The 111,771-nt window shown below is 65.1% G+C and carries 107 protein-coding genes, 1 tRNA gene and 1 riboswitch (2 of these 109 only partly in view); of the genes, 59 read left to right on the top strand and 49 right to left on the bottom strand.

Going from position 1 to position 111,771, the window contains the following annotated elements; genetic code table 11:
- Positions 1-371 carry the 3' portion of an SRPBCC family protein gene (locus tag N2603_RS01310; RefSeq protein ID WP_018645094.1) on the top strand. Its footprint begins 85 nt before the window's first position, so 371 of the gene's 456 nt are visible here — the last part of the coding sequence; the start codon falls outside the window, past its left edge; it ends in the stop codon at positions 369-371.
- Between the two features lie 111 nt (positions 372-482).
- Here N2603_RS01310 and N2603_RS01305 read toward each other — a convergent pair whose 3' ends face one another.
- Positions 483-1,652, bottom strand: coding sequence for a DNA topoisomerase IB (locus N2603_RS01305; protein WP_018645093.1), 1,170 nt, complete (start codon positions 1,650-1,652; stop codon positions 483-485).
- A gap of 390 nt (positions 1,653-2,042) precedes the next feature.
- Between N2603_RS01305 and acs the strand changes: the two genes are divergently transcribed.
- Both acs and N2603_RS01295 read left to right on the top strand, forming a co-directional pair.
- The gene (gene acs, locus N2603_RS01300) at positions 2,043-3,989 is read left to right on the top strand and encodes an acetate--CoA ligase (protein WP_026312319.1); all 1,947 of its coding nucleotides are present in this window, start codon (positions 2,043-2,045) and stop codon (positions 3,987-3,989) included.
- A gap of 429 nt (positions 3,990-4,418) precedes the next feature.
- Entirely contained in the window at positions 4,419-4,934 is a 516-nt protein-coding gene (locus tag N2603_RS01295) for a L,D-transpeptidase (protein WP_260387397.1), read from the top strand.
- 55 nt (positions 4,935-4,989) lie between these two features.
- On the opposite strand, the gene N2603_RS01290 is transcribed toward N2603_RS01295, so the two are convergent.
- On the bottom strand, positions 4,990-5,580 hold the full coding sequence (locus N2603_RS01290) for a thermonuclease family protein (RefSeq protein WP_260387396.1): 591 nt from the start codon (positions 5,578-5,580) through the stop codon (positions 4,990-4,992).
- 84 nt (positions 5,581-5,664) lie between these two features.
- Entirely contained in the window at positions 5,665-5,865 is a 201-nt protein-coding gene (locus tag N2603_RS01285; protein WP_018645089.1) for a DUF1674 domain-containing protein, read from the bottom strand.
- A gap of 187 nt (positions 5,866-6,052) precedes the next feature.
- On the opposite strand from N2603_RS01285, the gene N2603_RS01280 reads away from it, so the two are divergent.
- The 3 genes from N2603_RS01280 (at position 6,053) to purH (ending at position 11,034) form a co-directional block, all read left to right on the top strand.
- Positions 6,053-7,399, top strand: a complete 1,347-nt coding sequence (locus N2603_RS01280; RefSeq protein ID WP_260387395.1) for an RsmB/NOP family class I SAM-dependent RNA methyltransferase — start codon at positions 6,053-6,055, stop codon at positions 7,397-7,399.
- A gap of 158 nt (positions 7,400-7,557) precedes the next feature.
- Positions 7,558-9,276, top strand: a complete 1,719-nt coding sequence (locus N2603_RS01275) for a heparinase II/III family protein (RefSeq protein ID WP_260387394.1) — start codon at positions 7,558-7,560, stop codon at positions 9,274-9,276.
- A 59-nt stretch (positions 9,277-9,335) separates the two neighbouring features.
- Positions 9,336-9,417: riboswitch (ZMP/ZTP riboswitch) on the top strand.
- Positions 9,418-9,441: 24 nt separating this feature from the next.
- Positions 9,442-11,034, top strand: a complete 1,593-nt coding sequence (gene purH / locus N2603_RS01270) for a bifunctional phosphoribosylaminoimidazolecarboxamide formyltransferase/IMP cyclohydrolase (protein ID WP_260387393.1) — start codon at positions 9,442-9,444, stop codon at positions 11,032-11,034.
- A gap of 156 nt (positions 11,035-11,190) precedes the next feature.
- Here purH and N2603_RS01265 read toward each other — a convergent pair whose 3' ends face one another.
- Positions 11,191-12,576: an MFS transporter gene (locus tag N2603_RS01265; RefSeq protein WP_260387392.1), complete on the bottom strand. Its 1,386-nt coding sequence runs from the start codon at positions 12,574-12,576 to the stop codon at positions 11,191-11,193.
- Between the two features lie 103 nt (positions 12,577-12,679).
- Between N2603_RS01265 and ggt the strand changes: the two genes are divergently transcribed.
- Entirely contained in the window at positions 12,680-14,428 is a 1,749-nt protein-coding gene (gene ggt / locus N2603_RS01260) for a gamma-glutamyltransferase (RefSeq protein WP_260387391.1), read from the top strand.
- Positions 14,429-14,525: 97 nt separating this feature from the next.
- Positions 14,526-15,821 (top strand): MFS transporter, encoded by a 1,296-nt coding sequence (locus N2603_RS01255; RefSeq protein ID WP_260387390.1) that lies wholly within the window; start codon positions 14,526-14,528, stop codon positions 15,819-15,821.
- A gap of 134 nt (positions 15,822-15,955) precedes the next feature.
- Here the strand turns inward: N2603_RS01255 and N2603_RS01250 are convergent, their stop codons facing one another.
- Positions 15,956-16,621 (bottom strand): glutathione S-transferase family protein, encoded by a 666-nt coding sequence (locus N2603_RS01250; RefSeq protein WP_260387389.1) that lies wholly within the window; start codon positions 16,619-16,621, stop codon positions 15,956-15,958.
- Positions 16,622-16,763: 142 nt separating this feature from the next.
- On the opposite strand from N2603_RS01250, the gene N2603_RS01245 reads away from it, so the two are divergent.
- The 4 genes from N2603_RS01245 (at position 16,764) to panE (ending at position 20,532) form a co-directional block, all read left to right on the top strand.
- Positions 16,764-17,360: a DUF2239 family protein gene (locus N2603_RS01245; RefSeq protein WP_260387388.1), complete on the top strand. Its 597-nt coding sequence runs from the start codon at positions 16,764-16,766 to the stop codon at positions 17,358-17,360.
- Between the two features lie 87 nt (positions 17,361-17,447).
- The gene (locus tag N2603_RS01240) at positions 17,448-18,797 is read left to right on the top strand and encodes an MATE family efflux transporter (protein ID WP_260387387.1); all 1,350 of its coding nucleotides are present in this window, start codon (positions 17,448-17,450) and stop codon (positions 18,795-18,797) included.
- Between the two features lie 89 nt (positions 18,798-18,886).
- The gene (locus N2603_RS01235) at positions 18,887-19,495 is read left to right on the top strand and encodes a 2-hydroxychromene-2-carboxylate isomerase (protein ID WP_260387386.1); all 609 of its coding nucleotides are present in this window, start codon (positions 18,887-18,889) and stop codon (positions 19,493-19,495) included.
- Positions 19,496-19,608: 113 nt separating this feature from the next.
- Positions 19,609-20,532: a 2-dehydropantoate 2-reductase gene (gene panE, locus N2603_RS01230; protein WP_260387385.1), complete on the top strand. Its 924-nt coding sequence runs from the start codon at positions 19,609-19,611 to the stop codon at positions 20,530-20,532.
- Positions 20,533-20,618: 86 nt separating this feature from the next.
- On the opposite strand, the gene N2603_RS01225 is transcribed toward panE, so the two are convergent.
- The 4 genes from N2603_RS01225 to N2603_RS01210 form a co-directional block, all read right to left on the bottom strand.
- On the bottom strand, positions 20,619-21,212 hold the full coding sequence (locus N2603_RS01225) for a c-type cytochrome (protein WP_260387384.1): 594 nt from the start codon (positions 21,210-21,212) through the stop codon (positions 20,619-20,621).
- Positions 21,213-21,398: 186 nt separating this feature from the next.
- Entirely contained in the window at positions 21,399-22,673 is a 1,275-nt protein-coding gene (locus N2603_RS01220) for a PQQ-dependent sugar dehydrogenase (protein ID WP_260387383.1), read from the bottom strand.
- Positions 22,674-23,052: 379 nt separating this feature from the next.
- The gene (locus N2603_RS01215; RefSeq protein WP_260387382.1) at positions 23,053-24,045 is read right to left on the bottom strand and encodes an NAD-dependent epimerase/dehydratase family protein; all 993 of its coding nucleotides are present in this window, start codon (positions 24,043-24,045) and stop codon (positions 23,053-23,055) included.
- Between the two features lie 76 nt (positions 24,046-24,121).
- Positions 24,122-24,196: transfer RNA gene (locus N2603_RS01210), tRNA-Gly, on the bottom strand.
- Between the two features lie 274 nt (positions 24,197-24,470).
- On the opposite strand from N2603_RS01210, the gene trxA reads away from it, so the two are divergent.
- Together trxA and N2603_RS01200 are read left to right on the top strand one after the other, a co-directional pair.
- Positions 24,471-25,394, top strand: a complete 924-nt coding sequence (gene trxA, locus N2603_RS01205; protein WP_260387381.1) for a thioredoxin — start codon at positions 24,471-24,473, stop codon at positions 25,392-25,394.
- 30 nt (positions 25,395-25,424) lie between these two features.
- The gene (locus tag N2603_RS01200; RefSeq protein ID WP_018648272.1) at positions 25,425-26,102 is read left to right on the top strand and encodes an LON peptidase substrate-binding domain-containing protein; all 678 of its coding nucleotides are present in this window, start codon (positions 25,425-25,427) and stop codon (positions 26,100-26,102) included.
- 12 nt (positions 26,103-26,114) lie between these two features.
- On the opposite strand, the gene N2603_RS01195 is transcribed toward N2603_RS01200, so the two are convergent.
- The 4 genes from N2603_RS01195 to N2603_RS01180 form a co-directional block, all read right to left on the bottom strand.
- Positions 26,115-28,616 carry an EAL domain-containing protein gene (locus tag N2603_RS01195; RefSeq protein ID WP_018648271.1) on the bottom strand — a complete coding sequence of 834 codons (2,502 nt, stop codon included), beginning with the start codon at positions 28,614-28,616 and terminating at the stop codon, positions 26,115-26,117.
- Between the two features lie 217 nt (positions 28,617-28,833).
- Entirely contained in the window at positions 28,834-29,427 is a 594-nt protein-coding gene (locus N2603_RS01190) for a cytochrome b/b6 domain-containing protein (protein WP_018648270.1), read from the bottom strand.
- A gap of 98 nt (positions 29,428-29,525) precedes the next feature.
- On the bottom strand, positions 29,526-29,804 hold the full coding sequence (locus N2603_RS01185; RefSeq protein WP_018648269.1) for a PepSY domain-containing protein: 279 nt from the start codon (positions 29,802-29,804) through the stop codon (positions 29,526-29,528).
- Positions 29,805-29,986: 182 nt separating this feature from the next.
- Positions 29,987-30,337 (bottom strand): hypothetical protein, encoded by a 351-nt coding sequence (locus N2603_RS01180; protein WP_026312864.1) that lies wholly within the window; start codon positions 30,335-30,337, stop codon positions 29,987-29,989.
- Between the two features lie 105 nt (positions 30,338-30,442).
- Here N2603_RS01180 and N2603_RS01175 point away from each other — a divergent pair, with 105 nt between their 5' ends.
- Complete coding sequence (locus N2603_RS01175) at positions 30,443-30,973, top strand: TetR/AcrR family transcriptional regulator (protein ID WP_018648267.1); 531 nt, start codon at positions 30,443-30,445, stop codon at positions 30,971-30,973.
- 60 nt (positions 30,974-31,033) lie between these two features.
- On the top strand, positions 31,034-31,231 hold the full coding sequence (locus tag N2603_RS01170; protein WP_007598651.1) for a Trm112 family protein: 198 nt from the start codon (positions 31,034-31,036) through the stop codon (positions 31,229-31,231).
- 51 nt (positions 31,232-31,282) lie between these two features.
- Here the strand turns inward: N2603_RS01170 and N2603_RS01165 are convergent, their stop codons facing one another.
- The gene (locus tag N2603_RS01165) at positions 31,283-32,503 is read right to left on the bottom strand and encodes a ubiquinone biosynthesis hydroxylase (RefSeq protein WP_260387380.1); all 1,221 of its coding nucleotides are present in this window, start codon (positions 32,501-32,503) and stop codon (positions 31,283-31,285) included.
- Positions 32,504-32,710: 207 nt separating this feature from the next.
- Here N2603_RS01165 and tesB point away from each other — a divergent pair, with 207 nt between their 5' ends.
- Positions 32,711-33,574, top strand: a complete 864-nt coding sequence (gene tesB / locus N2603_RS01160; protein ID WP_260387379.1) for an acyl-CoA thioesterase II — start codon at positions 32,711-32,713, stop codon at positions 33,572-33,574.
- A 3-nt stretch (positions 33,575-33,577) separates the two neighbouring features.
- On the opposite strand, the gene N2603_RS01155 is transcribed toward tesB, so the two are convergent.
- Entirely contained in the window at positions 33,578-34,459 is an 882-nt protein-coding gene (locus N2603_RS01155; RefSeq protein WP_260387378.1) for a DUF4339 domain-containing protein, read from the bottom strand.
- 248 nt (positions 34,460-34,707) lie between these two features.
- Here N2603_RS01155 and N2603_RS01150 point away from each other — a divergent pair, with 248 nt between their 5' ends.
- From N2603_RS01150 to xth, 12 genes are all read left to right on the top strand, one after another.
- The gene (locus N2603_RS01150) at positions 34,708-35,046 is read left to right on the top strand and encodes a P-II family nitrogen regulator (RefSeq protein ID WP_008142802.1); all 339 of its coding nucleotides are present in this window, start codon (positions 34,708-34,710) and stop codon (positions 35,044-35,046) included.
- Between the two features lie 224 nt (positions 35,047-35,270).
- Positions 35,271-36,572, top strand: a complete 1,302-nt coding sequence (locus N2603_RS01145; RefSeq protein ID WP_260387377.1) for an ammonium transporter — start codon at positions 35,271-35,273, stop codon at positions 36,570-36,572.
- A 42-nt stretch (positions 36,573-36,614) separates the two neighbouring features.
- On the top strand, positions 36,615-36,929 hold the full coding sequence (locus tag N2603_RS01140; protein WP_018646000.1) for an ArsR/SmtB family transcription factor: 315 nt from the start codon (positions 36,615-36,617) through the stop codon (positions 36,927-36,929).
- Between the two features lie 12 nt (positions 36,930-36,941).
- Positions 36,942-37,298: an SRPBCC family protein gene (locus tag N2603_RS01135; protein ID WP_260387376.1), complete on the top strand. Its 357-nt coding sequence runs from the start codon at positions 36,942-36,944 to the stop codon at positions 37,296-37,298.
- A 41-nt stretch (positions 37,299-37,339) separates the two neighbouring features.
- Complete coding sequence (locus tag N2603_RS01130) at positions 37,340-37,942, top strand: ATP-dependent Clp protease proteolytic subunit (protein ID WP_018646002.1); 603 nt, start codon at positions 37,340-37,342, stop codon at positions 37,940-37,942.
- A 393-nt stretch (positions 37,943-38,335) separates the two neighbouring features.
- Positions 38,336-38,674 carry a P-II family nitrogen regulator gene (locus N2603_RS01125; RefSeq protein WP_008142813.1) on the top strand — a complete coding sequence of 113 codons (339 nt, stop codon included), beginning with the start codon at positions 38,336-38,338 and terminating at the stop codon, positions 38,672-38,674.
- Positions 38,675-38,711: 37 nt separating this feature from the next.
- Positions 38,712-40,160: an ammonium transporter gene (locus tag N2603_RS01120; protein WP_260387375.1), complete on the top strand. Its 1,449-nt coding sequence runs from the start codon at positions 38,712-38,714 to the stop codon at positions 40,158-40,160.
- Positions 40,161-40,379: 219 nt separating this feature from the next.
- Positions 40,380-40,784: a GFA family protein gene (locus N2603_RS01115; RefSeq protein ID WP_020608033.1), complete on the top strand. Its 405-nt coding sequence runs from the start codon at positions 40,380-40,382 to the stop codon at positions 40,782-40,784.
- Positions 40,785-41,061: 277 nt separating this feature from the next.
- Entirely contained in the window at positions 41,062-42,276 is a 1,215-nt protein-coding gene (locus N2603_RS01110; protein WP_260387374.1) for an aminotransferase class I/II-fold pyridoxal phosphate-dependent enzyme, read from the top strand.
- Between the two features lie 9 nt (positions 42,277-42,285).
- On the top strand, positions 42,286-44,766 hold the full coding sequence (locus N2603_RS01105; protein WP_260387373.1) for a DNA translocase FtsK: 2,481 nt from the start codon (positions 42,286-42,288) through the stop codon (positions 44,764-44,766).
- A 152-nt stretch (positions 44,767-44,918) separates the two neighbouring features.
- Entirely contained in the window at positions 44,919-45,674 is a 756-nt protein-coding gene (locus N2603_RS01100) for an outer membrane lipoprotein carrier protein LolA (RefSeq protein ID WP_260387372.1), read from the top strand.
- A gap of 205 nt (positions 45,675-45,879) precedes the next feature.
- Complete coding sequence (xth, locus tag N2603_RS01095) at positions 45,880-46,695, top strand: exodeoxyribonuclease III (protein ID WP_260387371.1); 816 nt, start codon at positions 45,880-45,882, stop codon at positions 46,693-46,695.
- A gap of 118 nt (positions 46,696-46,813) precedes the next feature.
- Here xth and N2603_RS01090 read toward each other — a convergent pair whose 3' ends face one another.
- Both N2603_RS01090 and N2603_RS01085 read right to left on the bottom strand, forming a co-directional pair.
- Positions 46,814-47,257 carry a cyclic nucleotide-binding domain-containing protein gene (locus N2603_RS01090; protein WP_018646009.1) on the bottom strand — a complete coding sequence of 148 codons (444 nt, stop codon included), beginning with the start codon at positions 47,255-47,257 and terminating at the stop codon, positions 46,814-46,816.
- 58 nt (positions 47,258-47,315) lie between these two features.
- Complete coding sequence (locus tag N2603_RS01085; RefSeq protein WP_008142830.1) at positions 47,316-48,002, bottom strand: response regulator transcription factor; 687 nt, start codon at positions 48,000-48,002, stop codon at positions 47,316-47,318.
- Between the two features lie 202 nt (positions 48,003-48,204).
- Here N2603_RS01085 and N2603_RS01080 point away from each other — a divergent pair, with 202 nt between their 5' ends.
- Positions 48,205-48,774, top strand: coding sequence for a L,D-transpeptidase family protein (locus N2603_RS01080; RefSeq protein ID WP_260387370.1), 570 nt, complete (start codon positions 48,205-48,207; stop codon positions 48,772-48,774).
- A gap of 6 nt (positions 48,775-48,780) precedes the next feature.
- A complete protein-coding gene (locus N2603_RS01075) occupies positions 48,781-49,566 on the top strand; it encodes a 2-keto-4-pentenoate hydratase (RefSeq protein WP_260387369.1) in 786 nt (261 codons plus the stop codon).
- 140 nt (positions 49,567-49,706) lie between these two features.
- Here N2603_RS01075 and N2603_RS01070 read toward each other — a convergent pair whose 3' ends face one another.
- Positions 49,707-50,396 (bottom strand): YggS family pyridoxal phosphate-dependent enzyme, encoded by a 690-nt coding sequence (locus N2603_RS01070; RefSeq protein WP_018646012.1) that lies wholly within the window; start codon positions 50,394-50,396, stop codon positions 49,707-49,709.
- A gap of 109 nt (positions 50,397-50,505) precedes the next feature.
- Here N2603_RS01070 and N2603_RS01065 point away from each other — a divergent pair, with 109 nt between their 5' ends.
- Entirely contained in the window at positions 50,506-52,209 is a 1,704-nt protein-coding gene (locus tag N2603_RS01065; protein ID WP_018646013.1) for a diguanylate cyclase domain-containing protein, read from the top strand.
- 57 nt (positions 52,210-52,266) lie between these two features.
- Here N2603_RS01065 and N2603_RS01060 read toward each other — a convergent pair whose 3' ends face one another.
- Positions 52,267-53,313 (bottom strand): GGDEF domain-containing protein, encoded by a 1,047-nt coding sequence (locus tag N2603_RS01060; RefSeq protein WP_260387368.1) that lies wholly within the window; start codon positions 53,311-53,313, stop codon positions 52,267-52,269.
- A gap of 194 nt (positions 53,314-53,507) precedes the next feature.
- Here N2603_RS01060 and leuS point away from each other — a divergent pair, with 194 nt between their 5' ends.
- From leuS to holA, 3 genes are all read left to right on the top strand, one after another.
- On the top strand, positions 53,508-56,132 hold the full coding sequence (gene leuS / locus N2603_RS01055) for a leucine--tRNA ligase (RefSeq protein WP_260387367.1): 2,625 nt from the start codon (positions 53,508-53,510) through the stop codon (positions 56,130-56,132).
- A complete protein-coding gene (lptE, locus tag N2603_RS01050; protein WP_260387366.1) occupies positions 56,119-56,670 on the top strand; it encodes an LPS assembly lipoprotein LptE in 552 nt (183 codons plus the stop codon). The genes leuS and lptE overlap by 14 nt, the downstream gene beginning before the upstream one ends.
- 129 nt (positions 56,671-56,799) lie before the next feature.
- On the top strand, positions 56,800-57,828 hold the full coding sequence (gene holA / locus N2603_RS01045; protein ID WP_260424428.1) for a DNA polymerase III subunit delta: 1,029 nt from the start codon (positions 56,800-56,802) through the stop codon (positions 57,826-57,828).
- 313 nt (positions 57,829-58,141) lie between these two features.
- On the opposite strand, the gene N2603_RS01040 is transcribed toward holA, so the two are convergent.
- The 7 genes from N2603_RS01040 to hemJ form a co-directional block, all read right to left on the bottom strand.
- Positions 58,142-59,029: a ParB/RepB/Spo0J family partition protein gene (locus N2603_RS01040; protein ID WP_026312464.1), complete on the bottom strand. Its 888-nt coding sequence runs from the start codon at positions 59,027-59,029 to the stop codon at positions 58,142-58,144.
- 145 nt (positions 59,030-59,174) lie between these two features.
- Positions 59,175-60,029 carry a ParA family protein gene (locus tag N2603_RS01035; RefSeq protein ID WP_018646020.1) on the bottom strand — a complete coding sequence of 285 codons (855 nt, stop codon included), beginning with the start codon at positions 60,027-60,029 and terminating at the stop codon, positions 59,175-59,177.
- 30 nt (positions 60,030-60,059) lie between these two features.
- A complete protein-coding gene (gene rsmG / locus N2603_RS01030) occupies positions 60,060-60,833 on the bottom strand; it encodes a 16S rRNA (guanine(527)-N(7))-methyltransferase RsmG (RefSeq protein ID WP_425248970.1) in 774 nt (257 codons plus the stop codon).
- A 9-nt stretch (positions 60,834-60,842) separates the two neighbouring features.
- Positions 60,843-62,723, bottom strand: coding sequence for a tRNA uridine-5-carboxymethylaminomethyl(34) synthesis enzyme MnmG (gene mnmG / locus N2603_RS01025; protein WP_260387365.1), 1,881 nt, complete (start codon positions 62,721-62,723; stop codon positions 60,843-60,845).
- A 650-nt stretch (positions 62,724-63,373) separates the two neighbouring features.
- A complete protein-coding gene (gene mnmE / locus N2603_RS01020) occupies positions 63,374-64,726 on the bottom strand; it encodes a tRNA uridine-5-carboxymethylaminomethyl(34) synthesis GTPase MnmE (protein ID WP_260387364.1) in 1,353 nt (450 codons plus the stop codon).
- 313 nt (positions 64,727-65,039) lie between these two features.
- Positions 65,040-66,305, bottom strand: a complete 1,266-nt coding sequence (gene rho, locus N2603_RS01015) for a transcription termination factor Rho (RefSeq protein ID WP_011083462.1) — start codon at positions 66,303-66,305, stop codon at positions 65,040-65,042.
- A gap of 247 nt (positions 66,306-66,552) precedes the next feature.
- On the bottom strand, positions 66,553-66,987 hold the full coding sequence (gene hemJ, locus N2603_RS01010) for a protoporphyrinogen oxidase HemJ (protein ID WP_211405135.1): 435 nt from the start codon (positions 66,985-66,987) through the stop codon (positions 66,553-66,555).
- Positions 66,988-67,444: 457 nt separating this feature from the next.
- Here hemJ and N2603_RS01005 point away from each other — a divergent pair, with 457 nt between their 5' ends.
- The 4 genes from N2603_RS01005 to dnaQ are packed head-to-tail and all read left to right on the top strand — an operon-like array spanning position 67,445 to position 70,268.
- On the top strand, positions 67,445-68,284 hold the full coding sequence (locus N2603_RS01005) for a pyruvate, water dikinase regulatory protein (protein WP_018646025.1): 840 nt from the start codon (positions 67,445-67,447) through the stop codon (positions 68,282-68,284).
- An 8-nt stretch (positions 68,285-68,292) separates the two neighbouring features.
- Positions 68,293-68,901 carry a Maf family nucleotide pyrophosphatase gene (locus tag N2603_RS01000; protein WP_260387363.1) on the top strand — a complete coding sequence of 203 codons (609 nt, stop codon included), beginning with the start codon at positions 68,293-68,295 and terminating at the stop codon, positions 68,899-68,901.
- A 23-nt stretch (positions 68,902-68,924) separates the two neighbouring features.
- Entirely contained in the window at positions 68,925-69,524 is a 600-nt protein-coding gene (gene coaE, locus N2603_RS00995; protein WP_260424426.1) for a dephospho-CoA kinase, read from the top strand.
- Positions 69,525-69,551: 27 nt separating this feature from the next.
- A complete protein-coding gene (gene dnaQ, locus N2603_RS00990; RefSeq protein WP_018646029.1) occupies positions 69,552-70,268 on the top strand; it encodes a DNA polymerase III subunit epsilon in 717 nt (238 codons plus the stop codon).
- 8 nt (positions 70,269-70,276) lie between these two features.
- Here the strand turns inward: dnaQ and secB are convergent, their stop codons facing one another.
- On the bottom strand, positions 70,277-70,765 hold the full coding sequence (gene secB, locus N2603_RS00985; RefSeq protein ID WP_018646030.1) for a protein-export chaperone SecB: 489 nt from the start codon (positions 70,763-70,765) through the stop codon (positions 70,277-70,279).
- A gap of 414 nt (positions 70,766-71,179) precedes the next feature.
- Between secB and N2603_RS00980 the strand changes: the two genes are divergently transcribed.
- Genes N2603_RS00980 through N2603_RS00970 form a run of 3 tightly spaced genes read left to right on the top strand, consistent with a single transcriptional unit; the run spans position 71,180 to position 73,987 of the window.
- Positions 71,180-71,887 carry a Tim44/TimA family putative adaptor protein gene (locus tag N2603_RS00980; protein WP_018646031.1) on the top strand — a complete coding sequence of 236 codons (708 nt, stop codon included), beginning with the start codon at positions 71,180-71,182 and terminating at the stop codon, positions 71,885-71,887.
- The gene (mltA, locus tag N2603_RS00975) at positions 71,865-73,400 is read left to right on the top strand and encodes a murein transglycosylase A (RefSeq protein WP_260387362.1); all 1,536 of its coding nucleotides are present in this window, start codon (positions 71,865-71,867) and stop codon (positions 73,398-73,400) included. The genes N2603_RS00980 and mltA overlap by 23 nt, the downstream gene beginning before the upstream one ends.
- Complete coding sequence (locus N2603_RS00970) at positions 73,397-73,987, top strand: Smr/MutS family protein (protein WP_260387361.1); 591 nt, start codon at positions 73,397-73,399, stop codon at positions 73,985-73,987. The genes mltA and N2603_RS00970 overlap by 4 nt, the downstream gene beginning before the upstream one ends.
- Positions 73,988-74,148: 161 nt before the next feature.
- Here N2603_RS00970 and N2603_RS00965 read toward each other — a convergent pair whose 3' ends face one another.
- From N2603_RS00965 to hslV, 5 genes are all read right to left on the bottom strand, one after another.
- Positions 74,149-75,273 carry a hypothetical protein gene (locus tag N2603_RS00965; protein ID WP_260387360.1) on the bottom strand — a complete coding sequence of 375 codons (1,125 nt, stop codon included), beginning with the start codon at positions 75,271-75,273 and terminating at the stop codon, positions 74,149-74,151.
- Positions 75,274-75,462: 189 nt separating this feature from the next.
- Entirely contained in the window at positions 75,463-76,767 is a 1,305-nt protein-coding gene (gene hslU / locus N2603_RS00960; RefSeq protein ID WP_260387359.1) for an ATP-dependent protease ATPase subunit HslU, read from the bottom strand.
- A gap of 53 nt (positions 76,768-76,820) precedes the next feature.
- Entirely contained in the window at positions 76,821-77,438 is a 618-nt protein-coding gene (locus N2603_RS00955) for a DUF2585 domain-containing protein (protein WP_260387358.1), read from the bottom strand.
- Positions 77,435-77,920, bottom strand: a complete 486-nt coding sequence (locus tag N2603_RS00950) for a GNAT family N-acetyltransferase (protein WP_260387357.1) — start codon at positions 77,918-77,920, stop codon at positions 77,435-77,437. Before N2603_RS00950 ends, N2603_RS00955 begins: the two co-directional genes overlap by 4 nt.
- 190 nt (positions 77,921-78,110) lie before the next feature.
- The gene (gene hslV, locus N2603_RS00945; RefSeq protein ID WP_018646043.1) at positions 78,111-78,671 is read right to left on the bottom strand and encodes an ATP-dependent protease subunit HslV; all 561 of its coding nucleotides are present in this window, start codon (positions 78,669-78,671) and stop codon (positions 78,111-78,113) included.
- 252 nt (positions 78,672-78,923) lie between these two features.
- Here hslV and hisB point away from each other — a divergent pair, with 252 nt between their 5' ends.
- The 7 genes from hisB to coaA all read left to right on the top strand — a co-directional run bounded on the left by hisB (position 78,924) and on the right by coaA (position 83,656).
- Positions 78,924-79,517: an imidazoleglycerol-phosphate dehydratase HisB gene (gene hisB / locus N2603_RS00940; RefSeq protein ID WP_211411357.1), complete on the top strand. Its 594-nt coding sequence runs from the start codon at positions 78,924-78,926 to the stop codon at positions 79,515-79,517.
- 67 nt (positions 79,518-79,584) lie between these two features.
- Positions 79,585-80,115: a DUF2628 domain-containing protein gene (locus N2603_RS00935; RefSeq protein WP_260387356.1), complete on the top strand. Its 531-nt coding sequence runs from the start codon at positions 79,585-79,587 to the stop codon at positions 80,113-80,115.
- A complete protein-coding gene (gene hisH, locus N2603_RS00930) occupies positions 80,112-80,762 on the top strand; it encodes an imidazole glycerol phosphate synthase subunit HisH (RefSeq protein WP_260387355.1) in 651 nt (216 codons plus the stop codon). The genes N2603_RS00935 and hisH overlap by 4 nt, the downstream gene beginning before the upstream one ends.
- Positions 80,759-81,496, top strand: coding sequence for a 1-(5-phosphoribosyl)-5-[(5-phosphoribosylamino)methylideneamino]imidazole-4-carboxamide isomerase (gene hisA, locus N2603_RS00925; protein ID WP_260424425.1), 738 nt, complete (start codon positions 80,759-80,761; stop codon positions 81,494-81,496). Before hisH ends, hisA begins: the two co-directional genes overlap by 4 nt.
- A 3-nt stretch (positions 81,497-81,499) precedes the next feature.
- Positions 81,500-82,273, top strand: a complete 774-nt coding sequence (hisF, locus tag N2603_RS00920) for an imidazole glycerol phosphate synthase subunit HisF (RefSeq protein ID WP_018646048.1) — start codon at positions 81,500-81,502, stop codon at positions 82,271-82,273.
- A gap of 78 nt (positions 82,274-82,351) precedes the next feature.
- Positions 82,352-82,678 carry a phosphoribosyl-ATP diphosphatase gene (locus N2603_RS00915; protein WP_260387354.1) on the top strand — a complete coding sequence of 109 codons (327 nt, stop codon included), beginning with the start codon at positions 82,352-82,354 and terminating at the stop codon, positions 82,676-82,678.
- 21 nt (positions 82,679-82,699) lie between these two features.
- The gene (gene coaA, locus N2603_RS00910; RefSeq protein WP_260387353.1) at positions 82,700-83,656 is read left to right on the top strand and encodes a type I pantothenate kinase; all 957 of its coding nucleotides are present in this window, start codon (positions 82,700-82,702) and stop codon (positions 83,654-83,656) included.
- Between the two features lie 250 nt (positions 83,657-83,906).
- On the opposite strand, the gene N2603_RS00905 is transcribed toward coaA, so the two are convergent.
- The 3 genes from N2603_RS00905 to N2603_RS00895 form a co-directional block, all read right to left on the bottom strand.
- On the bottom strand, positions 83,907-86,132 hold the full coding sequence (locus tag N2603_RS00905; RefSeq protein ID WP_260387352.1) for a PAS domain-containing hybrid sensor histidine kinase/response regulator: 2,226 nt from the start codon (positions 86,130-86,132) through the stop codon (positions 83,907-83,909).
- 121 nt (positions 86,133-86,253) lie between these two features.
- Positions 86,254-86,721, bottom strand: a complete 468-nt coding sequence (locus N2603_RS00900; protein ID WP_018646052.1) for a hypothetical protein — start codon at positions 86,719-86,721, stop codon at positions 86,254-86,256.
- Positions 86,722-86,833: 112 nt separating this feature from the next.
- On the bottom strand, positions 86,834-88,372 hold the full coding sequence (locus tag N2603_RS00895) for a YifB family Mg chelatase-like AAA ATPase (protein ID WP_260387351.1): 1,539 nt from the start codon (positions 88,370-88,372) through the stop codon (positions 86,834-86,836).
- Positions 88,373-88,598: 226 nt separating this feature from the next.
- Here N2603_RS00895 and N2603_RS00890 point away from each other — a divergent pair, with 226 nt between their 5' ends.
- Both N2603_RS00890 and N2603_RS00885 read left to right on the top strand, forming a co-directional pair.
- Positions 88,599-88,844, top strand: coding sequence for a PilZ domain-containing protein (locus N2603_RS00890; protein ID WP_018644993.1), 246 nt, complete (start codon positions 88,599-88,601; stop codon positions 88,842-88,844).
- Positions 88,845-88,923: 79 nt separating this feature from the next.
- Positions 88,924-89,700 carry a tetratricopeptide repeat protein gene (locus tag N2603_RS00885; RefSeq protein WP_260387350.1) on the top strand — a complete coding sequence of 259 codons (777 nt, stop codon included), beginning with the start codon at positions 88,924-88,926 and terminating at the stop codon, positions 89,698-89,700.
- A gap of 30 nt (positions 89,701-89,730) precedes the next feature.
- Here the strand turns inward: N2603_RS00885 and N2603_RS00880 are convergent, their stop codons facing one another.
- From N2603_RS00880 to N2603_RS00855, 6 genes are all read right to left on the bottom strand, one after another.
- Positions 89,731-91,023 carry a CpaE/TadZ family protein gene (locus N2603_RS00880; protein ID WP_260387349.1) on the bottom strand — a complete coding sequence of 431 codons (1,293 nt, stop codon included), beginning with the start codon at positions 91,021-91,023 and terminating at the stop codon, positions 89,731-89,733.
- On the bottom strand, positions 91,020-91,754 hold the full coding sequence (locus N2603_RS00875; protein WP_260387348.1) for a CpaD family pilus assembly protein: 735 nt from the start codon (positions 91,752-91,754) through the stop codon (positions 91,020-91,022). Before N2603_RS00875 ends, N2603_RS00880 begins: the two co-directional genes overlap by 4 nt.
- Before the next feature lie 40 nt (positions 91,755-91,794).
- The gene (locus N2603_RS00870) at positions 91,795-93,315 is read right to left on the bottom strand and encodes a type II and III secretion system protein family protein (protein WP_260387347.1); all 1,521 of its coding nucleotides are present in this window, start codon (positions 93,313-93,315) and stop codon (positions 91,795-91,797) included.
- Positions 93,316-93,325: 10 nt separating this feature from the next.
- The gene (cpaB, locus tag N2603_RS00865) at positions 93,326-94,138 is read right to left on the bottom strand and encodes a Flp pilus assembly protein CpaB (RefSeq protein WP_260387346.1); all 813 of its coding nucleotides are present in this window, start codon (positions 94,136-94,138) and stop codon (positions 93,326-93,328) included.
- Between the two features lie 476 nt (positions 94,139-94,614).
- Positions 94,615-94,977, bottom strand: a complete 363-nt coding sequence (locus N2603_RS00860; RefSeq protein ID WP_260387345.1) for a BA14K family protein — start codon at positions 94,975-94,977, stop codon at positions 94,615-94,617.
- 42 nt (positions 94,978-95,019) lie between these two features.
- Positions 95,020-95,430, bottom strand: a complete 411-nt coding sequence (locus N2603_RS00855) for a hypothetical protein (protein ID WP_260387344.1) — start codon at positions 95,428-95,430, stop codon at positions 95,020-95,022.
- Between the two features lie 249 nt (positions 95,431-95,679).
- Here N2603_RS00855 and N2603_RS00850 point away from each other — a divergent pair, with 249 nt between their 5' ends.
- Positions 95,680-96,678, top strand: coding sequence for an AraC family transcriptional regulator (locus tag N2603_RS00850; RefSeq protein WP_260387343.1), 999 nt, complete (start codon positions 95,680-95,682; stop codon positions 96,676-96,678).
- A 106-nt stretch (positions 96,679-96,784) separates the two neighbouring features.
- On the opposite strand, the gene gshB is transcribed toward N2603_RS00850, so the two are convergent.
- Genes gshB through rsmI form a run of 3 tightly spaced genes read right to left on the bottom strand, consistent with a single transcriptional unit; the run spans position 96,785 to position 99,078 of the window.
- Positions 96,785-97,729 (bottom strand): glutathione synthase, encoded by a 945-nt coding sequence (gene gshB / locus N2603_RS00845; protein WP_260387342.1) that lies wholly within the window; start codon positions 97,727-97,729, stop codon positions 96,785-96,787.
- A 10-nt stretch (positions 97,730-97,739) separates the two neighbouring features.
- Positions 97,740-98,141: a YraN family protein gene (locus N2603_RS00840; protein ID WP_018645003.1), complete on the bottom strand. Its 402-nt coding sequence runs from the start codon at positions 98,139-98,141 to the stop codon at positions 97,740-97,742.
- Entirely contained in the window at positions 98,128-99,078 is a 951-nt protein-coding gene (rsmI, locus tag N2603_RS00835; RefSeq protein ID WP_260387341.1) for a 16S rRNA (cytidine(1402)-2'-O)-methyltransferase, read from the bottom strand. Before rsmI ends, N2603_RS00840 begins: the two co-directional genes overlap by 14 nt.
- Before the next feature lie 339 nt (positions 99,079-99,417).
- On the opposite strand from rsmI, the gene N2603_RS00830 reads away from it, so the two are divergent.
- Entirely contained in the window at positions 99,418-100,653 is a 1,236-nt protein-coding gene (locus N2603_RS00830; protein ID WP_260387340.1) for a penicillin-binding protein activator, read from the top strand.
- A 102-nt stretch (positions 100,654-100,755) separates the two neighbouring features.
- On the opposite strand, the gene hemW is transcribed toward N2603_RS00830, so the two are convergent.
- The 3 genes from hemW to rph are packed head-to-tail and all read right to left on the bottom strand — an operon-like array spanning position 100,756 to position 103,257.
- Positions 100,756-101,910, bottom strand: coding sequence for a radical SAM family heme chaperone HemW (hemW, locus tag N2603_RS00825; protein ID WP_260387339.1), 1,155 nt, complete (start codon positions 101,908-101,910; stop codon positions 100,756-100,758).
- Positions 101,897-102,532: an RdgB/HAM1 family non-canonical purine NTP pyrophosphatase gene (rdgB, locus tag N2603_RS00820; protein ID WP_260387338.1), complete on the bottom strand. Its 636-nt coding sequence runs from the start codon at positions 102,530-102,532 to the stop codon at positions 101,897-101,899. Before rdgB ends, hemW begins: the two co-directional genes overlap by 14 nt.
- 11 nt (positions 102,533-102,543) lie before the next feature.
- Positions 102,544-103,257 carry a ribonuclease PH gene (rph, locus tag N2603_RS00815; protein WP_018645008.1) on the bottom strand — a complete coding sequence of 238 codons (714 nt, stop codon included), beginning with the start codon at positions 103,255-103,257 and terminating at the stop codon, positions 102,544-102,546.
- Positions 103,258-103,438: 181 nt separating this feature from the next.
- Here rph and hrcA point away from each other — a divergent pair, with 181 nt between their 5' ends.
- Positions 103,439-104,527, top strand: coding sequence for a heat-inducible transcriptional repressor HrcA (gene hrcA, locus N2603_RS00810; RefSeq protein ID WP_260387337.1), 1,089 nt, complete (start codon positions 103,439-103,441; stop codon positions 104,525-104,527).
- Positions 104,528-104,623: 96 nt separating this feature from the next.
- On the top strand, positions 104,624-105,241 hold the full coding sequence (grpE, locus tag N2603_RS00805; RefSeq protein WP_018645010.1) for a nucleotide exchange factor GrpE: 618 nt from the start codon (positions 104,624-104,626) through the stop codon (positions 105,239-105,241).
- Between the two features lie 119 nt (positions 105,242-105,360).
- Here the strand turns inward: grpE and pncA are convergent, their stop codons facing one another.
- Complete coding sequence (gene pncA / locus N2603_RS00800; RefSeq protein WP_260387336.1) at positions 105,361-106,083, bottom strand: bifunctional nicotinamidase/pyrazinamidase; 723 nt, start codon at positions 106,081-106,083, stop codon at positions 105,361-105,363.
- 263 nt (positions 106,084-106,346) lie between these two features.
- Positions 106,347-107,288, bottom strand: coding sequence for a hypothetical protein (locus N2603_RS00795; RefSeq protein ID WP_026312304.1), 942 nt, complete (start codon positions 107,286-107,288; stop codon positions 106,347-106,349).
- Positions 107,289-107,681: 393 nt separating this feature from the next.
- Here N2603_RS00795 and dnaK point away from each other — a divergent pair, with 393 nt between their 5' ends.
- From dnaK to N2603_RS00775, 4 genes are all read left to right on the top strand, one after another.
- A complete protein-coding gene (gene dnaK, locus N2603_RS00790; RefSeq protein WP_018645013.1) occupies positions 107,682-109,583 on the top strand; it encodes a molecular chaperone DnaK in 1,902 nt (633 codons plus the stop codon).
- A 260-nt stretch (positions 109,584-109,843) separates the two neighbouring features.
- Complete coding sequence (dnaJ, locus tag N2603_RS00785; RefSeq protein ID WP_018645014.1) at positions 109,844-110,965, top strand: molecular chaperone DnaJ; 1,122 nt, start codon at positions 109,844-109,846, stop codon at positions 110,963-110,965.
- Between the two features lie 87 nt (positions 110,966-111,052).
- Positions 111,053-111,652 carry a class I SAM-dependent methyltransferase gene (locus tag N2603_RS00780; RefSeq protein ID WP_018645015.1) on the top strand — a complete coding sequence of 200 codons (600 nt, stop codon included), beginning with the start codon at positions 111,053-111,055 and terminating at the stop codon, positions 111,650-111,652.
- Positions 111,653-111,709: 57 nt separating this feature from the next.
- Positions 111,710-111,771, top strand: the beginning of a protein-coding gene (locus tag N2603_RS00775; RefSeq protein WP_020607974.1) for an NADPH-dependent FMN reductase. 517 nt of this gene lie beyond the right edge of the window; only the first 62 of its 579 coding nucleotides appear in the window; it begins with the start codon at positions 111,710-111,712; its stop codon lies beyond the right edge, outside the window.

The following is a 111,771-nucleotide window of genomic DNA, read 5'->3' as shown; positions in this document are numbered from 1 at the left end:
AAATTTTGAGTTGGATGGGGTCCGACGCGACCACGGAACCGCATCCCGGCGGCCTCTATCTGCTGAAGGGTATCGGCCCGCGCGGCGCCGCCGCCCGCGGCGCCTTTCGCGAGGTCGTGCCGGTGCATCGCCTGGCCTACACGTTCGGCTGGGAGGGCGGTCAGGAAGTGCCGCCCGGCTCGAGCCTGATCGAGATCGATTTGATCGAGCGCGACGGCGGCACGCTGCTGCGCATGACCCATAGCGGGCTGCCGAATGCGGAACAGGCGGCGGCACATGCGAAGGGATGGGCGCACTATCTGGAACGGCTCACAAGCGTAGCGGCTGGCGGCGATCCCGGTCCGGACAGGGGTGTGTCCGACAAGACGTAGCTCTCGTAGGGTGGGCAAAGGCGCGCTCTTCGCGCCGTGCCCACCACCTTTCACCATGAGCAAATGGTGGGCACGGCGCTTCGCGCCTTTGCCCACCCTACGGCAGTGTCGTTACACCGCGGCGGTCGCCACCACCTGCGCCAGCAGCTGCTCGCGCCGAGCCTGCGAGCGCTGGCCCTTCATCGTCGCAGCGAAGCGCTCGAGGATGCCGTCCTCGAAGGCGGTGACGATGGTGTCGTGGACGTAGCTCTTGCGGCAGATCGCCGGCGTGTTCGAGAGCTTGTCGGCCGCGGCGCGGATCGCGTCCAGCACCTGCTTTTTGCGGCCGCGCTGGCTGGTCGCCGGCGTGATCCGCGACAGCGATTCCACCACGACGGCGGACGCCATCAGGGTGCGAAAATCCTTCAGCGAGATCTTGATGCCCGCGATCTCGCGCAAGAACGCGTTCACCTGCGTGGTGTTGACCGCGCGGACGATGCCGTAGGCGTCGCGATACTGGAACATGCGCTTGCCGGGGACGCTCTGCAAAATGCCGATGGCGCGCACCAGCTTGGCCGCGTCGCACTCTTTCCGCACCGCCTTGCCGCCCTTGGCCTTGAAGGTCAGCACGAAGCAATCGTCTTCCAGCGTGACGTTGGACTTCAGCAGCGTGGTGGCGCCGCGGGTGCCGTTGAGGCGGGCATAGGATTCATTGCCGGGGCGGATCGCGGTGCGCGCGATCAGCTCGATCACGGCCGAGAGCGCGAACTCGCGCGTCGGCTCGTCGCCCGACAGGAACGCCGAGACCTTGCGCCGGATCTTTGGCAGCGCGCCGACGAGCTTCTCCAGGCGATGCGCCTTGCGGTGCTCGCGGACCTTCTCCCAATCGGCGTGATAGCGGTATTGCAGCCGGCCCGCGGCATCGCGACCCACGGCCTGGAGATGCGAGCTCGGATCGGCGGAGTAGCGCACCTCGCGATAGGCCGGCGGCACCGCCATGGCGTGCAGCCGGCGGATCGTGCGGGCGTCGCGGATATGGGCGCCGTTGGGGCGGACGAAGGAATAGCCCTTGCCGCGCTTGATGCGGCGGATCTTCAGCTCGTTCTGGTCGCCGAGCCGCAGGCCCAGCTCCTTGGCGAGGGCCTCGACCGTCGCCGCGGGCGCCGTGTCGAACGCCTTTTTCGGGCTGGGACGGCTGGATGCGGCCGGTTTCGGCCATTGTCCGAGGGCTTTGGCCAGCGCAATAGCGGCAGGATCGGCTGAAGCGGGCCGCAACGTCCCGAGATTCTGCTGATCCATCATAGTCTTACGCCTTAGCCCTGCCTGTTATCGGTCAATGCCGCTGTTCTGATTTTTGTTCCACGGGTCTCTTCGGACCCGGGTTGGCCATTTAGGGTGTTCCGAACCGTATTGCGAGTCCCGAATCAGTGAAGGGCGGTTCCTAAATACCTCAGGCCGGCGCATGGGGGCTCTGCAGGGGCCTATTGCGCGGTTTGGGTAAAGCGCCGAAAGGCGCCCCGTCGGCCTGTTTCAGATTTGCGACAGCCAACCTGGCTGACCTTGATCCTCCGCATGGCCGGCGGCTCGTCGAAGGTCCAGCTTGTGCTCCTTGTCGGGTCCGGTTAGCCCGACGCATAATCCGTCAAATGATGCTGTCGGCATGGCCTGAGCTTGCCGCATGTGGAGGGAAATATGTCCGAGAAGATCTACGACGTGCCGGCGGAATGGGCGAAGCGCGCCTGGGTCGACCAGGCCAAGTACAAGGACATGTACGCCCGCTCGATCTCGGACCCGAGCGGCTTCTGGGCCGAACAGGCCAAGCGCATCGACTGGATGAAGGCGCCGACTAGAATCGAGAACGTTTCCTTCGCGCCGGGCAACATCTCGATCAAATGGTTCGAGGACGGCGTCCTCAACGTCGCCCACAACTGCATCGACCGGCACCTCCACACGCGCGCCAACCAGACCGCGATCATCTGGGAAGGCGACGATCCCTCGCAATCCCGCCACATCACGTACAAGGAGCTGCACGACGAGGTCTGCCGGATGGCCAACATCCTGCGCACCCGCAACGTCAAGAAAGGCGACCGCGTCACCATCTACCTGCCGATGATCCCCGAGGCCGCCTATGCGATGCTGGCCTGCGCGCGGATCGGCGCGATCCACTCCGTGGTGTTCGCGGGCTTCTCGCCCGACAGCCTCGCCCAGCGCATCAACGACTGCCAATCCAAGGTGATCATCACCGCGGACGAAGGCCTGCGCGGCGGCAAGAAGGTGCCGCTGAAGGCCAATGTCGACGCGGCGCTCGCCAAAGCCGACGGCGTCGACTGGGTCGTCGTGGTCAAGCGCACCGGCGGCAAGATCGACATGAACCCGACGCGCGACCTCTGGTACCACGAGGCCGCGGCGATGGTGACGACGGAATGCCCGGTCGAGCACATGCATGCCGAGGATCCGCTGTTCATCCTCTACACCTCGGGCTCGACCGGCCAGCCCAAGGGCGTGCTGCACACCACGGGCGGCTACCTCGTGTTCGCCTCGATGACGCATCAATACGTCTTCGACTATCACGACGGCGACATCTACTGGTGCACCGCCGACGTCGGCTGGGTCACCGGCCACAGCTACATCCTCTACGGACCGCTCGCCAACGGTGCGACCACGCTGATGTTCGAGGGCGTGCCGAATTACCCGGATAATTCGCGGTTCTGGAACGTCATCGACAAGCACAAGGTCAACATCTTCTACACCGCGCCGACGGCGATCCGCGCCCTCATGCAGAGCGGTGACGAGCCGGTGAAGAAGACCTCGCGCGCCTCGCTCCGGCTGCTCGGCTCGGTCGGCGAGCCCATCAACCCCGAAGCCTGGGAATGGTATCACCGCGTCGTCGGCGACGACCGCTGCCCGATCGTCGACACCTGGTGGCAGACCGAGACCGGCGGCATCCTGATCACGCCGCTGCCGGGCGCGACGAAACTCAAACCGGGCTCAGCGACGCAGCCGTTCTTCGGCGTGGTGCCTGAAATCGTCGACGCCGACGGCAAGGTGCTGGAAGGCGAGACCACCGGCAATCTCTGTCTCACGCGGTCATGGCCGGGCCAGATGCGCACGGTCTATGGCGATCACGCGCGCTTCGAGCAGACCTACTTCTCGACCTACAAGGGCAAGTATTTTACGGGCGACGGCTGCCGCCGCGATGCCGACGGCTATTACTGGATCACCGGCCGCGTCGACGACGTCATCAACGTCTCCGGCCACCGCATGGGCACCGCGGAAGTCGAGAGTGCGCTGGTCGCGCATGAGAAGGTGTCGGAGGCCGCCGTGGTCGGCTTCCCGCACGACATCAAGGGCCAGGGCATCTACGCCTATGTCACCCTGATGGCCGGCGTGCAGCCGACCGACGATCTGCGCAAGGAGCTCGTGACCTGGGTGCGCAAGGAGATCGGCCCGATCGCCTCGCCCGACCAGATCCAGTTCGCGCCGGGCCTGCCCAAGACCCGCTCCGGCAAGATCATGCGCCGCATCCTGCGCAAGATCGCCGAGGACGAGCCGGGCAGCCTGGGCGATACCTCGACGCTGGCGGATCCCGCCGTGGTCGATGATCTCGTGAAGAACCGGCAGAACAAGAAGTCGGCGTAAGGCACGCTTCTCGTGCCCCGGACGCAGCGCAGCGCTCCTTCAGCGGTGCGTTGCAGAGCCGGGGCCCATCCAACGGCAAAACGTGCGGCCTCCTGGGTCCCGGCTCTGCGTCGCATCGCTTCGCGCTGCGCCTTGTCCGGGACACGAGGCCGCGGTTCGCCGCCCCCTAAAACAACAGCCGTTCACATCCTCACGCTCTTGTCAGGGCGTGCGGCGGCGTGGCCGCATCTTTCCCTTCGAGTGTTGTTTTCAGGTCATTTACTTTATTTCGAACATTTCCTTTGTTCCCCCTGCCCGCTGGCCCTCGGCGGCCGTGCTTGGAAACCATCCGGTTAACGGGCGCGGTTAATACTGTGTGGGCGAGCGGGCGATTGCCGGGTTTTGCGTAGATTGGGACGACCCGTTCGGGGCAACGGAAGGGAAGCATTGATGTCGATGAGGATTGCTGTGGCGGTCGCCGCCACCATCGGGGCAGCGGTCTTGATGTCGACCGCGGCCGAGGCCCGGCCGGAAATGGTCGGTGCGCATCCGGGCGACTATTCGCCGGGCACCATCGTGGTGAAGACCAACGAACGCAAACTCTATCTCATTCTCGATTCCGGCCACGCCGTGCGCTACCCGGTCGGCGTCGGCAAGTCCGGCAAGCAGTGGGCCGGCACAACCCGCATCGACGGCAAGTACCGCAACCCGGCCTGGTCGCCGCCCGCCGAGGTCAAGCGCGACAAGCCGCAGCTACCCGACGTCATTCCCGGTGGCTCGCCGCGCAACCCGATGGGCGTTGCTGCCATGACTCTGGCCGGCGGCGAATATGCCATCCACGGCACCAACGTGCCGGGTTCGGTCGGCGGCTTCGTCTCCTATGGCTGCATCCGCATGCTCAACGACGACATCACCGATCTCTACAGCCGCGTCTCGGTCGGCACCACGGTGGTGGTGACGCGCTGATCGCTAAAATCGCACGAGAATCGAAAAGGCCGCGTCGTTCGACGCGGCTTTTTTGTTACCAGAAACGCCTGCTCCGCGCGCACCAGCCGTCGCGGTGGCCGCCATCGTAGCTCCGCGCGTAGCCGCCAGCCAGCAACGCTGCGGACACGTTGGCGGTGCGCCTGGTGGCGACGTCGGCGAGAACGCGACCGTATTTGTCAGCTCCGAGATTGCTGATGGTCACGTCACCCTGGCCGAGCAAATCGCGCAGCGCGGCGGTCGCGGCCTTGGCCTTGTCCAGTTCATCCTGACAGGATGCTTTCATCTCCGGCGCATCGATTCCGCGCAGCCGGACCCGCACGACGAGATCGCGGCCGTTGCGCTGGAGCACGCGTGCAAGAAAAGTATCGCCGTCGATGGCGCGGATGACATCGACCGGCTGGCGTGCATTGGCGTTGCCGGACTGCTGCAGGACGATCCCGGTATCTTTCGCCCGTCCTTCGGCGTCATGCGCAGCGGGCCAGTTCGTTCCGTGCCGGGAGACGAGCACCAGAGCCGTCGCGGCTCCGATCACGAACATCCACGGGAGCAAACCGGAAAAGCGACGTCCGAACGGCGAGCCGCTATAGGACGGCCGACGTGGATGGCTGGGCTCGAAGCGCGGCATCCGCGCACGCTAGGGCTGAGTCGGCCGAACCGGCAAGATGCCTCAAGAGGTAGGGAAGACGAGAAAGTATGCCGGACCTGCAGCTCAAAAATCCGACGCAATTCCTTTGCGCTCCCAATCCCCGTAACGGGTGGGCTCAGGCCCCTTCGGTCCCTGCAATTCCTTGGGCCCCGCTTCGGCATGAGCCGCAGCAGCAGCCTGCCGGCGTGCTTCGGCCTCGGCCAACGCACGCTGGGCAGCCGGCGGGAGCTGCTTGCGATCAGGAACGGAGGGTTGGTCACTCATGTCGGCGCTCCTAGCGCAAGATCACGGGGCATGCGAGGTCCATTATCGCATTGCTGAAATGGTCATGGCGGGCTGTAAACGCGAGACGCCATTCTTACATTTGGCATATTCGCGTGTCACAGATCGAATTCTCTAGGCATGCGCCCATTGCGGCGGAACTGCCGCTCGCTCAGAACCTTGCTTCCGCATGCCATCTCAACGTTTCGCCCCACCGTCCGAAGTGCCTGGTCTTGCGGCGCGGCGGATTGCCGCCGACATCGTCGACGGCGTCCTGCACAAGCACCGCACGCTTGACGACCAGCTCGACGGCGGCGGCGCCCATCCCGGACTGAAGACGCTGGCCGACCGCGACCGCGCGCTGATGCGTCGCCTGGTTGCGACCGTGCTGCGCCGGCTCGGCACGCTCGGCCATGTCCTGTCCCGCCTGCTCGACAAGGGCATTCCCTCCGACGCACCGCGCGCGCAGAGCGCGCTCCTGATCGGCGCCGCCCAGATCCTCTGGATGGACGTGCCCGATCACGCCGCCGTCGATCTCTCCGTCCGCCTCGTTCAATCCGACCGGCGTGCCGCCCGTTATGCGGGCCTCGTCAACGCCGTGTTGCGCCGCTGCGCGCGCGAGGGCAAGGCGCTGGTCGACGAGGTCGCGACGCAATCGCTGGATCTGCCGCCCTGGCTGCTTTCGCGCTGGAGCGCGCATTATGGCGAGGCGACAGCGAGGAACATGGCGCTGGCGCTCGGCCATGAGCCGTCGCTCGATCTGACCGTGAAGTCGGACCCCGAACAATGGGCGAGCCGCCTGCATGGCGAGACGCTGCCGACCGGGACGGTGCGGATGCTGCTGCACGGCTCGGTGACGATGCTGCCCGGCTTCGCCGAGGGACAATGGTGGGTGCAGGATGCCGCCGCCGCACTGCCGGCCCGGCTGTTCGGTGACATCAAGGGCAAGTCCATTGCCGATCTCTGCGCCGCGCCCGGCGGCAAGACCGCGCAACTGGCGCTATCAGGCGCGCAGGTCACGGCGATCGACCGCTCGCCCGCCCGTGTGGCGCGGCTGCGCGAGAATCTGGCGCGGCTGTCGCTCCAGGCCGAGACCGTCGTCGCTGACGCCGTGGAGTGGGCCGGCCCGGCCGAAGGTTTCGACGGCATCCTGATCGACGCGCCCTGCACCTCGACCGGCACCATCCGCCGTCATCCCGACGTCGCCTGGCTCCGTCAGGAATCCGACATCACTGCCCTGACCGCGCTCCAGCAGCGGCTGCTGAAGAAATCCGTCTCGCTGCTCAAGCCGGGCGGCACGCTGGTCTACTGCACCTGTTCGCTGGAACCCGAGGAAGGCGAGCAGGCCGTGGCCGCGCTGCTGGCCGCCGAGCCCGCGTTTCGACGCGTCCCGATCGAGGCCTCGGAGGTCGCGGGCCTCGCCGAAATCATCACCGCCGACGGCGACTTGCGCACCCTGCCGAGCCATCTGCCGAACGCCGATCCCAAGCTCGGCGGGCTCGATGGATTCTTCGCGAGCCGGCTCGTTAAATCCTGATTTTGCACTGGTTTTTGCAATCCCGACGCTGATTCGCGCCGTTCAGGGTGGTGTCAGGCGGTCGATTTTGGGATTAATAAGGATTCGTCGGAATCCTCTCTCCCCCTTCAAGGCAAGGCGTGTCGGTCGCTCAACGCAGACGTATCTCGACGCTGGTCATGAACCGCTTCGCGCGGAACATGCTCGCGCGCGCGAGTGGCGGCTCGGTTGCACTGTCGCGGGTGTGGCCCAGCCGCACCGACCGGCTGATCATCGCGCCGCATGACTTACGCACCGCCGATGCGACCCGCGCCGCCGAGATCTATGCCGGCCGCTTCGTCTTCGCCGGCAAGATCGTCAATTGCCACGGCCGTTCGATCTTCGATCTCGAGCCGCCATCCGAAGATTGGGAGGTCGCGCTGCTCGGCTTCGGCTGGCTGCGCCATTTGCGCGCCGCCGACACTGCGCTGACGCGGGCCAATGCGCGCGCGCTGGTCGAGGACTGGATCGCCAATCCCGCCAACAAGCGTCGCCCCGTCGCGCGGCGCGCCGACGTGCTGGCGCGGCGCGTGATCTCGCTGCTGTCGCAGGCGCCGCTGGTGCTCAACGACACCGACAACAAATTCTATCGCCGCTATTTGCGTGCGCTGGCCCGCGAGATCCGCTTCCTGCGCTACACCATGGTCGACATCCCCGACGGGGTGCCGAAGCTGCAGGTGCTGATCGCGCTATGCTATTCGGCACTGTGCCTCGCCAACCAGGCGCGCCATATCCGCAGCGCTTCGAAAAAGCTCTCGGACGAATTGCAGCGGCAGATCCTGCCCGACGGCGGCCACATCTCGCGCAATCCGGGCGCGCTGATCGAATTGCTGATCGACCTCTTGCCGCTGCGGCAGACCTTCGCCGCACGCAACATCGCGCCGCCGCCGGCGCTGCTCAACGCCATCGACCGCATGATGCCGATGCTGCGCTTCTTCCGGCATGGCGACGGCAATTTCGCGCTGTTCAACGGCATGAGCGCGACGCCTTCCGACCTGCTCGCGACGCTGCTCGCCTATGACGACACCCATGGCGCGCCGATGGCGAACATGCCGCATACCGGCTTCCAGCGGCTCGATGCCGGCCAGACCACTTTGATCATCGACACCGGCCCGCCGCCGCCGGCCGGCGTCAGCCACGACGCCCATGCCGGCTGCCTGTCGTTCGAACTGTCCTCCGGCATCAGCCGCATCGTCACCAATTGCGGCATGCCGACCACCGGCCGCGACAATTGGCGACCGTTCGCGCGCGGTACCGCGGCGCATTCGACGCTGACCTATCACGACACCTCATCATGCCAGTTCGTGGAGATGTCGGCGATGAAGCGGCTCCTGCACGGCTCGCCCGTCACCAGCGGTCCGGTCGAGGTCGAGAGCTATCGCGAGGTCGTGCAGAACGGCACGCTGCTCACGACTTCGCATGACGGCTATCTCGGTAAATTCGGCGCGATCCATCGCCGCGTGCTGATGATCGCCAATGACGGCGCACGCATCGACGGCGAGGACACGCTGTCGCCGCCGCAAGGCGGACGTTTCAAGGGCGCCGATGCCGATTTCGCGCTGCGCTTCCATCTGCATCCGGCGGTGAAGGCGAGCCGGCTGTCGGATGCCCGCGGCGTCATGCTGGTGCTGCCGAACCGCGACGTCTGGACCTTCGAGGCGCTCGACGACAAGGTGGATCTCGAGGACAGCGTGTTCCTGGCTGGCAATGACGGCCCGCGCCGCACTGCCCAGATCGTGATCCGCCAGGACGCGCGGCAGGCCCCTTCGATCCGCTGGAGCTTTATCCGCTCCACAGCGTCGCCGGCCGTTACCAATGCCCGCCGCAACGCCCGTCGCGAACCGGAACTTCCGCTGTAAACAGGCACGATCCGGTCCTATCTAGCCGTTGAGACGCGCGCCAAAAGCTGCTATCGAGCCCTCGCTCGCGCGACTGGCGACCTTGGATGGAGCACCATCGGGAAGCGCGGGACATATCAGCCGCGCGCCTGGGCATAGACACTCCCTTAGCAGAGGATCTTGCTCATGACTGACTATCCCCGCCGCGTCACCCGCGCCCTGCTCTCCGTCTCCGACAAGACCGGCCTGATCGAGTTCGCCAAGGCGCTCGCCGCGCATGATGTCGAGCTGGTTTCGACCGGCGGCACCGCCAAGGCCATCGCCGCCGCCGGCCTCAAGGTGAAGGACGTCTCCGACCTCACCGGCTTCCCCGAGATGATGGACGGCCGCGTCAAGACGCTGCATCCGAAGGTGCATGGCGGCCTGCTCGCGATCCGCGACAACAAGGAGCATGCGGAGGCGATGAAGGCGCATGGCATCGCGCCGATCGACCTGCTCGTCGTCAATCTCTATCCGTTCGAAGCGACGGTCGACAAAGGCGCCGGCTTCGAGGATTGCATCGAGAACATCGACATCGGCGGCCCCGCGATGATCCGCGCCGCCGCCAAGAACCATGATGACGTCGCAGTCGTGGTCGAGGCCGAGGACTACAAGGCCGTGCTCGACGAGCTCGCCGCCAACAAGGGCGCGACCACGTTGAAGCTGCGCCGGCGTCTCGCCGCAAAGGCCTATGCGCGCACCGCGGCCTACGATGCCGCGATCTCGAACTGGTTCAACCGGCAGCTCGAGATCGACGCGCCGGACTTCCGCGCCTTTGGCGGCCGGCTGATCCAATCGCTGCGTTATGGCGAGAACCCGCACCAGACCGCGGCGTTCTACGCGACGCCGGACAAGCGCCCGGGCGTCTCGACCGCGCGGCAGCTCCAGGGCAAGGAGCTCTCCTACAACAACATCAACGACACCGACGCGGCCTATGAGTGCATCGGCGAGTTCGACACCAAGCGCACCGCGGCCTGTGTCATCGTCAAGCATGCCAATCCCTGTGGCGTCGCGGAAGGCTCGAATCTCGTCGAGGCCTATCGCAGGGCGCTGGCCTGCGATTCCACCTCGGCGTTCGGCGGCATCATCGCGATGAACCGCGCGCTCGACGCCGACACCGCGCGCGAGATCACAAAGATCTTCACCGAGGTGATCATCGCGCCCGACGCCAGCGAGGAGGCGATCGCCATCATCGGCGGGAAGAAGAACCTGCGCCTGCTGCTCGCCGGCAGCCTGCCCGATCCGCGCGCGCCCGGCCTCACCGCCAAGACGGTGGCGGGCGGCCTGCTGGTGCAGAGCCGCGACAATGCCGTGGTCGACGACATGACATTCAAGGTCGTGACCAAGCGTGCGCCGACCGACGCGGAGATGCGCGACCTGAAATTCGCGTTCCGGGTAGCAAAACACGTCAAGTCCAACACCATCATCTATGCCAAGGATCTCGCCACCGTCGGCATCGGCGCGGGCCAGATGAGCCGGGTCGATTCAGCACGGATCGCGGCACGCAAGGCGCAGGATGCTGCGAACGAACTGAAGCTCGCGGAGCCGCTGACCAAGGGCTCGGTCGTGGCGTCGGATGCGTTCTTCCCGTTCGCCGACGGCATGCTCGCCTGTATCGAAGCCGGCGCCACCGCCGTGGTGCAGCCCGGCGGCTCCATGCGCGACGACGAGGTGATCAAGGCCGCCGACGAGCACGGCGTCGCCATGGTGTTCACGGGGACAAGGCACTTCAGGCACTGAGCCGATCGGCAGAGCGGGCTGCAAGAGCTACGACGATTCTGTCGACCTCGTCATTGCGAGCGCAGCGAAGCAATCCAGAATCTTTCCGCCGAGGAAGTCTGGATTGCTTCGTCGCTTCGCTCCTCGCAATGACGGGGGTGAGATCGCGTCGTGCGGCTAATCCCGCACCCGCATCAATAGCCCCAACCCCGCAACGAAAAACACCACCAGCACCGCCATGCCGGCCTTCTGGCTCGCGGTCGCGGCCGTGATCATGCCGATCAGGAGCGGGCCGATGAAGGACGTCACCTTCCCGGTCAGCGCGAACAGGCCAAAATACTGCGCGATACGATCCTTGGGCGCAAGGCGGATCAGCAGTGTGCGCGAGGCGGCCTGAAGCGGGCCGCCGGCGGCGCCGATGAGACAACCCAGCACGAGATAGGCGCGCTCGGCCGCGCTCGAGAACAGCGGAGCGCCTGCTTGCGGCGGCGCCACCTTGAAGAACAACACGCTGTCCTTGTCGACCAGAAGGATCGCCGCCACCGACAGCAGCAGGACCAGCAGGCTGCCGGCAATCACGCGCTTCGGCCCGAGATGATCATCCAGCTTGCCGCCGAGCCATGCGCCGAACGTGCCGGCGATCGCGAGCATGATGCCGAAGCTGCCGATCTGGATCGTGTGCCAGCCGAAGGTGCCGGCGGCGTAGATGCCGCCGAACGCGAACAGCGACACCAGACCGTCAGTGTAGATCATGTTGGCGAGCAGGAACGCCGCGAGCGATTTCTGCTGCGGCAGACCCTTGATCGATTGCTTGAGCTCCAGCAGGCCCTCGCGCAGCGCCTCACGCACCGGCAGCTTCGCCGGATAATCCGGCGTGAACAGGAACAGCGGCGTCACGAAGATGATGAACCACAGCCCGGTGAGCGGTCCGACGATGCGATCGCCCTGGTGTGTGGCGGGATCGAGCCCGAACAGCGGCGCGAATCCGAGCAGCGTGCGTCCGGTCTCGGGATTGGCGGCGAGGAAGCCGAGCACGATGATCAGGCTGACGATGCCGCCGATGTAACCCGTGGCCCAGCCGGTGCCGGAGAGCCGGCCGATGCGCTCCGGCGGCACCAGGGTCGGCATCATCGCATTGTTGAAGACGGTGGCGAATTCCGCACCGACGCTGGCAAGCGCGACCGCAGTGAGCAGCGGCGGAATGACCGAGGGATCGCCGGGCTTGCCGATCCACAGCGTGCAGGACGCCAGCACCAGCAGCGCGCCGAACCCTGCGATCCAGGGCTTCCGGCGGCCCGACGCATCCGCGATGGCCCCGAGCACCGGCGACAGCAGCGCGATGGCGAGACCCGCAGCCGCCATTGCAAAGCCCCACAGCGATTGGCCCGTGGCAGCATCTGGCGCAACACTGGTCGCGAAATAGGGCGCGAACACGAACGTCGTGATCAGCGTGAAATAGGGCTGCGCAGCCCAGTCGAAGAAGATCCAGCTGACGACAGCCGCGCGCGGCGGATAGGTCCGCTGCACGCCGGCCATGCGCACATCGGGGGCGATTGTCGTCATTCCGAAGTCCTTATCACGAACAGTTTTGTCCCTCTTAGCGCAAACGGTATAGCATTAAGGAGAGGCGTGTGAACCGGCCCGAGGCCACGGCGGAAATTTGATAATGTCGTCATATTGGACCCGGCGGACATTTATCGCCTTCTTCTCCATTCTGGCGTTCGGATTTGCGCCTGCGACCGCGCAGGATGCCCGGCGGGCCTATGTTCCGCCGCCGCTCGATACGGTGCACGCCGTTGCCGCCGAGCACGGCATGGTGGTGGCGCAGGAGAAGATCTCCGCGCAGGTCGGCGCCGACATCCTGCGACGCGGCGGCAATGCGGTCGATGCCGCGGTCGCGACCGGCTTTGCCATGGCGGTGACCTATCCGCGCGCCGGCAATATCGGCGGCGGCGGCTTCATGGTGATCCATTCCGCCGAGCGCAACGAGGACATCGCGATCGACTATCGCGAGACCGCGCCGGCAGCGACCACGCCGCAGATCTTCCTCGGTCCCGACGGCAAGCCCGATGCCGCGAAGTCGCGCGATTCCGCGCTCGGCGTCGGCGTGCCCGGCACCGTCGCAGGCCTTGCGCTGGCCTTGGAGAAATACGGCTCGGGCCAGTTCACGCTGGCGCAGCTGCTCGAGCCTGCGATCGCGCTCGCCCGCGACGGATTCGTCGTCAGCGACGACATCGCCGACAGCCTGCCGGGCTGGCACCGGCGCCTCGCGCGCTGGCCTTCCTCGGCGAAGATTTTTTCACGCCCTGACGGCAGCTCGCTCGGCGAAGGCGATCGGCTGGTGCAGGGCGATCTTGCCGACACGCTGTCGGCCGTCGCCACACAGGGGCCGCGCGGCTTCTACGAGGGCCCGGTTGCGGAGAAGCTCGCCAAGGCGCTGTCCGATGCCGGCGGCATCATGACGGCGGCCGACCTGAAGGCCTATCAGCCCGTGATCCGGACACCGGTGCGCGGCACCTATCGCGGCTACGACATCGTCTCGATGCCGCTGCCGTCCTCCGGCGGCGTGGTGCTGGTGGAGACGCTCAACATCCTCGAAGGCTTTCAGCTCGCTGATCTGAAGCAGGGATCGCCGGCCTCGCTGCATCTCCTGATCGAGGCCATGAAGCGCGCCTATGCGGATCGCGCGCGCTATCTCGGGGATCCCGCTTTCGTCAACGCGCCGATCGAGACCCTCACGTCGAAGGACTATGCGGCCAAGCTGCGTGCGGGCATCTCCGCCGATCGCGCCACGCCTTCGAAGCAGCTGGCATCCGCCGCCGACGCGCCGCGCGAGGGCAGCAACACCACGCATTTTTCGGTCGTCGACAGCCGCGGCAATGCGGTCAGCAACACCTACACGCTGAACTTCAGCTACGGCGTCGGCCTCGTCGCCGAAGGCACCGGCGTGCTGCTCAACAACGAGCTCGACGATTTCACCGCGGCGGTCGGTGCTTCAAACGCCTACGGCCTCGTCGGCTACGAGCCCAATCTGCCCGGCCCCGGCAAGCGTCCGCTCTCCTCGATGTCGCCGACCATCGTTCTGAAGGACGGCAAGCCGGTGCTGGTGACGGGTTCGCCCGGCGGCAGCCGCATCATCTCCACCGTGCTCCAGGTGATCGTCAACGTGCTCGATTACAAAATGGACGTCGCCGCCGCCGTCGCCGCGCCGCGGCTGCATCATCAATGGCTGCCGGACGAAGTGCGCATCGAGCGCGGCTTCTCCGATCAGGTCCTCTCCGAGCTGAAGGCCATGGACCATGTCATCGTCGAGCCGATGGGACAGACCTCCGCCAATTCGATTCTCGTGACGCCGAACGGTCCGCTCGGCGCCCCCGATCCGCGAACGCGCGGCGCGGAAGCGGCGGGCCAGTAACCCGCCGCTGCATGGCATGGCAGCGCGCACCGGCTTGCTCCGGCCGGCGCGCGTGCTACCACCGCGCAGCTTTGAAGAAACTGCCGGGGAAACGCACATGACCACAGCCGATCCGAACCAGCGCATCGAACGCGCCGAGATCGAGGACACCAGCCTTCTCGCGTTCTATCGCGACATGAACACGCCGGAGCGGCGGACGTTCTGGGCCTGCGCCGCGGGCTGGGCGCTCGACGGCATGGACTTCATGATCTACCCGCTGGTGATCGGTACCATCATCGCGCTGTGGAAGGTCGACGCGGCTTCCGCAGGTCTCGCCGGCACAGTGACGCTGCTGGCGTCCGCCATCGGCGGCTGGCTCGGCGGCTATCTCTCCGATCACATCGGACGGGTCAGAACGCTGCAGATCACCATCATCTGGTTCTCGTTCTTCTCGCTGGTCTGCGCCGTCGTGCAGAATTTCGACCAGCTCCTGATTGCGCGCGCCGTGCTCGGCCTCGGCTTCGGCGGCGAATGGGCGGCGGGCGCCGTGCTGATGGGCGAGGCGATCCGGCCGCAATATCGCGGGCGCGCGGTCGGCTCGGTGCAGTCGGGCTGGGCGGTCGGCTGGGGCCTCGCCGTGCTGTCGCAGGCGATCCTGTTCTCGATCCTGCCGGCGGAGACGGCCTGGCGCTGGATGTTCGTGATCGGCGCGCTGCCGGCGCTGCTGGTGTTCTACATCCGCCGCTCCGTCACGGAGCCGGAGATCGCGGCCGAGGCGCGCGCCAGGCAGGCTGCGAGCGGCGATCGGCCGGCGCTCTGGGAAATCTTCTCCGGCCCGATCCTGAAGACCACGGTGCTGGCATCGCTGATGGCGACGGGCTGCCAGGGCGGCTACTACGCCGTCACCTTCTGGGTGCCGCAGTTCTTGACGAAGGAACGGCATCTGTCGATCGTCGGCTCGACCGGCTATCTCTCGACGCTGATCATCGGCTCCTTCATCGGCTACCTCACCGGCGCCTGGCTCGCCGACCGGATCGGACGGCGCAATCTGTTCCTGATCTTCTCGATCGGCGCCATGGCGGTGGTGCTGTTCTATACGCAGCTGCCGCTGACGAATGAGATCCTGTGGGTGCTCGGCTTCCCACTCGGCTTCTTCGCCTCGGGCTATTTCTCCGGGATCGGCGCGTTCCTGACAGAACTCTATCCGACGCGGCTGCGTGGCTCCGGTCAGGGCTTTTGCTACAATTTCGGCCGCGGCATCGGGGCGCTGTTTCCGTTCCTCGTCGGCGCATTGTCGGCGACGACATCGCTCGCGAATGCGATCGCGATCTTCGCGGTGGTGGCCTACGCGGTGTTCTTCATCGCCGCGTTTGCATTGCCGGAGACGCGCGGACGCGTGTTGCACGCGGATTAGTTTTTGGCCGTCATCCCGGGGCGGCTCGAAGAGCCGAACCCGGGATCTCGAAATTGCGGCGCGGGATTCTCAGGTGCGCGATTGCGCACCGTAGTTCGGTGCTGCGCACCGCCCCGGAATGACGAGAGAGTGGCTTACCGCCCCACCTGGTACGGCCCGCCCTTCTCCAGCGCACGGGCATAGGCCGGCCGCGCGTGGATGCGCTCCAGGAACGCCATCGCCTTGGGATGGCCCTGCTCGAGCCCGCCGCGTGCTTGCGCGGCTTCCAGCGGGAAGCTCATCTGGATATCGGCGGCGGTGAACTCGTTGCCGGCAAACCACTCGCTCTTCGCAAGCTCGCCTTCCCAATAATCCATGTGCTGCTTGAGCTGCGGATTGACCAGCGCGGTCAGTGCCTGGTTGCAGACCTTGCGCACCAGCGGACGCAGCAGCGCCGGCGCGCGCTTTGGCATCAGCGTGAACAGCAGCTTCAGGAGCAGCGGCTGCATCGCCGATCCCTCCGCATAGTGCAGCCAGTAAGTGAAGCGCAGCCGCTCCGGCGTGTTCGGCGGCGGGATCAGCCGGCCGTTGCCGTAGGTGGCGATGAGATACTCGATGATCGCGCCTGACTCGGCGATGGTGTTGCCGTTGTCGGTGATGACGGGCGACTTGCCGAGCGGATGGATCGCGCGCAGCTCCTTCGGCGCGCGCATGTCCGGCTGGCGCTGATAGCGCACGATCTCGTAGGGCACGCCCAACTCTTCGAGCAGCCACAGCACGCGCTGTGAGCGCGAGTTGTTGAGGTGGTGAACGGTCAGCATCGTGGGTCCCCGGAGCTAGGCGTGATCGGCCGTTCGTGCCAGCCCGGGAACACAATGTCGAGCCGTCGGTATGGATATTTTCACCCGGGTATATTGACACCTGGAATTTACCCGGGTATTAAGCCCGCCAACGCTGTTCAATATGGCAATGATTCCAATGCATAAGATTTTCACCGCTTTCCAGGGACAACGCCGCCTGGTGTCCGGGCCGGCGGGAGAGGTCGCGCTGGTCGTCAAGCGGGTGGCGCCGCGGCCGGACGAGCCGATCATCATCTTCGAGGATACCACGGGCCGATCGATCGACTTCGATCTGCGCGGCGGAGATCGCGAGGTGCTGGCGCGCCTGGCGAAGCTTGTCCCGCCCCCTGTTGAGGAGACCGCAGAACCGGCCGAGCCGCGCGGCCGCGGCCGGCCGAAGCTCGGCGTGGTCGCGCGCGAGGTGACGCTGCTGCCGCGGCACTGGGAATGGCTCGGCGCGCAGCCGGGCGGCGCCTCGGTCGCTCTGCGAAAGCTCGTCGACGAGGCGCGTCGCGCAAGCGGCGACAAGGACCGCGAGCGGCAGGCGCGCGATGCGGCCTATCACTTCATGTCGACCATGTCGGGCAATTTGCCGCAATTCGAGGAAGCCTCGCGCGCATTGTTCGCGGATGACCGGCGACGCTTCACCGGACTGATCGCGGAATGGCCGACTGATATCCGCGACCACATCGTCAAGCTCGCCTACAGCGACCGCGCTTAAAGCGCACCGCTCTTCACAACCCCATCAACGGCCGAGCCGCGCGTTGCGCGGCAACGGCTTCGCACGCCCTGATGAAAGGCCAAGCCCATGTCTGCTCCAAAGCCGCTCTGGACCACATTCCTCCGCTTCCTCGCGCCGCTGATGCTGAGCAACGCGCTGCAATCGCTGTTCGGCACCGTCAGCAATGTCTATCTCGGCCAGATGATCGGCGTCGACGCGCTGGCGGCGGTGTCGGCGTTCTTCCCGGTGATGTTCTTCCTGTTCGCCTTCGTCATGGGCCTGAGCACCGGAGCCACCGTGCTGATCGGCCAGGCCTTTGGCGCGGGCGAGCACGGCAAGATCAGAAGCGTGGTGGGCACGACGCTCGCAGTCGGTCTCTTGCTGTCGATATCGGTTGCACTGGTCGGCGGGATCTTCAGCCGGCAATTGATGACGATGCTCGCGACGCCCGCTGACATTCTCGACCAGGCCAGCGCTTATGCCCGCATCGTGCTGCTCACCGTGCCGCTCGGCTTCGTCTTCCTGCTGATGACGGCGATGATCCGCGGCGTCGGCGACGCGCTGACGCCGCTGCTGGCGCTGGCGCTGTCGACGGTGATCGGCGTGATCCTGACGCCGATGCTGATTCGTGGCACGTTTGGATTGCCGGCTGTCGGCATCACCAGTCCGGCATGGGCGGCGGCAATCGCCAACGCACTGACGCTGATCGCGCTCGCCGTTTATTTGCTGCGGAAGAAGCATGCGCTCGCGCCGGACGCTGCATTGCTGGGTCATCTCCGGCTCAACAGAGCCATGCTCGGAAAAATCCTCGGCATCGGGCTGCCAAGCGCGATCGGCATGGTGGTGATGGCGGTCGCCGAGCTGGTGCTGCTCGGCCTCGTCAACGGTTTTGGCTCGAGCGCCACCGCGGCCTACGGCGCTGTCAACCAGGTGATGGGCTATACGCAGTTCACGGCAATGTCGATTTCGATCGCGGTCTCGATCCTCGGCGCCCAGGCCGTCGGCGGCGGCGACAGGGCGCGGCTCGACGGCATCGTGCGAACCGGTCTTGCGTTCAACATCGTCCTGACCGGCGGGCTGGTGGCGCTGATCTATCTCGCGCCACGCGCCGTGCTCGGCATCTTCATCACCGACGGCGCCGTGCTCGACCTGGCAAAGCGACTGCTCGATATCGCCTTGTGGAGCTCGGTGCCGTTTGGCCTCGCCACGGTGTTTTCCGGCGCGATGCGCGCTGGCGGCGTCGCCTTCACGCCGATGCTGCTGTCGATCTTCGCCATTGTCGCAATCGAGCTGCCGGCTGCGATCATCCTCAGCCGCACCGTCGGCCTTGAGGGCGTGTGGGCTGCCTATCCCATCGTGTTCTGCGCCATGTTCCTTTTGCAGATGGGCTATTACCTCCTGGTGTGGCGCAAGCGGGCAATCCGGCGCCTGATCTGACCGTCAAAGTATTATGACCGTCATTAAACGATGGACCTGTGGCGCGGCCTGCGCCACAATGAGGAAAAGCGAGATCAGGGAGAACGAACTTGCCCCGCACAGCCCCGCAATTCCTGTTCGATTTCGGCAGCCCGAACGCCTATCTCAGCCATCTGGCGATCCCGGCGATCGAGCAGCGGATCGGCGTCAAATTCGAATATGTGCCGATCCTGCTCGGCGGCATCTTCAAGTCGACCAACAACAAGTCGCCGGCCGAGACGCTCGCCGGCATCAAGAACAAGCGCGAATTCCAGCAAATCGAGACCGAGCGCTTCATCAAGCGCTTCAAGGTCCAGCCCTATGTCTTCAATCCGCATTTCCCCGTCAACACGCTGAACCTGATGCGCACCGCGATCGCGGCGCAACTCGAGGGCGTGTTCGAGAAATATGTCGAAGCGGCGTTCCACCACATGTGGCGCGAGCCGAAGAAGATGGACGACCCCGAAGTCGCGGCGAAGGCGCTGGCGTCGTCTGGCCTCGACGCGCAAAAGCTGTTCGCCCGCGCTCAGGAACCCGAAGTGAAGGCCAGACTGATCAAGAACACCGAGGAGGCGGTCGCCCGCGGCGCGTTCGGCTCGCCGACCTTCTTCGTCGGCAACGAGATGTTTTTCGGCAAGGAGCAGTTGCGCGAGGTCGAGGAAATGGTGCTGGAGAAGTAGACGCTCCTTCGCCGACGACGGAATGTGATCGCGGCAGCATTCTGGATTGCTTCGCTTCGCTCGCAATGACGACTATAGATGGACCGCCAATAGCAACAAAAAGGAATATCCCCATGCGTATCCTCGTGGTCGGCGCCGGCGCCATCGGCGGCTATTTTGGTGGCAGGCTGTTGCAGGCCGGCCGCGACGTCACCTTCCTGGTCCGGCCGCGCCGCGCCGGCGAGCTGGCGAGCGCCGGCCTCGTCATCAAGAGCCCGAATGGCGACGTGACCTTGAAAAATCCGCCGACCGTGCAGGCCGACGCGCTCAAGGACAAGTTCGACGTCGTGCTGCTCAGCTGCAAGGCGTTCGACCTCGACGATGCCATCAAGTCGTTCGCGCCCGCGGTCGGGCCGAATACGGCAATCATCCCCATGCTCAACGGCATGAAGCATCTCGACATCCTCGACCAGAAATTCGGCAAGGAGCGCGTGCTCGGCGGGCTCTGCGCCATTGCCGCGACGCTGAACGAGAAGCGCGAGGTGGTGCAGCTGCAGCCGATGCAGTCGCTCAATTACGGTGAGCGCGACGGCAAGCTGTCGGATCGCGTCAAGGCGATCGACGAGGCCTTCAAGAGCGGCATCAACGGCGCCGCCGCCAGCCAGAACATCATGCAGGACATGTGGGAGAAGTGGGTGTTCCTCTCCTCGCTCGCCGCAAGCACCAGCCTGATGCGTACCTCCGTCGGCAACATCCTCGCCGCACCCGGCGGCCGGGATTTTCTGCTCGGCATGCTCGATGAGACCAGCGCCATCGCCACGGCGGCCGGCTATCCGCCGGGTGGCCCGTTCTTCGAGCGCGTCAAAGGCAATCTCACCGCCGAGGGATCGCCGATGACGGCGTCGATGTTCCGCGACATCAAGGCGGGCCTGCCGGTCGAAGCCGACCACGTCATCGGCGATCTCATCGCCCGCGCCGATGCCGCCAAGGTGCCGGTGCCGAAGCTGCGCATCGCGTACACGCATTTGAAGGCGTATGAAAAGCAGCGGGTGGGGTAGCTCGCGCTCCACACGCCGCCGTCGTCCCGGGGCGCGCGCAGCGCGAGCCCGGGACGACGAGCTGTGTTTGCCGCAACAGCCCAGCACTATTTGAAATATGCCAGATAATGCGAGACCGCGGTGATTTCCTCATCGCTCATGTGATAGGCGACATCGGCCATCGCCGCGACGCCGCCGCCGACGCGCGTGCCGGCCTTGTAGTCGTGCAGCGCCTTGACGAGATATTCCTCACGCTGGCCCGCGAGCCGCGCCACGGCCTTGGTCCCGGCAAAGCTGTCGGTGTGGCATGAGGCGCAGCGGCGACCGATGGCAACCTGCGCGCCCTTCTTCGACAGGTCCGGGTCGTTGTCCTCCGCTCCCTTCGGCGGCGTCATTTGCGAGAAATAGGCGCCGAAATTACGGATGTCCTCGTTGGTGATCTCTTCCGCGATCGGCTGCATCTGGTCGTTCTTGCGCGAACCCGCGCGGAAAAACACCAGCTGCCACTGGATGAATTGATCGGGCTGGCCGGCGAGCGATGGAATGTTCTCCGTCTGGGAAATGCCGTTCTCGCCGTGACAGCCGGAGCAGACGGCGGCCTTGTCCTTGATTGCGGAATTGTCGGCGGCCAGGGCTGGGACGAATGCGATCGCTGCGAACGCAACCACGCTGATTGCGTGCGAGGTGAACTGCCGGCGCATGAGGGAGGATTCCGATCTATCGAGGTCGTCATTCTGGGGCGTGCGGAGCACGAACCCGGAATCCATAACCACGACTCGGGGTTATGGGTTCCGGACTTGCGCTGGCGCGCAATCCGGAACGACAGCATGAGACTAAAGAGGCTGCGGCCGCCTCGTGGCCACCGCAGCCTCTGCTTCACTTACGCACTACTTCTTGCTGTAGCTGATGCGGTAGATCGCGCCGGCCCAGTCGTCGGCGACGAGGATCGAGCCGTCCTTGGCGAGGATGATGTCGTTGGGACGGCCGAGATAGCCCTGGTCACCCTCGAGCCAGCCGGATGCGAACACTTCCTGCTTGGCGTTCTTGCCGTCGGGCCCGACGATCACGCGCATGATGCGGGCGCCCTGATACTTGTGCCTGTTCCAGGAGCCGTGCTCGGCGATCAGGATGTTGTTCTTGTACTCGGCGGGGAATTGGTCGCCGGTATAGAACTTCATGCCGAGCGGAGCGACATGTGCGCCGAGATTCAGCACGGGCGGCGTGAACTCGGAGCATTTGTGACCCATCGCGAACTTCGGATCCGGCAGGTCACCCTGGTGGCAATAGGGATAGCCGAAGTGCTCGCCAATCTTGCTGATCATGTTCAGCTTGTCCGAAGGCAGATCGTCGCTGACCCAGTCGCGCGCATTCTCGGTGAACCAGAATTTGCCGGTGCGCGGATCGACGTCACCGCCGACCGAGTTGCGGACACCGAGCGCATAAATCTCGGCGTTGCCGGTCTTGGGATCGACGCGGCGGATCTGCGACACGCTGGTCGGGGGAATGCCGACGTTGAAGGGCGGACCGAACGGCAGGAAGAACCAGCCCTCCTTGTCGACCGCGATGTACTTCCAGCCATGCGCGGCATAGGAGGGCATGTCGTCATAGACGACCTTGCCGTCGCCGAGCTTGTCGAGATTGGCTTCGGCGTTGTCGTAGCGGATCAGCTTGTCGACCGCGATGACGTAGAGCGCGCCGTCCCTAAAGGCGAGACCGGTGGGCATGTTCAGCCCCTTGAGGATGGTCTTGACCTCCTTCTTTCCGTTGTTGTCCTTGATGGCATAGACGTTGCCGAGACCGAACGAGCCGACGAACAGCGTGCCCTTGTCACCCCAGGCCATCTGCCGCGCGGCGAGGACGCCGGGCGCATAGACCTCGATCTTGAAGCCTGCCGGCAGCTTGATCTTCTTCATCATCGCCGCGAGCTCGGCCTCCGACGCGCCGGTCGGCGGACCCGAGGGCGGCGCGAGGCCCTTCTGCGCCTCGGTCTCGTCGCCGAGGAACCAGTCATCCGGCGGATGGGTCCAGAATTCCTTGGTGCCGGATTCGTATTTCTTCAGTGCCCGGTTTTTGTCCTGTTGCTGCGCATTGACAACGCTGGTCCCGGCAAGAAGGGCAACCGCTGCAAGCGCCAACACGGATCGATGGAACATCGATGTCATCGCGTCACTCCCCTAAGGCAGCCGTCAGGGCTGCACGTTCTTGTTTTGCTGTTTGAGTAGGCGAAGTTCGGAGTCTGTCAGGACGACAGACGTAAAAAGGTTAGCACATCTGCGAGCGGTGAGAAGCGCATCGCGTGTGCTGCGGTTGCGCTCAATAAAAGTTGAGACGGATTTGCTCCGGCCACCAGCGCGGCAAGGATAACGATCTCGCTGCAACGCGGAATCAGAAAGATGCCCAGCTCAATTTGCAGGCAGTGGGAAGGGCCCACACAAAAAGTGCGAGAACAACCCCATGCACAGTAGAATGCCTCAGGCCAATTTGCGCCCGGTGACACCGCGCAGGCGTTTGACACGTCGAGCAAAACTGCGAAAGCGGTGATCAGGAGGCGACGGGGTAGGGCCCGTCGTCGAAAACCGCCTCATGATAGCCTTTCGACCCGACTTCGCGCGCCAGCGTGCTGCGGTAATCCTGACCCGCACGCAGGCACTGCAGCACATGCGCAAAGTCGAATTCGGGCCGCCAGCCCAATTCGCGCCGGGCGCGCGCATTGACATAGACCCGGTCGATCTGCGGAAACAGGCGCCAGCCGCGCGCCGCATAGAGCTGCGCACAATCCGGATGGAGCGCGCGCACGACGCTTGCCGCGTCATCCGCCAGCGCCGCGAGATGATGCGGCTCGAACGGGCTCGTGGCCGAAACGATGTAGCGGGCAAAACCGATTCTCGGCGCGCGGTCGACGGCGAGCAGATGGGCGCTCACGGCGTCCGCTATATCCAGCCGGCGATAGAGCAGCTCGTTGGCCTGCGCGTTGTCCAGCGGATAGGCCGACCGCAGCGCCGGATCGTCATCGTCCTCCGGAAAGAAACGCGAGGTCCGCAAGACGACGACCGGAAGGGCGCGCTCGCGAAAGAACAGTTCGCACAGATTCTCCGCCATCAGCTTGGTCGTGCCGTAGATGTTCTTCGGCACCGGCAGCAAATCCTCGGTGACCCACACCGCCGCTTGGCCGGCTTCGGAACGAAGCTGCGAGCCGAATGCGCTGGTGGTGCTGGTGAAGACAAAGCTCTTCACACCGGCAGCCGCGGCTGCCTCGAGCAGATTGAGTGTGCCGGTGACGTTGGTGTCGACGAAGTCCCGTTTGGAGTGGGTCGCCACATGCGGCTTGTGCAGCGTCGCGGTGTGGATCACGGCCGTGACGCCCTCCATCTGCTCGCGCACGAACGCGGGATCGACGATCGAGCCGACCGCATCGGTGAAGGGGGAGGGGGAGGGCTTCAGATCGACGCCGCGCGCAGGCGACCCGCGCCGGCGGAGTATCCGCAGAATGGCTTCACCGAGGTGCCCTGCGCTGCCCGTTACCAGAATTGTCATTGCAAACCCAAGACAGCCGCCAGCGGCGTGGAAGACCACGGCCCGATCCGGCTTGGCTGGATGCTCTGGGAAAAATTGGAGCGGGCGAAGGGGCTCGAACCCTCGACCCCGACCTTGGCAAGGTCGTGCTCTACCACTGAGCTACACCCGCATCCTGTGTCGGTCGCGTGACGCGCCGGCAACGGCTGTCGTATGCCAAAAGCGGGAGGGGAATGCAACAGCTACCGGCAGCATAGATTCGCAATTGCGCGCCCCAAATAGACCCCGAATGCGGCTAAATCGCCCAGAAACGCCCCGGAACCGGCGAATCGGCCCCGATGGATTGAAATTCGGCCCATTCGGCCCAATTTAGGAGCCGACAACAAGCATCAGCGTTGGCGACGTGCTAAAGAGCCGCCATTCCAGACATCAGACGAGGGGATCCCGTGACGATCATCGACCAGGGTAACGGAGCGGCGGGCCCGGCTGCGGCCGATCTGATCAAGGACACCACCACCCAGACCTTCGTGAAGGACGTCATCGAGGAATCGAAGCGCCAGCCGGTGCTGATCGACTTCTGGGCGGAGTGGTGCGGCCCCTGCAAGCAGCTCACCCCCGTGCTGGAAAAGGTGGTCAAGGCGGCCAAGGGCAAGGTCAAGCTGGTCAAGATGAACATCGACCAGCACCCAGCGATCCCGGGCCAGATGGGGATCCAGTCGATCCCGGCCGTGATCGCCTTCGTCAACGGCCAGCCGGCCGACGGCTTCATGGGCGCGGTGCCCGAGAGCCAGCTCAACGCCTTCATCGAAAAGCTGACCAAGGGCGTCACCGCCCCCGGCGAGGTCAATGTCGCCGAGATCGTGCAGGAAGCCGATGCCGTGCTCGCCGAGGGCGACGCCGCAGCCGCCGCGCAGATCTATGCCGAGGCGCTGCAGCATGATTCGACCAACATCGCGGCCCTGGCCGGCCTTGCCAAATGCTACGCCGTCTCCGGCGCGATGGAGCAGGCCAAGCAGACGCTGGCCATGGTGCCGGAATCCAAGCGCAACGATCCCGCGGTGAAAGCCGTGCAGACGACGATCGATCTTGCCGAGCAGGCGGAGCAGCTCGGGCCCGTGGCCGAGCTGGAACAGAAAGTTGCCGCAAACCCGCTCGATCATCAGGCCCGCTTCGATCTCGCGACCGCGCTCAACGCCCAAGGCAATCGCGCGGCCGCCACCGACCAACTGCTCGAGATCGTCAGGCGCGACCGCAAGTGGAACGACGACGGCGCGCGCAAGCAGCTCGTGCAGTTCTTCGAGGCCTGGGGCGGCACGGATGATGCGACCGTCGAGGGACGAAAGCGCCTGTCGACGATCCTGTTTTCGTAGGGAATGCGTACAAGCGTCAGCGGGGACCAGATGCCGATCAACATCGAATATCGCGGACCCGCCGACCTTCCCGAAATCATTCCGGTGTTTCCGCTGCCGGGCGCGCTGCTATTGCCGCGCGGTCAGATGCCGCTCAACATCTTCGAGCCGCGCTATCTTGCGATGGTCGACGATTGCTTCCGCGACGGCCATCGCCTGATCGGCATGATCCAGCCCGACGTGGCGCACTCGCCGAAGAATTCCGACAAGCCCGCGCTGTTCCGCGTCGGCTGCGTCGGCCGCATCACCCAGCTCGCCGAATCCGGCGACGGCCGCTACATCCTCGAGCTCACCGGCGTCGCGCGCTTCAAGGTGGTAGAGGAGCTCGAGGTGCTCACCGCCTATCGGCAGTGCAAGGTGGATTTCTTTACCTTCGTCGACGACTTCACGGCCCGCATGGGCGAGGACGAGGTCGATCGGGAGGCGCTGCTGTCGGTGCTCGCGGACTTCCTGAAGGCCAACAATCTCAAGGTCGACTGGGAGGGCGTCGAGAGCGCGCCCAACGAGGCGCTGGTCAACGCGCTGGCGATGATGTCTCCCTACGGCCCCGCCGAAAAGCAGGCCATGCTGGAAGCGCCCGACCTGAAGACCCGCGCCGAGATCCTGATCGCGGTCACCGAGATGGACCTCGCCAAGAAGCGCACAAGCGGCGACCCGCCGTTGCAGTGAGCCTCTGACGGCTCACGCCGCGCGGATGGCTGCTCCGGAACCTCGCCGCAGCATCCTGGCGATGTCGGAGGCAGGCATCGGCCGGCTGAAATAATAGCCTTGCGTTTCGCCGCATCCTTCTTCGCGCAGGATGTCGAGCTGCTCCTTGGTTTCGACGCCTTCGGCGGTCGTCGTCTTGCCGAGGCTGACCGCGAAACGAACCACCGCTCGCGCCAGATGGCGCGCCTCGGCCCGCGGGCTGGAGAGTTCGTTGACGAAGCTGCGGTCGATCTTGACCTTGTCGAACGGGAATCTCTGCAGGAAGCTCAGCGATGAATAGCCGGTGCCGAAATCGTCCAGGGCAATTCGCACGCCGAGCTCGCGCAGCTCGGCGAGCACAGCAAAGACGGCTTCGCTGTCATGCATGATCACCGTCTCGGTGACCTCGAGCTCGAGCCTGTGCGGCGCAAGTCCTGAACTCGCCAGCGCGCCGACAATGACCGGAACGAGCTCCTTGCTCCTGAATTGAGCGGGAGACAGGTTGATCGCGATCCTGACATGTGCAGGCCATGTGGCGGCTTCCGCGCAGGCGGTCCTCAAGACCCATTCTCCCAGCGGCACGATCAAGCCGGTCTCCTCCGCAAGCGGGATGAATTCGCCCGGCAGGACCATGCCTCGCTGCGGGTGATGCCAGCGCAGCAAGGCCTCGAAGCCATAGGTCTTTCCGGTCGCCGCGCCGACGAACGGCTGATAGTGAAGCTCGAATTGACGCCCCGCGAGCGCAGCCCGCATGTCGCGCTCCAAATTGCGTCGCGCATGCATGAGCTCGTCGAGCTCCGGCTCGAAGAAGCGGAATGCACCACGTCCGCCGCTCTTGGCCGAGTAGAGGGCGAGATCCGCGCTCTTCAGGATCACGTCCGAATCGTTGCCATCGCGCGGCGCGATGGCAATGCCGATGCTGGTGCCCACCGTGACCCGGTGATCGCCGAGATCGAAGGGTTCGCAGAGCGCCTTTCTGATGTTCTCGGCCAGGGCGGCGGCCTCCACGGCCGGGTTGGTCACGTAATCGATCACCGCGAACTCGTCGCCGCCCAGCCGGGCGATCAACGCGGTTTCCGTGACGCATTCGCGCAGACGCGCAGCGACGGCGCGCAGCAGGGCATCGCCCGCCGGATGTCCAAGCGTGTCGTTGACTTCCTTGAAGCGATCGAGGTCGAGCATGAGCACGGCCAGATCGAGGCCGCCATTGCGCGTCACCGCAATCGCATGCTCCATCCGTTCCCTGAGCAGCACGCGATTTGGCAGATCGGTCAGCGCGTCGTGTTGCGCCATATGGGTGATCTTGGCCTCGGACCGGCGTTGCTCGGTCACATCGAGATGCGTGGCCACCCATCCGCCGCCGGCCATTGGCTGCCGTGTCACGCAGATCAGCCGGCCATCCGCAAACTCGTCGATCCTGCTCGAAACGGCATCGAACGGCAGGGCTGCCAGTTTCGAGATGAACTGCTCGGCAGCGCCTTCGCTGGAATCGCCCTTGAGAATGCCCTTCGCGATACGATGCCTGATGATGTCGGCATGCGATGTCCCGGTCCTCAGCAGTTCCGGCGGCAACTGATAGAGCCGGGCATAACGCTCGTTGCAGACGACGAGCCGCTTTTCGGCGTCGAACATGCAAAGGCCCTCGACCATGTGATTGATCGCCGTGTCCAGCCTGAGCGTCTGTCCCTGTAGCTCCTGCTGCGAATCTTCGAGCTGCTGCCGGGCGACCGAAAGCTGGCTGATGATCTCCTCGAACCTGGCGGTTCGGCTTGCCAGGCGACGATCGGCCAGCACGCCGATCAGGCTCATCCCCAGCACGGAAAGCGCCACACCGGCGATGGCAAGCGCGAGGAACGCCGGAGACAGCGAAAGCGTATCCGTCGCGAGGGTGGGATCCGGCGTGATCTGCACGGCACCCATGGCCGTGAAGTGATGCGACACGATGGCGAGTGTGAGCAGGACGGCCGCTGCCAGGGTGCCTCGATAGCCCTGGTAGGTGAGGGCAACTGACAGCGCGGCGTAGCCGAGACACATGCCGAAAATGATCGAGACGAAGACGAGGTCTACTGACCAGGAGACCCGGCCAGGCACTTCAAGGGCCCACATTCCCAGATAGTGCATGCTGGCAATGCCGCCGCCGATGATGATCCCCCCTGCCATCGCGCCCCAGCGAGCGGACGCGCCGACCGCAACGCCGAAGCCGACCGAGGTCAAAAGCATAGCCGCAGCGAGCGAAAACGCGGTCAGCACGAGGCCGTAGCCAGTCGTGACGCCGGGTTCATAAGCGAGCATCGCGACGAAATGCGTCGCCCAGATTCCGTATCCGATGGCTGCGCCGGCGATCGCGATCCAGATCCACCGCGTTCGCGAGCGCGTCGCGATCGCTCGATGAAAGATGCTGGCCGCGACGATGCTTGCGACGAAGCAGACGAGGCCTGCGAGCACAACGAGCCGCCAATCGTGCTCGGCCGTAAGACAGGAAAAAACGCGGAACATTCAATATCGCTCCCTCGTCAATACTATCGAGGATTGAGCCGATCAGACTTTCTCCGCGTTAATTTTCTGCAATGCCCAGTTGCATGCCTATCGCGAGGTAAATGCTTGCCGGCAAATGACGCCAGTTGGGCGTAGTTGTGCGGGTTACGATGGTTCCGCCCCGTGAAACTACGCGATTGAGTGGGCCTGCAGTTGCTTGGGAACTCAACCGGTTCCCTTAGGGATGATGCCGGATGCGCTTGCGGCCGGTGATCATCGCGCGGATCAGGTTCTCGCGCTGAAGCAGTCCCATCAGCAGCACGCCGAGCACGTGCAGCACGACCAGCACAATGACCGCGTCCGATGAATAGTGGTGGGTGTCCTCGACCCACCAGAGGCCGAAGAAGGTCACGGTCACCGACATCGCGCCCGTGATTGCCGAGACGGCGACCGCCAGCAGCAGCGCCACCAGCATCAACGTGCCGGCGGGATTGAGTCCGATATAGCGGCCGGTGATGCCGCGGCGCAGATTCCAGAGATAGCGCGGCGCGGCACGCAAGCGGACGCCGACCATGCGGAAGCGGGAGTAGCGACTGCCCCAAAAACCCCAGACCAGACGGAAGGCGAGAAGCCCAAGCACCGTGTAGCCGACGATGCGATGAAGCCGGTCATAGACGGTGGGCGTGAACCACGCGGCCATGATGCTGGCCGCGAAAGCCCAGTGCCAGAGGCGCAGCGGCAGATCCCAGACTGCGACCGTCCGCGAAGCGGTTCGATCCGCGGGGGTCCTGTCGGACGCCCCGCGCGCTTCTGGCACCGCTTCCTCGATCAAGCTGGGACCACCCTTGAGCCTAACTCTGCGCGGACGATCTCGCGCAGCTCAACTGGCAAGTTTACTTGCAGCCTTGCTTGCAGCCTTACTTGGCAGCCTTACTTGGCAATCGTGTGCTTCAGGCTGAGATCTTCCGGGCTGTAGAACAGCTCGTAGAGCTTGCCTTCCTTGACGCCGTACACCTCGTAGCACGAACCTTCGATCTTGGAGCGACGCACTTCGTAGCCCAGCGCCTTGGCCTTGGCTTCAGCTTCGCTGGCCGGCTTCCACGACGCCTTGTCGAGCTTGGTGCAGTCCTTGAAACCGTCGGCCATGGCGGTCGATCCCGCGCCAATCCCGACCGTCAGTGCAATGGCAACAACACGAATGACCTTCACGAACTTCTCCTCCTCTGTCGTGGGCGCTGCGCGGAGCCGCGAGCGGGACCGAAGGAAGCAAAGGAGGAGGTGAAGTCAATCGGGTTCGGGCATGGATCGCTTTAGATAAGTTCTAACATCCGCCAAAAGCTGAGTGCTCTCCGTGCGCAGCGCGCCTCTGCGGCCTTACGCCTCACGCGCAGCTAGTAGCCCGCAACCGCCAGCACGACGACCGCACTGAGCATCATCCAGCCGAAGTGCCGGCCGCGCGTCGCCCATGCGTTGGCGCAAGCGGAGAAGCCGAACACAGAGGCCATGGTGGCGACGATCCAGTGGCGCGCCGGCTCCGAGCCCATCCAGGGCGTCGCGATGAGGAGCACGCCACCGCCGATCCAGGCGACGGTCGAGGCCTGCCAGACCAGGCGGATCAGCGTGCGCAGCCGTTCCGGCTCGATGCGGGCGCGGACGAACACCTTGGCCTCGCCGAGGTAGCCGTGGATCAGGGCCACGACGACGGTCAGCACGCCGGCGCACTGGAGCAAGAGATCACGCATCGTCAGGGCTCCCGAAGCTTCGTCCATACATCTGTGTATGGTGAGATAAGCGCTGGCCCGCGACCTGTCAATACACTAGTGTATGGCCTGATCCCGGGAACTGATATGACCGAACAGCTCTCCGCCGACGATTGGACCAGCCAGGGCCTGAAGACGCTCGCCAGAAACGGCTTCACCGCGTTGAAGGCCGACCCCCTCGCCAGGGCCATGGGGGTTTCGCGCGGCAGCTTCTATTGGCATTTTGCCGATCTCGGCGCGTTCCACGCTGCTGTGCTGAAGCGCTGGCGCGAAATCGCTGCGGAACAGATCATCGCCGACGTCGAGGCGGCCGGCGACGAGCCGCTGAAGGCGCTGCTGCGCCGGTCGTTCGGCGCGCGGCTCGACCTCGAGCGCGCGGTGCGCAACTGGGCGGCGTTCGATGCGGGCGCGCAAGGAGCGGTGCGCGCGATCGACCGCCGCAGGCTCGACTATATCGAGCAGCTGCTGGTGATGCGCGGGCTTGCGCCGATGGCGGCGCAGGCCCGCGCGCAGATCCTCTATTGGACGTTTCTCGGCTTTGCCCTGTCCGGGGCGCCGGTGCCGGCGGCGCGGCTCGAGGCCCTGCTGGACGAGCTTCTGCAAATGGTCTCCGCGTGACCGACGCGATGGGCGGGGGCGGATTTCTGTGCTAGAGGCAACCGACCGCCGGAGACAATGATGAACGCGCCTACCGAACGCCCCGAAGCCAGTGTCGATCCCAAGCTGCTGGAGATTCTGGTCTGCCCGCTGACCAAGGGCCCGCTGGAGTTCGATTCTGCAAAGCAGGAGCTGATCTCGCGCAGCGCCAAGCTCGCCTATCCGATCCGCGACGGCATCCCGATCATGCTGCCGGAAGAGGCGCGCAAGATCGATTGAGGCTCCACAACTAGGCCGGGACGACGGCGGGGCATGTAGCGCCAGCGCCGCTTACAACGCCTCGCCCTTCAACAGCCGCGGCACCTCGCCGGTGAGGCCGGCGGCCTGGCGGATGAAGAGGTTCTTCAGCGGCGGGGCGCGGTCGACGAGGCCGAGGCCGATGTCGCGCACCGTGCGCAGCAAGGTCGACTGGTTGGAGAACAGGAAGTTCAGCGAGTTGGTGGCAACGCCCATCGCCATTGTGTCGAAGCGGCGCCAGCGCTGGTAGCGCTCGAGCACGTCGGCGCCGCCGAGATCCATGCCGAGCCGCGCGGCGTCGACGACGACCTCGGCCAGCGCGGCAACATCCTTCAGCCCCATGTTGAGGCCCTGGCCCGCGATGGGGTGGATGACATGCGCGGCATCGCCGACCAGCGCGAGGCGCTCGCCGATGAAGGAGCGCGCGACGAAATAGGACAGCGGAAACGCGCGCGGCTTGTCGAGCGCCTTCACCTCGCCGAGATGAAGGCCGAAGCGCTGCTCGAGCTCGCTGTGAAAGTCCTCGTCACTGAGCGCAATGATGCGCGCGGCCTCAGCCCGGCGCTCGGTCCATACCAGCGATGAGCGTTTTCCGGTGAGCGGCAGGATCGCGAAGGGGCCCGCGGGCAGGAAGTGCTCCTCGGCGCGGCCTTCGTGATCGCGCTCGTGGCCGACGGTGACGACGATGCCGGACTGGTCATACTCCCAGCCATGGGTGGCGATGCCGGCACGCTCGCGCAGCTTCGACCTCGCGCCGTCGGCGGCGACCAGGAGGCTCGCCGCGATCGTGCTGCCGTCACCGAGCGTCACGTCGATGCCCTCGGCGCGCGCGTCGTAAGACGACACCGTGGTGGCGCGAAGATCGATGCCCTCGGCCTCGGCACGCACCACCAGCGCATCGATCAGGCGGCGGTTCTCGACCATGTGGGCAAAGGGCTCGCCCGGCGCGACGTCGCCGGCGAAATTCAGGAACGCGGGACGCGTGGCGTCCTCCAGCTTGGAATCGGTGACGACCATGTCGAGGATCGGCTGCGCCTCGCCCCTGACGTCGTCCCAGGCGCCGATCGCCTCGAACAGGCGGCGGCAGGCGGCGACGATCGCGGTGGCGCGCGGGTCCCGGCTCGGCCGCGTGCTGAGCGCGGGATCGGCGACGATCACGGGGATCTCTGGCCCGAGCCCCTGGCGCAACGCCAGCGCCAGCGCCAGGCCGGCAAACGCGCCGCCGCCAATGACAATGCTTCCCTGTACCGACATACCAAGCTTCCCGGTCAATTCTCGGTCTTGCTAGCAGACTTGAGCTGGGCGAAACAGTGCGGTGAAACAAGGGCGGAACGGCCCCCCATTGTGTCATTCCGGGGCGCGCAAATGCGCGAACCCGGAATCCAGAGGTTGTCGGCTCGGGATTCCGGGTTCATCGCTGTCGCGATGCCCCGGAATGACGAGACATCTGAAAGCACCATCATGTCCAAAAGCCTGATCGACCTGATCTCGATCCTCGATCTCGAACAGCTCGAGGTGAACCTGTTCCGCGGCAACAGCCCGAAGACGAGCTGGCAACGGGTGTTCGGCGGCCAGGTGATCGGGCAGGCGATGGTTGCGGCCTGCCGCACGGTCGAGGGCCGCCTGCCGCATTCGCTGCATTGCTATTTCATCCTGCCGGGCGATCCGCAGATCCCGATCATCTACCAGGTCGAGCGCCTGCGCGACGGCAAGAGCTATTCGACGCGGCGCGTCACCGCGATCCAGCACGGCAACGCGATCTTCTCGATCATGGTGTCGTTCCACGCCGACGAGGAGACCGCGTTCGATCATCAGGACAAGATGCCCGACGTGCCGCCGCCGGAAAAGCTCACGGCGGAGGAAGTGGCGAAGCAACCGATGTTCCGCGAGATGCCGGAGTTCATCCGCCGCTACTACGAATCCGACCGCCCGATCGAGCTGCGCCCGGTCGAGCTCGGCCGCTATTTCGGCCAGAAGATCGACGACGGCCGCATCCACGTCTGGATCAGGACCGCGGCAAAGCTGCCTGACGATCCGGCGCTGCACATGTGCGCACTCGCCTATGCCTCGGACTTCTCGCTGCTGGATGCGATCATGGCGCGCTACGGCCGCACGCTGTTCGACAAGCGCATGATGCCGGCGAGCCTCGACCACGCGATGTGGTTTCACCGCCCGTTCCGCGCCGACGAATGGCTGCTCTACGCGCAGGATTCGCCGAGCGCGCAATCAGGCCGCGGCCTGACCCGCGGCTCGATCTTCAAGCCCGACGGAACGCTGGTCGCCTCCGTCGCGCAGGAAGGCTCTGTGCGCGAGCGGAGGAGCTGACCGCTAGCGCGCGCCTCGCGGAGCAAGCTCGGTCTGCGACGCGAACCAGTTCATGATCCAGCGATACACCCACGGAATCGGGATGATCAGGCTGCACAGGATCGCAGCCACGATGCCGCGCCAGAGGATGTCGAGTCCGCTGCCCTTGAAGACGATCTCGCGCCGCGTGCCCTCGATGCTGCGGCAGAACCAGCGCATCTGGGCCGCGGCAACCCAGGCCCAGCCGATGATGGTGATGATGGAGATCGCAAACAGCAGATTCCAGCCGATATACGCCCAGACCGAACCGGTGAAGCTGAGACCGAGCGGCTGCCCGTTGGAAGCCAGGTTCGCGACCATCCATTTGATCAGGAGCCAGTAGAGCACGATCTGGACGATGAACAGCAAATTGCTGAGCAACTGGCTGCCGACGAAGCCGAGCGCGATCGCCAGAACGATGAAGCCGAAGAACCAGGGCACCAGCGTCATCGCGCTGCCGGTGAAGCTGAGATTGGGTCGACCGGGGACCTTCAGGCAGGGCACGATCCATTTCGTGTACCAGACGAACAGCCACGGCACCGGGATCACGAAGCACGATCCGATCACGAGCACGAGCGTGCGCCAAGTGAACTCGAGGATGCCGAAATCGACGGCCAGCGATCCTCCGCCGCCGCCGCCGCCATAGCCACCGCCGCCCATCATCGGCGGGCCGCCGGCCGGAACCATCGGAGGTCCGCCGCCGCCGACCAGGCCGGGAATTTCGACGGCCTTCTGCCAGCCGGCCATGCCCTCGGTCCACACCAGCGTGTCCGGGCGGACGACGCCCTGGGCGATCAGATCGCGGAATTGTCCTTCCGGAAAGGGCCCCTGCTGCTTGCCCTCGGATGCATAGAACCAACTCGCCATGAAGCGTCCCCCTCGAACATACTTATGTACCGGCCGGGACGCTTCGGTTCACCGCATCCATGCCAAAAATGCATTGTGAAGGATGAACGGCTGCCCTGTACAGAGGCGGCCATTCACATGACCGCCCTTGGCCAAACGTTTTTCCGCTTCAATCTGCAACATTTTTATGCCATTTGCCCGAAAAGATGCCAGATTGACGCGGCGCCGGGGACATACGGCGCGGCGCATCCCGGGGAATAGGCCTGACCATGAAACTCGTCGTCGCGATCATCAAACCCTTCAAGCTCGATGAGGTCCGCCAGGCCCTGACGGCGATCGGCGTCCACGGCATGACCGTGACCGAGGTGAAGGGCTATGGCCGCCAGAAGGGCCATACCGAGATCTATCGCGGCGCCGAGTATGTCGTGAACTTCCTGCCGAAGCTGCGCATCGAGATCGCGGTCGCCTCCGACGTCGCCGACAAGGCGGTGGCCGTGATCACCGCGACGGCCCGCACCGGCCAGATTGGCGACGGCAAGATCTTCGTCACGCCGATCGACCACGCGCTGCGCATCCGCACCGGCGAGACCGACAGCGACGCGCTCTGACTTTGACTACGGTACGAGACCCTCATGGTGAGGAGCGCGGAACGCGCGTCTCGAACCATGAAGGCCCAGATCTCGCCTGCGGCCATCCTTCGAGACGCGCGCGAGCGCGCTCCTGAGGATGAGGGCGGAGTGCTTGTAACGTAGTTGCGACTGACTCTTTCTTCGATCGCACCGGGCAACGACGCCACAGCGTGCGACGTTATTTCTATGCTGGGGGAAACAACATGGCGGGATTGTTGCACCGTGCAGCCGGTTTGGCTGCGCCGATCGGATTTGCGTTGGTCATGGCCACGCCGGCGCACGCCGCCGCCTCCGAGATCAACACCGCCGACACCGCCTGGATGATCGTCGCCACCGCGCTGGTGCTGATGATGACGATCCCGGGTCTGGCGCTGTTCTATTCCGGCATGGTGCGCAAGAAGAACGTGCTCGCCACCATGGCGCAGAGCCTTGCTGCGGTGACGATGATCTCCATCCTCTGGGTCGCGTTCGGCTATTCGCTCTGCTTCGTCGGCGACGGGCCGTGGATCGGCACGCTCGACCGCTGGTTCCTCGCCGGCATGACGCTCGACAGCGTCAACCCGGCGGCGAAGACGATCCCGGAAGCATTGTTCATGCTGTACCAGATGACGTTTGCGATCATCACGGTGGCGCTGGTCGCGGGCTCCGTCGCCGACCGCATGCGGTTCTCCGCTTATCTGTTGTTCTCCGTCGCCTGGTTCATCTTCGTCTACATTCCGCTGGCGCATTGGGTCTGGGGCGGCGGCTTCCTCGCCAGCATGGGCGTGATGGATTTCGCCGGCGGCCTCGTGGTGCATCTGTCGGCCGGCACCGCCGGCCTCGTCGCCGCCAAGGTGATGGGACGCCGTCACGGCTACGGCACAGAAAATCTCTCGCCGTTCGATCTCTCGCTCGCGGTGATGGGCACCGGCCTATTGTGGGTCGGCTGGTTCGGCTTCAACGGTGGCTCGGCGGGCGCAGCCAATTCGCGCGCGGTGATGGCGATCATCGCGACACATCTGGCAGCCTGTTCCGGTGCGCTGACCTGGGGCGCGATCGAATGGTCGACCCGGCGCAAGCCCTCCGTGCTCGGCATGATCTCCGGCGCGGTCGCGGGTCTTGGCACCATCACGCCGGCCTCCGGATTCGTGGCGCCCTGGCACGGCATCGTCATCGGGGTGATCGCGGGAGCGGTCTGCTACTGGGCCTGCACCTGGCTGAAGCACCGCTTCAACTACGACGACTCCCTCGACGTGTTCGGCGTCCACGGCATCGGCGGCCTGACCGGGACCCTGCTCGCCGGCGTGTTCGCGACCAGCGCGATCGGCGGCACCGCCGGCCTGCTCGAGGGCCATCCGCAGCAGCTCCTGATCCAGCTCTACGGGGTCGCCGTCACCTTCGTCTGGGCCGCGGGTGTGAGTTTTGTGCTGCTCAAGCTGGTCGGCCTGTTCGTGCCCTTGCGCGTATCCCGTGAGCACGAGCTCGAGGGACTGGATATTTCGCAGCACGGCGAAGCCCTTCAGTAATCGAGGCTTGCGCGACACATAAGTACATGCTTATGTGTTGACATGATCGAAGCCGACATCTTCAAGGCACTGGCCGACCCGACGCGCCGAAAAGTCTTTGAGAAGCTCGCTGGCGGAAGCCTGAATGCCAGCGCTTTGCGCGACGGTTTGGAGATCAGCCAGCCGGCGATGTCGCAGCATCTTTCGGTGCTGCGCGCGGCAGGCCTCGTGCGCGAACAGCGGCAGGGCCGCTTTGTGAATTACGAAGTCGACCCGGACGGAATCGTGGCCATCGGGGCATGGCTTGCGCGTTACCGCGCCTATTGGCCGAAGCGCATGGAAGCACTCGCCGATCTCCTCAAGGACATGGATCAATAAGGATCTGGACCAATGAGCGACGCAGCGAAACCTGATCCCTCCGACGCAGAACTGGTGCTCGAATATGAATTCGACGCGCCGCCGGCAAAGGTCTGGCGCGCCGTCACGATTCCGGCGCTGCGCGAACGCTGGCTACCGGATTGCGACCTTGCCGGGGCCGAGCCGGAATCGTCGATCGCGGGCGAAGAGGTGCGCTACCGGCTTCGCGATTCCGAACCGCCGTTTCGCGAAAGCCACGTGATCTTCCGGATCGAGCCGAACGTGTCAGGCGGCACGCGCTTTCGCATCATCCAGCAAGCCTGCGACGATGATGCGAAGCTGCCGCAGCCGGCCAACAGCAATTGCTGCTTGATGCGCGTCGCCGCCTAACACCAGCAAGACTTCATCACCTGCAAACATGGAGGTCGCCAATGCGCGACATGCTTCAGCTCGTCCCTATGGTTGTCGAACAATCCGCCCGCGGCGAGCGATCCTTCGACATCTATTCGCGGCTCCTGCGCGAACGCATCATCTTCCTCAACGGCGAGGTCAATGATGCGATGTCGGGTCTCGTCTGCGCGCAATTGCTGTTCCTGGAGGCGGAGAATCCGAACAGGCCGATCAACCTCTACATCAACTCCTATGGCGGCGTGGTCACCTCTGGTCTCGCCATGTACGACACCATGCAGTTCATCAAGGCGCCGGTTCATACGCTGTGCATGGGCACCGCGCGCTCGATGGGCTCGTTCCTGCTGATGGCCGGCGAGCCAGGTCACCGCGCCGCGCTCCCCAATGCGAGCCTTCACGTGCATCAGCCGCTCGGCGGCTTCCAGGGCCAGGCGTCCGACATCCTGATCCATGCCAACGAAATGCAGGAGACCAAGCGGCGCATCACCCGGCTCTACGCGCAGCATTGCGGGCGCACCGAGGCGGAGGTGGAACGTACCCTGGACCGCGACCACTTCATGACCGCGCAGCAAGGGGTCGAATGGGGATTGATCGACCGGGTCTTTGCGCAGCGCGAGGCCGCCTGACGGTCCAGGCCGGTTGCGCGCATCCCGTGAGCACGCCGAGGGCCGGTTCGATATCTCGTAGGGCGGTGGGGCCCCTTATCAGGCCTCTTCTGTAATTAAATACCTTCTTGCTGCCCGACACGTGAGCAGCAATTGTGTCGGCAGCCTGTCGTGCCTGCTTTTTGATCAGATATGACCACGTTTTGAGCGCGACGTAATAGCGCACTGCACCGCAATACGCGTCGGGGGCAAAAATACCCGTTTTCATAGTCCGTTAGGCAATGCGCCCGATCTGGCACGGCATTTGATTCTAGGGGTCCTGGCTGTGCCCGCGTAGTGAACTTCTCCCTCGTGGCGAACCAGTCGAGAAACGCCCGGCCACGTCCGGACCGGGCCCAAGCGGGGATAGGACCCATGAAAATTGTTATGGCGATTATCAAGCCATTCAAGCTGGAAGAAGTCCGTGACGCCCTGACCGCCATCGGCGTTCACGGTCTCACGGTGACGGAAGTCAAGGGGTATGGCCGCCAGAAGGGCCATACGGAAATCTATCGCGGCGCCGAATATGCCGTGAGCTTCCTGCCCAAGATCAAGATCGAGGTCGCTGTCGCCTCCGACCAGGTCGACAAGACCATCGACGCCATCACGTCCGCTGCGAAAACCGGACAGATCGGCGACGGCAAGATCTTCGTCATCAATCTCGACCATGCGGTTCGCATCCGCACCGGCGAGGCCGATGCCGCGGCCCTCTGATTTCGCGCTCAACCTTATCCAATCAGGAGTAAACAATATGACGTTCAAGCGTCCCTATGGCGCGGGATTGGCGGCTCTTGCAGTCAGCCTGTTCGCTGCGACCGCAGCCTACGCCGAGCCAACGGTCAACAAGGGAGACAACGCCTGGATGCTGACATCGACAGTGCTCGTGCTGTTGATGACCATTCCCGGCCTCGCGCTGTTCTACGGCGGCCTCGTCCGCTCCAAGAACATGCTCTCCGTTCTGATGCAGGTGTTCTACACCGTCTGCGTCGTCACCGTGATCTGGGCCGTGTACGGCTACAGCCTCGCCTTCACCGGCGGTTCCGACTTCATCGGCGGCTTCTCCAAGGCCTTCATGATGGGCGTCACCACCGACTCGAAGGCCGCGACCTTCTCGGTCGATGCCAACATCTCGGAGCTCATCTACATGTGCTTCCAGATGACCTTCGCGGCGATCACGCCCGCCCTCATCGTCGGTGCCTTCGCCGAGCGCATGAAGTTCTCGGCGATCGCTCTCTTCATCCCGCTCTGGGTCACGCTGATCTACTTCCCGATCGCGCACATGGTCTGGTACTGGCCGGGCCCGGACGCGATCCAGGACGCTGCCAAGGCTCTGGCTGCGGCGGGTGATGCGGCTGCGAAGACCGCGGCGCAGGCCAAGCTCGACGAGATCAACGCCGACGCCGGCTGGATCTTCAAGGCGGGCGCGATCGACTTCGCAGGCGGCACCGTGGTGCACATCAACGCCGGCATCGCAGGCCTCGTCGGCGCTCTCCTGATCGGCAAGCGCGTCGGTTACGGCAAGGAGCTGATGGCTCCGCACTCGCTGACCATGTCGATGATCGGCGCCTCGCTGCTCTGGGTCGGCTGGTTCGGCTTCAACGCCGGCTCCAACCTCGAAGCCAATGGCGGCGCTGCCCTCGCCATGACCAACTCCTTCGTCGCCACCGCAGCCGCCGCGCTGTCGTGGATGTTCGCGGAGTGGATCGTGAAGGGGCATCCGTCGGTGCTCGGCGTCATCTCCGGCGCTGTCGCGGGTCTCGTGGCCGTCACGCCTGCCGCCGGCTTCTCCGGTGTCATGGGTGCGATCGTCCTCGGCCTCGTGGTCGGTGTGGTCTGCCTGTTCTTCTGCACCGTCGTGAAGAACGCGATCGGCTACGATGACAGCCTCGACGTGTTCGGCGTGCACTGCATCGGCGGCATCGTCGGCGCCATCGGCACCGGCATTCTCGTCAACCCCGCCCTCGGCGGCGCCGGCATCATCGACTACACCGCGATCCCGCCGAAGGTTGCCGACTACGACTTCGCGGCGCAGATGATCTCCCAGCTCAAGGCCGTCGGCACCACGCTGGTGTGGTCGGGCGTCGGTTCGGCGATCCTCTACAAGGTCGTCGATGTGATCGTTGGCCTCCGCGCCAATGTCGAGAGCGAGCGTGAAGGCCTCGACATCACCGAGCACACCGAGCGCGCCTACAACATGTAACCTCTCCTCCCGGGCGCGGTCTCCTCGGGGACCGCGTCCACAACTACGGTTTGGGCACATACCCGGCAATGCCCCGACCGTTGAGGGGCTCCAGCGGAAGTTGGAGCCCCTTTCTTTTTGCAGATTTTCTTTTTGACCGGGTGCCGAAGAAAAAGATTGCCATTCCAGATTGCCGGCGCAGAAATACCAACCACAACGAAAATAAAACGGGAGGTCGTCATGCGTTTGGAAGGCGGATGCTATTGCGGCGAAGTGCGCTATGTCGCCGAGGGCGACCCGATGATGCAGGCCCAGTGTCACTGCCGCGAGTGCCAGTACATCTCGGGCGGCGCGCCCAACACCTTCATCGCGATGCCGGCAGCCGGCTTCTCCTACATCACCGGACAGCCCAAGCAGTTCACGCGCAAGGACCTCGAGCGCGCCGTGACGCGCGAATTCTGCGCCGAATGCGGCACGCATCTGGTGACCAAGGTGCCGGGCCTGCCCGCCGCGATCCTGAAGGTCGGCACGCTGGACGAGCCCAAGCAATTCCAGCCGCAGATGGCGATCTACACCTGCGACATGCAGGAGTTCCACGCGATCCCCGCGGGCATGAAGACATTCGAGAAGCTGCCGGGGCGTTAAGCCTAAAATGGTGCGCTATCGGGACAGTCCCTAAGCGGCGAGAACCCTCACCCGCGCCTTTGGCGCGACCTCTCCCGCAAGCGGGAGAGGGGGAGGAACCAGCCCGGCCCAGTAGCCCATGCATCCCGTTGTTATCCGGCCCCATTTTTCCCGCTCTGGACGGCGGCGGCGGCCGATGGTTAATCGCGTCTTAACCTCGCCCTATCTATGGTGAACTGAACCGCTTCCCGCCGGCGCCTTGGTGCGACCGGCTGTTCCAAGAGTACTGGCGCCCAGAATGGCTCTGACCGCTTCATCCCGTGCGCCGCAGGGCGGTAATGGCTCCGATTCCGCACGCTCGCCCTTCGTCCGGCTGAACGAGCTTTTGGCCCCGCATCAGCCTGGCAAGCCCTTGATTTCGCTTGCGGTCGGCGAGCCCCAGCATCCCGTGCCCGACTTCGTCGGCCCGGTCCTGGCCAAGCACATCGCCGATTTCGGCCGCTACCCGATGAACCAGGGCACCGAGCCGTTCCGGAACGCTGCGGGCGCCTGGCTGTCGTCGCGCTTCAACCTGCCACGGCAGCTCGACCCCAAGAGCGAGATTCTCGTCCTCAATGGCAGTCGCGAGGGGCTGTTCCTCGCCGCGATCGCAGCCGCCCGCTATGTCGGCCCGCGTCCGGGCAAGCCCGCGATCCTGATGCCGAACCCGTTCTATCCGGTCTATGGCGCAGGCGCCCTCGCGGCCGCCTGCGAGCCGATCCATCTGCCGACCACGGTCGAGAACGGCTTCCTGCCCGATCTCGACGCCATCGACGAGGCGACGCTGGCGCGCACGGTGGCGTTCTACCTGGCCTCGCCCGCCAATCCGCAGGGCTCGGTCGCCAAGCCCGACTATTTCAAGCGCTTGAAGCAGCTCGCCGATCGCTACGGCTTCGTGATCCTCAGCGACGAGTGCTATTCGGAGATCTACACCCGCGAGGCCCCGGGCAGCGCGCTGGAATGCGCCGGCCCCGATTTCACCCGCGTGGTCGCGTTCCAGTCGCTGTCGAAGCGCTCCAACCTGCCGGGCCTGCGCGTCGGCTTCGCCGCCGGCGACAAGAAGCTCATCGGCATGTTCCTCGAGCTGCGCAACATCGCAGCGCCTCAGGTGCCGGTGCCGCTCCAGCATGTCGCGACCGTCGCCTATGGCGACGAGGCGCATGTCGAGGAGAACCGCAGGCTGTACCGGATCAAGTTCGATCTCGCCGACCAGATCATCGGCAATCGTTACAGCTACCGCCGGCCCGATGGCGGCTTTTGCGTCTGGCTCAACACCTCCGAGATCGGCGACGACGTGTCGGTGACGCTCAAGCTGTTCAAGGAAGCAGGCGTGCGCGTGGTGCCCGGCAGCTTTCTGGCGCGACAGCAGCCTGACGGATTCAATCCCGGCGCAGGCTACATCCGCCTCGCGCTGGTGCAGGATGGCGAAACGACGGCGCAGGCGCTGCACCGTCTGGTCGAGACTCTGGGTTAGGCGGGGCCCGTGAGCATGTCGGCAATCGAACGTGTCATTCCACTGGTCGGCCATCTGCCACCCTCGATCCGCGAGGGGCTGGCGCGGCGCATGCGCGAGCTCAGCGGCCTCGGCCTGATCGCGCTGTCGGGCGTCGCCTCGGCGGCGCTGATGACCTGGTCGGTGCAGGATCCCAGTCTCAGCCACGCGACCTCGCGGCCGATCCGCAACATCCTCGGCTATGCCGGCGCCATCGGCGCCGACCTCGCGATGCAGATCCTCGGGCTCGGCGCGATCATGCTGGTCCTGACCGTCGCGGTCTGGGGCTGGCGGATGATGACGCATCGCCCGTTCGACCGCGAGGCGCTGCGGCTCGGCTCCTGGATTCTCTGCACCGTGATCGCAGCAGGCTTCGTCAGCTGCTGGCCGCATGGCGGCGCCTGGCCGCTGCCGACCGGGCTCGGCGGCGTGGTCGGCGATGCCCTGGTGCGCGCGCCCGCGGTGATCTTCGGACCGCCCGGCACGATCTATCGCATGATCCTCGGCACGATCCTGTTCGCCGCGATGGCCGCGACCTTCCTGATCGCCTGCGGTCTCGGCGCACGCGAGCACGACGAAGAGCTCGCCGAGATCGATGATGACGACAAGCCGCTCGACGAGGACGAGGAGAGCGATCGCGGCTCGGTGTCGCTGGGTTGGCTGTTCCATGCGCTGATGAGCACGAAAGCGCGGCTGATCTGGCTGCTTGGCGCGGCTTATCGCTCGCTGGTCTCGAGCGGACCCAAGACCAAGGCCGCCAGCTTCAGCCGCCAGGAGCCGAATCTCGGCGGTGGCCGCGCCGCGCCGTCGATCTCGCCGCAGGCCAAGGACGAAGATTACGAGGACGAGCACGAGGAAGAAGCGGAAGACGAGGAGGAGGAAGAGGAGGAGCCCGCCGCGCGCGCGCCGCGCAAGAAGGCCGCGCCGAAGGCGGCTTCCAAGAAATCCTCCGACAAGTTCGAGCTTCCATCCGTGTCCGTGCTGGCCGCGCCAAAGGCGGGCGATCGCCAACCGCTCAGCAAGGCCGAGCTGGAAGCCAATTCGCGCTCGCTCGAAGGCGTGCTGCAGGATTTCGGCGTGCGCGGCGAGATCGTGAAGGCCAATCCGGGTCCCGTGGTCACGCTGTACGAGCTGGAGCCGGCGCCCGGCATCAAATCATCGCGCGTGATCGGCCTTGCCGACGACATCGCTCGTTCGATGAGCGCGCTGTCGGCGCGCGTCGCTGTCGTGCCCGGCCGCAATGCCATCGGCATCGAACTGCCGAACGCCCATCGCGAAAAGGTCTATTTGCGCGAACTGCTGATCGCAAAGGAAGCCACCGACACGGTTGCGAAACTGCCACTCTGCCTCGGCAAGACCATCGGCGGCGACCCCGTCATCATCGACCTCGCGCGCACGCCGCACATGCTGATCGCCGGCACCACCGGCTCCGGCAAGTCGGTCGCGATCAACACCATGATCCTCAGCCTGGTCTACCGGCTGCGCCCCGATCAGTGCCGCCTGATCATGGTCGATCCGAAGATGCTCGAACTCTCCGTCTATGACGGCATTCCCCATCTGCTCACGCCCGTCGTGACCGACCCCAAGAAGGCGGTGGTCGCGCTGAAATGGGCCGTGCGCGAGATGGAAGAGCGCTACAAGAACATGGCCAAGCTCGGTGTGCGCAACATCGACGGCTACAACACGCGCCTGCTCGAACTGAAGGCCAAGGGCGAGGAGCCGACGCGCACGGTGCACACCGGCTTCGACAAGGAGACCGGCAAGGCGATCTACGAGGAAGAGAAGCTCTCGCTCGACCCGTTGCCTTACATCGTCATCATCGTCGACGAAATGGCCGACCTGATGATGGTCGCCGGCAAGGACATCGAAGGCGCGGTGCAGCGCCTGGCGCAGATGGCGCGCGCCGCCGGCCTGCACGTGATCCTGGCGACGCAGCGTCCGTCGGTCGACGTCATCACCGGCACCATCAAGGCCAACTTCCCGACCCGCATCGCCTTCCAGGTCACGTCCAAGATCGATAGCCGCACCATTCTGGGCGAGATGGGCGCCGAGCAGCTGCTCGGCCAGGGCGACATGCTCTACATGGCCGGCGGCGGCCGCATCAGCCGCGTGCACGGCCCGTTTGCTTCCGACGAGGAAGTCGAGAAGGTGGTGCGTCACCTCAAGACGCAGGGCCAGCCGGAATACCTCGAAGCGGTTACGGCCGAAGAGCCGACCGAGGACGAGGACGGCGCGGTGTTCGACGCCACCGGCATGGGCGCCGATGGCGGCGGCGACCTGTTCGCGCAGGCCGTTGCGATCGTCAAACGCGACCGCAAGGCCTCGACCAGCTACATCCAGCGCCGCCTGCAAATCGGCTATAACCGCGCCGCATCGCTGATGGAGCGCATGGAACTGGAGGGCATCGTCGGTCCCGCCAACCACGCCGGCAAGCGCGAGATTCTGGTCGAGGAAGAAGACAGCCATATGTGAGGCGGGAGGCCCCTAAACATAATTTCACGCAGAATCGATATCTGCTTTTGCCCGAAATCACGGTAAAAGGGCGCCCAGCCACACAGGACGACCCGTTGATCAGACATCCGGACATTCGATTCGCTGCCGCCATCGCCGCGCGAAGCGCGCGCATGGCCGGCGTGCTTCTCGTCACCGCCGCGATGGTGACCACCGCAACGTTCGCGCAGAACGTCCCCGTGCCGAAGCCCGCGCCGAAGGGCCGCGATGGCGGGGCGTCTGCCGGCGGGCCAGCGATCACCGGCGCGACGCAGGCGCCGCCGAATCCGATCATCCCGGATCCGCGCCGCAACGTGCCGAGCAGCATCTTCCAGACCTTCGATGCCAACCAGAAGGCGCAGGCCGCCAAGGTCAGCGCCTATCTGTCCTCGCTGCAGACGCTGGTGGGGAATTTCGTCCAGGTCGGCCCCGACGGCAGCAAGACGCAGGGCGATTTCTACATCCAGAAGCCCGGCAAGATGCGCGTCGAATATGACGCGCCGAGCCCGATCGACATCGTCGCCGATGGATCGTCGCTGGTGGTGCGCGACCGCAAGCTCGCGACGCAGGACGTCTATCCGCTGTCGCAGACGCCGCTGCGCTTCCTCTTGTCCGACCGCATCGACCTGATGAAGGACACCAACGTCATAAGTGTCACTGCCGACGATCTCTTCATCAGCGTCACCATCGAGGAGAAGCAGGCGCTGGTCGGCACCAGCCGCCTGCTGCTGATGCTCGGCGCCAAGGACGGCCAGCTCAAGCAGTGGACCGTCACCGATCCGCAAGGCTACGACACCACCTTCGCGGTCTATAATCTGGATACGAGCAAGAAGCTCGATCCCAGCATGTTCAAGATCGATTTCACGAACTACGGCCCGTCGCCGGGATAAGCGCTCCGCTGCCGTAGGGTGGGCAAAGGCGCACTTGCGCCGTGCCCACCACCTTTCCCCGTCGCGGTCGGCACGTGGGCACGCTTCGCTTTGCCCACCCTACGAGAGCACGCCCAGATCCTCACATCTCGCACCCGAAAAGACGGTGGGCACGGCGCTTTGCGCCTTTGCCCACCCTACGAGAGCTTGCTAAGACGCATTCCCCATGCGTCTTTCCCTGACAACCTGGAACATCAATTCGGTGCGGCTGCGCATCGACCTGGTCGCGAAATTCCTCAAGAGCGCGCGGCCGGAGGTGCTGTGCCTGCAGGAGACCAAGTGCATCGACGACGCCTTTCCGCTGAAGCGCTTCAAGCGGCTCGGCTATGAACACGTCGCGCTGAACGGGCAGAAGGGCTATCACGGCGTCGCCATCGTCTCGAAGATCCCGTTCGAGTCGAAGGACATCCGCACCTTCTGCGACAAGGTGGATTCGCGGCATATCTCGGTGTCGTTCGGCGAGAAGGCCGGCATCGCAAAGCCGCTGGTGCTGCATAATTTCTACGTGCCCGCGGGCGGCGACATTCCCGATCCCGCGCTGAACGAGAAATTCGATCACAAGCTCCGCTTCCTCGACGAGATGAAGGCATGCGAGCCGCTGCACCCGCGCGGTGAGGATCGCCACGTCCTGGTCGGCGATCTCAACGTCGCCCCGCACGAGAACGACGTCTGGTCGCACAAGCAGCTTCTGAAAGTGGTCTCGCACACGCCTGTCGAAACCGAGAAGCTGAAGGCCGCGCTCTCCGCCGGCGAATGGGTCGACGTCGCGCGCGAGCGCATTCCGATGTCGGAGAAGGTCTATACGTGGTGGAGCTACCGCTCCGCCGACTGGACCGTCGGCGACCGCGGCCGCCGGCTCGACCACATCTGGGTCTCGCGCGCGCTGAAGGATGCGGTCAGCGATTTCAAGATTCTGCGCGATGCGCGAAGCTGGGAGCGGCCGTCGGACCATGTGCCTGTTACGGTGACGCTGGAGGTGTGACCTCCCGTAGCCCGGACGGAGCGCAGCGCAATCCGGGACGGTCCTTCCGGCAGGCGAGATTCCCGGATTACGCTTCGCTCCATCCGGGCTACGAAACTCCATCCGGGCTACGACAAGCTCAGCTCGTCAGCTTCGCGCCCGCCATCAGGATATCGCTGGCGATCTGGCTGGAGCGCACCGCGAATTCGTCGCGCAGGCGCACGGCGGCGGCGGGATCGCTTTCGAGCACGCGCTGGAACAGGCTGCGTGCGACGCGGATGACGGAGGAATGCTCCAGCGCGATCGCGCTCGACGGCCGCTTCATCGGCACCACCAGCGCAAGCTCGCCGATCAGCGCGCCGGGACCGGCGATCATCTCGGCGCCGGCACCGTCCTCGACCCGGAAGGCGCCGCGCTGGACCACGAAGCCGGCATCGGCGTCGTCGCCGAGATTGAACAGGACGTCGCCGCGGACGAAGTCACGCTGCTCGGAACCGATCGCCAGCATGCGCAACGAGGCGTCTCCCAACAGGCGCAATGTCGGGACACGCTCGAGAAGCGCTACGTCGTCGTCGATTGACATTCAGGTCCGAGGCTCAAAGGCACGCCATCTAAAACGATTCGCGCGCCCCTGAAGCGTATCACGGCACCAGCTTGTAGCCACCGGCTTCCGTGACCAGGATCTCCGGGTTGGCGGCGTCCTTCTCGATCTTCTGGCGGAGGCGGTAGATGTGGGTTTCCAGCGTGTGGGTGGTGACGCCGGAATTGTAGCCCCAGACCTCCTGGAGCAGGGTCTCGCGCGACACCGGCATCTGGCCGGCGCGGTAGAGGAAGCGGAGGATCGCCGTTTCCTTCTCGGTGAGGCGGACCTTGCGTGCATTCGCCGCGGTCAGCATCTTCGAGCCCGGGCGGAAGGAGTAGGGGCCTACCGAGAACACCGCGTCCTCGCTGGCTTCGTGCTGGCGGAGCTGGGCGCGGATGCGGGCCAGCAGCACGGCGAAGCGGAACGGTTTTGCGACATAGTCGTTGGCGCCGGATTCCAGGCCCAAAATCGTATCGGAGTCGGTGTCGTGCCCGGTCAGCATGATGATCGGTGCCTTGAAGCCGCCCTTGCGCAGCGATCGGACAACTTCGCGGCCATCGGTGTCGGGCAGACCGACATCCATCAGAACGAGATCGGGGGAATTGGCCTTTGCGGCGCTCGCGCCCTTGGCGCCGGTATCGACGGCGGAGGCTTCGAATTCTTCGTGCAGCGATAATTGCTCCACCAACGTATCGCGCAGATCGGTATCGTCATCCACGATCAGGATCTTGCGGGCATTGGCCATGGGGTATCATCCTTTTGGGGGCCGGCTCGGCGCGCATGCATGCTGCACCCAGTCGGGAGGGAAGTTTAGGGGTCGCCGTTATTATTGTTGTTCGTGTTGAAGTAGTGGGCTGTTACCGATTCTCAAGGCAGAACCACTCTAACCCAGAATAGCAGGGCGCCTTGATGAATGTCCTGTAATGAATTCGACATTGCACGTTCACATGAAAAACAACGCTGCTTCAGTGACTTACACCAGAGATCGAAGCTCCGGACCGCTGTCGGCGATCCGCGTTAAGCCTGCTGCCGGCAATCCGCGCCGGGGCTGGCTGACGGCCGGACCGCTGACCATTCCGGTGGCGCTGGGGCGGGGCGGCATTCTCGCCAACAAGCGCGAGGGCGACGGCGGTACTCCGCGGGGTAGCTTCCGCCCCAAACGCCTGTGGTGGCGCGGCGACCGGCACAGCCGCCCGCAGACATTCCTGCCGGCGCGGATCATCACCGGCGAGGACGCCTGGTGCGAGGATCCCAACGATCGTCATTACAATCAGGGCATCCGGCTGGGCGAGGGGCAGGGCGGCGACCGGCTCAAGCGGGCCGATCACCTTTATGACTTCATCATCGAGATCGACCACAACACGAGGCCACGCATCGCCGGCCGCGGCAGCGCCGTGTTCCTGCACCTGGCCCGCGACAACTTTGGCCCGACCGCAGGCTGCGTCTCGATGACCAAGGCGGCGATGCTGCAATTGCTGCGGCGGCTGGGACCAAGGACACGAATCATCATCGGGTGAGGGCACATGCTCGACAAGGATCAGATCGCCGCCGCATCGCGCGTCCTCTTTGAGCATTGGCGCGACGGCACCAAGCTCGACGCGCTGGAGACACGCTTGCAGCCGCAGAGCCGCACGGAGGGCTATGCGGTTCAGGCCGGACTAGAAACGCTGTCGCGTGGAAAATTATTCGGCTGGAAGATCGCGGCCACGAGCGTATCCGGACAGAAGCACATCAATGTCACGGGACCGCTGGCCGGGCGCATCATGAGCGACACCGTGATCGCCGATGGCGGCACCGCGTCGATGAAGGGCAACGCGATGCGCGTCGGCGAGCCGGAATTTGCCTTCCGCATGGGGCGCGATCTGCCGCCGCGCGCGCAGCCGTATGCGGTCGACGAGGTTCTGGCCGCCGTCGGCAGCTTCCATCCCGCGATCGAGATTCCGGATTCGCGCTTTGTCGATTTCGCCAGCGCGGGCGAAGCACAGCTCATCGCCGACAATGCCTGCGCACATCTGTTCGTGCTGGGCGCAGCGACGTCTGCGGATTGGCGCGCGATGGATCTCGTCGAGGAACGGCCGCAGATCACGCTGCGCGGCGAACGCTATATCGGCCACGGCAGGAACGTGCTCGGCGATCCCCGCGCAGCGCTCGCCTGGCTCGCCAACGAGCTGCGCGGGCTCGGCCTTACCTTGCGGGCAGGGGAGGTGGTGACGACAGGCACGTGCCATCCGCCGCTGCCGATCCAGGCCGGTGATCATTTCGCGGTGGATTTTGGCGTGCTCGGGAAGGTGTCGGTGGGGTTTGTGTAGTGTTCTCCCCGTCGTCATTGCGAGGAGCCCTTGCGACGAAGCAATCCAGAATCCTTCCGCGGAAAGATTCTGGATTGCTTCGCTGCGCTCGCAATGACGTATTCGAGAGCGGTCGCCAGGCACGCCCTCGCTAACGGCTCCTACCTGTGCCCGAAGATCGCGCTGCCCACGCGCACATGGGTGGCGCCCAGCATGATCGCGGTCGCGAAATCGGCGCTCATGCCCATCGACAGATTCTTCAAGCCGTTGCGCTCCGCGATCTTGGCCGTCAGCGCGAAATGCGCGGCCGGCGGCTCATCGACCGGCGGGATGCACATCAGTCCGGAGATCGTCAGCCCATAGGTGTCGCGGCAGCTTGCGAGGAAGGCATCGGCCTCGCCGGGCGCGATGCCGGCCTTTTGCGGCTCCTCGCCGGTATTGATCTGGACGAAGAGGTCGGGGCGCTTTTTCTGGGATTCGATTTCCTTGGCTAACGCCTGGCAAATGCTCGGACGGTCCACCGAATGGATGGCGTCGAACAGCGCGACCGCCTCTTTCGCCTTGTTGGACTGCAGCGGCCCGATCAGGTGCAGGGCGATATCGGGGTAAACAGACGTTAACGCCGGCCACTTGCCTTTGGCCTCCTGCACCCGATTCTCGCCGAATACGCGTTGTCCGGCGGCGATAACCGGCGTAATTGCACCGGCGTCGAAAGTCTTGGACACCGCGATCAGCGTAACGGAGCTGCGATCACGCCGCGCATCCTTGCAGGCGCGTGCAATTTCGGCTTCGACCGAAGCGAGTGCGTTTGGTGAATCGCCGGTTATCGGCGCTGCGCTTTTTTCTGTCATGACGTTGGATTGGCCGTGATCGTACGGGAGGTAAGTCCAATTTTACCGAGTTCAAGAAAGAGTTTTTGAACCCTTCGCTTTACCTTAGCCCGCGGGGTGGGCAGCGAAGATGGCAAACGTCAGTTTCAACCGCAAACGAGCGAAACTCAAGCAGGTTCTCGGAATCCGGGCCCGGCTTGCGTTGCTTGCCGTCATTCTGGTTGCGCCCTTGATGCTCGAGCGCATTCGTTCGCTCGAGGATGCGCGCACGCGGCAGATCGCGCAGGCTGCGGCCGAATTCACCACCGTCGCACGGCACAGCGCCGATGCGCAGCGCGAGGTGATCTCGTCGGTCGAGACCATCCTGAAATCGGAAGCCTTCATCCGTGCCTCCGCCGGCGGCATCAGCAAGAGCTGCGACGTGCTGCGCGCGAGCCTGCCCTCGAACCTTCCCTGGATCCGCACATTGCTGATCGCCGGCCAGGACGGACGCATCCAGTGCGCCACCAACAACATGTATGTCGGCCTCGATCTCAGTGACCGGCCGTACTTCCAGCAGGCGCAGGAAACCGGCCGTTTCGTGCTGAGCGATTTCATCCTGTCGCGGCCGGTGCCGTCCCCGACCGTCATGGCCGTCTATCCGGTGTCGGCGTTCAGCGGCGTCGCCGATGCCGTCGTGCTGGCCACCGTCAACCTCGACTGGATGTCGAAGGTCATGAACAATCTCGGCGGCCGCGCCGGCATCACCGCCGTGCTGGTCGACAGCGCCGGAACCGTACTGGCCGCCCCCGCCGACCAGCACAGTACGGTCGGCCGTCCCCTCGACAACATGCCGCTGATGTCCGCGATCGCCGACAGGGCGCTGCGGTCGGACCAGGACGAAGGCTCGCTGTCCTTCCTCGCCGCCGACGGCTCCCGCCGCGCGGTCAGCTACATCCGCATCGCCGGCACCAATGCCCGCCTGATCGCCAGCATCGACGAGGACAAGGTGTCCGCGGCGGTGAACCGCGACATCCGCACCGCCTATCTCCAGCTCGCTTTCGTCGTCGTCTTCGTCCTGCTCGGTGCACTCATCGCCGCCGAGAAGCTCGTGATCAAGCCGATCGAGATGCTCGCCGACATGGCCAAGCGTCTCGGCGAGGGCGATCTCTCGGCGCGCGCGGCGCGCAACCGCCTGCCGGCCGAGTTCGTGCCGCTGGCCCGCGCGTTCAACGCGATGGCCGCGCAACTCAGTCAGCGCGAGCGCGAGCTGATCGCGAGCAACGACCGGTTGACCGTGATGGCCTCGATCGACATGCTGTCGGGCCTCGCCAACCGCCGCGGCTTCCAGAGCCGGCTCGATTTCGAATGGATGCGCGCGCAGCAATATGGCAGCGATCTCGCGCTGCTGATGATCGACGTCGACCATTTCAAGCTGTTCAACGACACCTACGGCCATCTCGAAGGCGATTCCTGCCTGACGCGGCTCGGCGAGTCGCTCTCCGGTATCGCCGCCGACACGATGGGCTTTGCCGCGCGCTATGGCGGCGAGGAATTCTGCCTGCTGTTGCCGAACACCGACGTGAACCGCGCCGTCGAGATCGGCGAGCAGGTGCGTGCGGCCGTGCTGAAGCTGTGCCTGCCGCACATCACCTCCGCCCATATGATCGTCACGGTCTCGATCGGCGTTGCCGCGACGAGGCCCAACGAGGCCTTGCGCCCCGGCGATCTCATCGAAGCCGCCGACGCCGCGCTCTACGCCGCCAAGCATCGCGGCCGCAACAACGTCATGGAGCATGGCATCCAGGTGATCGAGACCGGCGCGGCCGACATGATGATGGCGGCGAGCGCCTAGATTCTTGTTTTGACGCGTTTTCTTTACGCGAACCGGTGCCCACTTCGCTCGAAAACGCTAGCCTGCAGCCCCCGCGCGATCGAGCTCGATCTCCGTTACCACGCGATTGCGGCCGCCGCCCTTGGCGAGGTAGAGCGCGCGATCGCAGCGCTCGATGAGATCGGCGATGGCTTCACCGGAACGATACTGCGCCACACCAATCGAGACGCTGATAGAGGGCAAGGTCTCGCCGGTCGAGCGACGGGTGATGGTGCATTCGGCGATCGCGCGCCTGATGTGCTCGGCGATCCCGGCGCAGGTGGCAAGATCGGCGTCCGGCAGCACAGCGATCAGCTCCTCGCCGCCGTAGCGGGCCGGCAGATCCTGCGCGCGCACCTTCTCGCGCAGCACCCTGGCCATCAGCCGCAGCACCTGGTCGCCAACGCCATGGCCGAAATCGTCGTTGAAGGTCTTGAAGTGATCGATGTCGAGCAAGAGCACGCTGAGCGGCTCGCCCCAGTCCGCCGTGACTTGCGCCTTGCGCAGGAATTCGTCCAGCGCCCGCCGGTTGGCAAGGCCCGTCAGCGTCTCGGTCCGCGCGCGCTCCTCGGACTTGGAGAGCGAGGCGCGGATCACGTCGAGCTCGCGGGCCTTTTCGACGAAGCCCGCTTCCAGGCGCGTCGCCCGCGTGGCCGCGCGGGCGAGCTCATTCATGAGCTGGGCAACCAGCGCCTTCGGATCGAGGCCGGACTGGCCCTGGTCGGCGACCTCGCTGATCGCCTGCATCTGCGAATGGTTGTCGGCGATCGCGGTCGCCAGAAACTCCTTCGCCGCTCCCATCAGGGCGTTCAGCCGCTCGGACGTGTCGACGACGGCCGCACTCAGCTGTGGCGCGACATAGGTCTCGAACAGGTTCTGATTGGTCCGGGCGTCGAACGGACGATTGTGGTCGATCAGGAGATCGATGGCGTTGCGCAAATCGTCGTGGCTGCCTGCGAAATACTGGTACCAGACCGCAAAATTGGTCGAGGTCGGCGCGATCCGCTGCTCGGCCATGCTCCGCATCGCCCGCCCGGCGATGGACGCGGCATAATCGTAGTCGGGATCGTCGAAGCTGGCGTCCATTGCGCGTATTTTGGGGTCCCTGGCCAGCCGCAACCTCGCATCGACCTCTTAATCACACCCCAACGGCAGCCTCGGTAGTTATGCGGAGCAGCGCCCCAGGTTCCGGGGTGAGGCAACCCATTGACCCCCCGAGGGCTTCTATGGCCTAGTCCGCCGTCTTTAGACGGCCGAACCCAAGAAAAACCAACGATTCCATGACCTCCGAACGCTATAACGCCCGCGATTCCGAACCGCGCTGGCAGGCTGCCTGGGACCAGCAGGCGATCTTCGTCTCGAAGAACGACGATCCGCGGCCGAAATACTATGTGCTCGAGATGTTCCCCTACCCGTCCGGGCGCATCCATATCGGCCATGTCCGGAATTATACGCTGGGCGACGTGCTGGCCCGCTTCATGCGCGCCAAAGGGCTCAACGTGCTGCACCCGATGGGCTGGGACGCCTTCGGCCTGCCGGCCGAGAACGCCGCCATCGAGCGCAAGGTCGCGCCCAAGGCCTGGACCTACGACAACATCGCCGCGATGAAGAAGCAGCTCCGCTCGATCGGGCTGTCGCTGGACTGGAGCCGCGAATTCGCGACCTGCGATCCCAGCTACTACAAGCATCAGCAGAAGATGTTCCTGGACATGCTCGCCGCCGGCCTCGCCGAGCGCGAGAAGCGGAAGCTGAACTGGGATCCGGTCGACATGACCGTGCTCGCCAACGAGCAGGTGATCGACGGCCGCGGCTGGCGCTCCGGTGCGATCGTCGAGCAGCGCGAGATGAGCCAGTGGGTCTTCAAGATCACGAAGTACTCGCAGGAGCTGCTGTCGGCGCTGGATGGGCTGGACCGCTGGCCCGACAAGGTGCGGCTGATGCAGCGCAACTGGATCGGCCGCTCGGAGGGCCTCCTGATCCGCTTCGCGCTGGATGCGGCGACGACGCCCGCCGGCGAAAGCGAACTGAAGATCTTCACGACGCGCCCGGACACGCTGTTCGGCGCGAAGTTCATGGCGATCTCGGCGGATCATCCGCTGGCACAGGCCGCCGCCGCGAAGAACCCTGAGCTTGCGGAGTTCATCGCCGACATCAAGAAGATCGGCACGGCGCAGTCGCTCATCGACACCGCGGAGAAGCAGGGTTTCGACACCGGCATCCGCGCGGTGCATCCTTTCGACCCGAGCTGGAAGCTGCCGGTCTATGTCGCCAACTTCGTGCTGATGGAATACGGCACCGGCGCGATCTTCGGCTGCCCCGCGCACGACCAGCGCGACCTCGACTTCGTCAACAAATACGGCCTCGGCAATACGCCGGTCGTTTGTCCCGAGGGCCAGGATCCGAAATCGTTCGTCATCACCGACACCGCCTATGACGGTGACGGCCGCATGATCAATTCGCGCTTCCTCGACGGCATGACCATCGATCAGGCCAAGGAAGAGGTGGCGAAGCGTCTCGAGAGCGAGCTGCGCGGCAATGCGCCGGTCGCCGAGCGCCAGGTCAATTTCCGCCTGCGCGACTGGGGCATTTCGCGCCAGCGCTATTGGGGCTGCCCGATCCCGGTGATCCATTGCCCGAAATGCGATGTCGTGCCGGTGCCGGATGCGGACCTGCCGGTGGTGCTGCCGGAGGATGTGAGCTTCGACAAGCCGGGCAACGCGCTCGACCATCACCCGACGTGGAAGCACGTCACCTGCCCGAAATGCGGCGGCAGCGCTAGCCGCGAAACCGACACCATGGACACCTTCGTGGATTCGTCCTGGTACTTCGCGCGCTTCACCGATCCCTGGAACGAGACTTCGCCGACGACGCCTGCCGTGGCCAACCGGATGCTGCCGGTCGACCAGTATATCGGCGGCGTCGAGCACGCGATCCTGCATCTGCTCTACAGCCGCTTCTTCACCCGCGCGATGAAGGCGACCGGGCACGTGGCGCTGGACGAGCCGTTCGCCGGCCTGTTCACACAGGGCATGGTGGTGCACGAGACCTACCAGAAGGCCGACGGCACCTATGTGCAGCCGGCCGAGGTGAAGATCGAAGTCGGCGGCAACGGCCGCCGCGCGACGCTGCTGTCGTCAGGCGAAGACATCCAGATCGGCCCGATCGAGAAGATGTCGAAGTCGAAGAAGAACACGGTCGACCCCGACGACATCATCGAGACCTACGGCGCCGACGTCGCCCGCTGGTTCATGCTGTCGGACTCTCCGCCCGACCGCGACGTGATCTGGAGCGAGGAGCGCGTCCAGGGCGCCTCGCGCTTCGTGCAGCGGCTGTGGCGGCTGGTGAACGACTCCGTGGAGTTCGGCAAGGCCGCGCCGGCGGCGCGGCCGGCCTCGTTCGGCCCGGATGCGACCGCCCTGCGCAAGGCCGCCCATGGCACGCTGGACAAGGTCACCACCGGGATCGAGCGGCTGCACTTCAACGTCTGCCTCGCCCATATCCGCGAATTCACCAATGCGTTCTCGGAGGTGCTCCAGCGTCCCGGCCGGCCGGCGGACGACCTAGCCTGGGCGATCCGCGAGGCCGGCCAGATCCTGGTCCAGCTGTTCTCTCCGATGATGCCGCATCTGGCCGAGGAATGCTGGCAGGCTCTGGGCCAGAAGGGGCTGGTTTCGGAGGCCAATTGGCCCCAAATCGAACGCGATTTGCTGGTTGAAGACAGCGTGACCCTGGTGGTCCAGGTCAACGGCAAGAAGCGGGGTGAGGTCACAGTTGCAACAGCGGCTCAGAATCCGGAAATCGAGGCTGCCGTTTTGGCCCTCGATGCGGTAAAGCTGGCCCTGGACGGCAAGCCCGTCCGCAAGGTGATCATCGTCCCCAAGAGGATCGTGAATGTTGTCGGCTAGGATCCGCATCGCAGCCCGCCTGCTGGCAGTCGCCGCACTGGCGGCGCTGACGGCTGGCTGCTTCCAGCCGATGTATGCCGACCGCGGCGACGGCACCCCCGGCCTGCGCGAGAAGCTGATGGGGGTCGAGCTGCCGCCCATCAGCAAGCCCAACGCGTCCCGCGAGGCCCGTGTCGGCGTCGAGGTCCGCAATGCCCTGGCCTTCAAGCTCTACGGCAGCGCCACGGGCATGCCGCCGACGCACCGCCTGGACATCCGCTTCAACTCCAGCCGCTCCTCCCTGATCGTCGATCCCAACACGGGTCTGCCGAGCAGCGAGAATTTCGGCATCGACTGCCAGTACAATCTGATTGAGATCGCCAGCGGCAAGTCGGTCATGACCGGCACCACGTTCTCGCGCGTGTCCTACGACATGCCCGGGTCCTACCAGCGCTTCTCGCGCAATCGCGCCGTTCGCGATGCCGAGGATCGTGCCGCCAACGAGATCGCGGAGAACATCAATACCCGGCTCGCCGCGTTCTTCACCGCGGGCACGTAGTTCATTCCCGTCATTCCGGGGCGCCCGCAGGGCGAACCCGGAATCCAGAGATTGTTGATCGAGATTCTCAGGTGCGCAATTGCGCACCGTAGTTCGCGCTTCGCGCGCCCCGGAATGACAGTTGGGCCAATGGTCGCGCTGCGCGGAAAAGAAATCGACGCCTTCCTCGCCCGCCCCGATGCGGGCCGTCCGATCATCCTGCTCTACGGCCCTGATGCCGGCCTCGTGCGCGAACGCGCCGACGCGCTGATCGCCTCGGCGGTCGACGATCCCAAAGATCCTTTCTCGCTGGTGAAGCTCGACGGCGACGAGCTCTCCGCCGAGCCGTCGCGGCTCGTCGACGAAGCCATGACCGTGCCGTTGTTCGGCGGCCGGCGCGCCATCCGCATCCGCGCCGGCTCGCGCAGCTTTGCCGGCGGCATCGATACGCTGGCCGAGATGAGCGTGAAGGATTGCCGCATCGTGATCGAGGCCGGCGAGCTGCGCCCGGAATCGCCGCTGCGAAAAGCCTGCGAGAAGGCCAGGACGGCGGTCGCGATCGGCTGCTATCCCGACACCGAGCGCGACCTCGCCAAGCTGATGGAGGACGAGCTCCGCATCGCGAATTTGCGCATCGCGCAGGATGCCCGCGCGGCGCTGATGTCCTTCCTTGGCGGCGACCGCCAGGCCTCGCGCAACGAGCTGCGCAAGCTCACGCTCTACGCCCATGGCAAAGACGAGATCACGCTGGACGACGTGATGTCCGTGGTCGCCGACGCCTCCGAGCTGAAGCTCGATCCGATCGTGGACGGCGCCTTCGCCGGCCGGCCCGACATCGTCGAGACCGAATTTGCAAAAGCCATGATCGCCGGCACTTATCCCGGCGTGATCATCTCCGCCGCACAGCGCCAGGCCGCATGGCTGCACAAGTCCGCACTTGCGATCGCCGACGGCCAGCCGGCCTCCGCCGTGCTCGACGGCGGCTTTCCGCGCTTACACTTTTCACGAAAGCCGATGGTCGAAACCGCGCTGCGCAATTTCAGCGTGGCGCGCCTCGCCGCCATCATCGAACAGCTCGCGACCGCCGCGCTCGACACCCGCAAGCAATCGACGCTCGCCGCCGCCATCGCCCAGCGCACGCTGATGGCGATCGCCGCGAATGCGAAGCGGCGGGGGTAGACTTCCACTCTCTCCACGTCGGGCGTAACTCTCTCCACTCGTCATTGCGAGCGCAGCGAAGCAATCCAGCATCCCTCCGCGGGAAGATTTTGGATTGCTTCGCTGCGCTCGCAATGACGATGTGGAAACAGGCGCGCCCACAATGACAGCGAAGCGCCAAATCCGTCATCCTGAGGTGCGAGCCGCGCGGCGCAAGGCGGCGCGCGGGGAGCCTCGAAGGATGAACGGCCGAGATGCAGCCGGGCCGTCGCCCTTCGAGGCCCGCTGAAGAAGCGGCCACCTCAGGGTGACGGTGATAGAGAGACAGTGCGACCTACAGCGCGCCCTTGGCGAGCCGCTTCATCACCTCGTCGAGCTGATCGAGGTTGCGGTAGTTGATCTGCACGGAGCCGCCGGGGTCGCGGTGATTGACGGTGACCTTGAGGCCGAGCGCGTCGCTGACGCGCTTCTCGAGATCGATCGTGTCGGGATCCTTTTCCTTGCCCCCGGTCGAGCGCGCCTTCTGCGGCTTGCGCTCCGGTACGCCCTCTTCATGCGCGAGCGCCTCGGCCTGGCGGACGTTGAGGCCTTCCTCGACGATGCGCTTGGCGGCGGCGAGCGGATCGGGCACGCCGATCAACGCGCGGGCGTGACCCGCCGTCAATTCACCGGTCGCGATGAAGGCCTGCACCTCGGCCGGCAGCTTGGTCAGCCGCATCATGTTGGCAACGTGGCTGCGGCTCTTGCCCACGACCTTTGCGATGTCGTCCTGGCTGCGTTTGAACTCGTTGGCGAGCGCATGATAGCCCTGCGCCTCTTCCATCGGGTTGAGATCTTCGCGCTGCACGTTCTCGACGATCGCGAACTCCAGCGCATCGCTGTCGCTGATGTCGACCGGGACGATCGGCACCTCGTGCAGGCCGGCCATTTGCGAGGCACGCCAGCGCCGCTCGCCGGCGATGATCTCAAAGCGGTCCTGCGCGCCCTTCACCGGACGCACCACGATCGGCTGGATCACGCCGTGCTGCTTGATGGACTCGCTGAGCTCCTTGAGCTCGGTGTCCGAAAACGTGCGGCGCGGATTGCGCGGATTGGCCTTGATGAATTCGATCGGCACCTTGCGCTGCGCGCGCGGACGATCGACATGCTGAGCCTCGCCGCCGACGTCACCGATCAGACTTGCAAGACCCCGGCCCAGTCGCGAACGCGCTTCGTCGGCCATCGCCAGCTCCCTTGGATTCACGGTGCAGCACTCCAGAACTGAATTTCAAATCGTAGGGTGGGCAAAGCGAAGCGTGCCCACCAGTTGTTTATGTGCGGGAGATGGTGGGCACGGCGAAGACGCCTTTGCCCACCCTACGGCACCGCTAATGCGTCGTGCGCAGCTCGCGCTCGCGCTGAATCACTTCGGTGGCGAGCCGCAGGTACGCTTCGCTGCCGACGCATTTGAGATCGTAGACCAGCACGGGCTTGCCGTAGGACGGCGCTTCCGAGATGCGCACGTTGCGCGGGATCATGGTCTTGTAGACCTTCTCACCCATGAACTGGCGCACGTCGGCGACGACCTGGTTGGAGAGGTTGTTGCGCGAGTCGAACATGGTCAGCACGATGCCGTGGATCGACAGGTTCGGATTGAGCGTCGAACGCACCTGCTCCACCGTCTGCAGCAATTGCGACAGACCTTCGAGCGCGAAGAACTCGCACTGCAGCGGCACCAGGATCGCGTCCGACGCAGCCATCGCGTTGACCGTGAGAAGGTTGAGCGAGGGCGGGCAGTCGATCAGCACGTAGGTGTAGTCGGCATCCGGCGAGACGTTGTTGTTGAGCGCGCCGATCGCGTCGCGCAGCTTGAAGGCGCGGCCGGGCGTGGTGCCGAGCTCGAGCTCGAGGCCGGAGAGATCCATGGTCGAGGGTGCGATGTGCAGCCGCGGCACCGCGGTCGAGACCACCGCCTCGCGCAGAGGCGCTTCACCGATCAGCACGTCGTAGGTCGAGCAGGAGCGGTTGCGGCGATCGATGCCGAGGCCGGTCGAAGCGTTGCCCTGCGGATCGAGATCGACGATCAAGACGCGCTCGCCGATCGCAGCGAGCGCCGTGCCGAGGTTAATCGCTGTGGTTGTTTTTCCCACGCCGCCCTTTTGATTCGCCAGCGCGAGGATGCGCGGGTGACCGTGCGGGACCTCTGCGGTCTGTTCTTGCTGCGGCTCGTCAATCACGCTCATCGAAATTTCCCCACTCCACCCCTGAACGTCTCACCCTCGCCGTTCGGCGGCATTCAGCTCCACGATCCAACCATCACCGGTGCGGCTTTGGTGGAGCTGAGGCTGAATATTCCAATATTTAGCGGCTTCGGTCAATTCAGCCTCTACATCTTGACCCTTAGGAAATAGCGCCTTTGCGCCCTGGCGCATCAGCGGCTCCGCAAAGCCGATGAGTTGATGTAGCGGAGCCAGCGCACGCGCGGTGACGCAATCGACGGGGCCGGTGATTCTATCCACATTATCCCCGATCTCAGCGAGATGTACGACTCCCGGAGATGAGGTGACGCGGACAGCTTCGCGCAGGAACGCCGCCTTCTTGGCGATTCGCTCGACGAGGTGGACGCTGCCGCCCGGGGTCTCCGCCATGGCGCAGGCGAGCACGACGCCGGGAAAGCCGCCGCCGCTGCCGAGGTCGGCCCAGCGCTTTGCGGTCGGCGCGAGATCGACGAGCTGGAGCGAATCGGCGATGTGCCGGGTCCAGAGGTTTGGCAGGGTGGACGGCGCGACGAGATTGGTCTTGGCCTGCCACTCCCGCAGCAGCGCGATGTAGCGGTCGAGCCGCGTCTCTGTTTCATGTGAAACGGGCGCGAGCTTGAGCGCTGCGATCTTGTCCGCGGCGATGATGGCATCGAGCGACCGATCGTTGGCGCTGGCCTTGTCGATCCTCGGTTTGGCCGTCGCCGGTTCGGATCGACGATCCGCGCCCTCACCCGCTCCGGGTCGTCGCGATAGCGGTCTGTCCCCGCCCGGTCCGCGCTGTTTCACGTGAAACGCCTATGCGATTGCCTTGGAAGTCTTCCGTGCCTCGCGGCGGAGATAGGCCGCGAGAATGCCGAGTGCCGCCGGCGTCATGCCATCGATGCGGCCGGCTTGGCCGACTGTGAACGGCCGCGCCTTCTCGAGCTTGGCGCGGACCTCGTTGGAGAGACCCGGGACCAACTGGTAATCGACGTCCGCCAGCACCATCCCCTCGTCACGCCGGAAAGCTTCGACGTCGGCGCTCTGGCGCTCTAGATAGACGTCGTACTTGGCATCGATCTCCAGATGGGTGGCGATGACGGGATCGATCATGGATAGCTCCGGCCAGATCGCACGGACCTGGCTCCAGCCGATCTCGGGATAGGCCATCAGCTCGAACGCCGAGCGGCGCTGGCCGTCCCGGTTCAGGGACAGTCCGTGCTTGATCGCCTCGTTCGGGGTGATGGTCAGCGACTTCGACAGTGTCCGGGCGGCGTTCAGGGCGTCCATCTTCGCGCAGTGATGCCGGGTCCGGGCACTGCCGACGCAGCCAAGCGCGATCCCCTTCTCGGTCAGGCGCTGATCGGCATTGTCGGCGCGCAGCGTCAGCCGGTACTCGGCCCGCGAGGTGAACATCCGATAGGGCTCGCTGATCCCGCGGGTCACGAGGTCGTCGATCATCACGCCGAGATAGCCGTCTGCGCGGTCGAACACCGTCAGCGCGGCGCCGCTGGCGGAGAGCGCGGCGTTCAGACCGGCCACGATGCCCTGCCCGGCGGCTTCCTCGTATCCGGTGGTGCCATTGATCTGCCCGGCCAGAAACAGACCGCGCAGGCGCTTGGTCTGCAGGGTCGGATCGAGCTCCCTGGGATCGATGTGGTCGTATTCGATGGCGTAGCCGGGGCGGACCATCTTCACCCGCTCCAGGCCGGGAATGCTGGCGAGGATCGCGAGCTGGACCTCCTCCGGCAGCGAGGTCGAGATGCCGTTGGGATAGACGGTGCTGTCGTCCAGACCTTCCGGCTCCAGGAAGATCTGATGGCCGTCGCGGTCGCCGAAGCGGACGATCTTGTCCTCGATCGAGGGGCAATAGCGCGGTCCGGAGCTCTTGATCTGGCCGGAGTACATCGGGGAGCGATGGACATTGGCCCGGATCACCTCGTGGGTTGCGGACGTGGTCCGGGTGATCCCACACTGGATCTGCGGGGTCGTGATCCGCTCGGTCATGACCGAGAACGGCTCCGGCGGCTCGTCTCCGGGCTGCATTTCGACCGCCGCCCAGTCGATTGTGGTGCCGTCCAGACGCGGCGGCGTGCCGGTCTTGAGCCGTCCGAGGGTGAAGCCGGCCCGCTCGAAGGAAGCCGAAAGACCCATCGCAGGCGCCTCGCCGACCCGGCCGGCGGGCCAATTCTTCTCACCGAGATGGATCAGACCACGGAGAAAGGTGCCGGTAGTGACGACAACCGCCCCTGCCCGAAGCTCCCGGCCATCGGCCAGACGCAGTCCGGTGACGCGTCCTTCGACCACGATCAGCTCGTCGGCTTCGCCCTCGATCACGGAAAGACCGTTGGTCTCCCGGATCGCGGCCTGCATCGCCGCCGCATAGAGTTTTCGGTCCGCCTGGGCCCGTGGACCACGCACAGCTGGGCCCTTGCGGCGATTGAGCACGCGAAACTGGATGCCGCCGGCATCGCCGACCCGGCCCATCAGACCGTCGAGCGCATCGACCTCGCGGACCAGATGACCCTTGCCGAGACCGCCGATGGCGGGATTGCAGGACATCGCGCCGACCGTGGAGAAACGGTGCGTCACCAGAGCCGTGGTCGCACCCATCCGGGCGGCGGCAGCCGCAGCTTCACAGCCGGCGTGGCCGCCGCCAATCACGATGACGTCGAAACTCTCTCGCTCTGTTCGCATGGGCGGACTTCTATCCCAGAGCGGAAAAAGCCGGAAGTGGAAACTGGGTGGGGACCGTGTTTCACGTGAAACAGGACCGGGCCGAGGGCGACGACGGCATTTTCGCGAGAACCAACCCCATGCACAGTAGAAGGCGCCCTCGTCTGTCTCGTGTTTCACGTGAAACAATCGTTGGCCTCCTCACCGCGAAAGGAGTCGAAAGCGTCCCACCATTCCCTATTATCGCGTTACGAGGAGGAGGCGGATCAGAGTCAGACCCGTCGCGTCGCACTCCGTCATTGTGAGCGCAGCGAAGCAATCCAGAACCCCTCCGCGGAGGCAGTCTGGATTGCTTCGTCGCAAGGGCTCCTCGCAATGACGAGGTTGGGGTGCGGCCGCCGGCCTAATCCTCGCTGGTGGGACATCGGATCCGCAAACGAACCGCTGAAACTGGCCGTTGTTTCACGTGAAACAGAAAGAGAGAATCGACCCCATCTGTTAGCGAAAGGGCTGTAGCCCGGATGGAGCGCAGCGAAATCCGGGGAAGGTATCTCCGCCGGGCAACCGGCCCCGGATTGCGCTGCGCTCCATCCGGGCTACGAGAACCGTCCTCGTTTCACGTGAAACCCAAGCAATGGAACAAGTGCTAGTTCTACAATGAAGAACTAGCGCTACTTTCCGATGCAGAATTTCTGGAAAATGGCCCCGAGGACGTCCTCGACGTCCACCCGGCCCAAGAGCCGGCCCAGGGCGTAGGCGGCGGCGCGCAGCTCTTCGGCCGCGAGCTCTTCGCCCTCTTCTACAAGGTCCAGACTCCGGCGCAAGCTGTCCGAGGCCTGGCGCAACAGATCGCGCTGGCGAGCCCGGGTCACCAACGCACCCTCGGTCGTCCCGAAGAAATTGGCGGCGAATTTGACGAGGGCGTCGACCAGCTCGGGAATGCCGTCGCCCCGGCTGGCCGAGATCCCGAACTCGCCTGCCGGCTTGGCACCTCCGGTCCCGCCCAGGTCGATCTTGTTGCGCACGATCCAGACCGATCCGCCGGGTCGATGGTCTTCGGATTTCCCCAGCGATCGCATTGCCTCGGGACCGACCGGCCCCTCACCCTCGGCCAGCCACAAGACCAGGTCGGCGTCCTCGGCACGCGCACGCGCACGACGCACGCCTTCCTGCTCGACCGGATCGTCGGTCTCGCGAATGCCGGCGGTGTCGATGACCGTGACCGGATAGCCATCGAGATCGAGCGACACCTCGATCACGTCACGCGTGGTGCCGGCATGCGGCGAGACGATCGCGACGTCGCGCCGCGCGAGCTGATTCATCAGCGTCGACTTGCCGACATTCGGCTCGCCCGCGATCGCAACCACGAGGCCGTCGCGCAGACGTTCAGAATGTCCCTGTGCCGCAAGCACTTTTGTGATTTCGTCGTGTAGCGCCTTGATCGCTTTCACCGCCGGCGCCCGCAACTCCGCCGGCACGTCGCCCTCGTCGGAAAAATCGATGCCGGCCTCGATCAGCGCCGACGCCTCGATGATGCGCTCGCGCCAGTCGCGCGCGCGGTCGCCGAGCAGGCCCTGCAGCTGGCGCAGCGCCTGGCGGCGCTGCCGGTCGGTGTCGGCGTGGATGAGATCGTCGAGGCCCTCAGCCTCGGTCAGGTCGAGCTTGCCGTTCTCGAAGGCGCGCCGGGTAAACTCACCGGGCTCGGCCGCTCGCGTATTCGGAATATCGGAAATAGCAGCGAGGAGCGCCGCCAGCACCGCCCGGCCGCCATGGACGTGAAATTCGGCGATGTCCTCGCCGGTCGCGCTGGCCGGTCCTGGAAACCAGAGCACGACCGCGTCGTCGATCGGCTGGCCCGCGCCGTCCCGGAGCAGCCGGCGGCTCGCCTGCCGCGGCGCCGGCAGCTTCCCTGCGAGGGTCGTCAGAACCAGGCTGGCTTGCGCGCCCGACACGCGCACCACTGCAATGGCGCTGGGCGCCCGGCCGGATGACAGCGCAAAAATGGTCTGGTCTCGCGGATGCATGGCCTATTTGTGCGGCTGCCAGTGAAAAGGCAAACGTCCGTTTTTCAGCCCGGCCGGCGGCAGGGATTTGCTGCGCCAGATCCCGCAGCAATTCCCCTGTTGCACCGCAATATACTCGCGTCATTTTTGCTGCAAAAATGCCTTCTCCGGAAGAAGTTCGGCCGAGTCGAATTCAAGTATTATTTTGATATATCAACAAATTAATGGGACACAGCGATAAGCGCTGCGGCACCCCTGAATGCTGCACTTCGCTGCAGCAAAGCCGCAACAAAAGGGCGCCCGAAGGCGCCCTCTGATCTTTGCTGCAGTGCATTCAAGTATTCATGGAGTCGAAGAACTCCGAATTGCTCTTGGTCGAGCGCAGCTTGTCGAGCAGGAAGTCGATCGCGTCCATGGTGCCCATCGGATTGAGGATGCGGCGGAGCACGTACATCTTCTTGAGCACCTGCGGATCGGTGATGAGCTCCTCCTTGCGGGTGCCGGAGCGGGAGATGTCGATCGCCGGGAAGGTGCGCTTGTCCGAGACCTTGCGGTCCAGGATCAGCTCCGAGTTACCGGTGCCCTTGAACTCTTCGAAGATGACTTCGTCCATGCGGCTGCCGGTATCGACCAGCGCGGTCGCGATGATGGTCAGCGAGCCGCCCTCCTCGATGTTGCGGGCGGCACCGAAGAAGCGCTTCGGACGCTGCAGCGCGTTGGCGTCGACACCGCCGGTCAGCACCTTGCCGGATGACGGCACGACCGTGTTGTAGGCGCGGCCGAGGCGCGTGATCGAATCGAGCAGGATCACGACGTCGCGGCCATGCTCAACCAGGCGCTTGGCCTTCTCGATCACCATCTCGGCGACCTGGACGTGACGCACCGCCGGCTCGTCGAAGGTCGAGGACACGACCTCGCCCTTCACCGAGCGCTGCATGTCCGTGACTTCTTCCGGACGCTCGTCGATCAGCAGCACGATCAGATAGCATTCGGGATGATTGTGCGTGATCGAGTGCGCGATGTTCTGCATCAGCACGGTCTTACCCGTGCGCGGCGGCGCCACGATCAGCGCGCGCTGGCCCTTGCCGATCGGGGCGACGATATCGATCACGCGTGCAGACAGGTCTTTCCGCGTCGGATCGTCGATTTCCATGCGGAAACGCTGGTTCGGAAACAGCGGCGTGAGATTGTCGAAATTGACCTTGTGCTTGGCCTTTTCCGGGTCCTCGAAATTGAGCGTGTTGACCTTCAGCAGCGCAAAATAGCGCTCGCCCTCTTTCGGGCTGCGGATGTGGCCTTCGATGGTGTCGCCGGTGCGCAGGCCGAAACGGCGGATCTGCGAGGGCGAAACGTAGATATCGTCAGGGCCCGGCAGATAATTCGCATCGGGCGAGCGGAGGAAGCCGAAACCGTCGGAGAGCACCTCGACGACGCCTTCACCGACGATGTCGGTCTCGGCCAGCGAAAGCTGCTTGAGGATGGCGAACAGCAGCTCCTGCTTGCGCATGGTGCTGGCGTTCTCGACCCCGTTCTCTTCCGCGAACGAGACGAGCTCGGCCGGGGTCTTCGACTTGAGGTCCTGGAGTTTAATTTCCCGCATTGGGGTGGTCCTGTGGGGTAACCTTGGAAGGGGTGCGAGGAGGCTCTGAAATGCGGACGTGAGAAGATTAAGGTCCGCAGGTCTGGCAAGGAGAGTGCCGGTGAGGCTTCAAACCTGATGCGGTGTCCGGCCTCTGGAAAGCTCAGACACAACCACATCCGCCTGCGTTGGGTGGGATATCGATAATATAGAAAATCGCTCCCTTCTCCGCAAGCCGAAGCGCTGAGCGATTCCGCGGGTGGCTTGCCTAGAACGGCTTCACGATCACCATGATGACGATGAGAATCATCAAAACGGTCGGCACCTCATTGATAATCCGATAGAATTTCTGGCTTCGCGGACGCCGGTCGGCGGCGAAATCCTTGAGCCAACGCGAAAAAAAGCCGTGGACCGCCGACAGCGCCAGGACCAATGCCAGTTTTACGTGCAGCCAGCCGAACGTGAACCAGTGGCCGGACCAGGCGAGAAAAAGCCCGGCAAGCCAGGTGACGATCATGGCGGGGTTGATGATCGCCTTGAACAGCCGGCGTTCCATGACCTTGAACGTCTCCGACTGCTTCGAGCCGATCTCGGCGTCGCAGTGATAAACGAACAGCCGCGGCAGATAGAGCATGCCCGCCATCCAGGAGATGACCGCGATAACATGCAGCGCCTTGATCCAGAGATAGACGTCTTCGAACATTTTCGCGGCCCGGATTGATGCCCAGCGAAAGGAGCTGGGGATAGTAAGAACCCGTTAAGGTCTTACCCTGCACACATATCCGTCCGTAGCGCCTTCCTCAAATCTAGAATCTTAGATTCTTAAGGTTTGAGTCTAAGTGACCGTGGATTGGACTCACGCAATTCCGTCCGCCGCTTCGCGCGCGCTTGTTCACATCCATCAACATATTCTGCGCAGGTCCGGCCGGTTCCGATAAGCCGTCCGGACTCAAAGGCTTGCGTGCGCTCGTCGGCAGCTTATCAAGGGGGTTATCCGCGCAATCCCGCTTCCCGCTTGGAGAGGCATCGGACTTGTTCTGACCGGCAGCGGTGTGAAGAAAATTGGCACTTGTCCCGTCCCTGGTGTCGCACATCCCTTTCCGAGCGGTTAAGCTCCACAGAAATCCACAAACCACCCCGCCCTCATCCAAAGAGTTTTTGTGCCGACCTCGAACAATTATTTCCATCTGCACCTGGTCTCCGACTCCACCGGCGAGACGCTGATCACCGTCGCGCGCGCCGTCGCCGCGCAATATGCGAACGTGACGCCGGTCGAGCATGTCTATCCGCTGGTGCGGAGCCAGAAGCAGCTCGACCGGGTGCTCGACGAGATCGAGGAAGCGCCGGGGATCGTGCTGTTCACGCTGCTCGAGAAGGATCTGGTCGCCAGGCTCGAGGACAAGTGCAAGCAGATCAATGTTCCGAGCCTGTCGATCATCGGGCCGGTGATGCAGCTGTTCGAAGCTTATCTCGGAGCTGCGACGACGGGTCGCGTCGGCGCCCAGCACGTGCTCAATGCGGAATATTTCAAGCGCATCGACGCACTGAACTACACGATGATCCATGACGACGGTCAGCATGTCGAAGGTCTCGACGACGCCGACGTGGTTCTGGTCGGGGTGTCCCGCACCTCGAAGACGCCGACATCGATCTATCTCGCCAATCGCGGCATCCGCACCGCGAACGTGCCACTGGTGCCCGGCATTCCCGTGCCGGCGCAGCTGGAGACGCTGACGCGGCCGCTGGTGGTGAGCCTGCATGCGACGCCGGAACGCCTGATCCAGATCCGTCAGAACCGCCTGCTCTCAATGGGTGCCGAATCCGGCAGCGACACCTATACCGACAGGCAGTCGGTCACCGAGGAGGTCGCGTTTGCGCGCAAGCTGAGCGCCAAGCATGATTGGCCGCTGTTGGACGTGACGCGGCGCTCGATCGAGGAAACCGCCGCGGCGATCATGAAGCTCTACAGCGATCGTCAGCGCAACCGGCCCTCGGAATAGTTGTCGCGATGGCTCTGTGGCGCGGCACATCTCCGCTGATCCTGGCCTCGCAAAGCAGCGCACGAAAAATGCTGCTGGCCAATGCCGGGTTCGAATTCGAGGCGGTCACGGCTGATATCGACGAGCGCGGTATCCAGGCCAGCTCCAACCTCAGCGATCCGCGCGAGATCGCTCTGCTGCTGGCCCGCGAAAAGGCCAGGGCGGTCTCTACGGGTCGTCCGGGAAGTTATGTGATCGGCGCCGACCAGACGCTGGCGCTCGGCAGCCGTCTCTTCAATAAGCCCGCCGGCCGCCCACAGGCGCTGGCGCAACTGCGCGATCTCGAAGGCAACAGCCACGAGCTGAATTCCGCCGTGGCCGTGGCGCGGGACGGCAAGATTGTTTTCGAGGATGTCTCGGTGGCGCGCATGACCATGCGGCCAATGAGCGAAGCCGAGCTTTCGGCCTATCTCGACGCCGCCGGCGATGCCGTGACCAGAAGCGTCGGTGCCTATCAGCTCGAGGGCCTCGGCATCCATCTGTTCGAGCGCATCGAGGGCGACCATTTCACCATTCTCGGCCTGCCGCTGCTGCCGCTGCTTGCGTTCCTGCGGAGCGAGCAGCTAATTGCGGTGTAGATGCGAGAGAAGGCTGGGTGCTGATGCGGATCCTCGGACTGACCGGCTCGATCGGGATGGGCAAATCCACCACCGCGAAATTGTTCGCGGAGGCCGGCGTGCCCGTCTACGACGCCGATGCCGCCGTGCATCAGCTCTACGAGGGTGAAGCGGCGCCGGCGATCGAGGCCGCCTTCCCCGGCACCACTGTGAACGGCAAGGTCGACCGGACAAAACTGTCGGCGCGCGTGGTGCACGATCCCGCCGCGATCAAGCAGCTCGAGCAGATCGTCCATCCGATGCTCGGCGCCTCCCGGCAAAAATTCTTCGCCGATGCCGAGGCCGCCAAGGTGCCGGTCGTGGTGCTGGACATCCCGCTGCTGTTCGAGACCGGCGGCGAGAAGCGGGTCGATGCGGTCGTCGTCGTCTCGACTTCGCCGGAACTCCAGCGCGAGCGGGTGTTGGCGCGTGGCACGATGGACGAGGCGAAGCTCAACGCCATCATCGCCAAGCAGACGCCGGATGCCGAGAAGCGCAAGCGGGCCGATTTCGTGGTGGATACCTCACACGGACTTGAGCCGGTGCGCGCCCAAATCAAGCACATCCTGGCCGAGGTCGTTAAGATGCCACAGCGGCGAGCCTGATTCGCCGTCTCACACGGCCTCCCGATCATGCGCGAAATCGTCCTCGACACCGAAACCACCGGCCTCGATCCGCTCCGCGGCGATCGCCTGGTCGAAATCGGCTGCGTCGAGATCTTCAACCGCATGCCGACGGGACAGACCTATCACGTCTATATCAACCCCGAACGGGACATGCCGGCGGAAGCCTTTGCCGTGCACGGGCTGTCGGCCGAATTCCTCTCGACCAAACCGCTGTTCCACGAGGTCGTCGATGCATTTCTGGAGTTTATCGGCGATGCACCGCTGGTGATCCACAACGCCTCGTTCGACATCAGCTTCATCAATGCCGAGCTCGACCGGATCAAGCGTGCCGCGGTCCCGCGCGAGCGGCTGGTCGATACGCTGCTGCTGGCGCGGCGCAAGCATCCCGGCGTGTCGAACCGGCTCGACGATCTCTGCTCGCGCTATTCGATCGACAATTCACACCGCACGAAGCACGGCGCGCTGCTCGACGCAGAACTGCTTGCGGAAGTCTATGTCGATCTGGTGGGGGCGCGGCAGTCGCAGCTGCTGCTGGCTTCGGAGAGCGCAGAGATTCGCGTCAATTCCGCCGGCGATGCACCGCGGCGGCAGCGGTCAGTGCCGCTCGCGCCGCGGGTTTCGGATGCCGAGCGGGAGGCCCATCGGGCCTTCATCGCAACGATGGGCGAAAAGGCGATCTGGAACGAGTATCTCGCCGCTCCAGTCGCCCCTCCGGCTGGTTAAGCCTGCGCTTAGGCCTGGCCGGTCTGGCCACCCTGGGCGGCCATCTGCCGCTCCATGTTCTGGCGATAGAGACCGACGAAATCAACCGGGTCCAGCATCAGCGGCGGGAACCCGCCATCGCGCACCGCGGTTGCGATGATCTCGCGGGCGAACGGGAACAAGAGCCGCGGGCACTCGATCATGACCAGCGGGTGCAGGTTCTCCTTCGGCACGTTGACGATCCGGAACACGCCGGCATAGGCGAGCTCGAACGAGAACATCACCTTGCCCGCGGTCTCGGCCTTGCCTTCGACCGTCAGCGTCACCTCGAACTCCTGTTCGCTGAGGTTATTGGCGCCGACATTGATCTGGATGTTGATCTGGGGCGGCTGGCCCTGCTGCTGGAGCGAGCTTGGCGCGTTCGGATTTTCGAACGACAGGTCCTTGGTATATTGCGCCAGCACGTTGAGCTGGGGAGCCTGAGCCGCCTCGGGAGGGGTGCCGTTACCGTTGGTCATAGAAGTGTCTCCTTAACCCGATTGGGGCTGAAATTCGCGGCGGTTGGCTAACATAGGGCCGCCTCGTTCCACAAGGACGAACGGTCCCGGATGGGAATCCTGATCGTGCCCGCAACTATGACGTTCAGGGCGGCCTTTCGCCGAAATCGCGCCTTAAACGATTGAAGATACGCGATTTCCGCCCAGGATCGGGTTTCCCCTTAAGGATAAAACGCGCTACACTCGCCTCTGTGCCAAAAGGCGCCATTGGCCGGGCAAGATTTCGTGCCTACATCCCAGGGACCAGACGCGCGGACCTAAAATGGTGATGTAGACTTGCCGTTTCCGTATGGAACGGTCTACTGGCCGGATTGATTTTCCCGGCAACGACCCCGAAGCGAAGACCCAGAGCAAAGACCAGAAAGCGAATACGACGTGGACATCTACACCATCATCTTCCTGGCGTTGGCGGTCTTCATCTTTCTGAGGCTGCGCAGCGTGCTGGGGCAGCGCACGGGCAACGAGCGGCCGCCGTTCGATCACACTGCCGCCCGTAATGCGCTGGGGGGTGCCCAGGACAAGAACGTCGTGACCATGCCGGGCAAGGTGATCGACCAGGCTCCGCTGGCGCCGACGGCCGAGCCAACCGCGCCCAGCGACCGCTGGAAGGGTCTGACTGAACCGGGCACCGCACTGGCGCAGGGTCTCGATGCCATCGTCGAGAAGGATTCCACCTTCGATCCGCGTCATTTCATCTCGGGTGCTCGCGGCGCTTATGAGATGATCGTGCTGGCCTTTGCCAATGGCGATCGCCGCGCGCTGCGCGACCTGTTGTCGTCGGAGGTCTATGAAAGCTTCGACGCCGCGATCAAGGAGCGCGAGAGGAACGAGCAGAAGACCGAGACGCGCTTCGTCTCGATCGACAAGGCTGAGCTCGTCGGCGCCGAGATGCGCGACCGCACCGCGCAGCTCACGATCCGCTTCGTCTCGCAGATGATCTCGGCGACTCGTGACAAGGCCGGCAACATCGTCGATGGCAGCGCCGACACGGTTGCCGACATCACCGATATCTGGACTTTCGCCCGCGACACCACCTCTCGCGATCCGAACTGGAAGCTGGTTGGCACCGGAAGCGCGAATTAAGATCTTCCTGAAGAACAGCGCGACGGCGCTCTGCGCGGGTGTCGTCGTGCTGTCATCGTTTTCGCTCGGCGCCGAGGCGGCGCGGCGCCACTACCGCAGCCATCATCACCACGCCCCGCAACTGGCCGCCGCTCCGCCGCGGGCCTTGCCCTATCCGCAGCTCCCGCTGCCGTTCGAGATCTCAGGCGCGCAATATCTGCCGCTGGCCTGGGCCGACGTGAAGGGCTGGGGCGACGACGATCATCTCGCCGCCTACAAGACGTTTCGCGCCAGCTGCAAGTCGATCAACGCGCAGACCGGGGCGCCCGAGCCGAAAGCGCTGGGGGCCTCGCTGAGCGAGCCTTGCCGGGTCGCCAAATTGCTCGAGCTTGCCGACGACGCCAAGGCGAAGACATTCTTCGAGGAGAATTTCGCGCCGCTGCGCATCTCCCGCTTAGGGGAGCCCGATGGTTTCGTCACCGGCTATTACGAGCCGGTGCTCGAGGGATCGCGGACGCAGACCGACGTCTTCAATGTCCCGGTCTATCGCCGGCCCTCGAACCTGTTCGTGCGCGGCTACAAGCAGGATTCCGTCAGCCTGCCCAACAAGGGCCCGGTCTACCGCAAGATCGGGCGCCGCAAGCTGGTGCCCTATTACGACCGCGGCGAGATCGAGGACGGCAAGATCGCCGGGCGCGGCCTCGAGGTCGCCTGGCTGAAGGATCCGACCGATCTGTTGTTCGCGCAGATCCAGGGCTCGGCGCGGATCAAGTTCGAGGACGGCACGACGCTCCGGCTCAATTACGACGCCTATAACGGCTACCCCTACACGGCGGTGGGACGCATCCTGATCGAGCGCGGCATCATTCCGAAAGAGGAGATGTCGATGCAGAAGATCAGGGAGTGGATGGCGCAAAATCCTGATGGCGCCAAGGAGCTGCGCCGCCAGAACCGCGCGTACATCTTCTTCCGCGAGGTCAACCTCTCCGACAAGGACGAGGCGGTGGGCGCGCAAGGCATTCCGCTGACGGCGGGACGCTCGATCGCGGTCGACAAGTCGCTGCATGTCTACGGCACGCCGTTCTTCATCGAGGGCGAGCTGCCGATCGACTCCGAACGTTCGAAGACGCCGTTTCACCGGCTGATGATCGCGCAGGACACCGGCTCAGCCATCATCGGCCCCGCGCGTGCGGATCTGTATTTCGGTGCCGGGCAGGAGGCCGGCCGCGTCTCCGGGCGGCTGCGCCATCCCATGCATTTTGTCATGCTGGTCCCGAAGAGCCTCGATCCTGCGACGCGCGCTGCGCGGTTGCCGATACCGGATCCGCGTCCCTCGGAGAAAATCGCAAAACTGTTTCCGCAAACCGATCCGGCCAAGACGGGCACGCCTGCTGCGGCGCCCGCCGCGGCGCAAGGCAAGAACGAAACGGTTGCCATCGCCGGGCCTGTGCCGCTACCGGTGCCGCGTCCCGCGATCGAGCCTGTCCCTGAGCCGCGGCGGCCTTTGAAGAATCGTCCCCATCGGCAGCAATGAAGCGATCGTCCCGTCCGCCCGTGCTGGAGCCTCGCCCCTCGCCGCGCCGCCGCGCGCTGAGCGAGGAAGAGCGCGCGCTGTGGGATACGGTCGCAAAGCAGGTCAAGCCGCTGAGGAAGCATCGCGTGGCCAAGGCGCATGCTGCGCCGCCTGCCGGGCCTTCGCCCGTGGTCCAGGTGTCCCGGGTTGCGCCGGCGGCAAGACCGGTTGCCGCAGCCCCGGCGCCGCGTATCGCAAAACCGTCTGTTCCGCCTCTGGCGCCGCTCGGCAAGCGCGAGCGCACAAAACTGTCGCGCGGCCGCAGCGAGATCGAGGCGCGGCTCGATCTGCACGGCATGACCCAGATGCGCGCCCATCGCGCGCTGACCGGCTTCCTGCACCGCGCCCATCATGACGGGCTGACCTTCGTGCTCGTCATCACCGGCAAGGGACGCAGCGGCAGCGAAAGCGGCGTGCTCCGCCGCCAGGTGCCGGAATGGCTGAGCCTGCCGGAATTCCGCGCCTTCGTCGTCGGCTTCGAGACCGCCCATATCGGCCATGGCGGCGAGGGCGCGCTGTATGTGCGGATCAGGCGGGCGAGAGGCTAGCGAGTTCTGACAACGGCGAGCTCGGTGCAACCTCTCCCGCTTGCGGGAGAGGTCGTCGCGCGAAGCGCGGCGGGTGAGGGCTCTCTCCTCTTGGGGGTTCTCGCCCGCGGAGACACCCTCTCCCCAACCCTCTCCCGCAAGCGGGAGAGGGAGCGCATCGTCTAAAACGGCCGGACGATTCCGACACGCGGGATCAGGGTGATGACCAGGCCGAAGATATTTGTCTTCCGATCCTCGGCCGGAATCATCGGAGCTTCCCGCTTTGCCGGCAGCATCTTCACCGCATGCAGGATCAGGACCATGCAGACCGCCCAGTTCGAGATCCAGCGCGAATAGTCGAACACCATCGCGAACATCACGAGATAGGCGAGGCTGACGCCGATCAGTGCTGCGATGACGAGCCGGCGGTGCGTTTCGCTGGCGAGCGCGCCGATCAGGCTCGCAAAGAAACGCCACAGCGGCGTGTGCAGCCAGATCAACAGCGCGAACACGGGCAGGCCGAGGATGTTGTGCGGCAGGCGGCCCCAGGTGTCCGAAATTTCCTTCGCCAGCGGCTGATACCAGATGTAGGCGAACTGCAAGAGGTCGGTGCGGGACGGATCGGCCATCCGCGTCTTCAGATATGCGACGAAGTCCGCTTCGGGGATCGGCATCGTTCCCAGGAATTGCGCGGCGAAGAACAGCGCGGAGACGATGGCGAGGGCGATCACACCGAAAGCGACGTTGCCGCGATTGCTGCCGTAAGCGAGGTAGTGCCTGATCACCACGATGGTGATGATCGTCGGCACGTACATCAAGAGATGGATGTGGTGGATCAGGACGAGAATGATCGAGAACAGCGCCGCCGTTGCCACGAACAGCAGCGAGCCCGCCGGCATCAGCAAGAGGACGATCGCCAGCGCGCAGCCATAGATGTCGAAATGGCCGAGCGTGTGCATGAAATTCTTCAGGAAGAACGGTGAGCCCGCGGTGAAGACGAACAGCGGCAGCGTCTTCGCGGTGAAGCCGAACGTTCGCTGGAACAGTCTTGCATAGAGACCAAGCGTCACCAGCCATGTCGCCCCGCCGAGCGCGAACACCAGCCAGACCGGCACCTGGTCGGTGAACAGCGCGACGATCGCCCCGATCAGCGCGCGCTTGATGAAGCCGAAATGGTAGTCGACGAGGAGATGGATGTAGGGGACGTAAGGCGGCAGCTGGATCTTGTGGACGAACACGCCGGCGATGATTGCGGCGTTGATCGCGAGCAGGAGCCGCCAGGGGTTTTGCAGGATGCTAGCGGGCACGGGGCACCCGGCTCGCGTCAACCTCCGCTGTCGTCCCGGGCAAGCGAAGCGCGACCCGGGACCCATAACCACAGGCGGTCGTTTGTGCCGGGATCGGAGCCGCCATCTGTTTCAACAAGGACCGCTGGTGGTTATGGGTCCCCGCTTTCGCGGGGACGACAGCGGGATAGATAGCTGATCTCTACCGAACTACAAAATGAACCGGCTCAGATCGGCATTCTTGGCGAGGTCGCCAACGTGCTTCTGCACGTAGTCGGCGTCGACCTTGATGGTCTCGCCGCTGCGGTCGGGGGCGGTGAAGGAGATCTCGTCAAGCACCCGCTCCATCACGGTCTGGAGCCGCCGCGCGCCGATGTTCTCGACGGTGGAGTTCACGGCGACCGCGACGTCGGCCAGCGCATCGATGGCGCTGTCGGTGATGTCGAGCGTCACGCCCTCGGTCTGCAGCAGCGCGACATATTGCTTGATCAGCGAAGCCTCGGGCTCGGTCAGGATGCGCCGCATGTCGTCGCGGGTCAGCGCCTGCAGCTCGACGCGGATCGGCAGACGGCCCTGCAATTCCGGCAGCAGGTCGGACGGCTTGGCGACGTGGAAGGCGCCCGACGCAATGAACAGGATGTGGTCGGTCTTGACCGCGCCGTGCTTGGTCGAGACCGTGGTGCCCTCGATCAGCGGCAAGAGATCGCGCTGCACGCCCTCGCGCGAGACGTCGCCGCCGACGCGGCCGTCGCGGGCGCAGATCTTGTCGATCTCGTCGAGGAACACGATGCCGTTATTCTCGACCGCGCTGATCGCCTCCAGCGTGAGCTGCTCGGTGTCCAGCAGCTTGTCGGATTCCTCGTTGACCAGGATCTCGTGCGAGCCTTCCACCGTCAGCCGCCGCGTCTTGCTGCGGCCGCCCAGCTTTCCAAAAATGTCGCCGATCGAGATCGCGCCCATCTGCGCGCCCGGCATGCCCGGGATCTCGAACATCGGCATGCCGCCGCCGGACGACTGCGTCTCGATCTCGATTTCCTTGTCGTTGAGCTCGCCGGCCCGCAGCTTCTTGCGGAAGGATTCCCGCGTCGCCGCGCTGGAATTGGCGCCGACCAGCGCATCGAGCACGCGCTCCTCGGCGGCGAGCTGCGCCCGCGCCTGCACGTCCTTGCGCTTCTTCTCGCGCACCTGGGCGATCGCGACCTCGACGAGATCGCGCACGATCTGCTCGACGTCACGGCCGACATAGCCGACCTCGGTGAATTTCGTGGCTTCCACCTTCAGGAACGGCGCATTCGCCAGCTTGGCGAGACGTCGCGCGATTTCCGTCTTGCCGACGCCGGTGGGGCCGATCATCAGAATGTTCTTCGGCAGCACCTCCTCGCGCAAGGAGCCTTCGAGCTGCTGCCGCCGCCAGCGGTTGCGCAGCGCGATCGAGACGGCGCGCTTGGCGTCGCCCTGACCGACGATGAAACGGTCGAGTTCGGAAACGATTTCGCGGGGAGAGAAGTCTGTCATGGCACCTTAGCTAGGGTCAGATGCGGGCCGGGACAAGCCGCTTTTTTCGGCCGTCAGATGATCGGCGGGCCCGACTGCCATTGTTTCACGGCCTCGATCGGATGGATCAGCATCAGGATATTGAGCGTCAGATTGTCGCGAATATGGAGCGCCAGCATGATCTCGAAGGCGAGGCCGAGCAGGACGGTCGCAGATACCGGCAGCACGCGCGCGACGAGGAACCCGAGCATCATGGCCAGATTGTCAGACACCGAATTGACGATGCTGTCGCCGTAATAGTCCAGCGAGATCGTGCCGGCGCGGTAGCGCTCGATGATGAAGGGCGAGTTCTCGACGATCTCCCAGGCGCCCTCGATCAGCATGGCGACGATCAACCGGGCCGGCCACGATAAGGTGAGGAATGGCAGACGCGCGAACAGCAGCCAGGTCAGCCCGTAGAACAGGAAGCCGTGCAGCACGTGCGAGAAGCTGTACCAGTCGGCGATGTGCTGGGAATTCTCCGAGCTGTTCACCACGCCGTGCCAGAGCTTGACGTAGCCGCAGGTGCAGATCGGCACGCGCCCCATCGCGAACAGGATCACGGCTTGTAGCGCCAGCAGCGATAGCGCGATTCCGGCCCAGGCGAGCGGCGGAAATGCGACCTTGCTCTCCTGCGCGTGCGCCAGCGTCATGGCTCGCGCACCATCAACAATGCGGCCCCGTCCGGCGTCTCGACCATGCGGTCGCGAACGAAGCCGGCCTTCTCGTAAGCGCGTATCGCGCGCGCATTGAGCGGATCCGGATCGGTGACCATGCGCGGCAGGCCGTGCCGCAACTGCTCGTCGACGAACGCGCGAGTGAGCGCCGAGCCATGGCCCTGCCCGATCATGTCGCCCTCGCCGATGAACTGGTCGATGCCACGCGTGCCCTCCGGTTGTGGCCCGAAGCCCGTATTCCAGGCGGTCAGGCGGTAGCACTGAAGATAGCCGAAGGGCCTGTCGCCGGCCAAGACGATGAACTGGTCCATCGCCGGTTCATCGAGGTCACCGCTCACCAGCGCAAACTGCTCGTCCGGATCGCCCCACCATTCCCGCACATGGGCTTCGCCCAGCCACCGCCGGATCAACGGCAGGTCGGCAGCGGTCATCGGGCGGAAGGTGTAGGTGGCGATCATCTAGCAGCCGCAGCGGTGGTGCCCTCCCTCTCCCGCTTGCGGGAGAGGGTCGGGGAGAGGGTGTCTCTGCATCGGGACAGCCCCTGAGTGGAGAGAGCCCCCACCCGGCGCTTCGCGCCGACCTCCCCCGCAAGCGGGAGAGGTTGCACCGACCGTGCGGATGGGTCGTACGGACAAAAGACGCTCCGCCCTACCCGCTTGCCAGGCTCTCGATGGTCAGGTTGCGGTTGGTGTAGACGCAGATGTCGGCGGCGATGTCGAGGGAGCGGCGGACGATGGTCTCGGCGTCCTTGTCGGTGTCGAGCAGGGCCCGCGCGGCGGCCAGCGCGTAATTGCCGCCGGAGCCGATCGCCATCACGCCGGCCTCGGGCTCGAGCACGTCGCCGGTGCCTGTCAGCACCAGGGAGACGTCCTTGTCGGCCACGATCATCATGGCCTCCAGCCGCCTGAGGTAACGGTCGGTGCGCCAGTCCTTGGCGAGCTCCACGGCGGCCCGGGTCAGCTGCCCCGGATATTGCTCGAGCTTGCTTTCCAGCCGCTCAAACAGGGTGAAGGCGTCGGCCGTGGCGCCGGCGAAGCCGCCGATGACGTCGCCCTTGCCGAGCTTGCGGACCTTTTTGGCGTTGGACTTGATCACGGTCTGGCCGATCGAGACCTGGCCGTCGCCGCCGACGACCACCTTGCCGCCCTTGCGGACCGTCAAAATCGTGGTGCCGTGCCAGCCCGGCGAGCTGTTCTGGGAGTCCTGCATGAAATACCTCACTGTCCGGCTGATTTAGGCGGTCGGGGCCAAGGGGACAACCTGCGTACAACGGGCCGTTCCGGGCCGAATTTCGCTCACCATAGGCAGAAGTAGAGGCCCGGCCAGCCGTTCCCGCAGTAGCGAAGGTGTCATTTGGCTGTTAATAGACTGGCGTTTTCGGCCCCCGAGCATGATCCGGAAAAGTGGGCACCGGTTTTCCGGGAAAGATCATGCTCAAATAGAAGCGAAAGCCAGCTTTCAATGCGCACCGCGACGATCAAGCGCAAGACCAAGGAAACCGACATCGAGGTGTCCGTGAACCTCGATGGCACCGGCGTGGCCAATATCGCGACCGGCATCGGCTTTTTCGACCATATGCTCGATCTCCTCGCCCGCCATTCCCGCATCGACCTCACGGTCAAGGCGGTGGGCGACCTGCACATTGATTATCACCATACCACCGAAGACACCGGCATCGCGCTTGGCCAGGCGGTCAAGCAGGCGCTCGGCAACATGGCAGGCATCACCCGCTATGCCGGTGTGCACATGCCCATGGACGAGACGCTGTCGCGCGTGGTCATCGACATCTCGGGTCGCCCGTTCCTGGTGTTCAAGGCCGACTTCCCCCGCGACAAGATCGGCGAGTTCGATACCGAGCTGGTGCGCGAGTGGTTCCAGGCCTTCGCCATCAACGCCGGCGTGACTCTCCACGTCGAAACCCTATATGGCGATAACAGCCATCATATCGCCGAGTCCTGCTTCAAGGGTCTGGCGCGGGCGTTGCGCACTGCCGTTGCGATCGATCCGAAGGCAGTGGGCGAAATCCCGTCCACCAAGGGCTCGCTCGGCGGCTGACATCTCCGTCTTGGCGGCGAAAGGCCGCCGACGGCATCTACTCAATTCTCGAGAACGGGGCATCGCCATGCCTGCCTACACAGTTCATGCTCCCTTCCCTGGCGGAGCCGACCTGCGCGCGACCGACAAGTTTGTCTTCGTGCGCGACGGCTTCCATTTCTGGGCGATGATCTTCGGCCCGTTCTGGCTGCTGTGGAATCGGCTGTGGCTGGTGCTGATCGGCTGGCTGATCTTCATCGCTGCCTTCCATGCCGGACTCTCCAGCCTGGGTCTCGGCCGCAGCTCGATCTTCCTCGCCGATATCGTCATCGCGCTGCTGACGGGACTCGAGGCCTCCAGCCTGCGGCGCTGGACGCTGTCGCGCGGCAAGTGGCGGCAGCTCGACATCGTCATCGCCGACGACCATGACACGGCCGAGCGCCGCTTCTTCGAGCGCTGGAGCCAGAAGCAGCACGGCATCGTCAACGATCAATGGGCCGTCGATCGCGGCGGCCCGCCGCCGACCCGGGGCGTGCCGGGCCAGCAATTCTCGAACCCGCCGCCGATTCCGGCCGGCGGCATCATTGGATTGTTCCCAGAACCGGGAGGGTCAAGGTGAGCGTCGCCATCATCGATTACGGTTCCGGGAATCTGCATTCCGCCGCGAAAGCCTTCGAGCGCGCCGCGCGGAGCCTCGAAAATCCGCAAAAGGTTTTCGTTACCAGCGATCCCGATCAGGCCTACGAGGCTGACCGTCTGGTGCTGCCCGGCGTCGGCGCCTTCGCCGACTGCCGGCACGGTCTTGATGCCGTCAACGGCATGGTCGAGGCGATCACCGAAGCGGTGCGCGTCAAGGCGCGGCCGTTCTTCGGCATCTGCGTCGGCATGCAGCTGATGGCGAGCCGCGGCAAGGAGCACGTCATCACCGAAGGCCTGAACTGGATCGGCGGCGACGTCGAGAAGATCACGCCGCGCGATGAAAGCCTGAAGATCCCGCACATGGGCTGGAATACGCTCGAGGTGCTCAGGGAGCATCCGGTGCTGAACAAGCTGCCACTCGGCCCCAAGGGCCAGCACGCCTATTTCGTGCACTCCTATCACCTCAACCCCGCCAGCGAGGCGGACGTGCTCGCGCGCGCCGACTACGGCGGGCCTGTCACCGCGATCGTCGCGAAGGACACCGCAATCGGCACGCAGTTTCACCCCGAGAAGAGCCAGCGCTTTGGTTTGGCCCTGATCTCGAACTTCTTGCGATGGAAACCGTGATTCTCTTCCCCGCGATCGACCTCAAGAACGGCCAATGCGTGCGCCTCGAGCAAGGCGACATGGCGCGCACGACCGTTTTCAATCTCAATCCCGCGGCCCAGGCGCAGAGCTTTGCCGACCAGGGCTTTGAATATCTCCACGTCGTCGACCTCGACGGCGCCTTTGCCGGCAAGCCGGTGAACGCCGAGGCCGTCGAGGCGATGCTGAAGACGATCAAGATCCCGGTGCAGCTCGGCGGCGGCATTCGCGATCTCAAGACCGTCGAAGCCTGGCTCGACAAGGGCATCACCCGCGTCATCATCGGCACCGCCGCGGTGCGCGATCCCGAATTGGTGAAGTCTGCCGCGAAGAAATTCCCCGGCCGCGTGGCCGTGGGCCTCGATGCCCGCGACGGCAAGGTCGCGGTCGAAGGCTGGGCCGAGACCTCGCAGGTCACGGTGCTGGAGATCGCAAAGCGCTTTGAAGATGCCGGCGTCGCCGCCATCATCTTCACCGACATCGCGCGCGACGGCCTGCTCAAGGGCCTGAATCTCGATGCGACCATCGCGCTCGCCGACGCCATCTCGATCCCCGTGATCGCCTCCGGCGGCCTCGCCTCGATCGAGGACGTCAAGGCCATGCTGACGCCGCGGGCGAAAAAGCTCGCCGGCGCGATCGCCGGCCGCGCGCTGTACGATGGCCGGCTCGATCCCACTGCCGCCCTCACCTTGATCCGCGACGCGCGCAGGAGCTGACACATGTTCAAGGTGCGCGTGATCCCCTGCCTCGACGTCAAGGACGGCCGTGTCGTCAAGGGCGTCAACTTCGTCGATCTGCGCGATGCCGGCGATCCCGTCGAAGCCGCGATCGCCTATGACGCCGCCGGCGCCGACGAGCTGACCTTCCTCGACATCACCGCGACCCATGAGAACCGCGGCATCATGCTGGACGTGGTCCGGCGCACGGCGGAGGCCTGCTTCATGCCCGTGACCGTCGGCGGCGGCGTGCGTGAGGTCAACGACATCAAGACGCTGCTGCGCGCCGGCGCGGACAAGGTCTCGATCAACAGCGCCGCGGTGTCGCGGCGCGAATTCGTCAAGGAAGCTGCCGAAAAATTCGGCGAGCAGTGCGTGGTGGTCGCGATCGACGCCAAGCGGGTCAAGCGCCCCGGCGGCGACCGCTGGGAGATCTTCACTCACGGTGGCCGCAACTCGACCGGCATCGATGCGATCGAATATGCCCAGGAAGTGGTCTCGCTCGGCGCCGGTGAAATCCTGCTCACCTCGATGGACCGTGACGGCACCCGGCAAGGCTTCGACATTCCGCTGACCCGGGCGATCGCCGACAGCGTTCCCGTTCCCGTGATCGCTTCGGGCGGCGTCGGCAATCTCGACCACCTCGTCGACGGTATCCGCGACGGGCACGCCACGGCCGTCCTGGCCGCCTCGATCTTCCACTTCGGGGAATTCACCATCCGCGAAGCCAAGGAGCACATGGCCCGGCGCGGGCTGCCCATGCGCCTCGATGCCTGACGACTCCGCTTCATAAAAATGCTACACCGGGCGGCGGAGAATGGCCTCCGTTGCCAAGCGTGTTTCTGAGTAAGTCCGATGCCGCGTTTCACGATCCACGATCTGGCCGAGACCATCGACGCCCGCGCCGCGGCCGGAGGCGAAGCCTCCTATACCCGCAAGCTCCTCGACAAGGGCGCCGAGCATTGCGCCAAGAAGTTCGGTGAGGAAGCAGTCGAAACCGTAATCGCAGCAGTCGAAAACGATCGCGCGCATCTGATCGCCGAGAGCGCCGATCTGCTCTATCATTTCCTTGTCTTGCTCAAGGCCCGCGGCGTAAAGCTGGAAGAGGTCGAAGCCGCGCTGGACAAGCGGACGAACATGTCAGGGTTGGAAGAGAAGGCGTCGCGCAAGAGCGGCAACTAGCCGAGGTGGAGAGGTCGCGTCATGGATATCCGCGCACCAGAGCAGCAGTATAATCCGTACCGCGTCTATACGCGCGAGGAGTGGGCGCGACTTCGCGACGATACGCCGATGACGCTGGAGCCGGGTGAGTTCGACCGGCTGCGCTCGCTGCACGATCGCCTCGACTTGCAGGAAGTCGAGGACATTTATCTTCCGCTGTCGCGCCTCTTGTCGATCTATGTCGATGCGATGCAGCGCCTGTATTACGCCGAGCGCCAGTTCCTCAACATCCGCGACCGCAAGATGCCCTATATCATAGGCGTCGCCGGCTCGGTCGCGGTCGGAAAGTCCACCACGGCCCGCGTGCTCCAGGCGCTGCTGGCGCGCTGGTCGCCGCGGCCGAAGGTCGAGCTGATCACGACGGACGGATTCCTTTACCCGAAGGCCCTGCTCGAGCAGCAAGGCATTTTGCAGAAGAAGGGCTTTCCGGAGAGCTACGACCTGCCTCTGCTGCTCAACTTCCTGTCCGACATCAAATCGGGCCGCCGCCATGTGCGCTCGCCGGTCTATTCGCATTTGACCTACGACATCGTGCCGAACGAATGGGCCGAGATCGACCAGCCGGACATCCTGATCGTCGAGGGCGTCAACGTGCTGCAGACCGGCAAGCTGCCGCGCGACGGCAAGGCGGTGCCCGTCGTCTCCGACTTCTTCGACTTCTCGGTCTATATCGACGCCGACGAGGCGGCGCTGCGGCGCTGGTACATCAAGCGCTTCCTGGCGCTGCGCGACACCGCGTTCACCAATCCAAAGTCCTACTTCAATCGGTACGCGTTGCTCTCCGACGAGGAAGCGACCGCGACCGCGACCGCGATCTGGGAGCGCACCAACCTCGCCAATCTCGAGGATAACATCCTGCCCACCCGTCCCCGCGCGACGCTGATCCTGAAGAAGGGCGCCGATCACGCGGTGGAGAGCGTGGCGCTGAGGCGGCTGTAGGTTCGGTGCCGTAGCTGCAGGCTGCGGTGCCGTAGGGTGGGCAAAGGCGCGAAGCGCCGTGCCCACGCTCTGTGCCTGCTGTCGAACGATTCGTGGGCACGCTGCGCTTTGCCCACCCTACGATATGCGCGCATGCGGCACGCCTGCCCCCACATCGTCATTGCGAGCGAAGCGAAGCAATCCAGAATCCCTCTGCGGAGGTAACCTGGATTGCTTCGCTACGCTCGCAATGACGGGGAGAGAGCAGGGACTACACCGCCAGATGCCGTGACGCGGCCAGCCCCGCCAGCGCCTCGTCGAGCTTGTCCCGATCGAGCGGCTTGATCAGAAACCCGTTCATGCCGGCCTCGAAGCAGGCGTAGCGATCCTCCACCAGCGTGTTGGCCGTCAGCGCCAGGATCGGCGTGTGCCGGCCGCCGGTCGTGGCCTCATGGGCGCGGATCCGCTTCGTCGCCTCGATGCCGTCGAGCTGCGGCATCTGGATGTCCATCAAGACGAGATCGTAGGGCGTGCCGGCCGAGCCAGCGGCCAGCCAGGATTCCAGCGCGGCTTCGCCATGGACGGCGATGACGACGCGGTGGCCAAGCTTTGTCAGCAACGAGCGCATCAACAGCGCGTTGATCTCATTGTCTTCGGCGACGAGGATCGACAGGCCTTTCGCCGGCGCAGCGCGCGTGGAGTCAGCCGGCGGTTCCGGCGCGAGGTCGGGCGAGGGGATCTCCGGCGTCAGCGTGAGGCGGGCGGCGAGCGAGGCGGCGCGCAGCGGCTTCACCAGGAAGCCGGTGAAGGCCGGCGAGAGCTTTTCATGGCGCGAGCTTGACGTCAGCAGCACCAGCCGTTGTGGCGCATGCGCGCGGGCGGCTTCGCCCAACCGGTCGGCGATGCCGGGACCGATCGCGCGATCGACCAGCACCGCGTGCCAAGAGCGTTCCGGCAGCAGCGCTTCCGCGACAGCGGCGTCCGTCACGAGGCAAGTCTGAGCGCCCCAGCGCTCCAGGCGCCGCGCGATCAGCGAGGCTTCGATGCCCTCGGCGATCACGAGGATCGACTTGCCTGTGAGGTCAGGGCTCGGGAACGTCGTCTGCCCCGCGCTTCCGTGCGACGGTGCGAGCGGCACTGCGACCTCGAAGGTCGCCCCCTTGCCCGGCTCGCTCGTCAGCGTGATGCGACCGCCCATGCGCTTGACGATGCGCTCGCTGATGGCGAGGCCAAGCCCGGTGCCGCCATAGGTGCGGGCGACACGCTCGTCGGCCTGCTCGAATTCGCGGAAGATGCGTTGCTGCGCCTCGGGCGCGATGCCGATGCCGGTGTCGCGGACCAGGAAGCTGATCTCGTTCGGCCAGATGCCGGGTTCGACGATCAGCGCGACGCCGCCGTGAGCGGTGAACTTGATGGCGTTGCCGGTGAGGTTGAGCAGCACCTGGCGCAGCCGTGCGGCGTCGCCGACGACTTCCAGCGGCAGGCGCTCGTCGACATAGGCGGCGATCTCGAGCTGCTTGGCCTGCGCACGCGGCGCCAGCAGCTCGGTGATCTCCTCGATCAGGGTCGAGAGCGCGAACGGGCGCTGCTCGAGGTCGAGCTTGCCGGCCTCGATCTTGGAATAGTCGAGCAGCTCCTCGATCAGCGCCATCAGCGCTTCGCCCGAAGTCTTCACCGCCCTCGCATAGGTCGCCTGCTCCGGCGTCAGATGGGTGTCGAGCAGGAGACCGCCCATGCCGATGATGCCGTTCAGGGGGGTGCGGATCTCGTGCGAGGCCATTGCCAGGAAGCGCGACTTGGCGCGGTTGGCGGCATCGGCCTGGTCGCGCGCCTCCGACAGCGCGCGCTCGGTCTCGGTGCGGTCGGTGACGTCGCGTCCCACGCTCTGCAGTTCGGCCGCCTGGCCGGCGTCGAGCCGGACGTAACCTTCGCGCCAGGCGATCCAGCGCGCGCCGAGCGGCGTGGTGATCCTCTGGTCGTGGATGCGCGTGCCGTTGCTTTCGCGGGCGCTGTCGCCCTGCTCCAGCACGTCGAAATCGAAGCGCGTGCCGACCAGCGCGCTGCGCGCCTGTCCGGCGAGTGCGCAATAGGCGTCGTTGGCGAAGGTGATGCGGCCCTGATGGTCGCGCAGCACGATCAGATCGCCCTGCTGCTCGAACAGGCTGCGCGCGCGCTCCTCGGCTTCCTTCAGCTCCCAATTGCGGTCGATCAGCGCCTCGTTGTGGACGGCGAGGGTGCGCAGCCGCTTGTTGACGAAGCGCAAGCGCATGCTGAGCGTGGCAAGGCCGAGGCAGGCGAGGGCGAACAGGAAGCTCGCGCCGATCGCAAAGGCGTTGGGATCGTAGCCGGACTTCTCGGCCCGGCTGCCGGCGATGAAGCCATAGGCGCCGCCGAACGTCGCCGAGAAGATCACGAAGGAACGGATCGCGAAGGCGATACGGGGATGCTGCCGCCTGAAGCGGCGCATGCGCACCTTGATCCGGAACGTCCGACCCATCGCAACCCCGACCCTTGTCCGAAACCCCACCGCCGCTGCATGCGACGATGTCGCGCCGACCTTGCGAACAGCTTGAGGCTTAGGTTCTGCCTCCAAACAAGGTTGACGAGGTGTTAACGCCTCAGAGCGAGGCGGCCTGGAACGGCCGGTGGCCGTTATGGGCACCGACGATCAGGGCCGCGGCCTCGCGCTGCGAGAACGTCCTGGAGCGCACATAGATGCGGTAATCGGCGGGGCCGTCGGTCGAGAGATAGATGACCGGGCCGCCATCGACCGGCTGCGCCGCGATGGTGACGAGGCGGTTTGCCGGATTGGCCTGGCAGGAGTCCGTCTCGGAGCCGAGACCGTCGTCCACCACCGCGAAGTCCGCAGCGTCCGCGTCGTCGGTGATCTGGACCCTGACCGTGGCCCGCGCCGGATCGTCGGTGAAGGCGACGTGGACGCCGGCTGTCCAGAACAGGGATGTCAGCTCGACGGAGGTTTCGCCGAGGGCGATGCAGGGATGCGAGACCGATCCGATCTCGCCGCGGGCAAACACCGCAGCCGCCAGCAGGGGAACAACGGAGGCCAGGATCTTGAAACGCAACATGACACTCTACTCGCCAAGCCCTTGGGGAACTGCCCTTTGGAAAACTCGTCGGGCCTTATGGTTTGCAGAGCGTAAAGGAAACTCGTTACTGCGGGGTTGATGCGCAGAATGATCAGGCGAGCTGGCGCACATCCTCCGCGAGTGCGCGGTAGGACAGCGCCTCGGCGAGATGCAGCCGGCCGATCCTGTCGGCGTGGTCGAGGTCGGCGAGCGTCCGCGCCACCCGCAGCACACGGTGATAGCCCCGCGCCGACAGCCGCATGGTCTCGGCGGCATCACGCAGCAGTTTTTGACCCTGCGCATCGGGCTTCGCGATCTCCTCCAGTACGGAGGCGGGCGCTTCGGCGTTGGTGCGGATGTTGGGCAGGCCCGCATCAGTGTAACGCGCGAGCTGGATGTCGCGCGCCGCCGCTACGCGTGCTGCGACCTCGGCCGAACCTTCGGCCGGCGGTGGCAGGATCAGGTCGGCGGCGGTCACGGCCGGCACCTCGATGCGCAGGTCGATGCGGTCCATCAGGGGACCCGAGATGCGCGACTGGTAGTCGGAGGTGCAGCGATCGATGCGGCCGCGCTTGCAGGCGTAACCGGGCTCGAAGGCGTTGCCGCAGCGGCAGGGATTCATCGCCGCGACCAGCATGAAGCGCGCAGGGTAGGTGACGCGGTGATTGGCGCGGGAGACCGAGACCTCGCCATTCTCCAGCGGCTGGCGCAGCGAATCCAGCACGCGCGGATCGAACTCCGGCAGCTCGTCGAGGAACAGCACGCCCTGATGCGCGAGCGAGATCTCGCCGGGTTTGGCGCGCATGCCGCCGCCGGTGAGCGCGGCCATGCTGGCGGAATGATGCGGCGAGCGGAACGGCCGCCGCGATGTGAGCGCGCCGCCTTCGATCTCGCCGGCGACGGAGGCGATCATCGAGACCTCGAGCAACTCGCTCGGCGATAGCGGTGGCAGGATCGACGGCAGGCGCGCGGCCAGCATCGACTTGCCGGCGCCGGGCGCGCCGATCATCAGGAGATGATGTCCGCCGGCCGCCGCGATCTCCAGCGCACGCTTGGCGCTCTCCTGGCCCTTGATGTCGCGCAGGTCGAGCTTTGAGGTGGCGGCCTCGTGCACCCTCGGCGAGGGCCGCGACAGCACCTGTGTGCCCTTGAAATGGTTGGCGATCTGGATCAGCGATTGTGCGGCGATGATCTGGATATCGGGGCTCGCCCACGCGGCTTCCGAACCGCAGGACGCCGGGCAGATCAGCCCTTCCTCGCGCTGATTGGCACCGATCGCGGCGGGAAGCACGCCGGCCACCGGTGCGATCGAGCCGTCGAGCCCGAGCTCGCCGAGCACGGTAAAACCGGTCAGCGCATCCGGCGGGATCGCGCCGATCGCTGCCATCAGGCCGAGCGCGATCGGCAGGTCGTAATGGCTGCCTTCCTTCGGCAGATCGGCGGGCGCAAGATTGACGATGATCCGCCGCGCCGGCAGCGCCAGGCCCGAGGCGATCAGCGCCGAGCGCACCCGCTCGCGCGCCTCCGACACCGCCTTGTCCGGCAGGCCGACGATGGCAAAGGCCGGCAGGCCCGGCGCGACCTGCACCTGCACGTCGACCGCGCGGGCCTCGATCCCCTCAAAGGCGACGGTAGAAACCCGTTGAACCATGCCGAACCAGCCTGCCCTCTCGCACAATCAAGGGTAGCAGGAGGCGTGGCGCTTCGCAAGAACAATACGGGAACATTTCCGGGGCCGCGGCAAGCCCTAACCAACCGTAAACGCGATCCCGACACTCCGTTTCGAATGCAAGCTTCTGTTCTCAGCACATTCCAACGAATGTCCGCTACTCCTGGGGGTGCGGGATGGGCCGTGGTCTAACGGGTGAACAGTTCAAATGCTTGCAAATCGCCGGAGAAGCGAACGTCGGGTGTGCAGCCGGCTCGCCAAGATTCATTTTGGGGCGGGCTCGCTGCCCAGGGACTGCACGATCACGGATATCTCGGACGGGGGCGTGAAGGTCGTGGCGGAATTTCTGGAAGTGCCGCCGCAATTCACCATCATCTTTGCACCCGACTATTCCCGCCAATGCCGCCTGCGCTGGCGCATCGGCTGCGAATTCGGTGCCGAATTCGTCGACTAGACCTCGACAGGTCGCGTCCTTAACGGGACTTTAGCGTTAATCGGTAAGCATCTCTGATCAGTTGCCGAGTGATCAGAGTATGCCCAAGCGTTCGTCCCTCGCCTTCCCCCCGGCGAGATTGCTGCTTCCCGCCCTCATCGCGCTTGCTCTCGGCGGCTGTCAGACGACGAGCCTCGAGGACGTCACCGGCGCGCTCGGCGGCAAGACGGAAACAGCCGGCAAGGCGGACGCCAAGTCGGACATGGACGGCTTGCGCGAGCGCTATCGCGCCAAGCCCAGCGATCCCGCCATTGCGATCGAATACGGCAAGGCGCTGCGGGACACCGGCCAGCGCGCCCAGGCGGTCGCGGTGCTCGAGCAGGCCGTGCTCGCCCATCCCAGCAACAAGGCGCTGCTCGCCGGCTACGGCCGCGCGCTCGCCGACAACGGCAATTTCCAGCAGGCGTTCGACGTGCTGGGCCGCGCGCATTCGCCCGAGGATCCCGATTGGCGGATCCTGTCGGCGCAGGGGGCGGCGCTCGATCAGCTCGGCCGCAACGAGGAAGCGCAGCAATATTACGCGACCGCCTTGAAGATCGTGCCGGACGAGCCGCAGGTTCTGTCCAATCTCGGCCTGTCCTACATGCTCCAGAACAATCTGCCGCGGGCCGAACAGGTGCTCGGCCGCGCCCATCAGCGCAATCAGAACGATGTGCGGATCCGCGCCAATCTCGCGCTCGTGCTGGGATTGCAAGGCCGCGAGGCCGAGGCTGAAATCCTCGTGAAGGCAGATTTGCCGCCGGACCAGGCCGCGGCCAAGGTCACGGCGCTGCGCCAGCTGCTGGCGAAGAAGCAGCAGCAGCGGGCCGAGAAGTAGCCCGCTCGCGGCGTTTTCTGAACGCGAAGCCTACGACGCCTTGCGATGCGGGGCGGAGCCGCGGCCCGAGCGGCCCTTCAGCTTCTTCAAGAGCGGGCCGAGCAGCGAGCGCTTCGGCTTCTTCACCTCGCCGCGCCCGGCGAGGCGGTTGGCCATGGTCTGGAACAGCTCGGTGGTGCGGTGGTTCTTGGAGACCTCCGCGATCATCTGGCCGTTATTGGCCGCGGTCGAGAACAGCTTCGAATCGAACGGGATCACCGCGATCGGCTGGCTCTCCATGGTCTTGGCGAACGCCTTGACCTCGATCTCCGCGCGCTTGTGCATGCCGACCTGGTTGATGCAGTACAGCGGCGGACGGTCGTTCGGCCGCGCCGCCTTCAGCACGCTCAGCATGTTCTTGGTGTTGCGCAGGTTGGCGAGATCGGGCTCGGCCACGATCACGATGTCGTCGGCGGTGACCAGCGCGCGCTTGGTCCAGGCGGACCATTGATGGGGAACGTCGAGCACGATGCAGGGCGTGGTCATGCGCAGCGTGTCGAACACCGCGTCGAACGCTTCGGCGCCGAAATCATAGACGCGGTCGAGGGTGGCGGGCGCAGCGAGCAGGCTGAGGCGATCGGTGCATTTGGCGAGCAGGCGCTCCATCAGCGCGGTGTCGGGGCGGTCCTGCGACAGCACCGCATTGGCGATGCCCTGCGCCGGGTCCTGATTGTAATCGAGGCCTGCGGTGCCGAAGGCGAGGTCGAGATCGATCACGACGGAATCGAGCGAAAGGTCGCGGGCGATGGTCCAGGCCACGTTGTGCGCGACGGTGGACGCGCCGACGCCGCCCTTGGCGCCTACCACCGCGATGACGCGGCCGGTGATGATGGCTTCGGACGCGGAGAACAGGCTGCAGATCGAGCGGACCACGTCGAGCGTCTCGACCGGGCCGACGACGTAATCGTTGACGCCGCGGCGCACCAGCTCGCGATAGGGCGCGGTGTCGCCGGGATTGCCGATCACGACGACGCGGGTGCCGGGATCGCAGACGCCGGCGAGATCGTCGAGACCCTCCAGGATGTCGCGGGTGCCGTCGGATTCGATCACGATGACATTCGGCGTCGGCATCGATTCATAGACTTCGATTGCCGCAGCTAAGCCGCCTTCCCTGGCGGTCAGATGCGCCTTGGCGAGCCGCCGATCCTCGCCCGCGGCGGTCACCGCCTTGAGCGTCTGGTCGGTCTCGCAAAAGGCCTGCACGGAGATGCGAGGAACCGGTGCAATGTGTTCCTCGGGGTGCCGCGGATCGTCCGCTTCTTCTTCGTCGTTGAAGCCTGTCATTTGCCTGTGTCGCTGAGTTTGGCCTTCTCGGCGTCGGGATTGGGAGTGGCGATCGGGGTGCCCTTGCGATAGCGGTCGAAGGCGACGTCACGCCGCGCGGTGTAAACCGGTGTCTCCGAACGCGGCTGCTCGAGGTCGGCGGGATTGTCGATCATCGCCGCGAGGTTGCGCTGGGTGGCGCAGCCCAGATTGAAGTACGGCCGGTTCTCGTTGTAGCCGGGGTCGAGGATGGACGGCCCGACGTCCTCCGGCCACAGCCCGCAGGGGCCGGCGACCGCGGCGATCCTGGAATAGCTGAGGCGGATGGTGGGCAGCAGGCCGGGATCCTCGGGCCGATAGGGATGCTTGACGATGGCGCGCGCCGGCACACCGCCGGATGCCAGCACCGAACGGATTTCCTGATAGGTCGCCGCCGCGGCGCGCGAATTCGCGGTATCTACAGGCACGTCGACGACGACGGAGCCGGTGCCTTCGCGCACCCAGTTCCGGGCGATGCCCGCGACGTCGGAGTGCTGCGCGTCCGAGAGGCCGCCGCGCGCCTTGCCGACGAAGATCACGATCGACTTCTTGCCTTCCTGCACCGCGATCGGGTGGCGCTGGCGATAGTCGGTCGGCACCGTCTGGGTGACGATCTCGCCGGTGGTGTTGCAGGCGCCGAGCATGACGGAGAGCCCCGTCAGCGCCAGCGCGACGCTTAAGCCGCGACGTCGATCCGCTGTCGTCTTCGTCATCGCTTGATCCCCTCTTGTCCCGGTCCCCAAACCGTTCGTTTCAGTCGATGATGAAGCCGAAATCGCCGCGATTGCCGTCGATTGGATCGACGCGCCGCGCGATGCCATAGAGGCGGTTCATGCGGCCGAGCAGCGCCGTCTGCGCGTCCGAGGCCGGCGCGAAGCCGTCGTCCGGCCGCGACAATTCCTTCTGGGCGACCGCGCGCACCACATAGGGCGTCACGATCACCATCAGCTCGGTCTCGTTGTTGACGAAGTCCTGGCTGCGGAACAGCGCGCCGATGATCGGCACCTGGTCGACGCCGGGCAGGCCGTTGATGGCCTGCTTGGTCTGCTGCTGGATCAGGCCGGCCATCGCCATCGAGCCGCCCGAGGGAATTTCCAGCGTGGTCTCGGCGCGGCGGGTCTGGATCGAGGGGATGGTGATCGAGCTGGTCGTGCCCGAGGACACCGCCTGCGTCACGGAGATGGCGTTCTGATTCGACAGCTCCGAGACCTCGGTCATCACGCGCAGGCTGATACGTCCCTCGCTGAGCACGACCGGCGTGAAGTTCAGGGAGATGCCGAACTTCTTGTAGGTGATCTGGGTGGTACAGACGTGGGTGACCGGATCGCAGGAATAGCCCGCAGGGATCGGGAATTCGCCGCCGGCGATGAAAGTGGCGGACTCGCCGGAGATCGCCGTCAGGCTCGGCTCAGCCAGCGTCCGCATCACGCCGGCGCTTTCCATCGCGCGCATCGTGGCGTTGACGGTGGCCACGCCTTTTGCGAGCCCGGTCACACCGAGTCCGTTGCTGCTGACGAGCGGGCCGCCCGAGACCGAGAACGGGTTGGAGTTGTTGAAATTCACCACCGCGGTGCCGGCGTTCAGGCTGGCGCTGAGATCGACGCCGAGCTGCTTGACGATATCGCGGCGCACTTCGCCGACGACGACCTTGAGCATCACCTGGTCGCGGCCGCGCACGACGATGTTGTTGACGACCTTCTCGGAGCCGCCGACGAGCTTTGCGGCGACGTCACCGGCCTGCTGGGCCTCGACCGGGCTCGACACCGAGCCGGTCAGCATCACGCTGTCGCCGACGCCTTCGATCTGTACGCCGGGCAGCGACTGGCGCAGCGCCGAACGCATGCCGTTGAGATCACGTTTCACCGCGATGTCGTAGGCGGCGACCTGCTGGCCGTCGGCGGTGAAGAACACGACGTTGGTCTGGCCGACCTGGCCGCCGATGATGTAGGCGCGCTGGGCCGAGCGGATCACCGCATTGGCGATCTTGGGATCGGCCACCAGCACGTCCTTGACCTCGCGCGGCAGGTCGATGACGACGGATTTGCCGACGCCAAGCGAGAGAAAACGCGTCTTCGCCGGCGCGATCGAGCCGACCGTCGACACACCGAGATCCGGCACCTGCATCGGTGCCTGGTCGCCGACCGGCGCATCTGCAGCAGCGCTGACCATGTCGGGGGCTGCGAGCAGCCCCAGCATCAGCATCGCCCCCGTCCAGAACGTGCTTGCGCGATTCCCCCGAATGCGCAGGCCCGTCCGATCATCCCCGTAGTTCATGCTATCCCCATCACTTCTGTGACGTCAGTTGCCGCACCTGCACCCCGTAACGGATCACGTTGACCCCGTCGGAACGCTTGGCCGCCTGATCCTCGACCGTGAGTTCGGTCGCGTTGACATCGACGATGCTGCGCAGCGCGAGCTGGAGCGTGCCGCCCTGGCGCGCGGCCGACAGCGTCGCGACCTGATCGGGCTTGAGCTCGAGCGTGACGGTCTTGCCGATCACGGCGGTCTGGCCGTCCTTTTCCTTCGGCGCCTGGTCGATCGCGAGCACGCGGATATTGGACAGGATGACCTCGGACACGATGAGGTCGTTGCCGGCGGTTGCGCCGCTGGGGTCGGGATTCTTCAGGCGGCGTGTCAGGACGACATCGACGCGGTCGTTCGGCAGGATGAAGCCGCCGGCGCCGGTCTCGGCGGAAATCTCGGTGGAGACGGCCCGCATGCCCGAGGGCAGGATCGCGGCCATGAAGCCGGAGCCCTCGGCCTTCACCAGCTTCTGCTCGCGGATCGGCTCGCCCTGCATCAACGGGACGCGTGCGATCGCGCCGGCGAGCTGCATCTGGGCGTCGGGCCTGGCGTCGCGGCGGATGAAGGCACTGCTCGCGGTCGCCGCCGGCCAGGACTGCCATTGCAGGTCGTCAGGCTTTACGGCCTGGCCGAGCTGGATGTCGTTCTTCGCAATGAGAACCTCGACCGTCGGCAGCTTCTCGGCGACGGGCGCGGCGGGCGCAGGCGCGTTCTGATAGCCGCTCGCCAGATACGCAGCGACGCCGCCGGCGCCCAGCGCGATGACGAGAACGACAATGCGTGCGGTGTTCATACGCTTTTACTCTTACGCGGGTCACTCGAACCGCACCTGGCGGGTTCCCCTGCGTCGATGAGTAGGGAGTAAAAGTATAAGGGTTGTTGCGAGCCCGAACGCGCCGGCCGGTCACGATGCTGGTTTTCGGCAGATGGTGAACGTGGCGTTATTCAGTCGGCCAGCGGCCCCGTAGATTCACGCATGCCGGATCGCGCGTTTGGATGAGGCGCGGGGCATCATGGTGAACGGGTGGTTAGTGGCGCGTATGTTCGAGCTGCACGACCATGGTCGTAAGATGGAAACATCACGCCACATCACCGGTGTCGTCCCGGCGAAGGCCGGGACCCATACCGCGTGATGTTTCGATTATGGGCGATAGAAGTACCAACGACGAGTCTTCGCCAAACCAAGGCCTGTGGTTATGGGTCCCGGCCTTCGCCGGGACGACGGCGGGGCGCTGCGGCTTCGAAGCCCGGCGCGACGCGCTCCAAGCCTTACTGGCAGGGATACCGCCGGCCGTCCTTGGCCGCGTATGTGTTCGATGCCGGATCGTAGGATCGGTAACGCTGGGCGCATGAGGCGGCGTGCTGCTGGGCGGCCGCGGCTTCCTGCTGCGCGGCAGCAGTGGCCGCACCGGCCGCGATAGCACCCCCGATGAGGCCGCCGACCAGTCCGCCGACACCGGCGCCGTTGTCATAGCACGGTCCGTAACGGCACCAGACCTTCTCGGTCAGCGCCGGAACTCCGCCCGTGACTCCCACGACGCTCTGCAACGGAGCGGCCATCGCGGAGGCCGAAAGCATCAGGGTGCCGGTGCCGGTCATCAAGACAACTTTCAAGACGTGATCGATGCGCATTGGGATTTCCTGTTTCATTCACGAGTTCACGGTTGGGCGGATCTACCGGCCGGCCGCATCCACGACGCGGCAGAGATTGTTGCTGATGCCTGGCGCCACCTGGCCCGGCGGCATGATGAACACCGCATCGACGCGGCTGCCTTTGCCCTCCTTGCGAACGACGACGCGCAACGTCTGCGGCCGTCCGGATCCGGTGGTCTCCTGTTGCGTGGTCAGCGTCCCCAGCGCCTTGTCTACGTTCACGTCGACAAAGCCCTCCGCCAGAACGGCGCGGGAGACCTTGTCGAGAGCGGCACCGGTCCTGACGGACGGGAAGATCATCCAGACCTTGTGGGTCGTGCCCGTCACCAACGGAACGCCGCTGCTCTGATAGTGGTCTGCGCAGCTGTCGGCCTGCGCCGGCATCGACGAAAGGGCCATGAGCGTGAGCGCGCAAATTGTTCTTGTCAGCATGCTTTCATTACCTGTTTGAGGCAGTCGGGGGGATTTAGGCCAACCGCGCCGCAAGTCCATGCACGCCGGCGCATTCGGGATGGAGGCGTTCGGATTCTGGCCTGCCCGTCGCGGCGCGATTGCGCGATCTGGATGTCTGGTGCGGCAATCGGATATCGCGCGCGGGCACCTGACCCGAATTCACCGAAATTGTGCTAGCGTGGTGATGCATCTACCGCACGAGCGGACGCCCCGAACGATGGATAGCGCATGGCCGAAGATATACTCGCCGCATCTCCCGCACGATCGGGGTCGTCGTTTCAGGCGTTGCTTGAGATGCTCCGGCCTCACGGGATCAACGCGCACTCCGCGCCGAAGCCCGACGGTTCATTCCGCTGGCAGGCGGATGTTGCAGTCGGAGCCGGCATGGACGTCGTGCGGGCGGAGCTGTCCGCAGGTTGGGACTGGCGCTATTCGTACGGCGATTCAGGCGGCGAGCTTGCGATCAGCCTGCTGAACGCCGGCAAGGCCGACATGCTCATTGCGGGAAAGAGCGTCCAGCGAACATCCTCCGAAGTGGCGGTCGTATCGCTTCCGCGATTGCAGGAGCAGAGCGTCGAAGCGGTGGACGGCAGATATTCGAGCGTCACGCTGACGTTGCACACCGATGTGGTGACCAAGGCGCTGTCTGCGACGTTCGGAAACGCGGCACTGGAAGATCTCGATCTGACGCCGAAGCTCGACTTGTCGACCAGCGCGGGGCAACTCCTTTATCAGCTCGTCCGTGCCAGTGCGGCCGGCCTGTATGACGGGATCCTGGCGCGCTCTCCGAAAGCCAGCGCCTTACTCTCGGAGGCGGCGATGCAGCTGATCCTCGAAAATGTCCCCCATCGGCTGATCGACCGCTTGAACCGCCAGCCGTTGGATGCGCCGCCGCGCCACATCAGGCGCGCTGTCGAGTACATGCGGGCCAATCTCCATCTGCCGCTGACGATCGCGGATATTGCCGGCAACGTCGGGATCAGCAGCCGGTTGCTGCAGTCAGGATTTCGCAGGATCCACGGGACGACGCCCGTCGCTTATCTGCGGCGAATTCGACTCGAGGCGATCCACGACGAGCTGTCGCGACCGGAGAATCTGCTTCCGGTCAGCGAGGTCGCATTGAAGTGGGGCTTTACCCACATGGGCCGGTTTGCTGCATCGTACCGCTCGGCATTCGGCCTGTATCCGTCAGAGACAGTCCGGCGCGCCCGGGGATTCTGCGGCTGAACGCGTAGCCCGGATGGAGCGAAGCGCGATCCGGGAACAATCCCACCACGCGCGCAGATCCCGGATTACGCTGCGCTCCATCCGCGCTACGAGAGCGGCGACGAAGCTACCTCTTCCGCTTCTGCTCGATCACGTCCCAGATCTTCGCCGCCACATCGGGGCCGCCGAGCCGTGAGATGGCGCGGATGCCGGTGGGCGAGGTCACGTTGATCTCGGTGAGATTGCCGTTGATGACGTCGATGCCGACGAACAGCAGGCCCTTCTCGCGCAGCGCCGGGCCGACGGTGGCGCAGATCTCGCGCTCGCGCGGGGTGAGCTCGGTCTCCTGCGCCGCGCCGCCGCGCACCATATTGGAGCGGAGGTCGTCGGCGGCCGGCACGCGGTTCACCGCGCCGGCGAACTCGCCGTTGACGAGGATGATGCGCTTGTCGCCGTGCTTCACCTCGGGGATGAACTGCTGGATCACCCAGGGTTCCTTGAACGTCACCGAGAACATGTCGAACAGCGAGCCAAAATTCATGTCCTGCGGCATCACGCGGAACACCGCCGCGCCGCCATGGCCGTGCAGCGGCTTCATCACGACGGCGCCGTGCTGGTCGCGGAACGCGTTGATCTCGTCGAGGTCGCGCGAGATCAGCGTCGGCGGCATCAGCTGCGGAAAGTTCATCACGAACAGTTTTTCCGGCGCGTTGCGCACCGAGGCGGGGTCGTTGACCACCAGCGTCTTCGGATGGATGCGCTCCAGGAAGTGCGTCGAGGTGATGTAGGCGAGGTCGAACGGCGGGTCCTGGCGCAGCAGCACCACGTCAAAACCGTTGAGCGCCTCGCGCTTGGGTTCGCCGAGGGTGAAATGATCGCCGGGCTCGTCGCGCACGGTCAGGAGCTGCACCGGCGCGACCAGCTCCTCGCCGACCATCGAGAGCTTGTCGGGCGTGTAATAGGACAGGCCATGGCCGCGCTTCTGCGCCTCCAAGAGCAGCGCAAAGGTGGAATCGCCCTTGATGTTGATGCGGGCGATGGGGTCCATCTGGACGGCGACGTTCAGTTTCATGGTCTGCCTTTCAGGTCGAGGCGTCGAATGCCGCCAACACATGGCGCGGAAGCGAGCGCGGCGCAATCAGCATGGCGTCGAATCGCAATTCGAATTCGGCATGCTCGGGATGCGCCACGAGCCAGCCTTGGGCGGCGTTGATGATGCGTTGCTGCTGGCGGGGCGTGACGGCGTAGGCGGCGTCATCGAGGCTGGCACGCGCCTTGACCTCGACGAAGGCGATCAGGTTACGGCGGCGCGCCACGAGGTCGATCTCGCCATGCGGCGTGCGGTAGCGCTTTGCCAGGATGCGGTAGCCCTTGGCCATGAGATAGGCGGCGGCGCGGCTTTCCGCGGAGATGCCGGTGCGGAACGCGGCGACGCGCTCGGGCGCGGCGACTTTCGGTTCCGCCGGCACTTCAGCCTTCGCCATCGCCGCCTCGCTGGTCCTTTGCGAGCTCGAGCGCGCGGGCATAGACCTCGCGGCGCGGCCGGCCCGATAGCGCGACGGCGTGCGCAACGGCATCCTTGACGCTGTTCGCGGCGAGCTGCTCGCGCAGGAGATCGTCGAGCGCATTCGATGTCAGCACCTCGGCATCGGGCGCGGGTGGAGCGATCACCAGCACGAACTCGCCGCGCGTCTCCAGGGTCGCAGCGTCGCGTGCCAGCTCATGCAGCGCTGCGCGCGAAATCTCCTCGTGCAGCTTGGTCAGTTCGCGGCAGATCGCGGCCTCGCGCGTCCCCATGATCTCGGCGAGCTCCGCCAGCGTGTCCTGCACGCGGTTGCCGGATTCGAACATCACCAGCGTCGCATCGATGTGGGCGAGCTCGGCAATGCGGCTGCGCCGCGCGGCCGATTTCGCCGGCAGAAAGCCTTCGAAGAAGAAGCGGTCGGTCGGCAGGGCCGCAACCGACAGTGCCGCCAGCACCGAGGACGGGCCGGGTAGCGCATAAACCGCGTGGCCGGCGGCGCAGACCTCGCGCACCAGCTTGAAGCCGGGATCGGAGATCAGCGGCGTGCCGGCATCCGATACCAGCGCCACCGAACCGCCCTGCGCCAGCGCCTCCAGGATCTTCGGGCGCGCGGCTTCGGCGTTGTGCTCGTGATATTGCCTGAGCGTTGCTGCGATGTCGTAGCGCTCGGTCAGGCGGCGCGTGATGCGGGTGTCCTCGCAGGCGATCACGTCGACGCCGGCAAGCGTCTGCAGCGCGCGCAAGGTGATATCGCCGAGATTGCCTATGGGGGTCGCGACCAGGTGGAGGCCCGGCGCCGCTTTCGGGGCCGGGAGCCGATGGGCATCGATGGAGAAGCCGCGTGGGGCGGCGTCTGGGTCTTCAGGCGTATTTATCGGGGCCGGCTTTGCGCGCATAATGAAGTCAACTTAGGCACGATCCCCATGGCTGGGAACTGCTCTTCGAAAAGATCGTGCCAAGGTGAGGGGCGAGGAACGGACGGGAATGTGATCGACCCAAGGTCACGTCGAGGGGGAGTGAGGGCTCCCGTGCCATATTCGCGACGGAAACGCCGCCTTGATGCTACGCGACGAACGGCGAACAGCTGGCCGGGACGGGAAGGTAGCCGCGTTAAGCGGTCATTATCCTTTTGTTTTGGTTAACTATTTGCCGACACTATGCCTGAATCCGCGGCTTGTGTCGCGGCAAAGAATGTTGTGACCGGCTGGCGAGAGCCGGCCGGAAGAGAAGCTGTCATGCTGGGCCCGCGTCATCCAAAATCTCCCGTTCCGGGGCCCCTGTCATCGGGCGCGACCCGGCGGAGCGCGCTCGGCCTGCTGCTCGGCACGCCGCTGCTGTCGGCCTGCGCCGGCGTGCAGCAGAGCCTCAGCCAGTTCTCCAATCCGTTCTCGAGCTCCTCTGCGCCGCCGGCCCAGCCGGCAGGTCCCCCGCAACAGGCGACGACCGCCGGCAGCGGCGGGGTCAAGGTTGCGGTGATCCTGCCGCTCTCGGCCGCGGGCAATGCGGGTCTCGCCGCGCAGTCCATGCGCAATGCCGCCGAGATGGCGCTGGCCGAGTTCCAGAACCCGAACATCCAGCTGCTGATCAAGGACGACAATGGCAGCCCGCAGGGCGCTCAGGCCGGCGCGCAGCAGGCTGTCGAGGAGGGCGCCGAGATCATCCTGGGGCCGCTGTTCGCGCAATCGGTGCCGGCGGTGGCGCAGGTCGCGCGCGCCCGCAACATCCCGGTGATCGCGTTCTCGACCGATTCCAGCATCGCCGGCCGTGGCGTCTATCTGCTCTCGTTCCTGCCGGAGTCCGACGTCAACCGCATCGTCGAATATTCGGCCAGCATCGGGAAGCGCTCCTTTGCCGTGCTGCTGCCCGATAACGCCTATGGCAATGTCGTCGAGGCCGCCGTGAAGGCGGCGGTGCCGCGGCGCGGCGGGCGCATCGTCGCGTTCGAGAAATACGGCGCCGATCGCGCCACCCCGGCGCGGACCGTGGCGCAGCAGCTCGGCAGCGCGGATGCGCTGTTCATTGCCGACGACGGCGATGCGGTGGTGACGGTCGCGGATGCGATGACCGCGGCGGGCGCGAATTTGCGCAACATCCAGCTGCTCGGCACCGGCCTGTGGGACAATCCGCGCGTCTATGCGAGCGCGGCGCTGCAGGGCGGCCTCTATGCCGCGCCCGATCCGGCCGGCTTCCGCGCTTTCTCCGGCCGCTACCGCACGAAGTACGGCGCGGAGCCGATCCGCACCGCGACACTCGCCTATGACGCCGTCGCGCTGGTCGCCGCGCTGGCGCGTACGCAAGGCGGCCAGCGCTTCTCCTCCGATGTGCTCACCAACCCCTCCGGCTTCGCCGGCATCGACGGCCTGTTCCGCTTCCGCGCCGACGGCACCAATGAGCGCGGCCTCGCGGTGATGAAGGTGACGACGGGTGGTGGTGTTGCGGTGGCGGGCTCGCCGAAGAGTTTTGGGGCGTAGTGGTTTCGTAGCCCGGATGGAGCGCAGCGAAATCCGGGGTTCTTTGCGCGCGGCGAGACCGTCCCGGATTACGCTTCGCTCCATCCGGGCTACGAGATCTCGTTACGCCGCGAGATCCGCAACCACCGCGTCCAGCACCGGGAATCCGCTGCTCGTCACGCGCAACCGTCCCGTCGTATCGACCGTGATCGCGCCCTCTTCGCGCAACAACGCGATGCGCTTGGGGTCGAGCGGGCGGCCCGAGAGTGCCTTGTAGCGCTCGGGGTCGATGCCTTCGGCGAGGCGCAATCCCATCAGCAAGAATTCGTCGGCGCGCTCCTCGCTGTTGAGGAGATCGTCGGTGACGACGCCGTGGCCGTTGGTCTCGACGCGCATCAGCCAGGCCTCGGGACGCTTCTCGGTGGCGGTGGCATGGCGCACGCCGTCGATGTCGAGGCGGCCATGCGCGCCGGGGCCGATGCCGGCATATTCCTCGCCGCGCCAGTAGACCAGATTGTGCCGGCACTCGGCGCCGCGTCGCGCGTGGTTGGAGATCTCGTAGGCGGGTAGCCCGAGCTTGTCGCAGGTCTCCTGCGTGACGTCGTAGAGCGCGCGCGAGACGGCTTCGTCCGGCGTCTTCAATTTGCCGGCCTGGTGCAGGCCGAAGAACGGCGTGCCTTCCTCGATCGTCAATTGATAGAGCGACAGATGTTCGGCCGCTTCACTGATCGCCAGACGCAGCTCGTCGGCCCACATCGCCGGCGTCTGGTCGGGGCGGGCGTAGATCAGGTCGAACGAATAGCGGTCGAACGAGCGGCGCGCGATGGCGACGGCATCGAGCGCCTCGCGCGCGCTGTGCATGCGGCCCAGCGCCTTCAGCGAGGCATCGTCGAGCGCCTGCACGCCGAGCGAGACGCGGTTGACGCCGGCTGAGCGATAGCCGGCAAAGCGCGTGGCTTCGACACTGGTCGGATTCGCTTCCAGCGTCACCTCGACATCGCGTGCGACGGTCCAGTGCTTGCCGATGGCATCGAGCACCGCGCCGACGGTTGAAGGCTGCATCAGCGACGGCGTGCCGCCGCCGAGAAAGATCGAGGTGACCTCGCGGCCGGGCGCGCGCTCGGCGGTCGTTGCGATCTCGCGCGCGAAGGCCGAAGCAAAGCGCGCCTCGTCGATCGCGGCGTGGCGAACATGGCTGTTGAAGTCGCAATACGGGCACTTCGACAGGCAGAACGGCCAGTGCACGTAGACGCCAAAAGCTTCCTTAGCGCGGCTCAAGGCAGATCTCCGCCAGTTTCACGAAGGCGCGGGCGCGATGCGACAGGCCGAGGCCGAGCGGCGGCAGGCCGTGCTTCTCGATGCTTTCCATCTCGCCGAAGGTGCGCGCATGACCATCAGGCAGGAACATCGGGTCGTAACCAAACCCGGCGGTGCCGCGCGGCGGCCACACCAGCGTGCCGTCGACGCGCGCCTCGACCTCTTCGAGATGATCGTCGGGCCAGGCCACGCAGAGCGCGGAGACGAAATGCGCGCTGCGCTTCGCAGGCGTGGTCGCGCCCCGTTCCTGCAGCAGCCGCTCAATCTGCGCCATCGCGGCGTTGAAATCCTTGGTCGGACCGGCCCAGCGCGCGCTGTAGATTCCGGGTGCGCCGTCGAGCGCTTCGACGACGATACCGGAATCGTCGGCGAAAGACGGAAGCTTGGTCGCGCGCGCGGCCGCGATCGCCTTGATCGTGGCATTGCTGCGGAAGTCGTTGCCGGTCTCCTCGGGCTCGTCCAGGCCGAGCTCACCGGCCGACACCGCCTCGATCCCGTACGGCGCAAGCAGCTCCTTCATCTCGGCGAGCTTGCCGGGATTGTGGGTGGCGATGACGAGCTTTCCGGTGATTCGGCGGTGCATGGGCCTATTGACTACGCGACAGCCAGTTTCTGCAAGTCCACGAGACGCGCGACGCCCTTGCGCGCCAGCGCCATCAGCGCCAGGAACTCGGCTTCCGTGAACGGCTCGCGTTCGGCGGTGCCCTGCACCTCGATGATGCGGCCATCGCCGGTCATGACGAAATTGGCGTCGGTCTGGGCTTCCGAATCCTCGGCATAGTCGAGGTCGAGCACCGGCGTGCCGTTGTAGATGCCGCAGGAGATCGCGGCGACGTTGTCGCGCATCACGTTGGCCTTGATCATGTTGCGCGCCTTCATCCAGCTGATGCAGTCGGCGAGCGCGACCCAGGCGCCGGTGATCGAGGCCGTGCGCGTGCCGCCGTCGGCCTGGAGCACGTCGCAATCGACCGTGATCTGGCGCTCGCCGAGCGCTTCGAGGTCGACGATGGTGCGAAGCGAGCGCCCGATCAGGCGCTGGATCTCGACCGTGCGGCCGCTCTGCTTGCCGGCCGAGGCCTCGCGGCGGGTGCGTTCGGAGGTCGCGCGCGGCAGCATGCCGTATTCGGCGGTGACCCAGCCGCGGCCCTGGCCCTTCAGCCACGGCGGCAGGCGGTCTTCCAGCGTAGCGGTGACCAGCACATGGGTGTCGCCGAATTTCACCAGGCACGAGCCTTCCGCATATTTGACCACGCCGCGCTCCAGCGTCACGGGGCGCAATTCGTCGGGCGCACGGCGGCTTGGCCGCATGGGAAATCCTCCAAAACTCTCGGAAAAGGGCTGTTCGCGGTGCTTGTAGGGGGGGTGAGGGTATGCGGCAAGGGGGAAGATCGGCGCTTATACGCCCCCGGTTTTCCACCCCGCAAACGCCACGCTTGTCAGAACCGTCCCGGATGGACAAATTATGAGCATCTGAGAGGAGTTACCGTCTGTGGCCCATCACGATCCGATCCATCTGATCGCGCCGCGCGCAGGCCTCGCCCAACTCAACGAGCGTTCCCGCGACATCTTTCGTCAAATTGTCGAAAGCTATCTCGCGACCGGCGAGCCGGTCGGCTCGCGCAACATTTCCCGCCTGATCGCCATGCCGCTGTCGCCGGCCTCGGTCCGCAACGTCATGGCGGACCTGGAACAGCTCGGCCTGATCTATGCCCCGCACACCTCGGCGGGCCGGTTGCCGACGGAACTCGGGCTGCGCTTCTTCGTCGACGCCCTGATGCAGGTCGGCGATCTCACCGAGGCCGAACGGCAGTCGATCCAGAGCCAGCTTGCCACGGTCGGCCAGGCCCAGTCGGTCGAGGCGGCGCTGGACCAGGCGCTGACGCGGCTGTCGGGCCTGACCCGCGCCGCGGCGGTGGTTTTGACGCCGAAATCCAATGCCCGGCTCAAGCACATCGAATTCGTCCGCCTGGAACCGGAAAAAGCGCTGGTGATCCTGGTCGGCGAGGACGGCCAGGTCGAAAACCGCGTGCTGACGCTGCCGCCGGGAGTTCCATCGTCCGCGATCACCGAAGCCGGCAATTTCCTCAATGCCCGGATTCGCGGCCGAACCCTGGCCGAGGCGCGGCTCGAGCTCGAAACCGCGCTCGGACAAGCCCGCGCCGAGCTCGATCAGCTGACACAGAAAGTGATCTCGGCCGGTATCGCCAGCTGGTCGGGCGGCGAGAGCGAGGACCGCCAGCTCATCGTCCGCGGCCACGCCAATCTGCTGGAAGATCTGCACGCGCTGGAGGATCTGGAGCGGGTGCGCCTGTTGTTCGACGATCTCGAGACCAAGCGCGGCGTGATCGACCTGCTCGGCCGCGCCGAGACCGCCGAAGGCGTGCGCATCTTCATCGGTTCGGAGAACAAGCTGTTTTCCCTGTCGGGCTCCTCCACCATCATCTCGCCGTATCGGGATGCCGCCGGCCACATCGTCGGTGTTTTGGGCGTGATCGGGCCGACGCGGCTGAATTACGCCCGCGTGATCCCGACCGTGGACTATGCCGCCCGCATCGTCAGCCGGCTTCTGGGGGGCTGACCGGCATTTGCGCCGATCACGGGCGCTTGATTTTCGCGCGCTTAGGCACGATATCCGGGCCAACAATCCCTGGAAACGAGTTCGAGATTAGAGCCGATGACCGAGCAAGACCGGCAACCCGAAGACACGACTGCAGCGACCGGCGAGCCCGTGGTGTCAAAACCCTACATCATGCCCGACGATCCCGAGCCCGGCTCGGTCGAAATGTTGCAGAAGGAAGCCGCCGAGGCGCGTGACCGCATGCTGCGGACGCTGGCCGAGATGGAGAATTTGCGCAAGCGCACCACCAAGGAGGTCGCTGACGCCCGCCTCTACGGCATCACCGGTTTTGCCCGCGACGTGCTCGACATCGCCGACAATCTCCAGCGCGCGCTCGATGCCGTTCCGGCCGAGGCCCGTGCCACCGCCGATCCCGGCCTGATCTCGCTGATCGAGGGCGTCGAGCTCACCGAGCGCTCGCTGCTCAACGCGCTGGAAAAGCACGGCGTGAAGAAGCTCGATCCGCTGGGCCAGAAGTTCGACCCGAACTTCCACCAGGCGATGTACGAGGTGCCTGATGCGTCGGTGCCGTCGGGCACCGTGGTGCAGATCATGCAGGCCGGCTACACCATCGGCGACCGCGTGCTGCGCCCGGCCCTCGTCGGTGTCGCCAAGGGCGGCGCGAAGGCCGCGCCTGCGGCGAACAACAACGAGTCGAGCGGCGCGACGAACTGAGTGTTGACGTCATTCCGGGGCGGCTCGCAGAGCCGAACCCGGAATCTCGAGGTTCTCAGGTGCGCAATTGCGCACCGGAGTTCGATGCTGCGCATCGCCCCGGAATGACTGATTGGCACCTACGCGCTCACCGCAATATCGCTCGACTGAATCCGCTTCACGCCGGCCTTGGCCATGTCGGCCCAGGCCTTTGCCAGCGAGCCCTGGGTGTCGATGCCGCGGCAGGCGTCTTCCACCACATAGACCTCGAAGCCGGCCTTGCGCGCGTCCAGCGCGGTCCAGGCGACGCAGAAATCCGTCGCAAGGCCAGCGACGAAGACGCGCTTGATCTTGCGGCCCTTCAGGTAGCCGGCGAGACCCGTCGAGGTCTTGCCGTCGGCTTCGAGGAAGGCCGAGTAGCTGTCGACGTCCTTGTGAAAGCCCTTGCGGATGATGAGCTCGGCGTGCGGGATCGACAGGTCCTTCGATAGCGCCGCACCATCGGTGCCCTGCACGCAATGGTCCGGCCACAGCACCTGCTTGCCGTAAGGAAGATCGATGGTCTCGAACGGCTTCTTGCCGGAGTGGACTGACGCAAACGACACGTGGCCGGGCGTGTGCCAGTCCTGCGTCATCACCACGTTCGAAAATGCTTTTGCGATTCTGTTGATGACGGGCACCACCTGCTCGCCTTCCTTCACCGCGAGACTGCCGCCGGGGAGGAAGCAGTTCTGCACGTCGATCACGAGCAGCGCGGACGCATCGTCCGGCTTGATCGATGCCGCTGCAGGCAGCGCGGTTGGCGCGAGGGTTGCCAGCGCCGTCGTTCCAAGCGCCGCGAGGATTTGTCGCCGATCCAGCATCGTTCGTCTCCCTCCAGGATGATCCAACGGGAGGGAAGCCTAGTTCCGTTCGTATACGAACAGAAGCCCGAAAATGCAGCCGGTATTGGTGAGGGGTTGGGCTGCCAGCCAACGCGTCGTCGTCCCGGCGAAGGCCGGGACCCATACGCCGCAACAATAGTTTTGCGAAGACTCGGAGTTACCAGCTCGCCCTGCAACTACTCCCGGTGGTTATGGGTCCCGGCCTTCGCCGGGACGACACCGGGGTTGTTGGACGAGCGTGCCTACCCCTTCGGCTGAATCCCGTCGCGCACGGCGCGGAAGCGGGTGAAGGCGGCTTGCCACTGGTCGCGCGGGGCGCTGGCGATGATGCGCAGCGAGGCGCCGCCGCTCGAGAAGCGGATCCACTGCACCACGGTCACCGGCGTCTTGTCCTTGCCGCTGACGCCGTCGATCCGGGTCTCAAAACCCTGCTGGCCGTTGATGCGGATCGGCTCCGACATGGTGACGCGGGATTCGCGCACGCCGGGGATCTGCAGCGCGGCCTCCTGGGCGAAACGAGCGCGATCGTCGGCGGCTTGCGGTGTGGCGCCGATCAGGCCGAGGATCATGAACGGCTTCGACTCATAGCCTGCGCTCTCGTTGCCGTCGGCCAGGATGATGCTCGAGCCCGGCGCCAGCGTGCGGATGTCCTTGAAGTCGGCGAGATCGGTGATCTTGAACGGCATCAGCGCGATCTGCTCTTCGGCCGAGACCTGCTTGCGGGTCGTGGCGCTCGCAAACATCTGCCGCACCGCCTCGTCGGTATAGATCTTGGTCGCATTCTCCGGGATCTGCACCGCGACATAGCCGGAGAAGCCGGCGCCCGGCACGATCATCGAGTAGCGCTTCACCGGGGTCTCGCCGGCCTTGCCGCTCTCGGTGGTGAAATAGGCAAGGCCCGCGGGACTCTCGATCTTGTCCTGCTTGACGCCGCCAGCGCCGGCCGGATTGGAGTTGAAGGCGCTCACGACCTCGCCATAGGCCGCCGGCGGCAGCTCGGTGATCAGCACCTTGACGCTGCCGTCCTCGCTCTCGAAGCCCGGAAAGGTTTTTGCCGTGCTGAGGCCGACCAGCGGCACCATGCCGAGGCGCAGGCCGGGCGGGAAGACGGCGTCGGCAGCCAGGGCCGGAAGCGCGGAGGCGATGAGAAAGGCGAGCGCGGCGAGGGGGCGGATCAGCTTCATGGGCACTCTGATTGGTTCACATTGAGGCCGTTCGATGGTCTTCCACCGGGCCGCATTGTCGCGCGAAGCCGCCTTGGCGCGGCTGTCGGCCGGCCCGCCTTTTAGCGGGTTTGGCCCCGCCGTAACAGGGTGTGGCGGATCACGCGGCGGGGGTGGCGGATCTCCGCACCTGTTAATATTTCCTCACCCGCAAGGGCGGTTGAGCCCGGATATCAGCTCCTAAAACCCAATGTTTTCACGGCCGAAACGTTGCTTCGGTCCTTGCGGCCCCCTCCCCCCCTCCTATATGAGCCTCAATCATCGCAATATCGCGGATGTTTGATCTTAGGGGGTTTCGGTTCGGGTGCCTTCTGGGCCCAGCCAACCTGCCGCAAAAAGAAGGATATCAGGACCATGGGAAAGGTCATTGGGATCGACCTCGGCACCACGAACTCGTGCGTCGCCGTGATGGATGGCAAAAACGCCAAAGTTATCGAGAATTCCGAAGGCATGCGCACGACGCCTTCGATCGTCGCCGTGACGGACGACGGTGAGCGCCTCGTCGGCCAGCCTGCCAAGCGCCAGGCCGTTACCAATCCCGAGCGTACGTTCTTCGCAGTGAAGCGCCTGATCGGCCGCCGCTACGACGACCCGATGGTCGAGAAGGACAAGAAGCTCGTTCCGTACAAGATCGTGAAGGCTTCCAACGGCGACGCCTGGGTCGAGGCCGACGGCCAGACCTACTCGCCCTCGCAGGTCTCGGCGTTCATCCTGCAGAAGATGAAGGAGACCGCGGAAGCCCATCTCGGCCAGAAGGTCGACCAGGCCGTCATCACCGTTCCCGCCTACTTCAACGACGCCCAGCGCCAGGCGACCAAGGACGCCGGCAAGATCGCGGGCCTTGAAGTGCTGCGCATCATCAACGAGCCGACCGCGGCCGCGCTCGCCTATGGCCTCGACAAGACCAAGGCCGGCACGATCGCCGTGTACGACCTCGGCGGCGGCACCTTCGATATCTCCATTCTCGAAATCGGCGACGGCGTGTTCGAGGTGAAGTCGACCAACGGCGACACCTTCCTCGGCGGTGAAGATTTCGACATGCGACTGGTCGGCTATCTCGCCGACGAGTTCCAGAAGGAGCAGGGCATCAACCTGCGCAACGACAAGCTCGCGCTGCAGCGCCTGAAGGAAGCCGCTGAAAAGGCCAAGATCGAGCTGTCGTCGACGACGCAGACCGAGATCAACCTGCCCTTCATCACCGCGGACCAGACCGGCCCGAAGCATCTGACGATGAAGCTCACCCGCGCCAAGTTCGAGGCGCTGGTCGACGACCTCATCCAGAAGACCGTCGAGCCCTGCCGCAAGGCCCTGAAGGACGCCGGCGTCACTGCCGGTGAGATCGGCGAAGTGGTGCTGGTCGGCGGCATGTCGCGCATGCCGAAGGTCCAGGAAGTCGTGAAGCAGCTGTTCGGCAAGGAGCCGCACAAGGGCGTCAACCCGGACGAAGTCGTGGCGATCGGTGCCGCGATCCAGGCCGGCGTGCTCCAGGGCGACGTCAAGGACGTGCTGCTGCTCGACGTGACCCCGCTGTCGCTGGGCATCGAGACGCTGGGCGGCGTGTTCACCCGCATCATCGACCGCAACACCACGATCCCGACCAAGAAGAGCCAGGTGTTCTCGACGGCTGAGGACAATCAGAATGCCGTCACCATCCGCGTCTTCCAGGGCGAGCGTGAAATGGCGGCCGACAACAAGATGCTCGGCCAGTTCGACCTGATGGGTATTCCGCCGGCTCCGCGCGGCATGCCGCAGATCGAGGTGACCTTCGACATCGACGCCAACGGCATCGTCAACGTCTCGGCCAAGGACAAGGCGACCGGCAAGGAGCAGCAGATCCGCATCCAGGCCTCCGGCGGCCTGTCGGAAGCCGACATCGAGAAGATGGTCAAGGACGCCGAGGCCAATGCCGAGGCGGACAAGAAGCGCCGCGAGGCCGTCACGGCCAAGAACGAGGCGGATGGTCTGGTGCATTCGACCGAGAAGGCTCTTGCCGAGCACGGTTCGAAGGTCGCCGAGACCGAGCGCCGCGCCATCGAGGATGCCGTCAGCGACCTCAAGGAAGCGCTGAAGGGCGACGATGCCGAGGCGATCAAGGCCAAGACCCAGACGCTGGCGCAGGCTTCGATGAAGCTCGGCGAGGCCATGTACAAGCAGCAGGCCGAGGCCGACGCCAAGAAGGACGCGGCCAAGGACGACGTCGTCGACGCGGAGTTCACCGAAGTCGACGACGACAAGAACAACAAGAAGTCCGCCTGAACCCTGAGAGGGTCATGATGCGGACGGCTTGCACCCCACACGCGCTACCGGCCTCCTCCCTCACGGGGGAGGCCGTCGTGTCGGGACGGACGGGCCAAGACGCTTCTAAAGTCAGCCCCGTTACGATCGATCAATTCCCAGCCGTTATTCTCAACGCCGCTGTGTCGCCCTCTGCCGCAAGGCGGAAGGCTGCCTATATGGTCGCGTGGCGACATCGTTTCGCTCCGACTTGACTCGCGATTGGATAGACCGAGCCCGCCATGTCCACCAAGCGCTGCTATTACGAAACCCTCGAAGTCGAACGCTCCGCTGACGATTCCGTCCTGAAATCGTCCTTCCGCAAGCTGGCGATGAAGTTCCACCCCGACCGCAATCCCGGGGACGATACCAGCGAGGTCAAGTTCAAGGAAATCAACGAGGCCTACGAGGTCCTGAAGGACAAGGACAAGCGCGCGGCCTATGACCGCTTCGGCCATGCGGCCTTCGAGCAGGGCGGCGGTGGCGCCGGTTTCGGCGCAGGCTTCGCCTCCTCCTTCTCCGACATTTTCGAAGATCTGTTCGGCATGGCCGGACAGCGCGGCCGCGGCGGCCGCGAGCGCGGCGCCGATCTGCGCTACAACATGGAGATCACGCTCGAGGAAGCCTTTGGCGGCAAGACCGCGCAGATCGAGATCCCGGTCTCGGTCACCTGCGAGGCCTGCTCGGGCATCGGCGCCAAGGCCGGCACCAAGCCGAAGACCTGCTCGACCTGCGGCGGCGCTGGCCGCGTGCGGCAGTCGCAGGGCTTCTTCACGCTCGAACGCACCTGCCCGGGCTGCCAGGGCCGTGGCCAGATGATCGAGGACGCCTGCCCGTCCTGCTCGGGCCAGGGCCGCGTCACCCGCGAGCGCACGCTCTCGGTCAACATTCCCCAAGGTGTCGAGGATGGCACGAGGATCAGGCTCGCCGGCGAAGGCGAGGCCGGCGTCCGTGGTGGTCCGCCGGGCGACCTCTACATCTTCCTGTCGCTGGCCCAGCACCAGTTCTTCCAGCGCGACGGCGCCGATTTGCATTGCCGAGTGCCGATCTCGATGGTGACGGCCGCGCTTGGCGGTGAATTCGAGGTGCCGACCATCGACAAGGCCAAGGCCAAGGTGAAGGTGCCGGCCGGGACCCAGTCCAACCGTCGATTCCGCATTGCATCAAAAGGCATGCCGGTGCTGCGCTCGCGCCAGACCGGCGACATGTACGTTCAAGTCGTGGTCGAGACCCCGCAGAACCTCACCAAGAAGCAGCAGGAATTGCTGGCCGAGTTCGAAAAGCTCTCCTCCGGTAACACCCAGCCGGAATCCGAGGGTTTCTTCGCCAAGGTCAAGGACTTCTTCGGTAATCGGGCGGGCTGACTCGGCTTGACCGTATCGCCTGCGGCCTATACCTGTTTATGACCATTTTCTGACACGCCGCGTCCCGCGGTCCCGTCCGGTCCTGACATGCCATTGCCATCGTCCGCGCGTGCGTTGAAGAAGCCTCGTCTCGACGACGAGGTGCGCTTTCTGAGATCGTGGATCGAAAAGCCCCTCCACATGGGCGCGGTGATGCCGTCGGGCAAGCTCTTGGCCCGGACCATGGCCCATTACGTCGACGTCGATTCCGACGCACCGGTGGTCGAGCTCGGGCCCGGCACCGGCGCCATCACCTCGGCGCTGATCGAGCGTGGTGTCGACCAGAAGCGTCTCGTCCTCGTCGAATACAATCCCGGCTTCTGCGCGCTGCTGCGCGACCGTTACCCGCAAGCCAAGGTCGTACAGGGCGATGCCTACCGCCTGCGCGACACGCTCTGGAACGTGCTCGGCGCGCCCGCCGGTGCGGTTGTCTCGGGCCTCCCGCTGGTCACGAAACCGATGCTGACGCGGCTGCGGCTCATTCGCGATGCCTTCACGGCGCTCGCGCCCGGCGCGCCCTTCGTTCAGTTCACCTATGCGGTGGTGCCGCCGATCCCGAAATCGCTGCCCGGCGTGTCCACAGAGGCCTCGGAACGGATCTGGATGAACCTTCCGCCGGCCCGCGTCTGGGTGTATCGCAAGGACTAATTCCGCCGGCGTTGCTCTTTGCGCGGCGGGCTCGTTTCGCCGAACGCATGGAAGCGGATGTCCGCACCTAAAATCCTGGTCATTCCCGGCTCGCTGCGCACCGGCTCGCACAATGCGAA

Origin of the sequence: Bradyrhizobium huanghuaihaiense (assembly GCF_025200885.1) — a bacterium.
Lineage (GTDB): Bacteria > Pseudomonadota > Alphaproteobacteria > Rhizobiales > Xanthobacteraceae > Bradyrhizobium > Bradyrhizobium huanghuaihaiense.
This window is presented reverse-complemented; position numbering and strand designations above follow the sequence as displayed.

What these genes read in the sequence shown, in the direction of transcription:
- N2603_RS01305 (WP_018645093.1), bottom strand. Translation starts at nt 1,652, where the DNA reads ATGATGGATCAGCAGAATCTCGGGACGTTGCGGCCCGCTTCAGCCGAT.
- acs (WP_026312319.1), top strand. Translation starts at nt 2,043, where the DNA reads ATGTCCGAGAAGATCTACGACGTGCCGGCGGAATGGGCGAAGCGCGCC.
- N2603_RS01295 (WP_260387397.1), top strand. Translation starts at nt 4,419, where the DNA reads ATGTCGATGAGGATTGCTGTGGCGGTCGCCGCCACCATCGGGGCAGCG.
- N2603_RS01290 (WP_260387396.1), bottom strand. Translation starts at nt 5,580, where the DNA reads ATGCCGCGCTTCGAGCCCAGCCATCCACGTCGGCCGTCCTATAGCGGC.
- N2603_RS01285 (WP_018645089.1), bottom strand. Translation starts at nt 5,865, where the DNA reads ATGAGTGACCAACCCTCCGTTCCTGATCGCAAGCAGCTCCCGCCGGCT.
- N2603_RS01280 (WP_260387395.1), top strand. Translation starts at nt 6,053, where the DNA reads ATGCCATCTCAACGTTTCGCCCCACCGTCCGAAGTGCCTGGTCTTGCG.
- N2603_RS01275 (WP_260387394.1), top strand. Translation starts at nt 7,558, where the DNA reads ATGAACCGCTTCGCGCGGAACATGCTCGCGCGCGCGAGTGGCGGCTCG.
- purH (WP_260387393.1), top strand. Translation starts at nt 9,442, where the DNA reads ATGACTGACTATCCCCGCCGCGTCACCCGCGCCCTGCTCTCCGTCTCC.
- N2603_RS01265 (WP_260387392.1), bottom strand. Translation starts at nt 12,576, where the DNA reads ATGACGACAATCGCCCCCGATGTGCGCATGGCCGGCGTGCAGCGGACC.
- ggt (WP_260387391.1), top strand. Translation starts at nt 12,680, where the DNA reads ATGTCGTCATATTGGACCCGGCGGACATTTATCGCCTTCTTCTCCATT.
- N2603_RS01255 (WP_260387390.1), top strand. Translation starts at nt 14,526, where the DNA reads ATGACCACAGCCGATCCGAACCAGCGCATCGAACGCGCCGAGATCGAG.
- N2603_RS01250 (WP_260387389.1), bottom strand. Translation starts at nt 16,621, where the DNA reads ATGCTGACCGTTCACCACCTCAACAACTCGCGCTCACAGCGCGTGCTG.
- N2603_RS01245 (WP_260387388.1), top strand. Translation starts at nt 16,764, where the DNA reads ATGGCAATGATTCCAATGCATAAGATTTTCACCGCTTTCCAGGGACAA.
- N2603_RS01240 (WP_260387387.1), top strand. Translation starts at nt 17,448, where the DNA reads ATGTCTGCTCCAAAGCCGCTCTGGACCACATTCCTCCGCTTCCTCGCG.
- panE (WP_260387385.1), top strand. Translation starts at nt 19,609, where the DNA reads ATGCGTATCCTCGTGGTCGGCGCCGGCGCCATCGGCGGCTATTTTGGT.
- N2603_RS01225 (WP_260387384.1), bottom strand. Translation starts at nt 21,212, where the DNA reads ATGCGCCGGCAGTTCACCTCGCACGCAATCAGCGTGGTTGCGTTCGCA.
- N2603_RS01220 (WP_260387383.1), bottom strand. Translation starts at nt 22,673, where the DNA reads ATGACATCGATGTTCCATCGATCCGTGTTGGCGCTTGCAGCGGTTGCC.
- N2603_RS01215 (WP_260387382.1), bottom strand. Translation starts at nt 24,045, where the DNA reads ATGACAATTCTGGTAACGGGCAGCGCAGGGCACCTCGGTGAAGCCATT.
- N2603_RS01200 (WP_018648272.1), top strand. Translation starts at nt 25,425, where the DNA reads ATGCCGATCAACATCGAATATCGCGGACCCGCCGACCTTCCCGAAATC.
- N2603_RS01195 (WP_018648271.1), bottom strand. Translation starts at nt 28,616, where the DNA reads ATGTTCCGCGTTTTTTCCTGTCTTACGGCCGAGCACGATTGGCGGCTC.
- N2603_RS01180 (WP_026312864.1), bottom strand. Translation starts at nt 30,337, where the DNA reads ATGCGTGATCTCTTGCTCCAGTGCGCCGGCGTGCTGACCGTCGTCGTG.
- N2603_RS01175 (WP_018648267.1), top strand. Translation starts at nt 30,443, where the DNA reads ATGACCGAACAGCTCTCCGCCGACGATTGGACCAGCCAGGGCCTGAAG.
- N2603_RS01170 (WP_007598651.1), top strand. Translation starts at nt 31,034, where the DNA reads ATGAACGCGCCTACCGAACGCCCCGAAGCCAGTGTCGATCCCAAGCTG.
- N2603_RS01165 (WP_260387380.1), bottom strand. Translation starts at nt 32,503, where the DNA reads ATGTCGGTACAGGGAAGCATTGTCATTGGCGGCGGCGCGTTTGCCGGC.
- tesB (WP_260387379.1), top strand. Translation starts at nt 32,711, where the DNA reads ATGTCCAAAAGCCTGATCGACCTGATCTCGATCCTCGATCTCGAACAG.
- N2603_RS01155 (WP_260387378.1), bottom strand. Translation starts at nt 34,459, where the DNA reads ATGGCGAGTTGGTTCTATGCATCCGAGGGCAAGCAGCAGGGGCCCTTT.
- N2603_RS01150 (WP_008142802.1), top strand. Translation starts at nt 34,708, where the DNA reads ATGAAACTCGTCGTCGCGATCATCAAACCCTTCAAGCTCGATGAGGTC.
- N2603_RS01145 (WP_260387377.1), top strand. Translation starts at nt 35,271, where the DNA reads ATGGCGGGATTGTTGCACCGTGCAGCCGGTTTGGCTGCGCCGATCGGA.
- N2603_RS01140 (WP_018646000.1), top strand. Translation starts at nt 36,615, where the DNA reads ATGATCGAAGCCGACATCTTCAAGGCACTGGCCGACCCGACGCGCCGA.
- N2603_RS01135 (WP_260387376.1), top strand. Translation starts at nt 36,942, where the DNA reads ATGAGCGACGCAGCGAAACCTGATCCCTCCGACGCAGAACTGGTGCTC.
- N2603_RS01130 (WP_018646002.1), top strand. Translation starts at nt 37,340, where the DNA reads ATGCGCGACATGCTTCAGCTCGTCCCTATGGTTGTCGAACAATCCGCC.
- N2603_RS01125 (WP_008142813.1), top strand. Translation starts at nt 38,336, where the DNA reads ATGAAAATTGTTATGGCGATTATCAAGCCATTCAAGCTGGAAGAAGTC.
- N2603_RS01120 (WP_260387375.1), top strand. Translation starts at nt 38,712, where the DNA reads ATGACGTTCAAGCGTCCCTATGGCGCGGGATTGGCGGCTCTTGCAGTC.
- N2603_RS01115 (WP_020608033.1), top strand. Translation starts at nt 40,380, where the DNA reads ATGCGTTTGGAAGGCGGATGCTATTGCGGCGAAGTGCGCTATGTCGCC.
- N2603_RS01110 (WP_260387374.1), top strand. Translation starts at nt 41,062, where the DNA reads ATGGCTCTGACCGCTTCATCCCGTGCGCCGCAGGGCGGTAATGGCTCC.
- N2603_RS01100 (WP_260387372.1), top strand. Translation starts at nt 44,919, where the DNA reads ATGGCCGGCGTGCTTCTCGTCACCGCCGCGATGGTGACCACCGCAACG.
- xth (WP_260387371.1), top strand. Translation starts at nt 45,880, where the DNA reads ATGCGTCTTTCCCTGACAACCTGGAACATCAATTCGGTGCGGCTGCGC.
- N2603_RS01090 (WP_018646009.1), bottom strand. Translation starts at nt 47,257, where the DNA reads ATGTCAATCGACGACGACGTAGCGCTTCTCGAGCGTGTCCCGACATTG.
- N2603_RS01085 (WP_008142830.1), bottom strand. Translation starts at nt 48,002, where the DNA reads ATGGCCAATGCCCGCAAGATCCTGATCGTGGATGACGATACCGATCTG.
- N2603_RS01080 (WP_260387370.1), top strand. Translation starts at nt 48,205, where the DNA reads ATGAAAAACAACGCTGCTTCAGTGACTTACACCAGAGATCGAAGCTCC.
- N2603_RS01075 (WP_260387369.1), top strand. Translation starts at nt 48,781, where the DNA reads ATGCTCGACAAGGATCAGATCGCCGCCGCATCGCGCGTCCTCTTTGAG.
- N2603_RS01070 (WP_018646012.1), bottom strand. Translation starts at nt 50,396, where the DNA reads ATGACAGAAAAAAGCGCAGCGCCGATAACCGGCGATTCACCAAACGCA.
- N2603_RS01065 (WP_018646013.1), top strand. Translation starts at nt 50,506, where the DNA reads ATGGCAAACGTCAGTTTCAACCGCAAACGAGCGAAACTCAAGCAGGTT.
- N2603_RS01060 (WP_260387368.1), bottom strand. Translation starts at nt 53,313, where the DNA reads ATGGACGCCAGCTTCGACGATCCCGACTACGATTATGCCGCGTCCATC.
- leuS (WP_260387367.1), top strand. Translation starts at nt 53,508, where the DNA reads ATGACCTCCGAACGCTATAACGCCCGCGATTCCGAACCGCGCTGGCAG.
- lptE (WP_260387366.1), top strand. Translation starts at nt 56,119, where the DNA reads ATGTTGTCGGCTAGGATCCGCATCGCAGCCCGCCTGCTGGCAGTCGCC.
- holA (WP_260424428.1), top strand. Translation starts at nt 56,800, where the DNA reads ATGGTCGCGCTGCGCGGAAAAGAAATCGACGCCTTCCTCGCCCGCCCC.
- N2603_RS01040 (WP_026312464.1), bottom strand. Translation starts at nt 59,029, where the DNA reads ATGGCCGACGAAGCGCGTTCGCGACTGGGCCGGGGTCTTGCAAGTCTG.
- N2603_RS01035 (WP_018646020.1), bottom strand. Translation starts at nt 60,029, where the DNA reads ATGAGCGTGATTGACGAGCCGCAGCAAGAACAGACCGCAGAGGTCCCG.
- mnmG (WP_260387365.1), bottom strand. Translation starts at nt 62,723, where the DNA reads ATGCGAACAGAGCGAGAGAGTTTCGACGTCATCGTGATTGGCGGCGGC.
- mnmE (WP_260387364.1), bottom strand. Translation starts at nt 64,726, where the DNA reads ATGCATCCGCGAGACCAGACCATTTTTGCGCTGTCATCCGGCCGGGCG.
- rho (WP_011083462.1), bottom strand. Translation starts at nt 66,305, where the DNA reads ATGCGGGAAATTAAACTCCAGGACCTCAAGTCGAAGACCCCGGCCGAG.
- hemJ (WP_211405135.1), bottom strand. Translation starts at nt 66,987, where the DNA reads ATGTTCGAAGACGTCTATCTCTGGATCAAGGCGCTGCATGTTATCGCG.
- N2603_RS01000 (WP_260387363.1), top strand. Translation starts at nt 68,293, where the DNA reads ATGGCTCTGTGGCGCGGCACATCTCCGCTGATCCTGGCCTCGCAAAGC.
- coaE (WP_260424426.1), top strand. Translation starts at nt 68,925, where the DNA reads ATGCGGATCCTCGGACTGACCGGCTCGATCGGGATGGGCAAATCCACC.
- dnaQ (WP_018646029.1), top strand. Translation starts at nt 69,552, where the DNA reads ATGCGCGAAATCGTCCTCGACACCGAAACCACCGGCCTCGATCCGCTC.
- secB (WP_018646030.1), bottom strand. Translation starts at nt 70,765, where the DNA reads ATGACCAACGGTAACGGCACCCCTCCCGAGGCGGCTCAGGCTCCCCAG.
- N2603_RS00970 (WP_260387361.1), top strand. Translation starts at nt 73,397, where the DNA reads ATGAAGCGATCGTCCCGTCCGCCCGTGCTGGAGCCTCGCCCCTCGCCG.
- hslU (WP_260387359.1), bottom strand. Translation starts at nt 76,767, where the DNA reads ATGACAGACTTCTCTCCCCGCGAAATCGTTTCCGAACTCGACCGTTTC.
- N2603_RS00955 (WP_260387358.1), bottom strand. Translation starts at nt 77,438, where the DNA reads ATGACGCTGGCGCACGCGCAGGAGAGCAAGGTCGCATTTCCGCCGCTC.
- N2603_RS00950 (WP_260387357.1), bottom strand. Translation starts at nt 77,920, where the DNA reads ATGATCGCCACCTACACCTTCCGCCCGATGACCGCTGCCGACCTGCCG.
- hslV (WP_018646043.1), bottom strand. Translation starts at nt 78,671, where the DNA reads ATGCAGGACTCCCAGAACAGCTCGCCGGGCTGGCACGGCACCACGATT.
- hisB (WP_211411357.1), top strand. Translation starts at nt 78,924, where the DNA reads ATGCGCACCGCGACGATCAAGCGCAAGACCAAGGAAACCGACATCGAG.
- N2603_RS00935 (WP_260387356.1), top strand. Translation starts at nt 79,585, where the DNA reads ATGCCTGCCTACACAGTTCATGCTCCCTTCCCTGGCGGAGCCGACCTG.
- hisF (WP_018646048.1), top strand. Translation starts at nt 81,500, where the DNA reads ATGTTCAAGGTGCGCGTGATCCCCTGCCTCGACGTCAAGGACGGCCGT.
- N2603_RS00915 (WP_260387354.1), top strand. Translation starts at nt 82,352, where the DNA reads ATGCCGCGTTTCACGATCCACGATCTGGCCGAGACCATCGACGCCCGC.
- coaA (WP_260387353.1), top strand. Translation starts at nt 82,700, where the DNA reads ATGGATATCCGCGCACCAGAGCAGCAGTATAATCCGTACCGCGTCTAT.
- N2603_RS00905 (WP_260387352.1), bottom strand. Translation starts at nt 86,132, where the DNA reads ATGGGTCGGACGTTCCGGATCAAGGTGCGCATGCGCCGCTTCAGGCGG.
- N2603_RS00900 (WP_018646052.1), bottom strand. Translation starts at nt 86,721, where the DNA reads ATGTTGCGTTTCAAGATCCTGGCCTCCGTTGTTCCCCTGCTGGCGGCT.
- N2603_RS00895 (WP_260387351.1), bottom strand. Translation starts at nt 88,372, where the DNA reads ATGGTTCAACGGGTTTCTACCGTCGCCTTTGAGGGGATCGAGGCCCGC.
- N2603_RS00890 (WP_018644993.1), top strand. Translation starts at nt 88,599, where the DNA reads ATGCTTGCAAATCGCCGGAGAAGCGAACGTCGGGTGTGCAGCCGGCTC.
- N2603_RS00885 (WP_260387350.1), top strand. Translation starts at nt 88,924, where the DNA reads ATGCCCAAGCGTTCGTCCCTCGCCTTCCCCCCGGCGAGATTGCTGCTT.
- N2603_RS00880 (WP_260387349.1), bottom strand. Translation starts at nt 91,023, where the DNA reads ATGACAGGCTTCAACGACGAAGAAGAAGCGGACGATCCGCGGCACCCC.
- N2603_RS00875 (WP_260387348.1), bottom strand. Translation starts at nt 91,754, where the DNA reads ATGACGAAGACGACAGCGGATCGACGTCGCGGCTTAAGCGTCGCGCTG.
- N2603_RS00870 (WP_260387347.1), bottom strand. Translation starts at nt 93,315, where the DNA reads ATGAACTACGGGGATGATCGGACGGGCCTGCGCATTCGGGGGAATCGC.
- cpaB (WP_260387346.1), bottom strand. Translation starts at nt 94,138, where the DNA reads ATGAACACCGCACGCATTGTCGTTCTCGTCATCGCGCTGGGCGCCGGC.
- N2603_RS00860 (WP_260387345.1), bottom strand. Translation starts at nt 94,977, where the DNA reads ATGCGCATCGATCACGTCTTGAAAGTTGTCTTGATGACCGGCACCGGC.
- N2603_RS00855 (WP_260387344.1), bottom strand. Translation starts at nt 95,430, where the DNA reads ATGCTGACAAGAACAATTTGCGCGCTCACGCTCATGGCCCTTTCGTCG.
- N2603_RS00850 (WP_260387343.1), top strand. Translation starts at nt 95,680, where the DNA reads ATGGCCGAAGATATACTCGCCGCATCTCCCGCACGATCGGGGTCGTCG.
- gshB (WP_260387342.1), bottom strand. Translation starts at nt 97,729, where the DNA reads ATGAAACTGAACGTCGCCGTCCAGATGGACCCCATCGCCCGCATCAAC.
- N2603_RS00840 (WP_018645003.1), bottom strand. Translation starts at nt 98,141, where the DNA reads ATGGCGAAGGCTGAAGTGCCGGCGGAACCGAAAGTCGCCGCGCCCGAG.
- rsmI (WP_260387341.1), bottom strand. Translation starts at nt 99,078, where the DNA reads ATGCGCGCAAAGCCGGCCCCGATAAATACGCCTGAAGACCCAGACGCC.
- N2603_RS00830 (WP_260387340.1), top strand. Translation starts at nt 99,418, where the DNA reads ATGCTGGGCCCGCGTCATCCAAAATCTCCCGTTCCGGGGCCCCTGTCA.
- rdgB (WP_260387338.1), bottom strand. Translation starts at nt 102,532, where the DNA reads ATGCACCGCCGAATCACCGGAAAGCTCGTCATCGCCACCCACAATCCC.
- rph (WP_018645008.1), bottom strand. Translation starts at nt 103,257, where the DNA reads ATGCGGCCAAGCCGCCGTGCGCCCGACGAATTGCGCCCCGTGACGCTG.
- grpE (WP_018645010.1), top strand. Translation starts at nt 104,624, where the DNA reads ATGACCGAGCAAGACCGGCAACCCGAAGACACGACTGCAGCGACCGGC.
- pncA (WP_260387336.1), bottom strand. Translation starts at nt 106,083, where the DNA reads ATGCTGGATCGGCGACAAATCCTCGCGGCGCTTGGAACGACGGCGCTG.
- N2603_RS00795 (WP_026312304.1), bottom strand. Translation starts at nt 107,288, where the DNA reads ATGAAGCTGATCCGCCCCCTCGCCGCGCTCGCCTTTCTCATCGCCTCC.
- dnaK (WP_018645013.1), top strand. Translation starts at nt 107,682, where the DNA reads ATGGGAAAGGTCATTGGGATCGACCTCGGCACCACGAACTCGTGCGTC.
- dnaJ (WP_018645014.1), top strand. Translation starts at nt 109,844, where the DNA reads ATGTCCACCAAGCGCTGCTATTACGAAACCCTCGAAGTCGAACGCTCC.
- N2603_RS00780 (WP_018645015.1), top strand. Translation starts at nt 111,053, where the DNA reads ATGCCATTGCCATCGTCCGCGCGTGCGTTGAAGAAGCCTCGTCTCGAC.